This window comes from Psychrosphaera algicola, from assembly GCF_028401425.1.
In the GTDB taxonomy this organism is placed as follows: Bacteria; Pseudomonadota; Gammaproteobacteria; order Enterobacterales; family Alteromonadaceae; genus Psychrosphaera; species Psychrosphaera algicola.
In genome coordinates, this window is the sequence record NZ_JAQOMS010000002.1 from 4209583 (window position 1) to 4324925 (window position 115343).

Here is a 115343-nt window from a genome sequence, read left to right on the forward strand (position 1 = left end):
AACTTAACTCCCATTTTTACTTCTTATCCAAGTTCACCTTCGTTTCAAAAATAACGCCTTACCTTAGCCTATAGCCCAAAAAAACTTGTACTATAGGTAATGGATTTGTTACTAATATAAACTCGATGGTTAAAAGTAATGAATTAGTATTGACCCTAGTGAAGATGATTTTCATTATTAAAATAAAGCTAGTAATTGGAGTGAATCGTGATAAACAAAGGAAGTTGCCTGTGCAATAAAGTCCAATACGAAATAGACGGTGAGTTTGACGACGTTTTAAATTGTCATTGCAGTATGTGCCGTAAATTACATGCTTCTGCATTTCGTACTCGGGCAAAAATAAAGACTGAAAGCTGGACGACGATTATAGGTGAGCAGTTTATTAAGTTTTATGAGTCTTCACCCGGTGAGCACAAAGGTTTTTGCGCTGAATGTGGCTCTAGCTTGTTTACTAAATTTGATTCAAACCCTGAAATTTTGGGGTTTCCACTTGGTACGTTAGATACTGACCCAAATGTTAAACCAACGCGCCATGTATTTGTTGGTAATAAAGCGCCTTGGTATGACATTACCGATAATTTGCCGCAGTCAGAACAGTTTGAATCGTAAATATGGAGACAATAAGTTATATCCCGTAGATTAAGGTTCGATAAAATTTATAAATTGGTTAATGATGTAAGAAAACAGAAAAGTCGAAAGGGCTGTTAAACTCCCACGACAAACGAAAGGATGATCCACCAAATGAAACTAAAAATACGTTATTGCTGATGGCCTTCACTTCATCATTTGTTAGCAGTGCTGCGCAGACACCACAAGAAAGATCGTTGTCTCAAGAACTTACTCAGGCCGTTTTGGAAATAAATGCTGAAGGGCCAAAATTACTTGATACAGAAACCAGGCTAGATTCAGCTGCCACATTTAGAAACTTCATTATTTACAATAATACTATGGTTAATTACACGGCGGCACAATTAGATGTCACGTTATTAAACCCAATTATTCAAGAAGCCGTAATTAATACTTTATGCGCGAATAAAGGGTTAGAGAGTTTTATTGGTCTAGGCGTTATTATGGTTTATCGCTACCATGGTAAAAATGGTCAGTATATTACTGAGTTGTCTAAAGACATGGCGACCTGTAAATCATCGTAGCAATCAAGTCTGTTCCTAAAACTAACTGCTGTAATAAATGTCCGAAAACAGTTTTCAAAACCGGACCTAATGTCAGCTATTTACAATCTGTAAGGTATTGGTCGATATGGAAATACGAGTCGGTGGGTTAGAACATAAAGACGTTATTGCATTGTTACAAGAACACCACGGCGACATGTTAGTTCACTCGCCACCTGAAAGTGTCCATGCGTTGGATATCAGCGGATTAAAAGCAAAGGACGTAACCTTTTGGAGTTTATGGATAGACAATAAACTGGCGGGGATTGGCGCACTAAAAGAGCTCAATAAAGAACACGGTGAAATCAAGTCGATGCGCACATCGACTGATTTTTTAAGGCAAGGTATGGCTCAAAAACTATTAACTCATCTTATCCACGAAGCCAATCAACGGTCATACAAACAGTTAAGTTTAGAAACGGGCACGGCGGAAGCATTTATACCGGCTCAACAGCTTTACCTTCGATTTGGGTTTAAACAATGTCCGCCTTTTGGGCAATATATCGAAGATCCTTACAGTATGTTTATGACTAAATTTCTGTAATAAAAAGCTTTTAAAAACAACCGTGTTTGCCACTTTGGTGGACTAATTAGCTTATAAATGGCTAAGGTGATAAATACCAAGTGTCAATCGAAATGCCTTTTTCAGCGACAAATTTACCAGAAAATTGAAATTTGTCCGACGATTGATTTTTCGCTCGGTCAGTGACAAGTACATCCTAGGGTTTTGCAGTGTCTTCTCCAAGCTTACTTGCGACATTAACTGGGTCGCCAAACATATCTGCGTTATTGATATTTAGTATTTTTCCGCAGTCAATGCCTGAACAAAGTTCGATATCCCATATATCTGGGGTTTTAGCATTTTCTGCCTTCATTTTATGGTTTATTTCTTTTATACAGGCAAGCGCAGAGTCGACGTCTTCAAATTTTGAAAATGAATTGTCCGCAACAAATTTTATGACCAGCCCTTTATGTTTAGCGACTGACAAGGCTATGGCATCTTGCATACGCTTGATCATCGCAAGGTAGTAAATGATACCGTGCTGCTGCGTTACTTTTGAAAAATGAGACATGTCAGTGACTAACACGGTAGCGTCTTGACCAAACATAGCCCATAAATCTTCTTCTATATCACCGCATTCTCTGGGACTTAAATCGCCCATCGATGTGAGTAATCTATAGAGTCTCGGGTGTTCAATTATATTCATATAGATATCACTTTAATATTCCTGTAGTTAAAAGATAGCACGTCTTTTGTTGTATCAGGTGTTATCAATTGAAATTTTACAAATACCACAATGTTCATAGATCACCTATGTATAGCGAACACTGTCATCATTGGCTACTATATAAGCAAAGTGAATTTCCGTAACCATTTATTAAAAATTGAGTGTATATGCGATTACTGTTTATTGCACTGTTACTGATCTGCCTATCAGGGTGTGACCGTAATACCGACAAAAATTACCTTGCACTTGGTAATGCTGCGATGGCACAAAATAAATATGCTATTGCCGTAATCGAGTTTAAAAATGCAGTGCGTCAGTCTCCCCAAAAGGAGAACCGCGATTTTTACTCGGACAAGCTTATTTGGCGTTAGGGCAATTAACTCTGGCAGAAAAAGAGTTTAAGCGGGCATTAGATTACAACCACCCAAATGAACAAGTAGTGCCACTACTGTCGGTTTTGTATCAACGAATGGGGACGATAAATCCTTATTTTCACTGAGTAAATTTACTAAGGGATTAAAGCCTAAGCAATTAGCGCAACTGACATTTTATCAATTACAAAGTTATGTTCGGGTTGGGCAACATAACAAGGCATTTACATTAATTAATGAAATAAAGCGCCTGCCAAATTCAAATGAATATGGTCAATTAGCGTTAGCTTACGATCTTGTGCTCAGTAATAATTTACAAGGTGCAAATTTACATTTGGAGCAAGTCCTTGAAACCTACCCGAATCAGAAAGACGCCTTGTTACTTAAGGCGCAACTGCACCTAAACCTACAGGAAGTTGCACAGGGGGTCGCTGTCTATCAACAATATATCGATGTTTATCCGGACGCAGACGAAGTTAAACTGACGCTAGCACGACTTTACAGTGATTTTAATTTACCCAATCAAGCTGAGCCCATTGTAGATGACTTGCTAAATAAATATTCTAATGTCGCATTATTATTGCAACTGAAAGCAGCAGCTCGTTTAAACGATAAAGACTACTCAATTGCATATGATTATGCAGAACAAGCAATAACACTTGATACTGAAGATACATCGGCTCGCCTTATTGCGGGGATCAGTGCCTATTTCAATGGCGATAAAGAAAACGCCCATCGACACCTCAGTCTCATTGCTGGTTTTTTACCAATTGAACATCCGGCTTTACGATTGTTAGCTGACAGCCAACTTTATTTAGGGATGTCACTCGATGCGAACGATACGGCGAGCCAATTTAAAACACTGTCTGATGAGGATTCGGGCTTGCTTTCCAAAATTGGTCAAGCGCTGCTTAAGCAAGGTGAGATTAATAAAGTAAAAACAATATTGGATAAACAACCAGACAATATCGTCTCACCAAAATCGCTAACTAATGTTGGTTTACTTAAGTTGTCCCTCAGAGACGTAAGCGGTCTGCTGGATTTGGAGAATGCGGTGGCAAAGCTTGAGTTTGAAGGAAATGAACATACAGCGGAACAATTGCAACTCACTTTGGCGCAGGCATACCTTAATAATAGGCACTATGACAAAGCACTTTTGCTTGCCGATGAATGGCAAAATAACAATAAACTAAGGCAACATCAGTTTTTGCTTCGTGCCAAAATTTATCAAAAGCAAAAAAGTTTAACGAAGCTAAGCAAGCCTATCAGCGCGCATTGGACATAACACCAGATAACCCAGCAATTCAATTAGCGGTCGTCAATTCGGTACAACTTAATAGCAGAAGTGTCGCAGAATCGGCGTTAAACAAAGTGCAATCGATTATTAATCAGCACCCTGATTTTATCCCGGCGATTATCCAATATTATACGTTGAGCAAACAACTCAACCTACCTGACAAAATGGTCAATCATCTGCAAGCCAGAATTAATGACAATAAAAACCACAAACAACTTGTGATTACGCTGGCAAAAATTCAATTATTTGAAGGACAAGCTGAGAAGGCTATAAAGTTGTTTGAGCAGATAAAGTCAGATAAACCAGAGTCTTATTGGCGACATTTAGCGATGGCTTATTCAGCAAATCAACAATACGACAAAACAATGCAGCTATATGAGACATGGTATCTTGCCAGTCCAAATAACCCGCAGACAATAATTGGGCTGCTGCAGGTATTGCAAACAAAAGGGGAGCTCGAAAGCGCGTTGCAACTTAGCCAGCGGTATCTATATGAACTTGGCGGTCGTAATTTAGAGATACGATTAATGTACTTACAACTGCTTACGCAAATGCAACAATTTGAGCAAGCCGAAACATATTACGCCACGTTAACCGATAGCATAAAGAAATTACCTTTTGTGAAAGGAATAAAAGGGCAGTTGTTGTTTCATCAAGGGAAAGCATCAGAAGCATTGGAAAACATTACCTTTGCTTATGAAGCAAACCCAACTCCACAAAACGCCGGTTTTATGGTCGCAGCTCATTTTAAGGTCATATCACACAACGATAAAGTGAATGCCTTAAAGCCCTTACGCTTTTTGAAAGAACATCTTAAAAGACACCCAAAAGACATCATCAATACTTTATATTATGCGCAGTTACAAACTGGCGTAGACAATGAGGAAGCGATTCGTTATTTCCGCAAAACCCTTATTCTTCAACCAGATAATTTTGTAGCACTTAATAATATTGCCTACTTACTTTTAGAAGATAAACAGCTTGAAGAAGCCTATCAATTTGCGTTAAACGCGTTGCAGATCCGACCTAAAAACATAGACGTATTAGATACAATTGGAGAAATAGCGCTTAGATTAGACAAACTTGATGAAGCATTAGCACATTATACTGAGGCGTATAATCTAGTGCAGGGAGTTTACCAGATGATGTATTGGTGAATTACTTTGAGGTTTTGTTTAGAACTGATCAAACCAAACTCGCCCAACGCCGCATTAGCCAACACCCGTTAACCGCGCGAAAAGAACAAGTTCGTTTAGACCAATTGTTACAACAATATTTGTAGTGAAATGTGTCAGTTAACTTTACACATTTAGTTTTAGTAAAATACATCAAAAGTTAACTGATTGAATTTTAGTCAATATATTCAAGCGGACTGAAATATGCATTGTGATAAAATTTTAATACATAAAAAGTACTGAGTGCACATGGCTTCATTTTGAATACAAAGTGGCACTCGAGGAATATGGTAAAACATTGCCAAGAACCAGTATGAGTAAACTAGGTCATTAGGCCTTGATTAACGTTAATTAACATAAATTAAATGGAAGCTATTATGACAGTTACAGCTCGGCCGAAACTTTTATTGTTTGTTTTTCTCCTAATGTTTTTGTGGGTAGAAGTCGCAGAGGCACGACTATTTAGAAGCTCGGGCAGGGCTGAACGTGCCGATGTTTATTCAGAAACATTTTTTACGTCAATAACCAATATTTAAATGATGTGGGTATTTTAACGACGGCAATTAATAGCGGCCAAACTGTCGACAGTATCGCTCCGTTTGTTTCAAGGGGCGGCGGAGCAGAGGGATTAGACGCCGTTCCATCCGAATGCGTTAATGGCTTTTCGAGGTTTGATGAAGCGGATGTCTATGCAGCTATAGATAGGCTTGAAAATGATTTACAGAACAACATCATCACCCAAGCTGAATATGATACAGAACTTGCTGAACAACAAGCAATAATAGCTAATGACCCCTGTGTTTGGGAGTTTGAACAGGGAGAAGATTTATTTACGTGGGGCGCTTTTAACCTTTATTTTAATAACCCAGAAGTAAATTACGATGTGAGTTGGAATATTATAGGACAAGGAAAAACTTGGGATAACCTTGCTGGCACAATAAACACCGATCCGGCGCTCGTAGACCCGTCAGACCCGGGCGCGGCAATCGAATTTGGGTCAGTTATGTTAAACATGGCTGCACCAGTAGATTTATTGCCGGGGATTATCAAATTAACGTTGAAGTTAGTATGTCGTCAGTTGACGGTCAGTTTTTCTACGCCACAAATAAAACCGACGATGAAGTTGAAATACAAGAGTTATGTATTGATAACCCACTCCATGGGACTTGGGTAGATGACTTTAATGCGATGTCTCAAATTAGTGACAATGCAACTTATAATGCCTATAGTTAAACAATAACCCAGAACCTGACAGTGAGATTTGTGGCTATAACAGTGCGAGGGAAGTAGATGATGCAAACTATGTTTATGTAAATAACCCTTATCTTGAATATGCAAGCACTCCTACCTTCTTTTGGTCAGACTTTGAAACACTGCGTATCTTGCCATCGAGCAATCAGAACGCACCGACACCTGATCCAGTTGATGTTAATGCACCTGCATCAATTAGTTTATTTGCAATCGGGGGCTCGGGATATTATTGAGACGCCGCAGCATCAAGCGGAATAACAATAACATTTAGTCATTGTGGGTCTGGATAACATACGATTGAAAGGGCATATATTATGAATATGCCCTTTTTTGTGGAGATGGCCTATCATTTGTAACGGCCTAAAGCGATTAGCAAAAAGGCGTGTTGACAGCGCGCTCTGATTTTGGTCAAAGCTATTCTACCGTTTTATAAAACTCTCGAACCTCTTGACGTTGCTTACTAAGCTCATTTTCTAAAAACAACATCTGTTCCTTAAATTTCGGTTCGTCTTTAATACTATCTAACAATGGGTCTATGTGGGTCCACCATTCTCGCCAGCCGTTTTTATGGCAGTCTCAAGGTTGCTTAGCGCTGAATTAGGATCACCATTGAGAGCGGCTAAACGGGCTGCTAGATAATCGAGTTCAAAATACTTAATAGAAGAGTCAATTTGATCGTTTTTCAACGACTCACATTGTTGGTGAATTTTGTTAAATTGATCTATTTGACCTAATTGTTTATGAGCCTAGAGCGATCTCGATTGCCGGTGAACAATATGGCATTGAAAATTTATCGGTTTCTGAAAGACCAGCTTGTTTTTCAGTGAGCAGAGTGACTGCTTTGCTTTTATCTCCCACCATGGCGTTGTACCAACCTGCTTCGAAGGCAACCCAATAATCGTCTGGGTTTGCTGCAACTTCAAAATCCATATTTTTAAACAATTGCTGATAATTTTTTTCTATCAATAACAGCGTTGCATCGTAGATCGGATCATCTGTTAACGTTCTTATGATATCTGTTAATTTAAGTTGAAGAAGAGAGCCAATTAACTTGATTTTAAGCTCTTCATTTTCTGGAGAAAGCTTATGAGCAAGATAAGCCTCTTGAATAGAAGCACTATAATTGCCTTGACTAAAATAAATACCCGCGAGCCCTGAATGAGATGAAGGGAAGTCTGGATAATCGATTAGCAGTTGTTTATAAATGTCTTCTGCTTCTTGATATCTGCCACGTATCTCTAACTCAACACCTAAGTTATAAGTTGCACTACGAAATAGGGGTCGAGCTCGTTCGCTTTAATTAGAGCCGCAAATGACTCATCAAAACGTTGTAGTTCAGCTAAAGCACGCGACTTCCACATATATGCAATGGCTAAACTTGGGTTAAGTTCTATGGCTTTGTCAAAAGCCCCTAGCGACTTTTCAAACTCATCTCGGATCATTGCGATATACCCTACTACGGCATAAGCACGGGGCATATTGGGCTGACGCACGAGGGCTTTTTCGACATTACGCTCGGCAAGTGTTGCGGCAACATCGTTGGCCAAAACCCCATATTGTGTTGAACCATCTCCCAACAGCGCCAAAGTATCCGCCAAACTAACGTAGGCTTGGGCATATTCAGGGTCTAGCGCAATGGCTTGCTCAAAAAGCTTTCTTGCCTCTTTGAAACTTTCCGTGGTTTGCAGTCGATAGGCTTCGCGACCCTTAAGGTAGACGACGTAAGCGTCAGTGCTATTGGTCGCTGAAAGCGAACGCAATGAACCAGATTCGAGGTATTTGTCTTGTAATAAATTAACAACCGAGCGACCTATTTCTGACTGCAGATCAAATATATCTTTCATTTCTCTCAGAAAATTTTCTGTCCAAAGTGTATGACCGTTTTTAGTGTCTAGGAGTTCTACCCGAATTTTGACTCGATTGCCGACATTAACCACCGAACCTGAGAGCACGGTTTGCACATTAAGTCGTCTACCAATATCAACAGGGAAAACCCTTTATCTGTAAGAACCTGCGACGACCTTGAGGCGGCCACTCGAAATCCGTCGGTTTGCCCTAACAAACTCGTGAGTTCCTCGGCCAAACCTATGGCCAAATAAGATTGGTCTTTGTCGGCACTTTGGTCAACAAACGGCAATACAGCAATTGAATCGGCAGACACTATTTTAACTAACCCATCTGCTTCTATATCTTGGCGGTCTTTTACGACATGAAAATATTGATAACCGATGCCCAAACTAAGTGAAATTATCATGACTAATCCGACCCAACTTCCCCAACCAAGAGGCGGGGGATAACGGGCTCGCCGTCTTCGTCAAAATCAACTGTAGCAGTACGTACCCATGTTGAGTTAGTAAATTGAAAATGCCAAGAGATGTAAATAACCACTGGGAAAAGACACAACATGAAGATAAACATGAAGGCACCGACAATGACATCGATAATCATTAATTGTGAAGCAACATCGAGAAATTGAAGTAACAACCAGCAAGAACCAAGGTATGCGACGCTTGTTCTGATCACATTACGACGACGCAACTCGGTAAGGAATTTTCCCAAAAAGTACTTTTAGTCATATTAGGCCGTTATTTAGAATTTAGTAGGATTGGTATAATCCTTTATCTGCTTTTATAGCATAGTAATTTACATAAATGTATAAATCACGTGTTGTGGACAATGCTGATTTATATCTATAAAAAGGTGATTTTAGTTTCTAATCATTTGCAAAATCATTTTCAATTGCCAAGTTGTTGACTAAGCTTAGCTATGTACCAATTACCCCTAAAAGCGATTTAGATAGAAATAAATTGCTAGGTAACTTACGGGGTTAAAATTAAAAGTGAACACTATGGATAATGCACTTCAAACAATGATCAATAATATGCCTGAAAAAACAGGTAAAAGTCTCGAGCAGTGGATAGATATTTTGGCCAATGAAACATTTGAAAAACACTCAGAGGCGGTTAAATACTTAAAAACAGAACATGGAGTAACCCATGGTTTTGCTAATACGATAGTGACCTTAGCAAAAGAGAAAAATGAACCACAGGTTGATTTAGTTTTGACTCAATACCAAGGTAAAGAGTCACTCAAGCCTATGTATGACAAACTCATCACACTCGTCGAAAACTTTGGTGCTGACATTGTTATCACCCCTAAAAAAGGCAGCGTAAGTTTAATTCGAAAAAGGCAGTTTGCTTTAATAAAACCGGCGACAAAAACAAGAATAGATTTAGGCTTAAAACTAAAAGGCGCTGACGTTCAAGGAAAGTTAGAAAACTCGGGTCCATTTGGCACTATGTGTACCCATAGAATACAATTACATTGTCTAAGTGACATAGATAATGACGTTATTCAGTGGTTAACGTTAGCTTACGAGCAATCGGTCTGAACACCTATGCATAGTTTTAAATTGTCCTTAGTTAATCGCGCTACTTATATTAGGGAAAAGTCAGTTTTATGATCAGTTGTAATCACTACGATTATATCGAAATTGCTTGTATGAACCGTTACCCCATTAAGGTTGTAATGAAAACAGGCGATGTGATAAACGGAATTGCATTAGACACTGCGCTCAATAAGAAAAAGCAAGAGTGCATAAAAATACATGTAAATAATGCCGATAGGTTGGTTGTGTTAGACAACATTTCAACGCTAGAGGTGAGTGTCAAAAATCCACATTTCCAGCGGGTTTCGTTTGATTAAAGCGAGAGGAATGGGTTGGTAACTTGTACAAAATAACCAACCGCTTTTCTAACACGTATCATCAATTAATCAAAAATAGGGTGCCGAGCCCTAAAAAGGCAACAAACCCAACGATATCGGTGACGGTGGTGAGAATGACCGCGCCAGATAAAGCGGGATCTATTTTTAATTTCTCTAAAATAACCGGCACAAATACGCCAGCAAATGCCGCCGCCACAATGTTGAATAAAATCGCAATGCCAATAACAATGCCAAGTAAATGATCACCAAACCATAAAAACGAGACTAAGCCAATAATAGCGGCCCAAATTACACCGTTAAGCCCACCTACCTTTAGTTCTTTGATTAATAGTGCCTTTACGTTTGCGCTGGTGACTTGCCCTAAAGCTAACCCTCGAATAATAAGGGTAAGTGTCTGACTTCCCGCAATCCCGCCCATACTGGCCACGACAGGCATCAATACCGCTAATGCAACGACTTGTTGCAATGTTGCTTCAAACATGCCGATAAATGCACTGGCTAGAAATGCGGTAAGTAAATTTATCCCAAGCCACAATGCTCGGCCTTTGGCACTTTTTTTAACCGAAGAAAATAAATCTTCATCTTCATCCATACCCGCTGATGCCATCATACTTCGTTCGTACGACTCGTTAACAATCTCACTTGCGGTTCGCACATCTAAGCGGCCAAGTAATTTGCCAGTATCATCGAGAACTGGTAAAGATGAATAACCAGAATTTTGTACTTCTAACGACGTTTTTTGACAGTCGTCATTGGCGTTGAGTGTATTGATGGACTCTTCGGCTAAATCAACCAAAGGAATATGTTCCGGAACCCCAAACAACTTATTAAGTTTTACAGCGGCGGAAAACATTCCTGCCCGGTTAACTAAAAATAAGGTGTCGATATGCTCTCCAACTTCCCGTCGCAATAATCGATTCGAGTCTCTGATCCGGGCCGTGATTGGCAGCACTAAATAGTCTGGATTTAACCAATGCCCAGTTTGTTCTTCAGTAAACTGACTTGCTTCAAAGAAATATTGTTTCTGCAGTTTATCCATCGCCGCATAGGCACGCTCGACGAGTTGGTCTGGTAGAGACTCTGCAAGTTCGAGTAAATCTTCTGCCTCAATATCGAGAAATAAATTATCCCAATCTTCTTCATCGGTTTCATTGATGATTGTCTCGCGCGGATCGCCACGCATAGCAATTAATACATCGAGTTTTTATGTGGCTGAATATTATTCCACACATCAAGTCGTTGCTCTAAAGGCAATGATTCCAGCAATAAAGCGAGTTCATTTTCATCTTTAGCAGCAACAATTGAAGGCATAAATTCATTGTCTTCATCGTTAGAGGCTAGAATTACCTCTTCGATTAAGTCTGGTAGTTGTTCAGCCATAACGGATCATTCCTTATCGGTACGATTTCTGGGGGCTTTTGTAGGCATTGGAGAGTATGCGCAAGATCACAAAAACTGTTTTCTATTTTGTCAATTATAAAACAGGTTTAGGCATTTAAACGATAATAAAATCAATTAATTATTATTGAATGCAATATTAAGCTCAATTAGGGCTAACTGATTTCAGCTCTGGGGGATAAAACCACTAAATTGAAAACCTGTCGAATTAAAGTCGACAGGTTTTAAGCGGGTCGTTTTTAGCGTTGTAAGTTGTGGTTTTTACTTCAGCAATATTCATGATTAAATCAAACACAATGTCATGGGTGAGTTTTTCTTTGCGACCTTTGTAAGGCACGTAGGATCAAATGATGAGGCCATGTTATTGCTCCAGTAAATCATTGGCACATGGATTTGTTCTTTTGGTGCAAAAGCGTACGGTAAGCCATGTAAATAGACACCATTTTCACCAAGAGATTCACCATGATCGGATATGTATAACAAGGACGCTTCTATGTCACTTTCTGAAGTAATCAGTTTTAATTCTTCAATAGTCTTAGCGATAACAAAGTCGGTGTAAGCAATTGTATTGTTGTAGGTATTTACAACTTCTTTGTGGTTGCAGTTTTGTAAGTCGCTACGTTGGCAATCTGGTAGAAATATTTGTTTTGATTGCGGGTAACGTCGGTAATAGGTGGGACCGTGAGACCCAATCATATGCAATACAATGAAGGTATTGTTATTGTCTAGCTGACTTAATTTTGCTTTTAAGGGTTCCAATAAGATTTCGTCATAACAATATTCGCCATCACACAATTCGTGGTCTGAGTAAGTTGGGATCTTCGTCGTTTCAATTCGTGCACAAACGCCTTTACAACTGCCATTATTATTACTTATCCAAACAACATCTGCGCCGGCTTGTTGAACGATATCCAATGCATTTTGTTGAGCCGAGGCCAAACGTCGACTGTAGTTGCTTTTGTTTAGTCTGGAGAACATACAAGGAACTGAAATTGCCGTTGCGGTACCGCACGAATACATATTAGAAAACGACACAACCCCGAGTTTCTTAGTGTAAGGATTTGTCGGTGTATTATAGCCATTAAGGGCAAAGTTCTGAGCGCGAGCGGTTTCACCCAAAATTAATACAGTGACGTGTTTTTTCTTATTAACACGATTAAAGGTTGGTGTCGCGTCGAGTGTTTTAAATTTGAGAGGTGAATAAAAATAGGTGTTTTTAATAAATTTCTGAGTAGCATCGACCATTTTGTAAGGGGTGATATAACCTATTAAATCTTTGTTATTACGGCCAACTGAGGCGTAATGTGAGTAGAACAATGCCGCAATAATCGTTGCGCAAAGAAAGCTCAATGATAGCAATTTTAGTCGACTTAATAGTTCTTGGAAAAATGGTTTATACGTTATGTTTACGAGATAAATAATACCGGCGGGGAGCAGGCCAAAAATGGCAAAAAACAGCACAGCGTACAAATTTAGGTAAGACAGAGCTTCTGCGGTATCGGTTTCAAATGAGTTTTGCACCATACCGTAGTCAAACACTATGCCATATGACACCGTACCGTAAAAGATCAGTGCGGAGGTCATTGTTGTAAGAATTAAGATTGGTTTTGTTAGCCATTTAATGGCTAATGGAGCTTGAAAAAGGACAGTTAAACTTAATAAAAATAACGGAACAGAGCACAAAAAAACACATTGTAGTTTTCGACTTCAATAATAGCTTGCGATGTTTTTGTTAAAAACGGTAAGTTTAAAATTAACGCAATATAGCAGCAGGATGCAAATACTACTTGGTTCGCAGTAACGGTTGTATTCTTAAAAAACAAAATTACTTTGTTCAATTTTTTATTCCCTATAATGCATAATTAGAGTGTTTTAACAACAATTACGAACAGCAACGTTATATTAAAGCGGGCATACCATAAAAAGCTTTTGCTATATGTCTACCGATTTATGACAAAGAAGGGGACTTTCAGTATATGTTAAGCATTTCTTAAGCGTTTATTAAGAAAGTGCTGCATATCAAAGTGCTTGATGTGAATTTAGCTAACAAACAGGTGCAAAACGGACGTATTTAAGTTGATACTCAGCGGTAAGTTAACCAATCAGTCTGTTGTTTTTTATTGTGGCATTATCGATCTTTTAATGGGATATCCAATCGGTGTGAGCCTTTTTGAGTAGCATCCTCTTTTGATTGACCTTTAACATTGTCACCGTTTTCCGTCGTAATATCGGTACCTTCTATTGCGGCGGCGTCTGTTTCGTATTTAAGAACTTTTTCTTCAAGGTCAACAATTTTGGTATTTTGAGCGACGACTCGGTCAACTAATCCAGAGATGATTTTGCTTTTTATGCCTTCTCTTACTTTTATCGGCAATTTGTCGAAAAGCTCTTTGGTGATCCGCAACGCAATAATTTCGGTAAGTGTTTTTACTGTTGCACTTCGTGGTTCGTTACAAATGAAGCCAACTTCACCGATAAAATGACTATAGGCCAACATTCGCTACGTGCTTTTTATTTATCGTAACCGATACGTCGCCACTTAATAAGATGTAGAAACTCGAGTCGTGTTCGCCACGACGAATGAATATTTCGTTTTGTTCTATCATCACCACAAGGTTAGGCAAATTGGCAATTTCGTTACGTTCACGAGGGCTGAGGGCTTTAAATAAATCGACCCGATTTAGAAATTCAACCAACTTTAATTTTGATACGTTATTAATTCTTTTCACAAAATAATTCCTATTTGGGCGTAAGCAACCATACTTAATATTCCTTGTTGAACCTTGTATCATTAAAGCTTTGGGTCAATATGACGATAAAATACTACAGCATGACGAGAGTTGAATCCATTAAATGAATACTGTGTTATTAAAATTAGAGCTTAAAGATAAGCTTAAGATGCTCAAAAACATCCTGCTGGCAACATTCTGTTGTTTTGTCTCGGTTGGTTACTCCGCTGAGCAGCAAATCTTATATTCTAATTGGTCTGCAGGTATCAATCTGGCGCACTACCAAGCGAACACTCTAGAAGCAGTGGACTTGTCATTTGAATATGCTCCATGGCAAACAAATGGCATGACCGGTTCGTTCTCATTTGAATATCTCGATGCATTAGAAGTTCCTACTATTACCGGTATTGAGGAGACCAATTTTGGCTTTGTAAAAATTGGAATGGGATACCAATGGTATTTGTCTAATTGGCAAATTGTACCTCAAATTAATCTACTCGTGGCGACTAAAACATTACCGGAATTACCAGCTGCGGCAACCGATAGTTACCCCGACAGCGGTGACGTAATGGGTCAGATAAGTATCGCCACTTATTATGAAATCAATGATAGATGGCGGTTTACGTTCTCACTAAAACGAATTATTGATAACACTTCAGTGTTTGATGGTGAGCAAATTTCGTTGGGCATAAACTACCGTTTAGGCAAAGTTGTTCGTTCGTTACCCGCTAGATATTCAAGTGACAGTCGCGTGACCCGAGAAGCCGATAGTGGAAGCCAACAATCTAATCTAGACAATTCAACTGCAGCTATAGCCGAGGTATCTCCAACAGCGTTCCAAAATCGAGTATTAACTGGAATAAATGCCCAACAAAAACAGCACCGGGTGGAGCGTGAACAACATAAAAACGAACTAAAACCGCATGCGGTGTTAAGTGCGGCATCACCTGTAATGAATTCCCAACAAGAATTTCAAGAATCAGATAGCAAAGGTGAAAAAGTTACTGATAAAAACATGCGCTATTCGGTTCAAATTGGCAGTTTTAAAAATGTAGAATCGATAGGTTTATTTGTCAAAGCACAAAAATTAGATATATCGAGTTTATATACGGGAACCTATGGCAAATATTATAGACTGCTATATGGTGAATATAACAACCGAAAAGTTGCCCAAATCGTCTCAGAACAACTTTTGTTAGATGGGATTGATAATTGGGTGGTCAAACTTGATTTCAATAAAATTGATAGCTATAGAAAATAACCAGCAATTAAAGTGTGAGTGTGAATGCCACTTTTAGTTTTTCAGTTCAAATTTTCAGTGCACTATATGTTTGTAACCCGCACCGCTAGGAATCGTTAGATGGCATTTGATAGTAAATTATTAGACGGCATGGTCATATTTGTCGAAGTTGTTGATGTTGGTAGTTTTACATTAGCCGCTCAACGCAGTGGTCACTCAACTTCTTACATTAGTAAAGAAATAAACAAACTAGAAAACAGACTGGGCGTACGATTACTGCAACGTACGACAAGAACGATTAGGTTGACCTACGAAGGTGAAATTTATTACCAACAAGCTCGTCATATAATCGATAGCGCACAACAGGCTGTCCACGACCTAAGTGGCCGACAAGCAGAGCCGCAAGGTGAACTAAAAATTAGCTGCCCGGTGAGTTTTGGTCTATCTCGCATTCGCCCCATAATTGCCAAGTTTATGGCGAAGTACCCTCAAATTACCATTAATGTTGATTTGAGCGATAAAAAAGTGGATGTGGTTGCAGATGGTTTTGATGTGGTTATTCGAGCGACCAGTCAACTTCAAGATTCTAGTTTAGTTTGTCGTAAATTTATGACAGCCAAAGCGTTAACTCTAGCTGCACCAAGTTATATAAAAGAATACGGTATGCCGACCACACCGCAAGATTTGGCTGAACACAAGGTATTAACCTATAGCTATTTGAAACATCCACAGATATGGAGTTACTTTGACAGTGAAGGGCGCGAGCAACTGGTGCATCTAAAAACGTCAGTTACCTCAAGTAGCCCTGAATTGCTGCTCGAGCTTTGTGTTGCGGGGCAGGGGATTATTAGGCTTCCAACATTTAATCTTACTGACGAGTTAGACAATGGCACGCTGGTACCAATGTTAAATGACTACGGAATGCCCGATATCGGGGTCTACCTTATTTATGCCAGTCGGCAACATTTACCTGCAAAAATTAGAGTGTTCATTGACTTTATTTTAGAGGAGCTCGGCAACAGTTAATGATCCGCAATGGAAATAGCTACAGGTGCCGAGTTATTGAGTAAAGTAACACTCATTAGGTGTTACTTTACGACACAAAGTAAATCGTGTGGATTATAAATAACTGCAGCAGTAGTCTGCTGTTTTAGTCACTTTAAGTTTAAATGATGCATTTGCCGGAACGTAAAAGCTATCAGGAGCAACAATTGTTTGCCATTCTGAATCAGGTAATAGCACAGTGAGTTCACCGGCATTAATTTCCATTAACTCTTTAGCTGCTGTATTAAATTCATAATCGCTATAGGCAACATGACACCAAGTGTTTTTGTTGAGCCGTCTTCAAAAGTTACCGTGCGGCTTGTCACTTTGCCATCAAAATAGATATTGGCGTTTACATCGATAGCCACGTTTTTAAATTGAGTCATGTTTAGATCCTATAATTGTTAAAAGTAATTTGAAAACTGAGTCGAGTTTAAGCTCCATGAGTTGTGCTTTTGGATTTAAACTGTGGAACACAAAATAAGGTTCCTGAATGAAGAAGATTATAAACGTTTTGTTCTTGCTTGATTAACCTTTATTAAGTTGAATTTGCAATAGCTAATAATGAAGTGGCAAATGTCAGCGGCGTCAATGACTAAATATATACAATGTTTTTAACCACCGGCATCCTTCAAATACGCGACCAAACGAGGGTATTAATCAAAGCGCTTGGTGACCAAAACGCGTCAATTAGGTATTGGCATCTAAATTGCTTTAATCAAAGCCATAAACCCAGTTTACTGATGTGCGGAATAGACTATGTATTATCGACAAACACAGCTAAAAACACTTTTTAGATTGACCAGCTTATTGCTGATATGGCTTCTGGCTGCGTGTTCGTCGGTGTCTGACCCATTATTAGCTGGCGTAAAACAAGTGGATGAAAAACCAAAAAGTTATCAGCCACAAAGTTCAGAAGGGTCATTGCATTTCCATGTAGAACGCCTTGCCCGTCAATTGTTCGACACTGCTAATGGCTTTGACGTATCGCGTCCTATGGTGGTTGGCACGTTTTTACCCGCGGAACGTTACGATAATAAAAACAATGCAGCGCTAGTGCCATATGGCATTCAAATCCAAGAAAGTTTTGCGACGTTTGCAACCCAAGCCGGTTTAAAGGTCATTGAGTTTAAAACCTTACCAGCGGTTAAAATAACCAATAATGCCGATATTATGATGTCGAGAGACGTTAATGATTTAGATTCTCGGGTCAGTGCCGATTACATGTTAACGGGCAGTTATACCCAGCAACAAAACAGTTTAGTCGTTAATGTTCGATTAATTCGTGTCTTTGATAAGACAATAGTTGCCGCAGCAACCGATTATTTGCCGCTAAATAGTATGTGGAGCCACAACAAAGTACAGATAAAAGACAGCCGTTTGTACCGTGGCGAGTATTAGGAGTTTAAAATGAAAAAGTATATTTAAGCGTAATAACCACGTTAATGCTATCTGGTTGCGCAACAATGGAAAGTTGGTCTTTGTTTGAAGAACCTGCCCCTCAAGAAGAAGTGGTTGAAGACCAACTCAAAGTTGCGGCAGAACAAACGCCTCAGGCTGAGTATATTGCCGCAAATCCAGACGATACAACGGCGGAAGCGAGCGTTAAGTTTCAGCAAAACTATCGCGATAAATTATTAAATAAAGTTGGCACCATGCACAGTCGTAAACCGACGAAGAGCATGGACATGAAAAACATCAATTATTATGTACGTGGTTTGATGCATGATCTTGTGGGGAACTTGCAATATGTAAATGCATCCACGCCAATTGCCGTTACCTCTTTTGTCTTTTTAGACAGCGACTACGAAAAAGCAGATTTAATTGGTAAGCAATTATCGGAAAGCTTTATCCACGAAGTCCATAAATTTGGCATTCCAGTATTAGATTATAAAACGACGGATTATATTCGCGTGTCACCGGATGGTGACTTTATATTGAGCAAAGATTACCTCGATCTATCTGGTGAATTGCCAATTAAATACGCGTTAACTGGCACGTTAGTCAAACACCTTGCAGGTTACATGGTTAATGCTCGGGTCATTGGATTGCAATCGAAAGCCGTTGTTGCGTCAGCGCAGGGCTTTTGCCTAGCAATGTTATTAACTCATTAATATCGAGCAATCTAAACGACGGTATTCCAGTGACAGCTGGCGAATAGGTCGGAGGCCATTATGATAAGAAATTTCTTAACTTTATTTCTATCTAGTACGCTGCTGGTGGGACTTACTGGTTGTGCATCGGGTGAGTTTTTTCCGGATGCTAAAACATCGGATAACCAAAAAGCTAAACAGGCCAATAAACCGCATGCCGATACCTTATGTGTGTCAAAAACGGGTCGATTAGTTGACTGCCAACAACTGGTTGCCCATTTGCAAAATGAACCGGGTTTACAAAACGCTCAGGGTGATCCATACCAAGAAGATACAAGAGCAATTCATTACTCACATCCGTTAGAAGCCAGTAATAATACGGTACTCGTGGGTGAATACATTGAGCAAATGGCCACTGAAATTTTACGTAATTTAACTATCCCTATGGACGATGCGGTCGTCGGCGTAACGTCATTTGTTGAATTCTCTGAAGATCTGTCGACCGTCAATCATTTTGGCAATATGTTGGCAGAAAATTTCATTTATGAACTGCAGCAAAACGGCATTCCGGTTATTGATTATAAAGTCACAGGGGCGTGCGCGTGATTTCTACTGGGGATTTTGTCTTTTCGAGAAATTCAGACGAACTGCTGCTCGACGGAACAATGACCTATGTATTAACCGGCACTATGGCATACAACAAACGAGGATTAATCATTAACGCAAGAATGGTTAACTTCGAAAACAAACGAGTCGTATCGACAAGTAAAAAGCTTATCCCATATTTTGTTTTAGATTCAATCATACCGAGTTCTGATAAACACGCTGTGATTGGCGATTAGTAAAACAACTGGAGCGTAATTTTGATGAATATCCGTCCGTTAATTCAAATCAGTATCTTGCTGGCATTATCCGGTTGTGCAACTGTTGATGGCTGGTTCGCCCCTGAAATTAAACCTGATGATCAACAACAGGCTTTGGTAAATAAAAGTGGTGACGCAGAATTACAAATTGATCCAAATGCTAAAGCCAACGACAAAGCCTTGATGGGTGACGCATTGCAGCAGCCTGAAACGTTTCTGCTCGCTGAACACGACAACGTTAAAAAATTAAAAGCTAATGACAGTACTATAGTGGGTAATCCAGATCGGCAAAGTACCAATTTGGTAGGTAATCAAGATCCCATAGGCAACACAAAACCCTATGGTGGTCAGTAACCCGTCAAGCCGTCAGTTGGCAAATACCCCTTTGACCAAACGTTCTGCAAATCGAGAAAAGCGCGTTCCCCAGCAAGAGTTTTCGGTAATGAGCCAGCAACGTCAACTGCAAACCAGCGTTGAAAACGACTACGCTGTTTTTCAGTCATTTAATCATCAGTTTATTAAAAATAACTCGGCTAAAAATCAGTATAAATCGTTAGATAAAACCGTGAGCCATTTTGTTATGGATCTGATTTCAAATTTGTCGTCTGAGCATTATGGTGCACCTTTGGTTGTCAGACCGATGAAACTCAAAGTCACCGATGTCGCAAACCCTGAAGGCGGTAAAGAGCTAATAACGTCGATGATTGCAGCCCAGATGAAAGACTATGGTTTTAATGTCTATGATGGCCGCAAGCCAAAAGGTAAATTTACTGGCGATGAAGTTATTTTAGAAACCATTGTTGATAGTTACGGAGACCAATTTGTGCTTTACGGGACATTAACTTTGTTGAAATCAAATACTGTGGCCGGAACGCACAACACTTTTATTTCGGATTTTTTCTTTCGCAATATTAAAGACGGTGTGGAAGTCTACACAGACAGTTCTAACTCAGAATAACGTTTCTTTTATAAAGCTATTAAAGTGGGTGTGTTAGCACCCACTTATCATTAATCCTCTATATTATTTGCTTTTTTATGGCCTAGTTGGTTTTCAGCCCGGCTCAGTGCTAGTTACATCCCCCACCTGAATATAACCGCAACTAATTACCGCATTAAGGACCTCTGTCACTGAACTAAGACGTGAAAGAACTGCGCAGAAAAATCATTACCACCTAACATAAATACGCGAAGTGTTAACTCTAAGGTTATCTGTCTGTCGATGAGTGAGACTTAATCTTTGGTCTATTTATTCAAGACGGGGCCGTTGGCTTTTAAAAAGTCGAATTGCAATTAGGGGGTTCTAAATTCGACATCAAAGGACATATTGTACGATGTCAGGCCGCTAAGCGCGTTGGAAATAGTCAATGTGCCACCCACATATAAATCAATGGTGCCGTCGGTGCCGGTCATAAACCAAGTGTCTGCCCCGGCAATAGGTGACAAGCTCGTAGCATTAAGATCATTGACAAGGCGCGCTTTTGGCGCGAATGACAACCCCTGCGCTCCATCTTCAACATAGTTAAATCTTACAATTAGCTGTGTATTGGGGGTCGATTGAATTCGGTAGTGGGCGAGTTGGGCGCTGCCTAAGCACATATTATCGGGGCTAGAAATATTGCCATTTATCGGGTCTAGTTCACAAAACCCTGACTTAGGCACCAATTCACCAAAGCTGAGTTGGGCTTGTTGGGTGATACTATCCGCCAGCGAATAAGCCGCAGGCGCAAACTGGAACAATGCGGTTGCAACAATCAAATAACTGGCTTTAGACATGTTAGAGTTCAACAACTTTTGCTCCTTTTCGGTAAACGTATGGCAATGCATTATAAGCGTCTTGAGCAAGTTCTTCCGTTAAAAAGTCACCTAAATAGACGCTGCATCGTTGATTATCGTTTTCTACATAGGTGTTTACTAATTCACTTTGTAGGATATAACTTTGGCATTCTTGCTCTGTGGTATAAGTTTCTAGCAAGACGGCAAATACAGTGCGAATCGTGCTAAAGACTCGAACATAGGCATCGGTGCGCACGTTAGGTGGGATCTGATATAAATATTGGTTGGCATCTTCTCTTAAATTAAACTCACCGGCCATTACCGTGCAGTATTTAGTCCCCATACTATAAAACGCTTTATCGACCCCCGTTCGTTTTAAATCAGTCGTGCGCATATGGCAATATTCGCGGTCGTCATATGCGCCAAACTGAATCGAGAAAAACTCACCACGTTGTAGTTCCTTAGATGTCCTTTGGTTTGTTTTTGTCAGGGAAGTAGAGATATTTTGGGGCTCAATATCGCCTTGATAATTTTCGTCAACTTGGCTGCGATTAATATCTGAGATCGTAATCGTGTCGACCGTAAGTACTTGGTCGCTGCCGGTTAAGGTCAGTTTGATGGTTTTGGGATAGGCGTATAGCTTTTTACTGGCCAAAAACGCTGGGTCTATTCTGAGTTCGTATTGCCCTTAGCCATTGGTCTTCAAACATATAATAGTGTTCGATGTCAGATAACGTCTCAGCCACGACTTTTGAATTTTTATCCACTAGCTGAACCGGCACAAATTTGGCTTTTTGACCATAAGTTTTGTCTTCTAAAATTCCATCTAGCGTGACAGCATAATTAAATGGAATGTCCAATGATGTCACACCGCCCGCGTGGGTATAAAACCTGAAATTATCATTAACTGGTTTAAGTGCAGGGGATTTTGTTTCCATCGTATTAAAATGCACTTTAATGGGCGCATTGTGGCCTAGTCCCGGAAGATAGGTCAAACCCTGAGTGTTTGAACGTATATCGCGCCAGTATGGTTTTACCCCAAATTGTACCCCCGACAGCGGTTCATCGTATTCGTCATAGTGTGCATTCTGGTTATTATCGATGTAGGTCATCAAGTCTAATGTTGACGATGCCGCTGAGTATTCACTCTGAAAATTGACTTGGCCATTATGATAGTCGTAATCGATGTTAAAGGTTAAACCGGCACTCACTTGCCATTTAGTTTCACTCGAATAGCTGGTGCCAAAAACCATATTGAATTTTTGTTTTCTGACACTGACATTCGTAGACACTCGATATTGATTGTCGACATTGTATTGCCCATTAAATGAAGCATAAATGTGCGCTGGGGCTCGCCATGTTGCATTCAAATCGATAGAGTCGAGTTCTGTTTTTTGGCCTTCTCCGTTTTCAATATTAAAATTGGCACTTGTCCGCAAATACCATTTATCACCAATAGGAGATGAAATTGCGATTTTATCAGTGATATAGGCCGTTGAGTTTAAAGCACTGTTGTAGCTGTAATTAACGGTATTGGTAATATTAAATTGTTTGAAACGAGATGAGAGAACAAAGTTAAGGTCATCAAACTGGCTATTGCCACTCACCCCGTCTAGTTCAAAGATATTTGATTTTGAATATCCATTTAAGCCGAGTCCTACTGCGCCTAGCCTTGCGGTAAATCCAGCTCGATAGCCGTTTTGTTCGCCAAGCGGTGCAGTCGCATCTCGATTATCATAATTTTTGTTTGAAAATGCCCCGGCTGAGTATCGAAAGTTATTGCCAAAATTACCGAGCAAATTGACATCAAATTTGTATTTGTCGTGTTCTTGTATAAATACATTCACATCAGCCAGCGCATTTGGTAATTGTCTGGTAAGTGAAATGATACCTTCATGCAATTGCGAATCATCTGGGTTTTGCTGGACAAAATAGGACAAGCCTAAGCTTGTTTTGGCATTTAGCCCAAACTCGGTCTGAATAAATGCAGCAGGGGATGAGGACTTTTCACTAAATTGCTGATTGTTGAACAGGCTACTGCCAGTATCAATGATGCCGCCATTGAAATTAAATTCACCGGGTTTCAGCATATTGTGACCAACGATAACTTCGCGGTCGATAATTTGTTCTTCACCATATGGACCGTACAACTTTATTTCAAATCGGTTTATGCCGTAGGTCGTATCGATGTTAGAAAAAATAATTCTACCATCTTCTGCCACCGTACCGGTTTCCATCAAAAAACCATTTTTATACAACTCAGCTTGCCATCCTGCAGGGGCATCTTCTTCGATGTTTATTTTGCCAAAATAAGAACTGTATTTGGCCTGATCACTGCCAAATACAACACCTAGGCCAGAGTAGCCCGATTGCAATCTGGTATTGCTGGCGGAGACATCACCAAAAGCATAATGATTTAGACTGCCTAGAATTTTTTTGTCCGGAGCCGTTTGACTCCGCCGCATACTAAAACGTGCGGTAAGTTGGTTGTCGGTGTTTTGCGCCATGCTCAAGTGAGACGCATGGTAAAGCAAGTCGTTGTAAGTTTGTACATTTAGATTGAGTTGGTCATTTAATTGATTTTTACGCGCGGAAATTGAAACATGGCCTTTAGGGGGCGTATAAATTCGATATTGATCTTCGATTAGAAAGTCGTATGTTGGATCCTGCAGATCAGACTGTTGCACAACTTTGTTATTGCTTCTCGCGAGTCGTTTTTGTATTGGAAATGGCTGTCCTTGAGAGACAAACTCAATGGCAAGATCTTGAGTTTTCATGGTGATGTTGGCGTTAATTAAATAGGCCAAGGTCGTTGTATCTAAGTAAAGTTCATTGTCGATAAGTACGGCAAAGCTTTTTGACATTTTTTCTGATTTGCTTAAATCAGTAACGCCGTTTTTAGACGGCGGTGTCTGTTGCAGTTGAAACAAAACATTCGATTGTTCAATTTTGCCAGTGATTAGACCGCTTTTAGGACCGTAATTTAGGTTGAGCTCTAACATACCAGTGACGACGTAAAAAGGCAGAAGTACCTTAGTCGTTGTGGTAATAAATATCCGCGCTTTCGTATAGCACCAAATCGCGATTTAAGCGCAGATCATAAATATCAAAGTCGACTTCATCTTGCGTTAACCACTGCACGCTACTTGTCGAAGTAAAACTCAACAGGAGCAAAAAGTGAAACACAGGTGACTTATCTTCATCGTGTAATGGATGCGTTAGTTAATCACAGTGGTTAGCGAAATATCGCCACCAAATTGTGGCGTTTCTTTAAATTCGATGATCACTTTGCCTTTTGGCTTTGCTTTTAACGGCAGCAACAGCGGTACATCTGCTGATTGCAAATAGTGTGAAAATCCTTTGCGAACCGCTAAAACGCCAGTGTCGTCAGATACGGAGATGTCGCCAAATAGTGATCTTTTTCCACGACGACTTAGTATTGCCTCGGCAAAATAACGCTCGTTAGTGTTGCCGATATGGGCTTGTTGAATGGCTGCTTCGACTTTAAGCTCCCCTTGCGAACCACTACCGGAATATTAAAGACAAAGTTTGGCTGAATTTTAATTCCCGCTGTTGCGTTATCAGTTTGTTCACGACATCTTAGGTTTAAATAACTGACCCATTCCCCACTTTTTTGTTGGACTAATCTACGAGCTAAAACCCGTACTTTTTGATTAGACTTAGCTGGAATTAAAACGCGTTTAGGTGAAATTCGAAGTAAAGACTGAGCGCTGGTCGCTGGCAAATTGTCTTTTGTCGCGACCGTCAGTTGACCTTCTGGAGATACGTTATGGTCGACTAAATTGGTGTAACAATAGGCATCGGTATCGCCCTGATTAAATATCTGGTAATTTTTGGTACTTTGTTTTTCAGTTAACAGTACACGATAATCCGTGAAATGAATGTTTGGACCTGCGCTGGCCGAGTTGACAAAAACGCCAAGCATGACGATGGCAATATTAAGAAAAAACGTGGCGATACAGTCATGTTGATACCTACTTGAAGCTCTAGTTAATTTGGGTGATAGGCCCGTGGTAAATTTAAAAAGAAACTAAAGTGTAAAACAGCAGGAAACTCACAAAAAATAAGCTTAACAGCATGGTAGTTTTGACACATTTTTCTTTCATTTTTGCTCATAAACTATAAAGCAGGAATAGTGCCAGTAGCGGTAAAATCAAAGGGTTTTTAAAGATAATGGCAATAAAAACATAAGACCATGAGCAGCGCGCTGGGAAAGTGTAAAACTGGGCCTCAATTGACATTGAGTTTTGCAGTGATGGCATTACCGAACAGACAATGAAAACTCGTAATAGGCTAGATGAAGATAATTAAAATGAAGGAAAACAAAAGAGTGAAACACGATGTTCCACTCTTTTATATGCTGACTAGTATGTGGCAGTAATGTCGAAGCTACCTGAATATGGCGTATTGGCGGTAAGGTCCTGCAATACGTTTACCACACCACCAACAACAACAACAATTGAACCATTGTCACCGACAGTTATGCTCACTGGGTTATCTGCGATAATCGCAACCGGTGAAGAAAAATCGACGGTTGAGTCGTTTTGTACGAGAAAGCCGCTTGGTGAGAAATTAAAATCAGTGCCGCCACTAATTGAAGACACCGTTACGTTTGCCGTTTGTCCGGCCACGCCAGTGATTTCATAGACACCTGATAAATTGTTTGCAGTACCAGAAGTTATTGCAATACAACCGCCATCACCACTACTTAAAGAATCTTGAATGTCAGAATTAGCAATAACGCCGACACTCGCTGACGACGCTGCTGCAACCGCCGTTGTTACTGTACAAGAGGTTGCGGCTTTACCAAATACGTTGGCAACACCAAAGGTTAACGGATTGTTTTCTACAATTTGAAGATCCTGCACCGTTGTGAACGCTAGCGTAAATGACGTTGTAACCGCCGTTGAAGATAAAGGGGCGATAACAAGCGCTGCACCTAAAAATACTTTATTTAACAAATTCTTTTTCATAATCAGTTACCTTTTGGATCTAAGTCAGATCTATATACGGTTGTTGCTCGCGAGAACATACGGTTTACGTACTTTAATATTTACTTATCGGACGATTGAACAACATCTTTAGTAATTTTTTTAGCAATTAGCGACCGCGGATTACGATGTCCTGCCCTTCAACGGTAGGGAACGCATTTTCAAGGACAAATGCGGGCATAGATAACGTATAGGCGGCAAGTATTGCCCCACTTTTTGTCGAAACAAGTCGGGCGTTTATGTTCGCACCATTTGGTGAGTAATTAATAATGCCGCTAATGACATATTGAGTCGTAATGAGATTGTTGTTTCTATTAAATATAAAACTGCCTTGAGGTGATAAGGCAAGCTGTTCGGAAACGTTAAAGTCAACAACCCGATACCCGGTTTCTTGCAGTGAAACAAGTAAGTCCTCTGCTATTTTATTCCCTAGCGGATGGGTGTTTGTTAAGTTGTCATCTAAATCGACAAATGATGCGACAGACACGGACGAAAGCTTATTGATATCAACTTGTTGAGAAAGTTCAAATGCAATTCGGTCAGCGTATTTTTTAAGAATTTTAGCGTTCAAGTTTTTGTTATCGGTACCCATTTCCATCGATACGTCTGGTGTGAAACCATAACCGTATTGCTTAAATCGATTGGCATAATGTTCCGCATGGTAATTTGGCGCAGCGCAACCCGCGAGACCTAAAATTGAACTTATTAATAATAAACGTAGTTTCATAACCTATCCGGAAGTGCTTTAATAACTATGAACTTAAGGCCAATTATATGGCTAGTTTACGTCGATAACGTTGCAAAATTTCAAACTCGCTTCGTAAATCGTTATTAAGTCATCATCGATGACTCATGTGACAAAATAGCGTACTAGTTGATGTAAAAAATCAATAAACACTAAGCTAGAATTGCGTTTGTCGGGCTTGTTATATTTCTTATTTCGTCATTGGTGATTGACCAATAGTTTGATCCATACTCGAAAAAACAACAACCATAATGTTGTAAGCAATATATAGGCCATAGCAACCTACAAGGGAATCGTCATGAATAAAGGTTTTCAGTCCATTGGTCCAGTGCTGACCATGATAATAGTATCCAGTTTGTCTTCATTTTCGTTGCAGGCAATTGAAGTATCGGAAAAGGCGAAAAATATTGCCAAAAATTCCATTATTGCCGACAGCCATATTGATGTGCCATATCGAATTAATAAAAAGTGGGAAGATGTCACTGTAGCGACCAAAGGGGAGATTTTGATTACCCTAGAGCTAAGTTAGGCGGCTTAAATGCACCGTTTATGTCGATATATATTCCTGCAACGCTTGAAGCTGATGGTAAAGATTTTGGCGTACAATTAGCCCATAAGTTAATTGACTCCGTCGAAGCAATCGCCGCTAGAGCGCCGGATAAATTTGCCATTGCGTATTCAACAAGCGACATTGAAAAACACTTCAAACAAGGCTTGATTTCATTGCCGATGGGAATGGAAAATGGCTCGCCGATGGCAGGTGATATCGACAACTTAAAGCTGTTTTATGATCGCGGAATTCGCTATATCACGCTTTCTCATTCACTTGCGAATCATATTGCAGATTCAAGTTATGACCTTCGTCGTAAATGGAAAGGGCTAAGTGACTTTGGCAAAATACTTGTTAAAGAGATGAACGACATCGGTATGATGATTGATATTTCTCATGTCAGTGATGACGCATTTTATCAAACATTAGAAATCACACGGACACCGGTAATTGCCTCACACTCTTCTTTACGTAAATTCACCCTAGGATTTGAACGTAATATGGATGATAATATGATCAAGGCATTGGCCAAAAATGGCGGCGTTATTCAAATTAACTTCGGTTCAAGTTTTGTCTCTGCTAAAACCCGCATGTGGGGAGATACGTTAAGCGCTAAATATAAAGCCGCAGGCACGTCGTACGGAGAGCCGAAAGCAAAAGAAATTGAAGCGTCGTATCGTGCTGCATCGCCATATCCGTATGCAAATTTAGAAACGGTGTTAGATCATATTGACCATGTTAAAAACTTGGTTGGTATTGATTATGTTGGTATTGGCTCCGATTTTGACGGTGTTGGCGATTCATTACCTCGTGACTTAAAAGATGTGTCTTATTTTCCACATTTAGTACAGGGCTTAATGAATAGAGGTTACAGCGAATCAGAAATTAAGAAAGTTTTAGCGGGTAACTTGCTTCGTGTTTGGCGTGCTGTAGAAAAAGCGGCTAAATAGACTTAACCATTTAAATACTCTGGGGAGCGAATTAAGGGTTCCCCTATATTCCATGTACTCTTAATTCCATATTATAAATTGGAAATGGGAGGACGAGCCGTGCCAATAACAAACGTTAACATTACTGAACTAGCAGACGCCATCGTTCTCGATGACGTAACGGATGTATTTTACCGTAGTTTAGTATACTCCCATTTTTCTAGATGTGACGCCGACCCAAAGAACAAAATGGAAGCTGAACTCGACGCTAAGTTAGAGATCAAGCTCGCAAGGCAGCTAAATTGGGCCGCGTCTTTAACAAGTTTAGATACCGTAAATCATAAGTTTAGCCATTTTATTGAAATGCTTCACATGGGGCAGCTAACGCAAGCTAAACTCACCGCTATTTTAACCGATAATTATTGGTTAGCTCAGGCATTTAAAGACGTAAAAATTAAGTTGAATTTGCCGACAGATGTCGAATTTTATGTTTTAGATCATAAAAAAGGCGATCCTTTGAGTGAGGTGATTAACTCTATTTGTTGGCGTTATTATTATTTGCAATTAAGTGAACCGTGCCGCCAATTGTTAATACAGTTAGTCAATTTGTCTCGTTCGTTTGTACATTACTCACAGCTTATCTGTGAAGAAGAAGGTCATTCAGTCAGTGCGGATGATTTTTATAACTTAGCCTTTTTTAATGGGTTTCCTACTTATGTTATGTTGCGATTATTTGATCGCACCGTGCAAAGTTTAAAACAGGAGCGCCTTAATTTAATTCCAATCGAAAATTTTGCCGAGCGAAAACAAGTCGACGCGTATCAAATAAACGGTGATATTTTGTTGAGTTTTTTAAAGTTCGATGAATTTGTAAAGCCACATGTTTTTGACTGTATTAACGTTCCAGCTCCTATTCAAAGCAACTTGATTAATGGAAAAGAATGTCCGGATTTAAAAACCAAAACTTTTCTCGCAGGACGAACTCAGGCAATTAAAAATTTGATGGTTGAAAGCCAAGTATTAACCGCGCAACAAATCTTAAATTATAATCAACAAATTGGTATTAATTTTGAGTTTCAAAACCTGGAAAGTTTGCATGAGAAGTACGCTAGCCCGATGGCAAAGTTGTTTAATGTAACCTAATTATAACTTGGCCAAGTACAATCGTGCGATTTATGAATATTGTGGTACAGATTAAATTTTGATTCTGCTAATATTACGGAACTTTTTCCATTAACGATGTCAAACTAGACAATTGTTTACAACTCATACAGCAGTATTTTCATGAAAATTTTTCTCGCAATCTTTATATCACTAGCTCTTTCAGCCTGCAGTACGTGGGTCTACAAATATGACATTACACAAGGTAACTTTCTTAACCAAGATGATGTTAATAAATTACGAGTAGAAATGACGCAAGAGCAAGTTAAGTATGTACTTGGAACTCCGGTTCTGGAAAACCCTTTTTCGTCAGACAAGTGGCACTATATCCACACCAATAAGTCGGGTAAAACAGATATAACGATACGTCGTGAGCTTATTATTATCTTCAAAGACGGTAAGTTGTTTGAAATTGAAGGTGATTACAAAAGACCAGAACAATTTGAAACCCCGCTAGAGTCTTAATTCTATTGGCTATCAATGACCAAAATTGGTAAAAATACACACAAAAAAGGTGGCCTTAGCCACCTTTTTTATTCGGCTTGTTTTTTCCTTGGATTGACTCTGCCGCCGGTAACTTTGTCAGCTCGGCCTTCTTCAATTGCCTTTTCCGCACGGCGCTTCCTAACTTCCTTTGGGTCGGCAATTAGAGGGCGATAAATTTCAATTCTATCGCCAGCCACTAATCCTTGGCTTAACTTACAAGTTCGCGACCAGATCCCGACCTTGTTATTAGCCAAATCAATTTCTGAATGTTTGGCAAGGATACCGCTGAATTTAATCGCGTGTTCGACGTCAAAATTAGCAGGGACGTCAAGCTCCAATAAGGTTTGCTGTTCCGGTGTTGCGTACGCAATTTCGATAGTAATTTTGTTATCCATAAACAACTTTAGCCCGTTGCGAAAAAGCATTGACCATATTAACCGCAACTTGGTTAAATATTTTGCCAAATGCCAATTCAATCATTTTAGAAGAAAATTCAAACTCTAATTGTAATTCGACTTTACACGCATTGCTATCGAGTTCTGTAAACACCCATTGCCCCGTTAGGAACTTAAATGGACCATTAACTAAAGAAAGTTCGATGGATTTACCAGGGTGTAGTTTATTGTGCGTGGTAAACCACTTTTCGATCCCGGCTTTTTTAATCAACAAAGAGCCTTCAATTTCGTTATCATTAATGTATTTACTCGATGCCTTTGCACAATTTGGAATAAATTGCGGGTATGCATTAATGTCGTTCACTAAGTCGAACATTTGTTGGCCGTTAAACATAACGAGCGCACTGCGTGAAATTTGAGCCATAACAACTGGTTGAGATGATAATTAAGAGAATTTCAGTATTCTAACAAACTTGGATAGAAAATGGCGGATAAATGGTTATAATCCGAGGTTCATTAATACTAAGATAAGAATATGTCCAACAAAAAATCAAAATCTTCTTCAAATACGATTGCCTTGAATAAAAAGGCACGTCATGAATATCACCTCGACAAAAAGTTTGAAGCAGGTGTTGAACTTCATGGTTGGGAAGTGAAAAGTATTCGTGACGGAAAAGTGAATATTTCTGACTCCTACGTATTTTTAAAAAATGGCGAAGTGTTTTTATTAAATTCACAAATTCAACCGTTGAATCAGGCCTCCTCACATGTTGTTTGCGAACCGAATCGTTCTCGTAAGTTGTTATTGAAACGCAGAGAGATTAACGAACTTGTCGGTGCTGTAGAACGCTCAGGTTACACTTTGGTTGCCACCGCGATGTATTGGAAATTGAATTGGGTCAAAATTGAATTTCATTTGGCTAAAGGTAAATTAAGCCATGATAAACGGACTGACATTAAAGATCGCGACTGGAATCGTCAAAAAGAACGTATGATGAAACACTCTGTCAATTAATCTTGTTGCGCTTATCGATGACACATTACTAAATAAGACGTTGCCGAGATTTGGCTTTCCGACCCGATTTACTGTCATACTTTGCTTTTAAAAGTTTGAAATTAATTTATCGATTTCCCGTTCTATTTTTAAAGTGATGTCAGTAGTGACGGGAAACTTATGGAAGTTGTATTTTATGCCTGAGCAGGAAAATCAGACAAAAAAACTTGTCGACGATAATATTTTATTACTAAACCAATTGGCCCAGTTCGTTCAAGAACAGGCCAGTCAAATATATAGTTTACCTAACGAGCAGCTGCAAAGTGGCAGTATTGGTGCCCACGTTAGGCACATTATCGATCATTATTTAAGTGTGTTAGTCGACGGTGGTGTTGTCAATTATGACCAACGAGAACGAGACGCGAATATTGAAATTAACGCAACTTATGCGGGCGATATTTTAAATGCACTGTGTTCCGAGTTATCTGACTTATCAAAAAGTGACTCGGTTAAAGTTGTGATTAGCACAAATGTCGAAGGTCCCTCATCTACCGTTGACAGTGCCTATGATCGAGAATTATGTTTTCTGCATTCGCATACAACTCACCATATGGCAATAATTCGTTTACTCGCAATACATAACAACATTGTTTTACCTTGTTATTTTGGTAAAGCGGCTTCCACTCAAAAATTTGAAAAGAATGTGCAGTTTTAGCTGGCAACAGTTTGGTGATACATTAACTGTGGTGTTTAATCGTGATGAATCAACAACACGAAGCAAGGCACAACATCCTAAATATTACACTGAAAACGGTGTACGTTTTATAATGCCAAAAGATCCCGATGGTGATGGAAGTTGGATTGCAGCAAACGAATTTGGTTTTGTTTTTGTCTTACTGAATGACTATCAAGGGCAAGTAAAGCCACCGCAAACCTTAATATCACGGGGCCAGTTAATTCGTTCATTAGCGAGTTGTCGAGACTGGCAAACGATAAAACAAAAAGTCGCTTGCTGGCCGTTATCCCAAAGCCAACCATTTCAACTCGGTGTTATTGCAGCCCAGCAGCAAATGTTTTGGCACTACAATGGCTTGGTGTCTCAAATCCTGCCTACAACACTGCCAAGCGCTTTGTTTTCCTCGGCTCACCCTGATGTTAAAAACATTGTTAAACTTCGCCACAGTCTACTGCAACGTACTAAAGCAAGCTGTGTTGAGGAGTTAGTGCAACTATTTAAGGGGCATAAACCTGATTTAACAGATGTAGCGAAACTGAATTTGCCGAATAGTCAAAAACATAAATGTGAAGCGATTAATGGTGATGTGATAAAAGCGGGAGTGGGCAATACGTATTCGATTTGTATGCATCGAGATGAGGCGAATACTCAATCTTTGTCATGTATAGAATTAAAAAATAGCAGTATTGAATTTTCTTATTGGGACGGCCAACCTTGTCAGGTTGACCGTCCAATTACAATGTCGTTGCCGCTAGTTACCGCAGATTTCTTCTAAGGTATCTTTAGAAAATAAGAATTTATTATTTATGGTCGATTGTTTACTGGCCATAATGAGATAACTATCTGTTGTAGCACCAGTAATTTCCTCAGTTAGTGACACATAACCTATTGCAAAGTCAGGGTCAGTTCGAGTGAATGTAATGGCTGCGTTATCGTCAGAAAGTTGATGTTCAAGTCCGCCTCTACACGCTTTTATTTGCCAACTGAAAACAGGCGTTTCTCTCGACCAACGTAATTTAGCTTGCCATAGCATTTCTGGTACTAATGTTGTGCGTGCGCCGTTCAATGTTAATACTGCTTCAATGTCGGTGAACCCAGTGGCATCAAAGTCGTCACTAAACGAATCGTTACAGTTATCTAAAGAGCCACTATTATCAAGTTGTGCTTCTTCACTTGGCGTAACTGACATAGTACATGGATAGTCATCGATGGCCTCAACGGTTAGAGTGTGTGAACCACTGCGTTTAGGCGTGGCATATGACATAACATAGAGTCCATCTTCGTATGTTTTGATTTTGGCAAAGGTTGATTGTAATAACCCATCGAGTTCGTCAAAGTTTTCTAATTGATAGATGTTATCCGTTGCAGTAAATTCACTAAGAGTTGCTGTATCTGCTTCATCACCGATAGCAATAAAATATAAGTCTTTACCTTTTGCCGCATTTAAAGCTGCGCTGGTTGACGAACTATCTGAGTTATGGACACCATCGGTAAACAAAATTAAGCTCCCGTAGCTCAGTAATTCAAGGGATATCTCATTTTGCCATACTTCTGCACCTTGCTTAATTGCGCCGTATAGATTGGTTGAGTTGCCACCAATTTGCACTGCATCGAGCTGTTCGATAATAGCTTCTGGGTCCTGACTGTTTTCTATAACTACGTCAACTTCACTGTCAAATGACAAGATAGTAATTGACTGGTTTGGCAATAACTTTGATTCTTGTGTAACCGGATCGGCAATGACATTTTTAATGGCATTTTTTATCGACGTTAATTCATCGTTAAACAATGAAGAGCTGACATCGATTACAAATACAGTTTGGTATTCGGCATTATAATTACTGAGTTTATCCACTTCTAAAAATGATTCTCGTGGAGAAATAACTGAACCGTTCTCAAGGACGTTTAAGTAATCGGTAATATTTGACTTGTCTATTGAGTCAACTGCAGTACCAGTAAAACGGTCGATTAGGTGAAATGCAAAGGTTAGCACTGAAGGCGCTTCTTCTTGGAAGGCTAGGGCATTAAGGTTGTAGGCTTTAAAATTCTCTGCAAGGCCATTACACACGATAGTAACATTATTGATATTGCCGATAGCTGTGCCGCTTCCGTTAGTAACTAGGCAGTCTAAATTGTCACTGCTGGTATTAACGGTGACGGAATAAGTCGCATTTTCTTCAATTCGAGTTGGGGATGTAAATGCACCATTGTTCGTTATGGTTTCTAAGTTACCATTGACATAGATACTGATCTCACCCGTTAAACCTTCAACGACACCTGCTACAGAGACTGTCCCTTCAAGTTCGCTATTTTTATCATCACTGCCTGAGCAGGCCACGTTTAATACCAGAGAAGATAATAAAATTGCACGTTTAAACATTGATATTCCTTAATTTAATTTCCTAATTCACGGCGCTCTTGCCTATACTTTTTTCCATTTCCTGATCTCTGCGCAACTGAGCAGAAGATAAGGTTAAGACACAAGAACTCGACATGTATTCGGTTTTGTTTGTCGTCAGAACAATCGTGCGTTCTTTTGGACAGTAGACTGAATCAACATGACCACCGTAGTCACCAGCAACAACTTTACTTATGGTGTCCACCAATGACTTCAGGTTACCTGACTCAGTAAAGTGCTGCTTAATAATGTAATCGTATTTTAAATCCCAAATTACCGCGACGCCTTCTTCTTGAGCAAATCGCTCTAGGACGGTTTTTATCGTTTCGTTTTCTTTAAAACTACGTTTTTTATTTTCGCCTTCCCAGACTGGCGAGCTATGAGGATACTTCGTCACGTCGCAGTTCCAACAATTCTGTCGCGTTTCGTGGCGATTTAGGTAATTCGATTGTAAAGTCGTCTAATCGACTGCCACCGGGTTTTATTGCTTTGCGGACTTCGGCATAAAACTTTGCGACACCTTTTGCCACAGGGTTTTCACTTGTTTGATTACTGGCGTCTGTACCCCAGTAAATAAATCCAACAATAAGTAACAATAAAATACTTGGGAACAATATTTTTCCCATCAATCCCGAGTGTTTTTTAACTGGTTTATTCGTCATTGTTTTTCTATTTTTATTTATACAACGAAGGATCTGCTTCGTTAGGTCTGGTTTTAAATCGGCGGTGAACCCACATATACTGTTCCATGTTATCTGCAACGGCTTCTTCAACCCACTGATTGACTAATGTCGCATTGGCTTCAGCATTGTCCATATGGATAATTTTCAAGTGGCGGTAAAAATTCGATTTCGTACCCTTGAGTGCCGGGTAATCTTTTCAATTTTGTCGGTATCGTCGTGGCATTTTTATGTGAGGCAAATATCTCTGTGCCGGTCGTTGTCGCCGCTTGTGCAACATCAAAAAACGGCACAAATACACTGCGTTTTTACCATAATCGTGATCGGGCAAATACACGGTGACTTCACCTTTTGATAACGCTTTTAGCAACCCTTTAACATCCCATTTACCCACCATATACTTATTTGAAACACAGCGTCCGCGATATTGAACCCATTCGAGCACTTTATTATTGTGTGGTCGATAAAAACCAACACATGGATAGCCTTTTTCGCCCAATACGCGCGCCATCATTTCGAGGGGTAAAACATGGAAAAACAATAAAAAATGCCTTTTCCTTGAGCCAACGCAGAATCAATATGTTGTTGCCCTTTGACGTGGACAATTGATTGCACTCGCCATTTTGGCCACCATAAGGACATCCCGCTTTCAAATAAAGCGATACCTGCATTTTTAAAATTAGTTAATACCAATTTCTTACGCTCGTCCTCAGGCATATTAGGAAAACAAAGTTGCAGATTTGTTAGCGCTATGTCGCGACGACGTTTCATTAATTTATGAAGTAAAGAACCAATTCCACTCCCTAAACGAAATTGAATTGTCAAAGGCAACCAACTCAACAAGTAGAGAAATGAAATGCCAATCCACGTGAGCCAAAATTTAGGCGCAAGCAATGACAAAGAAAACTTTGGCGCTTGAAACTTTTTAGATACAGAAGTTGTACTCAAAACAATTACCAATTGAAAACGTTGTGGGAATTTTACCCCAACCGTGAGGTATTGATAACCTTTAATTTGACATAAAAAAGGAGCGATACGCTCCTTTTAATAAATTAGTTTGTGGTTAGCTCGCGCTTAACCCTGAATTAACAGCGTTAACATCTTCTGCTGTTAACAAACCTGAGGCTTGCTTAAGGTTCATCATGGCCAAAATATAGTCATAACGAGTTGAAGATAGCTGGCTTTTTGCACGGTATAAATTTTGTGTGCTGTCTAATACATCAACGATTGTACGTGTACCCACTTCAAAACCTGCTTGAGTCGCTTTTAATGCGCTCTCTGCCGATATGACTGATTGCTCTAATGCTTTGATCGTTGAAACTAGTGCCGTAACGTCTGCATAAGATGTACGAACTAAGCGAACCACAGCACGGTGCGTTTCTTCACGGTCTTCGCTGGCATACACATAATTTGCTTGAGCTTGACGAACTGCACTGGAGGTTGCGCCACCAGAATATAATGGCACGTTAAGCGTTAATCCGATTGAGTTGCTATTTAGCGCTTCAGTATCAAATGTACTTAAGTCAGTATCTTGTGAGCTTATTGACGCATTTAACGTCAAGGTTGGGTAGTGACCAGCACGAGCTCGTTTAATATCAAACTTTGTCGCTTCTAAAACTAATTCTTTTGCTTTAAGTTCTAAATTATTATTTTCAGATTTAGTGACCCACTGCTGTACTTTTAATGGTTTTGGCAATGTTGCAGAGAATCGTTCAGTATTTAAGCCGTCAAATTTGGCATAATATTTACCGGTAATTTCTCGGATGGCTTCTTTTGCAATTTCAACGCTGTTGCTTGCGCGGATTTCAGAAGCGACTGAGTTATCATATTTGGCCTGCGCTTCATGTACATCAGTAATTGCAGTTAAACCAACGTTAAATCGTTGTTTGGTTTGTTCAAGTTGACGTTCAATGGCTTTCTTTTCAGCCTGTACAAATTCCAAATTATCTTTGGCTTTTAATATATCGAAATAGGCTTTAGTAACGCGAGAAATTAGCGCTTGTTTCGCCAAGTCATAACCCGCCTGCGCTTGTAATGCACGCTTTTCAGCAGCATCAAGTGAATACTACAGGTATCCATTCTGAAAATGGCTTGGGACAAAGAAATACCGTATTGTAAATCTGTATATTCGTTGTCATTGACAGCAAACGTAGTTGAATCGATTGATTCAGAATTTGACAATGTATAAGAACCCGTCAGGTTGACACTTGGTAGTAAACCAGAAAAAGCGGTTTTTTCAGATTCTCTTGCGATATCGTATTGTGCCTTTGCCTTTAAAGTGGCAGGATCATTTCGCATTGCATCTTTGTATGCGTCTAAAAGACTTGTAGCAGATGTTGGCAAACTTGCAGCTGTAAACAATATCGCTAAAGATGCGGTTAAAAATGATTTTCTCATCGTGTTTCCTTAGTTGAAAGCGAATTTCCAAATACATATATTGGGTTAATTGTCAGCATTGTAACGTTTCTAATTGATATAAGTAACGTTTTAGTCGTAATAAAACAATGCTAAATGTAACAGAATATGTGCTTTTCTCTCTTTATTATAATCAAGTTGTATTAGAAGTCTCTAATATAAGTAAATAATTTTTACTCTAAAACGGACAATTTATATGTCAATGAAGCCATTTACTTCACAATTCAACCATTCTGACGTAAAAAACCTTAAAAAGAAACCATCTACCAAGGTTTTTTAAACTAGAACAATATTCTTTCCAGCATAGCCTATTTGCCGGTGGTGAGAGTGCAGTTGTTTATCGCGAAATTTTAGAACGTGGTGACGCAGTTGCCGTCTTACCCTATGATCCAAAAACCAATCAATTGGTCTTTATCGAACAGATCCGCATCGGCGCGATTAATGACAAAAAGTCGCCTTGGTTATTGGAAGTCGTTGCCGGCATGATAGATAAAGATGAAACAAAAGAACAAGTTGCACTTAGGGAGGCCGAAGAAGAGGCTGGGTTGATTGTCGAAGAGCTGATCCCAATGTTAAACTACTTATCCAGTCCAGGTGGCACAACGGAACGAATTCACCTATTTTTAGGCATTGTCGATACGACAGAAGTGGGTGGCATCTATGGTCTTGCTGAAGAACAAGAAGACATCAAGGTACATGTAATGGATTTTGATGATGCGTTGGATTTGTTTAATCAAGGTGTTATCGATAATGCATCGACTGTAATTTGTATTCAATGGTTGGCATTAAATAAAAGTAAAATAGATACAAGGTTTAAATAATATAAAAATGACAGCTGTGCGCCGCGGGTTTGGCCAAAAATATGTCCCTAACCTTAAAAAACTGCAACATACTTGCACCCGCAACTATGGCTTATTGCTGCGTCTTTTACCTATGGAATATAACTTGAACCAAACTTGGGTGTTATCCATATCAAAAAATTTGACCTTTGAGTTAACGGTCACTGATATTAGCCGTTACACTGAGTCTTTTACTCTTTTGCAAGTGGATAGTCAGTTACCTGTAAACATGAAAACAAATATCGATTTTCGTGTTTACCATGACGCACAAATGGTTGAGGTTACTGGTTTTCAAAAGCAAAACTGGATAAAAGCAAACAATCCTTATCCAAACCCAAAGTTGCATCATAAAGATGAAAAGGTTCAAGTTAATTTGTTATTGAAAGACTGGTTAAACTTAGTTGTTAATCATCAAGCGAGTGGCGTAGACCCTTTAGTTCAAGCGCCTGTCTCATTATAAATCCCCAAGTCTTTAAAAGGTAAATTAGGTTAATAAGCATGGATTCAATTCTCTATTTACATGGTTTTCATTCATCACCATATTCTGCCAAAGCGCTGGAGTTTAAAAAGCAAATTGAGTTAAATCATCCTCAAATTTCTGTTATCGCGCCGCAATTGGCGGCTTTGCCACAAGACGCTATTCGACAGGTAACTGAAGTTGCCCAGCAATTTAGCGATCAATTAATTGGTGTAGTTGGGAGTTCGATGGGCGGGTATTTAGCCACCTATTTACACAATGAGTTTCATTTGCCTGCGGTCGTAATTAATCCAGCTGTTAAGCCATTTGAACTATTAGAAAGTTATAAAGGGGTCCAAGTCCACCCATTAACAAATGAACGTTATACTTTGGGTGATGAGCATATGGCACATTTACGTGATGTTTATCAACCAACGGTTCGTGACGGAAAGTTAGTTTGGTTGTTGCAGCAAGAAGGTGATGAAGTTTTAGATTATGACTAAGGCAATCAAGCACTACCAAGACTGTCTTATCACCTGTGAAAAAAACGGCAGTCACGCATTTGAGGGGTTTGAACGATATCCAAATGATATCGTTGAATTTTTTCTAAAGAGCAAGCCGACACGTTAGCTCAGTATCAAAGATAGGATTAAGTCGCGTGACCGTTTGGCTTATTGGTAATTTGTTCAATAGCTGAACAGCCTTTGAACACTGACGTCAGGCGCGAATAAGCGTTACTTTATTTATGAGTTATAACTCGCTTTGATTTCCAACATGAGCTACAAATTATATTCCGTAAAAATAAAAATAGATTTGGTCCCACACTAAATTTATTCCTAAATAGTGCTTTATGTTTGCTACGTTCCTCGTTAATCTTGTCTCTATATTAATAAAAACAAAAACGCTAAATCCGACACCCTATGACAGACCAATCCTATAACGCAGAAGCTATTGAAGTCCTAAATGGACTCGAACCCGTACGTCGCAGACCGGGAATGTATACCGATACAACTCGGCCAAACCATCTAGCGCAGGAAGTAATCGACAATAGTGTCGATGAAGCGTTAGCGGGCCATGCGCAGTCAATTTTTGTCATATTACATGAAGACAATTCATTAGAGGTCCAAGATGATGGACGTGGAATGCCTGTGGATATCCATCCAGAAGAAGGGATCCCAGGGGTAGAGCTGATCTTAACCAAATTACATGCCGGTGGTAAGTTTAGTAATGCCAGCTATGAGTTTTCTGGTGGTTTACACGGCGTTGGTGTTTCGGTAGTTAATGCGTTAACAACCCGAATGGAAGTCAAAGTTAAACGTGACGGCCAGCATTATGGCATCGCGTTTGAAAATGGCGATAAAGTAGAAGATCTTTCCGTAATAGGCACTGTTGGTCGTCGAAATACCGGAACCAATGTTCGATTCTGGCCAGACGCGACTTATTTTGACTCTGCTAAGTTCTCCATTTCTAAACTGGTCCATAATATGCGCGCAAAAGCGGTATTGTGTCCTGGATTGCGAATTAAGTTTGATAACAAACAAACAAAAGAAACATATGAGTGGTATTACGAAGATGGTCTTAAAGATTATCTAATAGACTCAGTGAAAGAATACATTAATTTGCCAGAAGACCCATTTACAGGTAGTTATTCTGGTAATTTGGAAGCTGCTGATTGGGCTATTACCTGGTTGCCGGAAGGCGGTGAAGCGGTTGGCGAAAGTTACGTAAACTTAATTCCAACGGCCTGGGGCGGAACGCACGTAAATGGATTACGGCAGGGATTGTTAGAGGCGATGCGTGAATTTTGCGAGTTTCGAAACTTGCTGCCACGTGGTATTAAACTCACCCCAGAAGATATTTGGGAACGATGCAGCTACATCTTGTCAGTGAAAATGCAGGACCCACAATTTGCTGGGCAAACAAAAGAGCGATTATCATCGCGCCAATGTGCCACATTTGTCTCAGGCGTAGTAAAAGATTCCTTTAGTTTATGGCTAAATACCAATACTGATATTGCGGAACAACTGGCTGAATTATGTATTTCTAATGCACAAAAACGCCTAAAAGCCGCTAAAAAAGTTGTTCGTAAAAGGTCACTCAGGGGCCCGCATTACTAAGGTAAGCTAACAGATTGTTCGAGCCAAGAAATTGGCCGCACAGAACTATTTCTCGTCGAAGGTGATTCAGCTGGTGGTTCGGCGAAACAAGCTCGAGATCGAGAAATACAAGCGATTATGCCGCTTCGAGGTAAGATCTTAAATACTTGGGAAGTGGATGCCGGTCAGGTTTTGGCATCACAAGAGGTTCACGATATATCGGTGGCGATAGGAATGGATCCGGATTCAACTGATCTGACACAATTGCGTTATGGCAAAATTTGTATCCTAGCGGACGCCGACAGTGATGGTTTGCATATAGCCACATTATTGTGTGCTTTGTTCACCCAACATTTCAGGCCCTTAGTGGAACAAGGTCATGTATATGTTGCGATGCCTCCGTTATATCGTATTGACGTTGGTAAAGACGTGTATTACGCATTAGACGAAGGTGAAAAAGACGGGGTTTTAGACCGCATTGCTGCAGAAAAGAAAAAGGGCAAAATAAATGTCCAACGCTTCAAGGGTCTTGGTGAAATGAACCCGCTGCAATTGCGTGAAACGACGATGGATCCAAATACGCGTCGGTTGGTACAATTAACCATTGATGAAATTACACCAACGATGGAACTACTTGATATGCTGTTGGCCAAAAAACGTTCAGGTGATCGTAAAATTTGGCTAGAAAGCAAAGGCAACAAAGCAATGGTAGAGGTGTAACCATTGCTTTGTTGCCTGTAGGTCAATAGTATACAACGTCGAGTAATGTAACCTAACGTACTTACTCGACGACTTATCACCACTGTTTATCCCTCATTATTCTAATCTACGTGTCTGTTGTTGTTTGTAATTTGTCTTTGTGATTGGTAAATCCAAAGTAATGTTGCTAAGTTGTTATTATCAAATATATTTGGATAACAATTCGTTTTATGAAATTGCTGGAACCTACTTCAGTTGCAAATGTTCGGACCGAAATCGTAGATACTATTCTTGCCGTCGTCGCGTTATTTTCTGTTTTTCAAATTGCGGCATTAATGTGGCGCGCCACAGAATTTTACGACCCAGTGCACTTTATTCGAATTGCACTTCTTGTTTTGCTTATTGCGACTTATCTTTTTAGAAATCGAATACCGCATATTATAAAAAGCGCAGTTTTGATCTTTTCAACGTTGATAATTGGAATTTCCTCCCTGTTTGTATTTGGCTTAACCGCCGCTGGCACGTTATTACTGTTAAGTGGCGTCCTCACCACAGGATTAATTTTAAGTCATGCCATGGCGCTTGTTTTTTAGCGGTTAGCCTATGTACGCTTGGCTATTTTGCGTTGTCGGCTCATTTAGGAACGCTGGAGTTTGTCAATTCTGCTGATTCATTCAATTTAAGCGTTTCAGCTTGGGTTAACCAAATAATGGTTTTTACTATTCTAGTTAGCTTATTGCTGTTTACGATAAAAAAATGTTTACTGTTTTGATGGAAGCAAATATTCGATTAAGTGCAATGTCTGAGGACAGTCAAAAAGAAGCACAACGAGCCAATGATTTGTTGTTAGCGGCAGTGGACGCTATGCCGTATCGTGTTTTTTGGAAGGACACTAATTTGGTGTATCGAGGGGCCAACAAGCTCTTTTCCCTTGATGCCGGTGAAATAGACGCATCGGAAGTGATCGGTAAGTCAGATTTTGATTGTCCATGGATAGCAAACGCTGAGGCGTATCGGGCAGATGACCAGTTAGTCATGGATACAAAAACAGCTAAGTTGAATTTTGAAGAAAAACAAACAACGCCCTCCGGCGAAAACATCTATGTTATGACCAATAAAGTGCCGTTAATTTCTGCACAGGGTGACGTTATCGGGGTATTAGGTACTTACGATGATATTACCGAGCGAAAATTATTGGATTTGGAATTAACCAAAGCCAAGGCGGAAGCCGAAGCGGCAAACATTGCGAAAAGCCAATTTTTGGCCAACATGTCATATGAAATTCGAACCCCGTTAAGTGGCATTAATGGCTTGATAAATTTGACTTTAAAATCGGATTTAACTGAGACACAAAGAGAGTATTTGAGTAAAGCAAAGCGTTCGGTTAGTAGTTTGTCTGTGATCATTAACGACATTTTAGATATATCAAAAATTGAAGCCAATAAGCTTGTTATTGAATCAATCCCTTTCTCTCCGGCTAGTTTAGTGAATACTTTGCGGGATTTAATTGAACCGCTCATCGTTGATAAAAATATCGATTTTGTTGTCAAATGTGACTTTTCTGAAGAAGTGTTTTTAGAGGGTGATCAAACGCGTATCTTACAAGTGTTAATCAACTTGTGTTCAAATGCGATTAAATTCACCGCCTCTGGTTTAGTTGAGGTTGAGCTAAAATGGCAAGAACAAGAGGAACAGTTACATTTCTCCGTTGAAGATTCGGGGATTGGTATATCAGTGGAGGATCAACAAAAGTTATTTACCAGTTTTAATCAAGCTGATGGTTCGATTACACGAAATTATGGTGGCACCGGATTAGGCCTGTCCATTGTTAAAAACCTGTGTTTCTTAATGAATGGTAAAGTAGAGATAGAAAGTGAAGTTGGCAAAGGCAGTCGCTTTTTGGATATATCTCGTCAAAGCGCGCCGAACAAAAAATAGAAAAGTTACAAGTTGCAAGTTTGCCATTAAATTTATTCGGTCTAAATATTTTGCTGGTGGAAGACAATGCCATTAACCAACTTATTGCTGAGCAAACATTAGTCTCAGAAGGGGTTAATGTGAAGTGTGTGGAAGACGGAATTCAGTGTCTAGATTCTCTGGAAAATGAAGAGTTTGACCTTGTCCTAATGGATATTCAAATGCCTAACATGGATGGGATGGAGGCGATTAAGTTAATAAGAACACAACCAAAGTTTGCACGGTTGCCGGTCATCGCACTAACGGCAAATGTGCTGTCGCATGAAGTGAAACAATACTATGAAATCGGGTTTAATGCCCATGTAGCTAAACCGTTTGATCGAATAGACATACTCGACGCGATTAAGCTGGTATTAAATCAACATTAACCCGAAACTTGTCGTATTTTAGGTGGTTTTTATTGTCAACGGTTGTTAGAGGGTAGTAGCTCTAAATTAGCATATACGCGGTTAACTCGCTCATCTACCTTGTTGATTGTTTAAATTATAAACAATCAACAAGGTGAAATAATGATAATAATAAATAAAATATATGGTTTTTCCTCCTCGTGAGCCTCTTTTTTGCTACTTCAGTTAATGCTGGAAGCTGGCAGCAAAATGTCAATATTGGTGGTTTTAACAATGTCCATATTTATACTCCTGACTCTTCTTCTGCAATTGGTGTGGGCAAGTCTCTACTGATTCTACTTCATGGATGTGTGCAACCTATTAATAATTACTTAACTGCGCAACTTGAAGACGCGGCAGAACAACATGGCATGGTGGTCGCAGTTCCCGATGCGATGAATAAAGCCGGTTACAGTTGTTGGTCGTATTGGCAAGGCACTAAAAATCGAACTTCAGGTGATTATAAAAATTTGATTAACCTAGCAAATGCAATGAGCGGTGACGCATCTCGAAATATAGATGCAAATCAGGTATACCTTGCTGGTTTGAGTTCCGGTGGTGCATTTACCCAACAAGCCGGTTGTGTGGCACCTGATGTATTTGCGGGAGTGGCACCAAGCGCGGGACCCACCCTAGGCACAAGTTCTAACGGTGCGTTAAACAATTGTGAAGTGGTGACTCCAACCACCTTTAAATCACGTTGTGAAAGTTATGCAGGGTCTTACTCGGCACATCTTGATACTCAAATAGCAGTGGTCGGTCACGGCACGGCAGACACTACAGTTGACACCTGTTATAACCAACAAAATGCCAATGGTTACGCCAATGTTTATGGTGTTTCACAATTGTCTGGCAGTACAACTATTTCGGATGGTACAGGCCATACTGCATCTGAAACTTTATGGACTGGTAATCGAGTTGCGATGGTGTGGTTTGATGGTTTAGATCATTCTTGGTCTGGTGGCGCTGGTGCTTCAGGGGACTATATTGCATCTAATAGTATTAACTTTGCATCTTATCTCGGGCAGTATTTTAGTGACAATAACCAACGTGTGGATCGTAATTCGGGGCCTGTCATCACAGTATTAAATGCAGTAGACAACAATAATGTCTTAGCTATTTCAGGAAATGCTATAGATGACGATAGTAGTGTCACCAATGTTGAAATCGTCATTACCGATGTTTCAACTACAACACCTACTGCTGTTGCGACAATAAACACGACAGCTGCAACTAATAACGGTTATTTCTCTGCAGATTCTACAACCTTAAGTGATGGTTTATATTTAATTGAAGTTCGTGCCACGGACGATTTAGCAAAAACAGGAGACACAGTTTCGATTACAACTCGGGTTGGACCTGAGCCTCCAGCGACAGCACCACAAATGTCTGACGTCACTGTAGCGGTAAGTGGTCAATGTGCAACCATTTCAGGTTCGGTACTAGAATCAAAACCAAAACTTGTCATCAGTTGAAGCAAGTTTTACAAATGGCGTTAAGGTAGCCACAGTCAATAGTAATCAATTTAATGTCGAGCAATGTGGGTTATCCGGTGGGACGCAAACTGCAAATGTTACCGCAACCGACAGCACGTCTTTATCGTCTACAGTACAGGTAAGCTTTACAATAGATGCTGGAAAAACAGGGGATTACAATTATCACATCGCGGAAGGTCATATAACCTGGGGATATGGTTACTCGGCCTGTTATCTAGAGTTTGGCACTAACGATTTTACGATGCGCGAATATCAAGCAGGTTCAACTCAGTGTAATTGGGTCGCCGATGGTGCACCAAGTTGTAAGGGACAAAACTAAGGCATGCTCAGCGCAAACAGGGCCTATAGATAGTGATAATGACGGTATCGATGACAATCTTGATAACTGCCCAAACATGGCAAATAGTGATCAAGCTGACAACGACAATGATGGCTTAGGCAATGTATGTGATGCAACACCTAATGGTGGATCAACAGACTCTGACAGCGATGGCATCGCAGATAGCTTAGACAATTGCCCCAATATGGCCAATAGTGACCAAGCAGATAATGATAGTGACGGATTAGGCAACGTATGTGATGCAACGCCAAACGGTGACTATTCGTGTACAGAATATACTTCGAGTAACTATAGCCATGTAATGGCAGGCCGTGCGGTAAATTATTATGGGTACGCCATTGCGGTAGGGTCCGGTGATAACTTAGGTTATTACAATATTTACGTCACAAGCACCGTTGCTGAGATAAGCAATGGTCATTTTGAAAAAGGCTCATGCAGCTCATATTAAACGTCTAAAATACTAGTCGTTTGAAAAGAGTGTCCGCGGACACTCTTTTTTACCTGACGAAAAAGGATGGTCAGGTTTTATCCTGAAATAGGTTTTGAAATTGCGGTTCTGTAAGTCGGTTCAAAGTATCAATATTGTTTTTAGGGATCTGTTCTGGGTTGGGGTATTTTTCCACGAGCCGAGTTAACGTCGCTTCTCGTAAAATATGGATGATAGGAAAGGGCGCGCGATTCGTGTAATTCTCTCTGCTATCTTCCTCAACCCCATCAAAAACGTAATCTGGATGGAAACTCGCGAGTTGCAATACCCCTTCAAGGTGCATAGATACTAACAACTGCTGAGCTTTGTCGAGAAAGTCCAGATAGTCATAAAAATCATATAAATGATCTGGGATAACAAATAACGTTGTATCCGTTAGGTTAGGGTCGGTGTCGGTTAAAAATCTCAATTCTTGCTGGAACTGATTTAATACTGCTTTGTCTTTTCGGGCGCCACATACCGCCACTTTAATTTGGTTATTTGTTCGTGGTTTTTAGCAAAAGGACAAAGGTTTAGGTCGATTACGATGGAATCAAGCCATTGCCAAACCTGTTTTTCTACACTTAACTCTAGTGGCATATCAAATCTCTAAATCAAATTGTTGGCGCAATAACGACTTGGTAAAACTGGTGCGAATATAAAACCCTTTTGGCGGCGCATACGTTGGGTTGCCTTCTCGGTCGACCCCGCACTGCGAACAGAACTGTCAGCTGCTTTTGGCCTTAGTTGCAAAGCTTCACCTAGTTTTGCCGTAATTTCATCATGTTTACCCAGTACAATGAGGTCCGTTAGCTCACCCCAATCGGTTTTTAATATTTGTTCTTGTTCTGGTGTCATTTGCCACAAAAATGGCATGGCAATTTGACGATCTTTTAATGGAATTGAGCGCTCGGCGATTATTGGCACCCACAATACATGGGCCAGTTTTTTGTAAACTAACGAGGTACGCCATTGTTCCCCTAACGCAGGTGACAGCGGTGCAACGCAAACGTAAGTGGTTTCTAGCGGGGCGCCTGTTCGAGAAATTGGAATGGTTTTAAGTTCAATCCCTAAATGCTGGAAATCCGGTTCCGGTAAATTCCCCGCGGTTGCGCCTAAATAAGCTTCCACCAACTGACCAACCCAGCCTTTTTCGGTTTGCAGGTTTTCCGGCATTTTTACTTGCAGCTCTTCAGCAATATCCGCAATGGTAAGTCCCGCAATGAGATCCATCCTGTGCATTAATTGTTCAAGTGTTTTAGGAGCTTGTATCGTTATCATTAAATGCCGTCATTTCATAAATGGGTAATTGATGTTCATTAATATTATCTGAATTATCACTTAATTAAGCCAGTATTAATTAAGGTTTGCGATACTTTCCGCTTTATGGAAGAATCAGGTCATATAGAAAAATTAAAGCAGGTGAAACTGTGATTGATGCCGAAGGGTTTCGTCCCAATGTTGGCATCGTGATTTGCAACCACAAAGGTCAGGTTTTCTGGGCTAGGCGGTTTGGTCAGCATTCTTGGCAATATCCGCAAGGTGGCATAGATGAAGGCGAAACTGCAGAACAGACAATGTTTCGTGAGTTGGAAGAAGAAGTAGGGTTAAAACCAGAAGACGTTGAAATTTTGGCGGTGACCAAAAACTGGTTACGTTATAGACTGCCTAAAAGGTTGATTAGACGTGATAGTGCTCCAGTCTGTATTGGACAAAAGCAGAAATGGTTTTTACTGCGCCTTCGTTGCAAAGAATCCGATGTAGATTTATTAAAGACCTCTCATCCAGAGTTTGATGATTGGCGTTGGGTAAGTTATTGGTATCCAATAAGGAATGTTGTTTCATTTAAACGTGACGTTTATCGCCGCGTAATGAAGGAATTTGCGCCCGTCGTGATGCCAAGTGGCAGGCCTAATACAAATCGAGGTGACTCGTTTGGTAATATGCCGTCGAGTAATCGGCAGAAACGCAGGGGCCACAAGAAACAATTTAATAGGAATAAACAGCAAAATCAGCGCTGAAAAAGACTTTATGTTAGGTGACCTCAGACGAATTGCCCACTCCTTTGCGCAAGAGCCCTCATTAGATGTGGCTCTAGCGTCGCTTGTTGCCGACATTAAAACGTGCCTCGGTACTGAGTGTTGTTCTATCTATTTGGCTGAAGCCGACCAAAGCCTTTTGCGACTCAAAGCAACAGATGGCCTTAATCCTTTAGCGATTGATAAAACCACCATGCGTTTTGACGAAGGACTAACCGGTTGGGTTGCTCAACGTGAAGTGCCAATTAAAGTGCATAATGCGCAGCGTCATCCACGATTCAAAAACTATCCAGATGTGCAGGAAGAGATATTTTCAGCATTTTTAGGTGTGCCTATTATTCACCGACGTGTTGTACTCGGTGTTATTACGATTCAGCAATCCAAAGTTCGGTTTTTTGACCAAGACGAAGAAGCTTTTCTTGTTACGCTCTCAGCGCAGCTAGCTTCGTATATTGCCAATGTAAGTGCACGTTTAAAATCTGAATTAACGTCCTTAGAAATGGATACCTCTGGTCTTGTACTGACTGGGGTTTCGGGTGCGACAGGAGTAGGGATTGGACATTCATTTTTAGTTCAAACTAACATCAACCTTGCCGATGTATCACTTAAAAAATCAGAAGATTTCGAAGGCGAAAAAGCCGATTTTACGAAGCGGTAGAAGCCACTCGTGCCGACATTATTGATATGTCTGAACGCATGTCTGCGCATTTACCAGCCGACGCGTTAGCGATTTTTGACATCTATTTACAGATGTTAGACGCGGCCAGTCTTGGCAACGAAGTTGTTGGTAAGATCAAAGATGGTTGGTGCGCAATATCCGCATTAAAAATAGTGATTGAGCGATACATATCTGAATTTGAGAAAATGGAAGATGCGTATATTCGCGAACGCGCTGTAGACGTCAAAGATCTCGGTCGCAGATTACTTGAATATCTAACGACGGAATCAAGTAAGTCACTTCCTGTGCCTGATTCAGCGATACTGATCGCTGAAGAAGTCACCGCGTCGATGTTGGCAGAAGTGCCAAGAGAAAAAATTAAGGGCATAGTGTCAATCAAAGGTGCGGAAAACTCGCACGCCGCGATTATGGCTCGTGCACTAGGCATTCCTGCGGTAATGGGCTTGCGTGACATACCTTTATTGCAATTAGACGGCGTAGATATCATTGTTGACGGTTATAACGGGCAAATCGTTATTTCTCCAAACGATGCAATCACCGCTGAATATCGAGATTTAGAATCAGAAGATCTCGAATTTACTAAGTTATTAAAGTTAGAAGCTGATGAAGTTGCTCGTACAGCCGACGGCCATCGTGTTTCGTTATTTATTAACTCGGGAATGGGATTTGACGGTGAATACGCCGAGCAGGAACACATAGAAGGTATTGGACTCTATCGTACCGAATACCCATTTATGATGCGCCAACGTTTCCCGTCAGAGCAAGAACAACAATTACTTTATCAACATGTGTTAGGTGAGTTTTCAGGCAAACCGGTTGTTATGCGAACACTCGATGTTGGCGGTGACAAGCAGTTGCCATATTTTCCAATAGTTGAAGACAATCCGTTTTTGGGGTGGCGTGGTATTCGATTGACACTCGATCACCCTGAAATATTTTTAGTGCAAATTAGAGCCATGATCAAGGCAAATGTTTTTACCAATAATTTGCATATTATGTTGCCAATGATTTCTGATATTGGCGAAGTAGAAGAATCAAACCGATTAATTAACCAAGCGTACAATGAAGTTTCTGAAGAGTTGCGAGAAGCCGATCATGCAGCGCAGGTGCCTAGACCTAAAGTTGGCGTGATGATTGAAGTTCCTTCAATCTTGTACCAGTTAAAGCAACTAAAAGGATTAGTGGACTTTTGTTCAATAGGAACCAACGACTTAACTCAATATCTATTGGCCGTTGACCGCAATAACGACAAAGTTGCGCATTTATATGATGCGTATCATCCAACGGTATTGAATGCGATTAAGACCATTGCCGATGTCACAAACGAAATAGGTATTCCGTGTAGTGTCTGTGGCGAACTCGCAGGTGATCCTGGTGGTGCCATGTTATTAACGGGAATGGGTTTTACTCAATTAAGTATGAATACACAAAACTTACTTAAAGTTAAATGGGTTCTTAAAAAGTCAAACTCTGAAGAGTTGAAAGATTTGGTTGAGGACGCGTTAGATTGTACACGTCCAGACCAAGTGAAATTTCGAGTGAACCGTTATATTTTGAACATCGGTGCAGCTGGCATATTACGAGCTGGTGGGTAATAGGGCAGTCGTTGGAAGTTTTAATTTATTTACCTTTTATGGGAATGCTGGCTGGATTTTTGGCTGGGCTGCTCGGTATTGGCGGTGGCATCGTTCTTGTTCCTGTGCTTATTTATTTGTTGCCTATCTTACCTATGGTCAACGAAGACAATGTTGCAATTTTAGCGATAGCAACGTCACTTGCGACCGTAATTGTTACCGCATTTTCTTCTAGTAAAAGTCACTTCAAAAAGGCAATGTCGACATTCGATTTGCGTTACCCGTTGTAGTTGCCGCTGCGTTAACCTCAATTATTGCCTCCCATGTCGCAGCGCTATTAGCCAGTAAGACGTTAACTTTAATATTTGCCATCATGTTAATGATTTTATCTGTGCAAACGTTTCGCAGTGGAAAAAATTGAACTTGGAAGGTGTTGTACCATCAAAGCTACAACTTATTTTCGGTGGCAGTTTGACTGGATTTTTGGCGTCGTTAGCAGGATTAGGTGGGGGCGCAATTTTAGTGCCTTATCTCACCTATATTGGTGTTGGCATTCGCAAGAGTATCGGCACCGCAGCATTATGCAGCATGGTGGTGGCCTTGTTTGGTTCGTCTGGCTACTTAATAGCAGGTTGGCATTGGACTGAGTCAGACCAGTTTATTGGCTTTATTCATTGGCCAAGTGCGTTATGTATTACATTGTTTTCGTATTTCGCTGCACCTTTTGGTGTTAAAGTTGGGCAAAGCTTAGATCAAGTCCAGCTGAAAAAAGTGTTTGCAGTTTTTATGGTGATCGTTTCGGTCAAGTTATTAGTTGAACAATTTATTTAAAGAGAAGTTATTTTGACAGACCCTATTATTTTCCCTCAAATTGACCCTATCATCGTATCATTAGGGCCGTTGGCTATCCGCTGGTATGGATTGATGTATTTAATTGGCCTTGGCTTTGCTTACTTTTTAGCCATTCAAGAAGTGCGCCGTGGCCGCGCACCATTTACCGAACAACAGGTCAGCGATTTATTATTCTACGGATTTATGGGCGCTGTGCTCGGTGGCCGTTTGGGCTACGTTATGTTTTATCAATTTGAACGATTTTTAGAAGACCCAACTTATCTCTTTATGATGCACCAAGGTGGAATGTCATTCCACGGGGGATTATTAGGTGTAATTGCCGTTTTATTAATTTTTGCCAAACGCACTAAAGTTACGTTATTCCAAGTGGGTGATTTTGTCGCACCTTTGGTTCCATTTGGGTTAGGTGCTGGTCGATTAGGTAACTTCTTAAATGGCGAACTTTGGGGCCGCACCACCGATGTTCCATGGGGCATCGTATTTACTAGCGCTGGGCCAGACCCAAGACACCCAAGTCAACTCTATGAGTTTTTCTTAGAAGGGTTTGTATTGTTTGCCATTGTTTATTGGTACAGCCGTAAGCCCCGTGCTGTTGGTTCAGTCGGTGGTTTATTCTTAATTGGCTACGGTAGCTTCCGCTTTATTGTCGAATATTTCCGTCAACCTGACGATCATTTAGGGCTACTTACGTTAGGTATGTCCATGGGCCAATGGTTGTCGTTACCTATGGTGTTGGCCGGCGTGGTTGTGATGGCAATTGCATTTAAACAAGCGGCAAATAAAGCGTCTCAAGCAACCGCATAAATTAGTGGAGAAATAATGAAACAGTATCTTGAACTCTGCCAACGTATCGTTGACGAAGGCGTGTGGATTGAAAATGAACGCACTGGAAAACGTTGCTTGACGGTGATTAATGCCGAACTAAATTATGATGTTGCAGCTAATCAATTTCCTCTGATCACAACTCGAAAAAGTTATTGGAAAGCTGCCATTGCAGAATTGTTGGGCTATTTGAAAGGATTTGATAACGCAGCTGATTTTAGGTCTATTGGCTGTAATACTTGGAATGCGAATGCGAATGACAACGAAGCATGGTTAAACAATCCTCACCGTAAGGGTGAAGATGACATGGGCCGCGTATATGGTGTACAAGGTCGCGGCTGGGCAAAACCAGACGGCGGGACAGTAGACCAATTGCGCAAGCTTGTTGATGATCTGAGCAAAGGCATAGATGACAGAGGAGAGATCCTGTCGTTTTATAATCCAGGAGAATTCCATATGGGTTGTTTACGTCCGTGTATGCATACTCATACGTTTTCTCTATTGGGTGATACCTTATATTTAACCAGTTACCAACGTTCGTGTGACGTCCCATTGGGACTAAACTTTAATCAAATACAAGTTTACGTTTTACTGGCATTGGTAGCGCAAATCACCGGTAATAAGGCGGGTCAGGCGTATCATAAAATCGTCAATGCGCATATTTATGAAGACCAATTGGAGCTTATGCGTGATGTGCAACTTAAACGCGAGCCGTTCGCTTCACCTAAATTGATCATCAATCCTAAGATCAAAACTCTAGAAGATATTGAAACTTGGGTAACATTAGATGACTTTACGGTTGAAGGTTACGAGTGTCATGAAGGCATTGCCTACCCATTTTCGGTTTAATCCTTAAACCTCAGACAACTTACTATTTGAAATTTAAAAACGGGAACCTTGTGTTCCCGTTTTTGTGTTTCGAAATTGGCTGATTGAATATTAGTTAATGCGCCGTTAAACGAGGTAGGCTGAATTAATTTGCCATCGTCTGTATTTTATCAAGTAGTTTACGATAATTATCAACCATAGGGTATTCGCCGCTAGTCCAACCGAGTCTCACGAATATGACGTTTTCTGACGGAATGACCATCACCGATTGTTTTCTATTTCCTAACATTGCATACGCGTCTTCCGGTAATTCGGGCCAACGTAGCGTTGCATCGCCACGATTAAGCCAAAATTGATAACCATAAGCTTTTTCATTTTCACTGCTGTTGGGCTGAGTGGCTTTGGTGACCCATTTCGACGAAAGAACTTGGTTGTTATTAATTCGGCCATTTTGCAGCATGATCAGACCAAACCTAGCCCAGTCCCGGGCAGATGCGTACAAATAGGAGCTACCTACTAATACACCAGACGAATCAGTTTCAAATACTGCAGTTTGAATTCCAGCAGGGGTCAATATTTTTTGCGACAGGAATAACTGATCTGATGTAGGACTGTTTCCTAAAGTTTGGTGGATTAACCGCATTAATAAGTTTGTGGTGCCAGAGGAATAATAAAAGTGTTGTCCAATATTTTCTTGAACCTTGCTTTGCATAGCCACATCAGACGCACTTTGTGCGGTAAATAACATGTGCGTCGCGTCGCTTCCGGGCGCATAGGTTTCGTCAAAACCTAAGCCACTGGTCATCGTTAACAATTGGTTTAATTGGATATTGGCTCTGTCATCATCTTGCCATTGAGTAAAAAGTCCGTTTTGATTTAGCTGTATCAAGTGCATTTTATTCATTGCGCCAACAAGCATTGCAGTGACACTTTTAGCCATTGACCAGCCGAGTAGTGGAGTAGAGCTTGTCACTCTTTGGCCATAACTTTCGGCAATCAGTTTACCGTCTTTAATAACAACCAGCGCTCTAGTATTAAGACCACTCGAATTGTCCTGCTGTAAAATAGTCTGCGCCAATAGTTGGATTTTACTGGAGACATCTGGTGTGTTTACACCGGCAGGCCAAGGCGCATCTTGATTACTGTGCGCTGATCGAATTTTGATGGGGGGCAACGGTGTATCGTTATCGACTCGCAAAGTACACCCTGCACCTTCACGATATTCAGCGGTTACTTTTGACAGACCAAATAAACTCGCCGTGACTTTTTAGGATCATCTGCGTAGTTTAGCTCAACAAGTTCTGTCACTGGCGAATAGGTGCTTAGATCAGAAACGATTTGTTTTGGCTCAAATAAGGAGACATAGCGCGCTGAACAAGCGAGTTTAGCACTTAAGCTTGTGGCAACTTCAATGGCATGACCAAGATGAAATATTGAAAAACCAAGGAGCCAAGGCGGTAATATCAAAGCGACAAATAATACAGAACTCGCCGCTAATATGCGTTTTTTCATTTGGGTTATCACTTTAATAAAATTTAGATTAATGTCAGTTGAGGTCAGCATAAGGTGTTTGCGGAGGGTTTTCTAGTGACGGTTTTATGAATACCAATGCAATTGTTTTGACCGCGATGAGCCGATAGTATGGGGGATGAATCGACGCTATATTCGTCGCAATTAAACTGATGTTCAACGATGTTTACGCGTTATTCGCCTATTTAGGGAAAAGGCTTATTTTTTAAAGTTGATTTAAGCGTATAGTGTTCACTCATCAATATTCGCTGTATTTGAATTTTAGGACACAAAATGGTCTCAAAGATATCTTTTGTATTTGGTGCAATAGCATCTGTAATGTTAAGTCATAGCACAGTTGCCTCTGACATATCTCAAACAAATCAAGCTGGGTTTGATGCAAACCAGATATTGGCCCAAATTCCCGGGCAAATTTCAGCGAGTCGAATTGAATCCGATATCAAAAAACTTGTCAGTTTTGGGACAAGGCATACGCTATCAGAAACAAAATCGAAAACTCGCGGTATCGGCGCGGCTCGTCGTTGGATTAAATCTGAGTTTGATAAGATTTCGGCGGAATGTGGCGGTTGTTTAACTGTGTATTACCAGTCAGAAGTTATATCCGGCGAAAAGCGCATCCCAAATGCGACAGAAGTTGTTAGTGTCATCGCGATTCAAAAAGGGACGAGCGATCCTAATCGTTATGTCGTTATGTCCGGTGATATTGACTCACGTATCTCTGATGTGATGAATTTCACAGATGACTCACCATAGGTGCAAATGACAATGCATCGGGCGTTGCAGGCACTATTGAAGCAGCCAGAGTATTATCTAAGTATCAGTTCCATGGCAGCATAATTTATGCTGCACTGTCTGGTGAAGAGCAGGGGTTATTTGGCGGAAAAATCATGGCTAAAAAAGCCGTTGAAGATGGTTGGCATATTGAGGCTGTGCTTAACAATGACATGATAGGTAACATTCAAGGTGTAAATGGCGTCATTAATAATACGACAGCACGTATTTTCTCCGAAGGTACGCGTGCAACAGAAACAGACAGTGAAGCAAGGAGTCGTCGATTTTCGGGTGGCGAAGTTGATTCTGCTAGCCGAAATTTGGCCCGTTATATCGATAGAATTGCTGATTTATACATTCCTAATTTAGATACGATGATGATTTATCGTCTTGACCGTTTTGGTCGCGGTGGACATCACAGACCATTTAATCAAGTCGGTTTTCCTGCTGTTCGAATCATGGAAACCAACGAAAATTACCAAAGACAACATCAAGATATCCGTGTTGAAAATGGCATTTCATATGGTGATACTATCGATGGAGTGGATTTCGATTATGCAGCAAAATTAACGGGATTAAATGCAGTTTCTCTTGCATCAATGGCGAGTGCCCCAACACCCCTAACAAGGTTACGATTAAAGGCGCTGTAGAACCAGATACTACATTTTCCTGGGAAAGGGTCAATGCTGATACCAACCCACAATTGATTGGATATAAAATATATTGGCGACTAACAGATTCATCACAATGGCAATTTAGTCGTTTTGTTGGAAATGTGAATAATTATGTATTAAAAAATGTTGTTATTGATAATTATTTCTTTGGAGTGGCAAGTGTTGCCGCAGATGGCACGGAGAGCCCAGTAGTGTTTCATAGTGCAACTGGAAATTTTGGTATGTAAATTAGAGTGTTACATTAGAAATTTTCAGTTTTATTCAGGCCTAGTTTTTGCTAGCTTAATGTAGTTCCATTTTTAGGGTGTAGTTTTGCAACATATCGATTTTATAGCAAAAAATGATGATCTACTGGTTTCGGTAACGTTAACTGGCGGAGAGAGAAAGGTTACAGCCGACGATGTAGCTAATGCGCTTCGACAATCATCTTATGGCAAATTACCAATTGATGACACCGTCGTTGAAGACTTTGTGGTGCAATGTGAATTTGAGTTAAGCCAGCTCGAGGAAAACGAAACCTCACTTCCAATTACAGTCCCTTTAGCTAAAGTTGCAAATGCCGAAATTCAAATAACGGTATCACGTGATGAAATGTCTGCGGAAGCCGAAGTAATCAATGCGATTGGTGGGAAGTCGATTAACTTTGAAATGGTGAAACAAGCCTGTGTTGATGCAGGGATTCGATTTGGTTTAAAAACATCTTTAGTCGAACGATTACTAAAAATGTGTCGTGAAGCCGAGCCTAGGGAGGTAGTTATTTCTGAAGTTGCTGTTGGTAAACCCGCGGTTGACGGCAGAAATGCACGCTTTAAGCCACTTGTAACTATTTTCTCTGAAACCGTTCGACGTCCAAAAGAGAATGCAAAAGGAAGTGTAGATTTACGAGATCTAGGAGAAATTAATACGGTAGGTAAAGGCCAAGCAATTTTACGAAAAATACCTTTTACCGAAGGTACAGTTGGACGTAATGTCCTTGGTGAAGAATTGCTCCCTGTACCGGGAAAAGATCAAGAACTTGTGGTTAGTCCTTCCACTGCAATCTCGTCAAAAGAAGCCAGTATTCTTGTGGCAAGAAAGACCGGAATGGTTAGGTTTAACGGACGTGTAATGGAAGTAGATGACGTTATTTCTTATCAACAGCTTGATCCTAAACAGGGGAATGTAAAATTTAAAGGCAGTGTCGTAATAAAAGGCGACGTTGCACCTGATATGAAGATCATTGCTACAGGTGATGTTATCGTTGGTGGATTTGTCGAGTGTTCAACAATTAAATGCGGTGGTGATCTAACTATAATGTCAGGCGCGTCGGGACGACAAGTTGAAGATGAATATAATTGTAAATTAAGTTCAGGTGCGAATATTCATTTGGCTTTTGCGAACCAATGTGAAATTACCGCTAAAGGTTTAGTGACGATTAGTCGCTAAGGTTTCACACTGCCATGTTAACGCCGAAGCGATGTTTGTCGGTCAGGGAGATATTGCTAATGGGCAGATTTCTGGTGGACGTTATAATCTTTGTAAGCATTTAACAGCGGGTGTTATAGGGACTGAATCTAATGTACATTGCGATATAAGTCTAAATCGCACTTATGACATTTTCCTCGAAAAAGAAGCGCAGATATCGTTGTGGTTAGATACGATAAAAGAGCGATTTGATGCTTTAGAAAATAAACATGACAGTGTTATGGATCCAGCAGTCAAAGCTGAGTGTCAGAAAAAAATGATTGTTTTAGGACAAAAATTAGATAAATACAATGGTCAACGAAAAGCCCTTATAAAGAAACGACGTGAGTATATGTCGAGTGTCAAAGTCGAGAGTTGCCAAAAATTATATCCTAAAGTGACTGTTTACGTCGCGGATAAAGTTTTATTAACGGATAGTACAAAAGGGCCGTCGCGGGTACAAATGGACGAATATGAGTTGGTCATCAATCCGCTGTAATATGACGAATGTGATGCATTGGCATTATTTTTAATGAGGCTTAAATTATAGGGGATGACGTACGACATCCCCATACATTGCCAACTTTTTTAAGCTGATTTTTCAAAGTTAAGCATTTTCATATACTTAGCCATGTCTTCTGCAGAAGAGCTTGGTCTTACATTCTTGTCTATCATGACAATTTTACCAGCCTTGTCGATATAAAATGTATGTCGTTTAGCATAGCCCATAAAGCTCACACCATAAGCATCAGCTACGTCACCTTTAGGGTCACTCAGCAGTGGAAAGTCGGCACTCGACTCTTTTGCAAACTTCATATTCGCGTCAACTTCATCTGTGCTTGCCATAAAATACTTAACATTAAACTCTTTAAGTAGATGTCCGTTGTCAGCTAAAGATTTGCACTCTATTGTGCAGCCTGATGTAAAAGCTTTAGGGAACTAAGGCGATAATGACATTTTGTTTGCCTTTAAATTCCGATAAGGTGTAAGTCTTACCGTCACTGCCGACTAATTTAAAATCAGGGGCTAGGGCACCAACCTTGATATCGTCCGCCATAGACGACAATGAAAATGTTAAAAGCAATATAATGCCAAGTACATTTTGTAATTTAGTTTTCATAAAAATTCCTATTTTGGGTTAGACCGATATATACGTTTTATTGATAGGTATCGATCAAAAATTCAAACTCAATATTAAGTTCTTCATTTTGTTTTAACTGTTGCAACTTATCAGGTTGAATTTTCCAACCAAATGGTGTCATTAATAACAAGTGTTCGATGTCTCGTTTGTTGACTGTGCGTGTTTCGGTTACTGTAATTTGGTCTATAAGGATAAAATCGCCTAGCGGTTCTGGCTCGTCATGAAGCTGTGGGGTTTCATAAACAAACTGTTTGAGTTGCCATAAATGTCTCGGGCCGGGAGTTACTCTAATTATCTTTCCATCTTCTGCCAATATACGGCGACACTCGGTTGCGACCAATGGTGCAAATACATTAACAATCGCATTTGTGGTTTTGTCCCCAAAAGGAAGGTGTGAGATGGTTGCCACACTATAGTGAACCTTGTTATTGCGCTTTGCAGCATATTTCACAGCCGATTTTGAAATATCAACACCGTAGACGGCCTCGGCAGATAATGCGGTTTCTATTTCATTTGTATAATAACCTTCACCACAACCAAGATCGATAATGGTCGACGGTGAAAACTGTGTGAGTAGCGTAATAATTTTGTCTCTTAAAAATTGGTAATGACCCGATGTAAGAAATTCTCTGCGTGCAAGTACCATGTTTTTATCATCACCTGGATTAAGCGATTTTTTAAGCTGCACAGGCAGTAAATTAACATAACCTTCTTTTGCAAAGTCAAAATTATGAGCATTGTCGCACGTAAGGCTGTTTTCAGATTTTTGTAATGGTGTTAAACAAATAGGGCAAATATAGTTTGGAGCTGTTCTTGGCACTATGGTCATATGGATCATTTATCGGGTTAAAACGTTTGTCTGATTATAAACGAAAGGGGTAGTTAAGCGTGAAATTATTTCTGGTTGCTTTTTCTGACTAATAAATCAGCACTTGAACCACAAATTGTCAAAAAGTTGAAAAAGTTTCTTTACGTATTTGCTTCTAACAGTATAATTGGCCCGACTTCGATGCAGGGGCGTAGTTCCAATTGGTAGAACAGCGGTCTCCAAAACCGATGGTTGGGAGTTCGAGTCTCTCCGCCCCTGCCAATTCTTTTTTAAGAATTGTACGAAGTTAAAATAAACCGCTTAAATGCGGTTTTTTGTGTCTGAAATTTGTGTTTTAGATTAATAGAAGAACAGCGGTCTCCACTCTCTATAAAAGCATCGATGGTTGGGAGTTCGAGTCTCTCCGCCCCTGCCAATTCTTTTTTAAGAATTGTACGAAGTTAAAATAAACCGCTTAAATGCGGTTTTTTGTATATGGATATACTTATCCTTGAAGCCCATGGACGGAAAACGTAAAGGGTTTGTGTCTGAAATTTGTGTTTTAGATTAATAGAAGAACAGCGGTCTCCACTCTTCTTAAAAATTCGATAATTTCAGAACTAAAAACGTCATTCCAAAAGAGCATTAGCGATATTTGGAACCTCCAACCGAGTGCAGAGGAAGTTCATAATTCACTTTAAATTAGCTCATAAGTCCAGAACAAAAAGCGTCCTCTGCATATTGAAGGAGATCTCAAATATCGCTTCGCGATTTTGAGATGACGAGTTTTTCTTGGAGTAAACGTCATTCCCTAGCTTGTATTATGAGTCGAGCCAAAGCGATATTTGGGATCTTCAACCAAGTGCTGAGGAATAGCATGTTTCACCTTGCAGGCAGCTCAAAAGTCCAGAACTAAAAACGTCATTCCAAAAGAGCATTAGCGATATTTGGAACCTCCAACCGAGTGCAGAGGAAGTTATAGAATCAGCGACTCTGACCCCACAGGTCTGAGGAAGTTCATAATTCACTTTAAATTAGCTCATAAGTCCAAAACAAAAACGTCCTCTGCATATTGAAGGAGATCTCAAATATCGCTTCGCGATTTTGAGATGACGAGTTTTTCCTGCAGTAAACGTCATTCCCTAACTTGTAATATGAGTCGAGCCAAAGCGATATTTGGGATCTTCAACCAAGTGCTGAGGAAGTGTAACCCTTCCACCTAAGTCTAATTGCAAAAATTGGAGATTGGTTGTCTACTCCAAAATCGAAATTGTTTAATTTGAGCCTTCAAATATGTACTACTCAATTTGGTTAAGCAAACCGCCAGCCAAAAAGCGTAATTTAGACTATGGTTTACTAATCATTTTAATTTAGAACTGAAAAACTACGTAATAGCACTTAAATATTACTAAATTTACTAGGGTTTAATAGATTGGATTGACACCTTGGTTAACCAATTTTTGGGTTTTTTGTTTTAAACGAGATCTAGTAAGGCAGGTTAAATAGTTATTAAAAAATAAATAATTTTGACCAATAATGTTATTTTATTGTTATTTAAGGGTTTTATTTTTGGCCAGCCTCTTGGTCATACCAAAATGTTAAAAATGTTAGTTATTTGCCTTTATTATTGTTTGAAATCTAATCGGTAATGTATTATAAAGTTGTTAACCAAAACTGGTAAATAAAAATAAACTTAAAAAGGTTTGGTAAAGCATCGGGTGGTATTTTGGTAAAACCAAAAGGGCACACACTTAAACAACATGAATCAACAGGGGTTATTCATACATGAAACTCAATAAAATAATTACTGCACTTCGCTCGCAGAATTCATTTAGCCGCAAATTATATGCGTCATCGTTAGCTGCACTATTAGTAGCAACACCAACTTATGCTGCTGAAGAAGCTGGATCAGAAAAAGTTTCAGAGGATGATGTCGAAGTTATTCAAGTCAGGGGTATTCGTGGGTCGTTAGCAAGTGCATTGGCAGCTAAAAGAAGTGCTACTAGCATAATCGAAGTTATTGATGCTGAAGACATCGGTAAATTACCAGACCAAAACCTTGCAGAGGTTTTAGAAAACATCACAGGTGTTCAAATAACACGTACAGCGGGTGTTGGTTCAGGTGTACAAATCCGTGGTAGTAATAGTAACCGCGTAGAAATTAACGGTGCGGCCACAGTTGGCACAGGTGATGGCCGTAGCGGAATGAAATTTGAAGATCTTTCAGCCGCCATTATTGCTGGCGTTGAGATTATTAAATCTTCAGAAGCTAAAACAACAGAAGGTTCTGTAGGTGGTACAGTTAACCTTAAAACTATCCGCCCACTCGCGTTATCGGAAACTCTAGGGTCAATTCGTGTTCAAGGTGAAGACAGCAGCCTTACAACTGATGGTATTATGCCACGTATTTCAGGTGCGTATGGTGACAACTGGGAAACAGATGCTGGTAAATTTGGTTTTGTTGTAAGCGGTAGCTTCTCAAAACAAGAAGCTACGTCGTTCCGTCCTCGCGTCGACCGTGATGGTAGTCTTGTTGAAAACGTAAATGCTGATGTTTATCGCAGTGGCTCTCTTGAAGACCAAGCGACCAAGCGTCCGGTAGCACAGTCATTTGACTTCCTTGGTATTCAGTTTTTAAACCAAGAATTAGAAAATTTCGAATACGAAACGACTAATATTGCTACTGCTTTTGAATTTGCACCTAACGACAATATGAAATTTTTCTTTGATACTGTATTAACTGACTATGAAATTCGTCAAGACAGTACTCGTGTACAAGGTTCTGGTGTAAGTGCGGTACTAAACTATAACTTACCAACTCAATTCGAAACGGTAAACTTTGGTTCTTTAGATGGTGTTCAATTAGGCAGCATTCAAGCCGCTACTAAAGGTACAATCCAACCTAACCTTTCAGTTGATGATGATGATCCAAACTTACGTTTTAACAGTGATACAAATGCACGTGTTACCGATACTAAATTGTTCAGATTTGGTGGTGAATGGCAAGGTGACGACTTGTTTGCAAGCTTTGAAATTTCAAGCACAAGCTCAAGCACAGTTACTCCACAATTAAATACACAGTTAAACTTCTTAAACCCAAATGCACCATTAGACGGCTTAGATGCGGATGGCAATCCAACGTCAAGCACGAGTAATGACAATGCTGTACCATTTATTTATGACTTAACAGGCGGCTCATTAGCATTTGGTATCGATTTTGACTCACCTTATGCTCCATCGGTTGCTGACTTATTAAATCCTGCAAACGTTGTTTTAGACCAAGTTGATTTAAGCCGAAGCACAACTGAAAACTCAGATGACTCGTTCCGAGCTGATTTTAGTTACTACCTAGAAGATGTTATTACGTCAGTTGATTTTGGGTACCGTTATAACAATACAAAACACGAATCTGTTGGGATCTCTGACCGTATTGGTGGATTCTCTAAATTAGTAGATAGTCCTGCCGGCACATTGTTTGAAGAGCTACTTGTTGCTGGTCCAAGTCACTTTGGCGACGCTGATGGTCGTGAACTTGCGCATCGTAACTTCCTTATTGTTGACCCTGACCGCGCATTTAGCGATCCAGATGGCACATTAGCAATTATTGAAGCGGCAATGTTGGCACATGGTGGTAACCAAGATTATTCAAATCTAACGCCATCAACAACGGCTTCATTTAGTATTGAAGAAGCAACACATGCTTTATACGCTCAAGCGAATTTTGAATATGAAATGATCCGCGGTAACGTTGGTGTGCGTCATGTTTCTACTGAGATTGAAGCAACAGGTAATACTGTTATCGACTCTGTTGTAACGCCTGTTGTGACTAAAGGTGATTACAGCTTTGTATTGCCTCGAATCAATGTTATTGCTGATGTTACTGACGACGTTGTCGTACGTGCATCTTGGGGCAAAGATATTCACCGTCCTTCATTTGGAAGACTCAATACGTCGGTATCTTTTGGTACAAATGAAAATAGTTCATTGAATATAGGTAACCCTAACTTGGCTCCAGAAGAAGTATCTACTTTTGATATTTCTGCGGAATGGTATTTTGCTGAAGCGGCCGCTGTAAGCATCGGTTACTTCAAAAAGAAATTTCAAATCTATTTGTTACAAATGGCGAAAGTGCTGCACTTGATGCAAATGGCTGGCGCGAAACTGACCCATCTTGTCCTGATGGCGGTATGTGGAACCCTGCGGTTCAGCCTGATGTGTTAGGAGATCCAAATACAACTGGTCTTTGTGTTGATATCGAGACATTCAAAAATGATTCTGCTAAGACAACACAAACAGGTATCGAAATGGCGATTCAATATGACTTGTCTGAATTTGAATCTGAGTTAGGTTGGGCGTCTGGTTTTGGTATCATGGCTAACTACAGCATTCAAGAGTACACAGGTGGTTCTGAAGTTAATACTTCAGCAGGTCGTGGTACTGATATCTTCAATGCGATTAACGGTATTTATGATGACAGTAAATTTGTTGAAGTTACTGCGGTTCAAGGTCTATTAGACTTCTCTGAAAACGCGTATAACATCACAGCTTACTACGAAAAATATGGTCTATCTGCTAGAATGCGTTATACATGGCGTGAAGCGTACCGTACTGACGATACAGCTGCTGGTGCATCACGTAACTCTACACTTGGCTTCCCTGTTTATACTCATGATAGAGGCCAGCTTAACGCAAGCGTAAGCTATGACGTAAACGAACAGTTAAACGTTGGTGTTGAAGCGGTTAACCTTACTGAGTCAGACATTACACAGTCTTGTGTAAATGAAGGCGCATTATTATGCTTCCAAGGTCTTACAGACCGTCGTATCACTGTAGGTGCTACATACAAGTTCTAATAACAAGTTTGACTTGTTAAATTAGAAAGCTAATTAATTAGCTCTTAAAAAGCCTGGATTTCATAATCCGGGCTTTTTTGTTTTTCGATAATGTGAACAGGTTAGAAGCGAAGTTTGACTTTCCGCTGCACGCTCCCGTCATATCAAAATCGCGAAGCGGCATTTGAGATCTCCTTCAAGCACTGATGACGTTTTTCTGTTGATTTGTAGTTAACAATGAGGGTTTTTGTTCTGATAATTGTGAGCCAATTTAAGGCGAATTATGAACTTCCTCTGCACTTGGTTGAGACCTGTGGGGTCAGAGTCGCTGATTCTATAAATTCCTCTGCACTTGGTTGGAGATCCCTAATATCGCTTTGGCTCTTTTGGGATGACGTTTTTCTGTTAATTTGTAGTTAACAATGACGGTTTTTGTTCTGATTATTGTGAGCCAATTTAAGGCGAATTATGAACTTCCTCTGCAATTGGTTGAGACCTGTGGGGTCAGAGTCGCTGATTCTATAAATTCCTCTGCACTTGGTTGGAGATCCCTAATATCGCTTTGGCTCTTTTGGGATGACGTTTTTCTGTTGATTTGTAGTTAACAATGACGTTTTTCTGTTGATTTGTAGTTAACAATGACGGTTTTTGTTCTGATTATTGTGAGCCAATTTAAGGCGAATTATGAACTTCCTCTGCACTTGGTTGAGACCTGTGGGGTCAGAGTCACTGATTCTATAAATTCCTCTGCACTTGGTTGGAGATCCCTAATATCGCTTTGGCTCTTTTGGGATGACGTTTTTCTGCTGACTTGTAGTTAACAATGACGTTTTTCAGTTGATTTGTAGTTAACAATGACGGTTTTTGTTCTGGACTAATAAGCCGTTTCAAGCAAAATTAACGCTTTACGACGTAGTTAGAAGATAGCAACATTCTTTATAATGCGGTGGGTACAAAAAAGGCCGTGCTATATAGACAACGGCCTGTTGTAGTACTAAGTCACATAAACCTAGTTAATGGGTGAAATCTCCAAGTGGAATTGTAAGCATGACACCGAGGTGAGAATTTTCACTGGTAATGAACGCGTTGAGAGTTAATCCAATCCCAACGTATTTACCAAATACTGCACTTAGATGGAGGGGCAGGCCCACTCTATAGCCTTCGACACTATCACAAAGGTCATAGGTCGAACTTCCCCATCCACCAGAGGGACTCTTTTCTGTAAAACAATTACTTGTCCAGGTCCCTTTAGCAAGCCCAAGACCAACGCCAGCTTCAAAATAACCTAAACGTTTAGTCGAGGTCCAATTTTTGGTGATAGCAATTGTTTTAACTTCTGGGTTTAAGATTTTGTCATTAGCTCGATCTTTGGCATAAGACAAAATACGAAAATCTTCATAATTACTGAACTCTATTGCCCAATTGGATTTAAGATCACCGAATTTAATGTTTGTTTTTACGCCCATTAAATCTTCTCCACCGCCACCGAAACTAAGCTCCAGCCATGAATTTGTGTTTTCTGCAGTTGCAGGGTTTGTGAATACAGTAAGTCCTAACAATATTGTTGATAATAAACGCATAAAACATCCATATTTGTCAGCAAGTTTGCCGAGTTGTAATGTATAAAAAAGGGTTGTTGAATATATTCAACAACCCCAGTTTCAATTCCATTTGTTAAGGAACTGAGTGTTAGTCGTCTTCCGCTGATTGAGATTCAGCTGGGGACAATGGGTGCGAAACTAAACGTATGCTATCGAAAAATGCTTCTGTACCTTCAGCAGGCATTCCTTGATAACTTAGTTCAAACTCATCCACTCGGATCTCTGCGCCAGTTGTTGTTTTAAACTGTGCAAATACCGTTAAGCTAGTATTAGGCCCACTATTAAAAGATAGGCTGTCTTTATAAAAACTATCATCACCTTTTTCATTACCAGCGCTCTTTAACTCTGAATAAACAGAATCTTTTTGAGCGACCCAGCTTGATGAATCGGAAATGTCAGTGGCTGATGATACGCCAAATACAATAGACGAGTCATTATTGTCACTTTTGTACAAATTGTATATAGATAGGTTATAGCTTGTATTTGCTTCTACAGTTACAGTTTGGGCAATATACGGGTCATGTGGCGTACCTGAATCATCAGAGTTATACTTAAATTTGATTGACCCATCGGCGCCACCAGAGGAGTTGCTTGAGTCTTGTACCTGACCAATACCTGTACCTTCAACTACTGTCCAATCGTCCTGATCGTCATCAAAGTTTGGATTTAGGATAGCCGCTTTATTAGTCACCATATCATCCACAGATGCTGTGATCACAGCTGAAGTACCATTGCCAGAATTAAAGCTAACAGAGCTAAACCCATAACTACTCGACGTTCGTTCAGCAGCATAGGTTTGACCATCAACGGTAACAGCGAGTTTCGCTGAACCTTTCATAAATGCAGACAACGTATAGTTTGTATTTGCCGTAACGGTTACCGTTTGACTCACTGCTGCCGAATTACTATCTAAAACTAAGCTGTTTCCACGAGAGAATACATCGTCGTTTGTTGTAATTGCTGCGCCAGTGCCACCAGTGTCAGTCCAACCGGTCAAATCACCGCTGTCAAAGTCATGATTCGCGATATTAACACTTTGTACATAGACTTTTCCTGGCGTAGGGCGATAGCCTTTTGGACCTACATCAGCTGAGGAAAGTGGCGTCAATGACGCAGTATCGGCAATATCTTCGTTAGCACCTGATGGTGTCGAACCTGAGCGCGGTTGACCATCAATATCGGTGGTAGGCAATGAGAAATCTCCGGTATCAACATTTAAATCAGCAAAAATGTCAGGCGTATTTGAACTGCTTCGATAAATAGTATCTGCGCCTCGTTCAAACATGACGTCTACATAATTAAACCCTGATGTATTCGCTTCTGTCACATCATCATTATCAGAAAAACCTTGACCAAATACGTAATTACCAGCAAAAGTTGAACTACTCGGCATGTCTTCGCCATTAGTGCGGATTACTGGCCCGATTGCATCTGCGATAATGTTATTGACAAAATATACGCCTTCAGGTGCTTCGTCGTTTTTGCCACCGTAGACATTCAGGCTGTTTACGCTATCCACAATTGTATTGTGGGCAACTAATACGTTTTCGACGTTTTGATACCCGTTTTCAGTGTCTTCTGCGCCATCACCAGCGGTTAAAACGATCCCACCGTTCCAGTTAGAACTTAGGTATCTTGCCCCTGAACGTAGTTGTTAACAACCGTATGACCATCATCAACTAAACGAATACCACCTGAGAATGGGTTGTCATCACCAAATACGAAGTTATTGCTAATTGTTGCTCTAGCGCCATGACGGTTAACAATTGAACCATTACTGTCTCGAATGGTATTGTTGCGAATGGTATTGTCTGCCGATTTGTTTGAAATAACCTCAGCTTCACCTTGAATACGTTCAAAGTAATTATTTTCAAGCGTGGAAAAGGATGGAGCGGAGTGAGTCGTACTCAATCCTAATCGCACACCTTCGTATTCATTGTCACTACTGCCAGCATAACCACGACCAAATGCCGGTGGACGGTCGCCAAAGTAGTTGTAGTCTATTTGGGCACGATCTTCAGGGAAGCCACTTGTTGCAAATGTATCCTCATCAATCCAACGAGGAAGAACTAATAGAGCGCCTCGTGACTCTTTTCCAGAGAACCAACTGTGGTCGATACGGTTATATTGACCATAATATTCGACCCATTTTGAGCTGCTAAAGTCGCCACCGTCCATATCGATAATAGAGACTTCAGTTACTCGACAATAATTACAATAGGTCTCTTTTTCAAACTTGATAATTGAGCTGCCAGTTTCGCCGTCTCTGAAGACAAAACCTTGGATAACAACGTGTTCGCCCCCAATGCGCACAGAAATTTCACCATTATTAATAATCGCTTTCCCAGGATGCTCAGCGGCGACTGTAATTGGTTTATCGGCGGTTCCCATGCCTTCAACTCGTAACTCTAGGTCTCCAGAGTAAGTACCATCGGCAAGACATAAGGTATCTCCAGCAACTAAATCTTCTGCTGCATCTTCTAAAGCCGAAACAGAACTTACTGTTTGCGTACAATTTACAACGGGCACTGCATCGGTATATCCGTCGATATGGTTGCCGCCTTCTGCGGCACTAAAGCCATTTGAAGTGCTTACAACGGCTGCGCCTTTTATCGTAATAACCAAATCGGTTGTTGTATTATCTGTCGAAGTTACGGTTATTGTATCGGTAAGCGTATCGTTTTCACCTAATAGAGCTGCTACCGATGAATTTGTTTCATCAACTGAATATGTCCATTCGCCATTGGCATTTATTGAAAATGTGCCGTAAGTGGTTACGACATCAGTTTGAATTTGAGCTGCACTTTCTCCGTCGTCAGCATCACTAATGGTGATTGTTCCCGTAATATCGTCTGTCGTATCATTTGTAACACTAGCGGTGAGATCACCACTAAAAGTCGCTGCTGAGTTTTGAGCTACAACACCTGAGATAGTGACCGCGATTGTACCTGTTGTGCCATCTGCTGTAGTGATAGTAATAGAGTCAGTTAAGGTGGCTGTCGCAGCGAGTGAAACAACAGCAGCGTTTGTCACGTTCAACTTATAAGTCCAAGGCACCAGTTGTTGTAATTGAAAATGTGCCGTAAGTTGTTTCCATATCCGTTTGCGCTTCAACTTGAGCTTCATCGGTATCAGGGTCGGTAATGGTTAATGAGCCAGTAACGTCATCTACATTATCACTATTGATTGACGCGGTCATATCACCACCGATAGAAGCGGCGGTGTTAACAGCAGCAATACCGTTAATGGTCACTTCAATAACGCTAGTAGTACCGTCTTTGGAGGTAATCGTAATAAAATCGGTTAAGGTTGCATCTGAGGTTAATGAAGTAACGTCGCTATTTGTGACATCTAATTCATAAGTCCATGCGCCCGACTCGGTAATTGAAAAGGTGCCATAGGTTGTTTTAGTGTTGGTTTGGCTAACAATATTTGCCTCGCCTTCATCTTCATCAATAACCGTCAAAGCGTTGTTTGAATTAGGTACATTGATATCAATTACCGCAGAAGAAACACCCGAAAATGTCGCTGGTGTATTTTCAGCATCATCACTTGTGCTACAGCCTCCAAGCGCAAGCAATACCAGAGTTGAGAGTAGTTTTTTATCCATTATTTGTTCCCTACCTTAATGTGATTGTAATCATGACCTTTTGTGAATCGCGAGCCTGTTATCGCTGGGTAAAATTATCTTTTGCAAAATCATAGAGTGAGTTTTACTAAAAGCTAATATCATTTTGATTAACCTCTATTTATCAAAATGCTCAACGGATAATGGTCTATTCAAAAGGGCATTTAGTTTTTATTATTTTTAATTCTCTGACGATTCAATAGTGCGATGTATTGGACGATCAGGAGATAAAAAAATAGCGCTGAATAAATGCAGCGCTATTTTAATATTTTGCTTATCGATAAATATCCGTACTCTATTACTCTTTAACTACAACAACTTCAGCTGAGTTAGAGTTATAAGGAGAGTCGGTGTTATCAGTGTCAAGCGATACGCCTTCAGCATAACCTTCAAAGTCATCTTCGAACGCTACAGTTGTACCTGCTAAGTCAGAGTAGATTTTGATGTTATCAATGTAATATGCAGCAGTTGGCAAAGTTGAACCATTGTCGCCCAATTTAAATATCGCATATCGAACACCGGTCATAACATCACTAGGTGAGCTAGATGCAGATGAGAAAGCGTCAGTTGTTACGCTAGTGCCATTAATCGTAATAGTCACAAGCGGGGTAACCGCATCAGTTGCATCAGATGCATCCCATGTCATTTCAACTTGGTTCCATTGACTAAGGAACAAATGGCACTGTTACATCGATGTCATCTTGGTCGCGGATAACAAATTTGTCGGCTTGGATACGTAAATCGACAATCGCATTACTTGTGCTAGTTGATTCACCATAAAGACCAATGTATGCATCTTTTGCTACGCCCTCTGAGGTTTCAGCCATGTCATCTTTCCAGAATGATACAGTTAGTTTACCTTCAGAAATTGCATCACTAAGTTTGTAACGTAATTCACCAGCATCATCTGTCATTGAGTCGGTGATTTTTGCCATTTGATTATCAACTGGGTCGACAGGGTCTACCGAGTCACCACCTTTAGTGACTTCTGCAACTACGGCTTCTGCCGTGTTTGAGTTGTATGGAGACGCAGTATTATCGTCATCTAGTGAATCACCTACGTTGTAACTTTCAAAGTCGTCTTCAAACGCGACAGTTGTGCCAGCAATATCAGAATAGATTTTAATGTCGTCAATGTAATACGCAGCGCTAGGGATGGTTGAACCATTGTCGCCTAATTTAAAGATTGCGTAACGAACTCCGCCTAATACGTCACTAGGTGATGAAGACGCTGAAGAAAATGCGTCAGTTGTCACACTTGTACCATTAATCGTAACAGTCAGCATTGGTGTAACAGTATCTGATGCAGAAGAGGCATCCCATGTCATTTCAACATCTGTCCAAACACTAAGGAGTAAACGGAATCGAAACGTCGATATCGTCTTGATCTCGAATTACGAATTTGTCAGATTGAATACGCAAATCGATTATTGCATTACTCGTGCTTGTTGATTCACCATATAGTCCGATGTATGCATCTTTTGCAGTACCGTCTGATGTTTCCGCTTTATCGTCTTTAAAGAATGAAACCGTTAATTTGCCTTCTGAGATAGCATCACTAAGCTTGTATCTTAGTTCACCAGCATCGTCAGTCATGCTATCTGTGATTTTCGCGACCTTAGTTGTAACTGCAACATTAGATACACCGGTAATGGTTACCATTACACTAGACGTTGTACCGTCCGCTGATGTAATCGTAAGCGTATCGGTTACGGTATCACTTTCGCCATCTAAAGAAGAGATTGTGCTATTTGAAGTATCTAAAGCATATGTCCACTCACCAGTTGTAGCGATAGAAAACGTACCGTACATAGCGACAACGTCAGTTTGCGCTTCAAGTACCGCTTCGCCTTCATCGTTATCCGTTACCACTACCGTTCCCATAACAACATCGGTAATGTTGTTTTTAACAACAGCTGAGCGGTCACCACTAAATGAAGCTGGCGTTGTTAGGCCGATGACGGGATCAGTTTCATTTGATTTAATGACTTCAGAAAAGTTGTCATTATCTGTGTAAGAAACGGTAACTGTAATTTCAGCGGTCGCTAGGTCTTCAGTAAGAACCAATGTTTCAGATGTTGCACCAGAAATAACTACGTCGCCTGCCATCCAAGTGTAGGTAATGTTTGCAGCGTCAACGCCATTAACATCACTAACGGCTGCAGTTAATGTTTCACCTACTAAAGCAGTACCTGATAATGTCACTTGGCCAAATGAATTGCCTACTTTTTCAGATGTTGTGTCGTCAGAACAGCCCGCAACTGCTAATGCAATTACAGACATTGCAAATAACTTTTTCATTATAGTCTTCCTGTTGATTTTATATTTTTATGTCAATACTTAGAAATTGGTAATTGCCAAATTTCTAACCAATGTGTTTCCAGTATTAAATTGGAAAACCAGATTGTCAACCAAAATATATGATCATTTTGTCAATCAATAACTATTTGGCAGTGCGGTTTGTAAACCTATAACTAATCTTGTTTTTGTAGTGCGTTGATTTTATTTGTTAAATTTTATTATTGTTCTTTGCGGTTAATGGTTAACCATTTTTATTTTGGTCGTTACTTTTTTATAAAAATAGTAATTTGGTGGTAACTGTTAAAAATATGTCGAACGTAAAAACAAAGGTTCACCAATCTAAAAATAGTAATGTAAACTTCCATTTGGTTTGTTTAAGTTGTTGTATTTATTGATTATATGTTTTTAATGGGTGGTTTTTATATTTCACTAATAACAGCTGCAATCAAAATTACTTTGTAATAAGTATTGCTTTATTTCGGTGAGTTTAGGTCTGTCAATTTGGTAAATTAGTATAATAAATGGTCAGTTATTAATGAAGCGATTACGTCTTTTTAATAGATTGATTTGTCGTTTTGATAATGATTATTTAGTGAGTTATATAACTTTTTACAAGTCTAAATCACCTGTTTTATTCGTGGGTAATGTGCCTTTTATATTTTTATATTGTTTAAATACAAGATGTTATAGGGTTTGTTGTCTATGTGGTTAATTGGTAATTTACAATATTGGCTTTTGGTAATAACAATAAAATGACAAATGGTTAACCAAAATGGTTGACAATAGTTGGTTATGTTGTTTGAATACCGTTGTCAATATTATAAAAATAACTATGCGAGAACTTACAAATGGCAACAGTCAACAGGTTAAACAAAATCAGCCAAGTGTTGCGCCAACACAAAGGCTATCGAAACAACTTAGTATTAACATCTACACTTCTTTCATTATTGTCGTTACCAGCATTTGCTGCTGATGAAGACAAAATAGAGTCAGCTGAAGAAATAGAGGTCATTGAGGTACAGGGTTTACGTCAAACAATGACGAAATCACTTAACCGTAAAAAGAACAGTGTTGCGATTGTAGATGCGGTTGTCGCGGCCGACTTTGGTGAGTTACTCATGGGCTGTCCCTTTCTGATGTTATTGAAAATATTTCAGGTGCGTCTGGCCATAGATTAAAGGGTAGTCAGAACGAAATTTCAATCCGTGGTCTTGGTTCTTATTGGGGTTACTCAACGTTTAATAACCGCACAATTACGAATGCGGGACCGGGTCGAGCTGTTAACTTTAAAAAATTCCCTTCTGAATTGGTTGAAGGTGTCACTATATACAAGAGCCAACAGGCAGACTTAGTGGAAGGTGGTACATCAGGTACTATCGATGTTAATTCACTGCGTGCGGTTGACTACGGTAAGTCACAAACAACGATTCAAGCTACTGGTATTTATAATTCTTATTACAGCGACGTTGAAGGTGACGTTTCACCGTTCGGCGCTAAAATTGTTGCTTCAACAGTGCAACAATGGGAAACAGATTCACTTGGCGAAATGGGCTTTACATTTGGTGTTAACCATACACGTTCTTCTAACCCTGAAGAAAATTATGGCGGTAATTCACAAATGGGTGTTTGTGCATTACGCGATAATGAAGGTAATAATCTAGTAGGTGGTAGCAACTGTGCTACTGGTCAACAAGGTGTAAGTGCTGGCCGTGTAGGTCGTTCACCAGAACTTGGTATTGATTCGGATGTTGCTGATTTTGACGAAAGCTCCTTGTTCTATGTACCAAATGATGCTTATTGGCGTACCGGTGAAGACGAAGATACTCGTACGGGTGCGGTATTTACATTCCAGTGGAAGCCAAACGACGATTTAAACATCAACTTTGACTACGAATTCTCAGATCTTGAATACACTGAAAATCGTATGGAATTTGCATTAGATTCACGTCTTGACGATCTTAAAGACCACATCGTAGCTGCAGACCGTACTTTGCTTTATGCGACTGGTGAAGCACGTCCAACATTGCAAGGTGAAGTGCGAAACCAACTTGATGAATATCGTGGTGGTGGTATCGACATCGAATATTCACCAACTGATGATTTAACGATTGGTTTAGACTTATCTTATTCTGAATCATATCGTTATCGTCAACGTGATCGTACTAAATTCCGTTCAACAGAACGTTACAACTACGCTCTTGATTTCCGTGAGCGTAATGTCCCAGAATTAACTTGGTTGGACGACAATCGCTTAGGTCCAGATGACGCAGGTTATGTAGCATCAGATGTGTTTGACGCGTCCTACATGAGTAACTTCGTAAATAATGACCATGCTTATGTTGAATACCGTCGTACCCATGAAGAACGTAAAGATGACATATTGGCGTTGAACTTTGATGTTGAATACCAATTAGACAACAAATATATTTCAAGCGTTAAAGCGGGCTTCCGTTTTTCTGAAGAACACCTAATTGACTTAGTTACCAACGATGTTTCATTAGTTATTTCAGACGGTACACAAAGAAATGGCGCTAGTGATAACGAAGATAATAACTGGGACGGTTCTAATCCTGAAGCCAACTTAGCTTTAATTAATGGCATTATGGATAACTGTACAAATGACCATGTTAATAATAACTTATTCCAAGAAGAACCAAGGTGCTGGCGGCGATGCAGCGAATTTTGCAACGTATGACCATCATTGTTTTATCGGTCAAATTTTAGGTCAACTTCCGGCGCTACAGGAACTGATTATTACGATATTGGCGAACGTGAAGACGGCCGTGACGGTGCTGACCGTGACGTAACTGAAACCATAACTGCGGGCTATGTTATGGCGAACATTGATACTGAAATTGGCAGCACGCCAGTATTTGGTAACGTCGGTGTCCGAGTTGTTAAAACTGAAACACATTCTGACGGTTGGGGTGACAAAGTTCACATCACGTCTAACGAAGAGTTTGGTACATTTGATGCGGTCATTAACCCAACAGGTGATCTTGAAGCCATTACTTTGGACTCTGAGTACACAGAAGTATTACCAAGCGCTAACTTAACCTTTATGGTTACTGATGAGTTTTATGTTCGTGCCGCGGTATATCGTTCTATGTCGCGCTTCCAAATGAATGCGATGTCAGCTGGGGTAAGTTATGAAACGTGTGAAAATGAAGACGACACAATTTGTGACCCAAATACAAATACTGATTATACCGCTGTAATCAGAAGTGGTGATGCAAATGGTAACCATTTGTCGCCATATACAGCGATTAACTACGACTTATCACTAGAATATTATCCTTCAGAAGACGCGGCTCTAACAGCTGCCTTCTATAGTAAAACGTTCACCGGTGGCTATGATGTAACAACAGAATCTCGTGACATCATTGTTAGTTTAGATGGTGTTGATACTGTTTACCCAAATGTGTCACATCTTGTAAAACAAACGTCTGATGAAGAATCAACGATTCGTGGTGTTGAATTTACAGGCCAAAAACATTTTGTTGAATTACCAGAACCATTTGATGGTTTAGGTACAAAATTCGCTTGGAACTATGCTGATTCTGATTTTGTAACAGCTGAGCCTATAGTAGCTCAGGTGTTGTTCCAGATGCCAATTTATTCGGTTTCTCTAAAAACGTAGCATCTGCTTCTGTTTATTGGGAAGGCGACCAAACAACTGTGCGTTTGATGTGGAAATACCGCTCTAAATACCTACAGCCAAACAGCTTACCGTTCCCTGACCGTTCACATAGATATGTCCAAGATGCAACTTACTTGAACATGTCTGCGAAATACAAGATCAACTCAAATGTGAGTGTGTTCTTAAAAGGTCTTAACTTAACCAATACACCACAAGTTTATACTCGCGGTAATGACACTACGATTGCGGATTATTCGCGCTCAGGTGCTAAGTGGGAATTTGGTATCAAAGCTAAATTCTAATATTGAGTAGACCGGTAAATCGACGTTTAGCTAGAGATGGGTTAGAAGTCGATTGAACCAACATTTGTAGTGAATCAAGTTAAGTAAATATAAGGAAACTTTTTAAACAAACACTTGAAAAAGTTTCCAATTTTAAAGTTCCAGTGAGCTTATAAAACTCACTAAAAAATAGAATGAAGTCCTAGTGACGATAAAAAGTCGAGGTTTCATTAAACCAATTCAATTAACAAATTCATCCAATTAAGGGTGATAAATTATTCATGCTCAGACAAGCATGCGCTAATATATTTAGGAGTTTAACATGTCAAAACCTGTTATTGGTTTCATCGGCCTTGGTCTTATGGGCGGCAATATGGTCGAAAATTTACAGAAAAAAGGCTATGAGCTTAATGTAATGGACCTTAGTAAAGAAGCTGTCGCAGCATGTGTTGCTCGTGGCGCTAAAGAAGTTACTTCAGCAAAAGAATTAGCAGAATCAAGTGACATCGTAATGCTTTGTCTTACGACTTCTGCAGTAGTTGAAAAGCTTGTATATGCTGACAACGGTATCTTAGCCGGAATTAAAGAAGGCGCGGTTTTAGTTGACTTTGGAACATCTATCCCAGCGTCAACTCGTAAAATCGGTGCTGACCTTGCGAAAAAAGGCGCTGGCATGATCGACGCTCCTCTTGGCCGTACTCCTGCTCACGCTAAAGATGGTTTATTAAACATCATGGCTTCTGGTGATACTGAGACATTTAACAAAGTTAAATCAGTGTTAGAAGATCAAGGCGAAAACGTATTCCACCTAGGTGCACTTGGCGCAGGTCATACAACTAAATTGATTAATAACTTCATGGGTATGACTACGGTTTGTGCAATGTCTCAAGCATTTGCTGTTGCTGAACTTGCTGGTGTTGACCGTCAACAACTATTCGACATCATGTCAACGGGTCCTTCTAACTCTCCGTTCATGCAGTTCTGTAAAAATTACGCTGTCGACAATGTGAGTGACTTAGGTTTCTCAATTGCAAACGCAAACAAAGACTTGGGTTATTTCCTACAAATGGTGAGTGACTTAGGAACTGAATCTAAAATTGCAGAAGGTTCTTCAGCTAACTTACAAGCTGCATTTGATGCAGGCATGGGTAATGGCAACGTTCCAGAAATCTTTGATTACTTCAAGACATTAGAGAAGTAATTTAAAGCAATTATTGTGAGGCGCTTAAAGGGCAAATGCAAAGTCAGAATTAGTAGACTAGTATTTGGACTTTAAGGGCCTTAATAACAGCAAGATTTCAACGTAATCAATTACTAAGGTATAGCCAATATTAGACGTGGCTGTATTGTAAACAAAGTGATGTGGCTTGAATGATTTAACCACAGTAACTTTCACAAATTAAAAGAGCTAACTATGCGTTTGTTAAATGATCACTTATTAAAAATTCTTTTAGTGCTGGTATCCAGTTTTGCAACAGAACTAGTTGCTAAAGATTACTTCGTAGAAAATCAGCAAATGTATCAGAATATCGCGCCTAAATTAAAAGCGGGTGACACAGTAGTTCTTAAAAACGGTACTTGGACTGACTTTGAGATTATCTTAAGTGGTCAAGGTACAAAAGATGCACCAATCACTCTTACTGCAGAGACCAAAGGCAAGGTTATATTATCGGGCCAATCAAATTTAAGACTCGCAGGTAAGCACTTAGTTGCATCAGGTTTAGTATTTAAAAACGGTTTCACGCCAAGTAGTGCTGTTATTGAATTTCGTCGTAACAAAACTGATTTGGCATTTCATTCAAGAGTAACTGAAATCGTTATCGATAATTACAATAATCCAGACAAAACTGAATCGGATTATTGGGTTGCTCTTTACGGCCAATACAATCGCTTCGATCACAGCAATTTAGTTGGTAAACGCAACAAAGGCGTTACGGTAGCGGTTAGATTAAACACAGTCGAAAGCCAACAAAATCATCATAGAATTGACCACAACTTTTTTGGCTATCGTCCAATATTTGGTTCAAACGGTGGTGAAACCCTTCGTATAGGAACAAGTCATTATTCATTAACAGATTCTTTTACGCTGGTTGAAAACAATTATTTTGAAAGAACAAACGGCGAAGTCGAAATTATCTCAGTTAAGTCTGGTAAAAATGAACTTCGTGGCAATGTGTTTTTTGAAGCTCGCGGCACTCTAACTATGCGTCATGGTAATGGCAATGTGGTTGAAGAAAATATCTTCTTCGGTGGCGGCGTAGATCACACCGGCGGTATCCGTGTCATCAATAAGCACCAAGTTATCCGCAATAACTATTTAGAAGGGTTAACTGGTTACCGATTTGGTAGTGGTTTTACCGTGATGAATGGTGTTCCTAATTCTACAATTAATCGTTATCACCAGGTTGACAACGCGTTAATTGAAAACAATACATTTGTTAATGTTCGTCATATTCAACTTGCTGCTGGTAGCGACGCAGAACGCAGCGCGGCACCAATTAACAGTGTGATGAAAAATAACCTCATTATTAATGAAGACAACAAACAACCATTTACCGCCTTTGACGATGTCAGTGGTATTAAATTTGAAGGTAACATCGCCAATACCCGTGTTCTTGATGAACTTATCTATGGTGTTAAAAAGCAAAACGTCTCCCTTGCTGGATTAAGTAATGGACTACTTTATCCGGCATCTCCATCTGTTAGTGTTGGCGCTAAACGTGGTTTAAAAGTGCTTTCAAAAGATGATACGGGCGTAAGTTGGTACCCTAAATTACCTTAGCAGTGTAGAGTTTGATTCAGGTAAAACGCATTCAGTAAAAGCAAACCCAAAGGCTTTATTAGAAGCAATTAATAACGCGTCTGCAGGTGACATACTGGTATTAGCCGCCGGTCAATACGATGTACCTAAAGTTGCTGTTATCAACAAAACATTGACGTTAAAAGCGAAAGCAAAGGGCAGTGTTACCCTAACATTTGAACGTTCTGCTTTATTTGAAATCCAAGACGGCGGAAACTTGAAACTTGACGGCTTAACGATTACCGGTGCAAGTAGCCCAGATGCTGCAGGTAACAGCGTTGTTCGAACTAAGAAATGGGGTATGGTCGAAAACTACCGCTTTATATTACTAAATTCGACAATTCTCGATCTTGATATTAACCACTCTTTCCACTTTTTTGTAACGGGTAAAGGCGCATTTGCCGACGAAATTACTTTAAAGAACAATACCTTTAAAAATGTTACTGGCGACGTTATTCGTCTCGATAGCGAAATTGAAGACCTAGGTATTTACAATGCGGAATACGTTAACCTTAAAGAGAATAGCTTTACGGATGTTGAAGGCGGTTTAGTTAAATTATATCGCGGTGGGTCTGATGAAAGTACGTTTGGTCCGCACATCTTAATGTCGAACAACAAGCTAACTAATGTTGGTTTAGGTAAACGCAACAAAAGTAAATCAAGCGTTTATTTACACGGTGTTCAAGTAACGGATATCGACAGTAATACAATTGTAAAATCTGCACCGATAACAGTTGAGCATACCGTTGGTGAACCTAAAACAGTCATAAACAATAATGTGTTTGACGCCACGAAGGCCCCAAGTGTGACAGAGTTGCGCGTCAAAGGTCCTCATACTGCAAAACTAAATAATAATAAGGTTAAATAAAATACTATGAATTTATTTTCTAATAGCCTAAAAGCAGTTGTCGTACTTGCTGCAACAGTGGCAATTATGTTGTCACTACGAGCAGAAGCTGTACATCCGAGCTTAGTCACAAGTAAGGCCGACGTTGTTGAGATGCGTAAAGAATTAACCAAAGATGGTCGATTCAAACAAGCATTTATTGCACAAAAGAAACAGGTTGATTCGCAAATTGCACAACCAATTGAGGTGCCTGTTCCTAAAGATGGTGGTGGCGGTTATACCCACGAGCGTCATAAAAAGAACTATCAACTGATGTACAACGCGGGCATGATTTATCAATTAACTCAAGACGAAAAGTACGCAGATTACGTGCGTGACATGTTGTTTGAGTATGCTGAATTATACCCAACGCTAGATGTACATCCAAAACGTAAAATGAAATCTCAGAATCCAGGTAAGTTTTTTTGGCAAAGCCTAAACGAAGCCGTTTGGTTGGTTTACACCATTCAAGCCTATGACCTAATACATGATTCTTTAGACGCTGCTGAAATTAAGAATATTGAGCAAAACCTATTAAAACCAGTTGCCTTGTTTTTATCAGAAGGGCAGCCTTCAACATTTAATAAAGTTCATAATCACGGCACTTGGGCTACGGCTGGCGTAGGCATGGCCGGTTATGTAATGAACGAACCAGAATGGGTTGAAAAAGCACTATATGACTTAGATAAGTCTGGTAAAGGCGGCTTCTTAAAGCAACTTGATCAATTATTCTCACCACAAGGGTATTACAATGAAGGCCCTTATTATCAGCGATACGCGTTAATGCCGTTTGTTACTTTTGCAAAAGCAATTGAAAGCAACGACCCTAAACGTAAAATTTACCAACACCGCAACGGGGTTTTGTTAAAAGCCATCGATACGACGATTCAACTTAGCTACAACGGTCTGTTTTTCCCAATCAATGATGCAATCAAAAGCAAAGGCATAGACACTATAGAATTGGTGCACGGTGTCACGGTTGCTTATGGATTAACAAACGATCCTAGCTTTTTAGATATTGCCCAGCAGCAAGATCAAATCATTCTTACAGGTGATGGTCTTAAAGTTGCCTGCGGCTTTAGATAAAAATTTAGCAAAGCCATATAAATTTAAATCAGTCGCATTTGGTGACGGTGATGACGGTAAACAAGGCGCGCTTGTTGTCATGCGTACGCAAGTTGGCGGCGACCAAGCATTGTTATTTAAACCGGCCGCACAGGGTTTAGGTCATGGTCACTTTGATAAACTTACGTGGCAGTTTTACGACCACGGTAATGAAATTGTTTCAGATTATGGCGCAGCACGCTTCCTTAACGTAGAAGCTAAATACGGCGGTCGTTATTTACCTGAAAACAATACCTATGCAAAACATACCATTGCACATAATACTGTAGTAGTAGATGAAACTACGCATTTTGATGGTAATGTGGAAAAGGGCAATAATAACGCCCCGACATTAAACTTTTTGAAACCAATCAGTTTGGTTCAGTGTCAAGTGGTGAAATAAGCACTGCATATGACGATGTTACATTAGAACGTACCATGGCACTTATTAACTTGCCTGAACTCGATAGCACACTCGCACTTGATTTGTTTGATGTGGTTGCAACTGATGAACACCAACTTGATTTACCGCTGCATTATCAAGGTCAGTTAATCGACACGAACTTTGAGCTTAAAGCAAATGCATCGCACTTAATGGCATTAGGCAAGAAAAACGGTTACCAACATTTGTGGTTGAAAGGTCAAGCGACACCGGAAAAAGGGTTAGCTAAAGTATCCTAGTTAAACGAAAACGGTCGCTTTTATACACAGACTAGTTTAGTAAATGGTGATGAATCATTTATGTTCACGCAAATTGGTGCAAATGACCCTAACTTTAATCTACGTAATGAAAACGGCTTTGTTCGCCGAGTTCAAGGTACTAAGCAACATCAATTTGTGTCAGTGTTAGAACCTCACGGTGAGTACAATCCAAGTAAGGAGTACACACTAGAAGCCACAAGCAGAGTTACCGGTCTTGAGTTGACCAATAACGGCGATTTAGCGCTGGTTAAAATTTCTATTGCAGGAAATACTTACTTAGTCGCAATTAACAAAGTAGCTAACAAGAAGAACAAGTTAGAAAGTGAGCTACAGCGTAAATTTACATATCAAAATAAAACATTTTCACTGAACGGTAGATTGGCCGTTTATGTGCTGACAAATCCTTAGGAGTTCATAAGATGCAAAAAGAAAGTGCACATTTTTCATTTGGTAACGAAACTGAAATCGAAGATATTGGCGGTGGCTTAAAACGTCAAATGTTAGGTTATAACGACGAGCTAATGGCGGTTAAAATTTGGTTTGAGAAAGGTGCGATTGGTTACAATCATGCGCATCGTCACTCTCAAGTTACTTATGTCGTAGAAGGTGAGTTTCACTTTAACATTGACGGCGTAACTAAAATATTGCGAGCTGGTGACAGCTGTTATATGCCTCCACATGCTGATCACGGTGCAACGTGCCCAACCGGTGGTATTTTGATTGATACGTTCAGTCCACCTCGCGAAGACTTCCTAGGGGAATAATATGAAAATTCAAGGATTACGTTGGTGGGTAGTGTCGTTAATCGCGCTAGCTACAATTATCAACTATATTGACCGCTCTGCGTTAAGCGTATTGTGGCCCGCCATTAAAGTTGAACTTTGGCCAAATGAATCAGAATTCGAACGTAAGCAAATTTACGCGACAATTTCTGTTGTATTTGTATTCGCATATGCGTTTGGTCAAGCCATATTTGGAAAGATTTTTGACTGGATTGGTACACGAGTAGGTTTTGTTATCTCCATCGGTGTTTGGTCTGTGGCAACTGCTGCTCATGCGTTCGCTCAGGGGATTTTAAGTTTTAGTATCTTCCGAGCCATATTAGGTGTTGCCGAAGCTGGTAACTGGCTAAGGTGCTGCCAAAGGTAACGCTGAATGGTTTCCAACTAAAGAGCGTGCATTAGCTCAGGGGATTTTTAACTCAGGCGCTGCAATTGGTGGGATTATTGCGATACCGTTAGTTGCATACCTTACCGTGTACTTTAGCTGGCAAATGGTATTTGTCATTATTGGTTTAGTCGGTTTATTGTGGCTAATACCTTGGATTGTGCTTGTAAAATCGCCTCCTGGTTCTCACCCATGGATCACTGAGGAAGAGCGTGCCTATATCCTTACAGGTCAAAAGAATTTAAACGCCGACGACCCTTCAATTGAAGAAGAAGAGTACAACCCGTCAACTAAAGAGTTATTGTCTCGCAAGCAAAGTTGGGGTGTAATTATCGCCTCTGCAGCGATTGATCCAATTTGGTGGTTGTTTGTATTTTGGATCCCAATTTATCTAAATGAAGTTTATGGTATGGACGTTAAAGGCATCGGTATCTACGGTTGGGTTCCATACGTAGGTGCAATGTTTGGTGCATGGTTTGGCGGACTATTAGCTCAAAACAGAATTAAAGCCGGTTGGGATACGAATAAAACACGTAAATTTGTTATCTCATTAGGTTGTTTGATTATGTTGCCTTCGTTGTTAGCGATGGCTAACCCAGACGCTCCGGTAAATGCTGTGTTAATTATGGCTGTTATTTTATTCGGATTTCAAACGGCTATCGGAAATGTACAAACGTTACCAAGTGACTTATTGGGTAAAAAATCAGTCGCGACTTTATCTGGTTTTGCTGGCATGGCGGCCAAATTGGGTGCGGTAGGTCTAACAACGCTAGTACCTTGGTTAACGGCTGATGGTAACTACTACCCAGCGTTTATTATCGGTGCATCATTGGCAATTATTGCCATGGCAGCTGTTTGGTTACTTATTCCTAAAGTTGAGCCACTAAAAGCGTTAACTAACGACTCAAATAAACCTCAGTAAATTGACAGTTCAATACTCAATGCCTCAAAACATCATTTGCAGGCATTGGGTATTTTCAAAATTAATTAAAGTGGATAAATTTACTCTATGAAAAAGATACATTTTTAGGCGAATGTATGGTTGAGTTGCGGGCAGGTGACGCGTCAACTATGCATCAGTCATTTGCTGGTGATGTATACAATTCCGCTGTGTATTTAAAGCGTGTGTTTCCTGAAGTGGCTACGTCCATCGTTACGGCGGTTGGACAGGACAACTTAAGCGACAAAATGGTCGCGACGTTTGAGCAAGAATCTATCGACACGAGATATGTGTTCAGACATGAAAGCAAGGTTGCAGGTTTATATCTTGTAGAAACAGATGAAACCGGTGAACGAAGTTTCACTTACTGGCGCAGTGACGCGGCAGCAAGAAAAGTTGTCGATTTCCTAAATAGTGACGTTCTCGCAGAACTTGCTACAGGCGATATGTTCTTTTTCTCTGGTATTTCGCTAGCGGTAATAGAGGAAGATGCCCGCTCATTATTTTGGGAAAAACTGGAACTGCTTAAAAATGCAGGCATAAAATTGGTGTTTGATCCTAACTACCGTGCTCGTTTATGGCGCAGTGAAGAACAGGCCAAAGAACAGTTTGAACGCGCACTTCATGTTTCTGATATCGCATTGCTAGGGTAGAAGATCTAACCGAATTGTATGGTGTAGACACGGCTCAAGGTGTTATTGATTTTTGTCGTCCGTTTGGATTGCAAGAATTGGTTATTAAAAATGGCCTCAGGTTCAGTGGTTACATTTGAATCTGAAACCTTACTTACTCACAAAATTACACCAGTAACTAATGTGGTAGATACGACATCAGCTGGCGACGCGTTTAATGGTGTTTATTTAGGTGCTCGTCTAACGGGACAAGCGGTAAGTGGATCCGTGCAACTAGCAGCAAAAGCAGCAGGGATTGTGATCCAACACCCTAGGGCGATTTGCCCAGTTGCGGCATTTGAAGCAGTAAAATCGTAAAAATATCCGTAAATTTGTAAACTAATCCCTTTATTCGGGGATTGTTACAAACTGTAAATAAGCGAGAAAGTATAGCTTGTTATTCTTTCTCGCAAAATCGACTTAATCAAAATTGTAATATTAAAGGCATAGTAATGACTTCTTTTTCTACTTTAATGGGCGATCAAACGCTTTTACCAATCATTCAAGCTGACAGCCCAACACAAGGTGTTAACATTGCTAAAGCAATGGCAAGTGCCGGTCTGAAACTGGTTGAAGTTGTATTGCGAACTGAGCAGTCATTAGCGGCTTTAACTGCAATTAAAGAACAAGTACCTGAACTTATTGTTGGTGCAGGGACGATTACCAACGAAACTATTTTAAAAGAAGCAATCGATGCAGGTGCCGATTTTATCGTAACACCGGCTGTGTCTGCTAAACTATTAGAACACTTAGTCACTTGCGGTGTTCCGGTATTACTCAGGTGTTTCAAATACGGGTGATATTTTGATGGCGCGAGAATTTGGTTACACAGAACTCAAGCTTTTCCCGGCGTCTCTATCTGGCGGTGCGCCGTTTTTAGCAGCGGTTGGTTCGGTATTTCAAGATATTACATTCTGCCCAACGGGTGGGGTAACACCACAAAATAAAGGCGAGTACTTGGCCTTAAATAACGTCATCGCTGTTGGTGGAACTTGGGTTTGCCGCAAAGAGTGGGTGGCGGAAGAAAACTGGCAAGCAATCACAGATGCTTGTAAAAATGCTATTCAATAATTAGGTTATATAAAAATGACTAAACTAACTGAAGCTTTGGTACCCGGTGTTGTATTAGGAGATGATGTTCAAACCTTATACAACCACGCTCGATTAAATCAATATGCGTTTCCTGCTGTTAACACAGTAGGGACAAATTCTATTAATGCCACTTTAGAAGCGGCGGCAAAAGTAAACTCGCCGGTTATTATCCAGTTGTCTAATGGTGGCGCGGCCTTTTTCTTGGGGAAAGGCTCAAAACTAGAAGGGCATGAGGCGTCAGTTAAAGGTGCTGTTGCCGCGGCGAAGTATGTTCACATTGTTGCTGAGTCGTATGGCGTACCGGTTATGTTACATACTGACCACGCGGCGAAAAAACTCTTACCTTGGATTGACGGCTTGCTCGATGCTGGCGAAGTTCACTTTAAGGAAACGGGTAAACCGTTGTTTAGTTCTCATATGATCGATCTTTCGGAAGAATCTTTGGAAGAAAATATAGCGACATGTGCAGAGTATTTAGCGCGCATGAGCAAAATGGGCATGACCTTGGAAATTGAACTTGGTTGTACCGGTGGCGAAGAAGACGGTGTTGATAATAGTCATATGGACGCCTCTGCGCTATATACGCAGCCAGAAGATGTTGCCTATGCCTATGAACAACTGTCGAAGGTGTCTGACAAATTTATAATTGCCGCATCATTCGGCAATGTTCACGGTGTATACAAACCAAGGCAATGTTGTGCTTACCCCAGAGATTTTGAAAAACTCTCAAGCCTATGTTTCAGAGAAGTTCGATTTACCTCACAACAGCTTAAATTTTGTCTTTCACGGCGGGTCAGGTTCAGAGCCTCAAAAAATTGCAGAGTCTTTGACTTATGGTGTGGTTAAAATGAATATCGATACCGATACGCAGTGGGCTAGTTGGCAAGGCATTTTGGATTACTACAAAAATAAACAAGATTATTTACAGGGCCAAATTGGCAATCCTGACGGCGACGATAAACCAAACAAAAAACACTATGATCCACGTGTGTGGTTGCGTAAAGCTGAAGACTCTATGGTCACTCGACTTGAGCAATGTTTTGCCGAGTTGAACTGTTTAAATCGATTCGTGTAGCTTTAAGGAATAAAATGAAACGTCTAGTTCCAGTGTTAAAGAAAGATGGAGTCGATAAAGACCTCATCATGTTAATTCGTACCATATTGGCTGCATCTAAAGAAATCGCGTTCAGAGTGAGTCAAGGCGCACTAGCCGGTGTGTTAGGGTCAACTCTTGATGAAAATATTCAGGGTGAAGTGCAAAAGAAGCTCGATGTATTGTCTAATCAATTATTAAGAGACATGCTATTGGATGACGATACTGTTCGCGCAATAGCCTCTGAAGAAGAAGACTATGTCGTTGGTGGTCACCCAGATGCGCAGTTTATCGTGGCGTTTGATCCACTAGATGGTTCTTCTAACATCGACATTAATGGCCAAATAGGCACGATTTTCACTATTTATAATGCTCGAAATGACGTGCCATTTGATAGTGAGCTGCAATTTGCTCAGGCGGGTTCTGAGCAGGTTTGTGCCGGATATGTACTTTACGGTGCGTCGACTATGTTGGTGATGACAACAGGTGGACCGACTCGTTGTTATACATTGGATTTAACTCATGGTGGTTACTTGTTAACGCAAGATAAAATGACAGTGCCGGCCGACAGCAACGAGTTTGCAGTGAATATGGCTAACTATCGTTTTTGGGATAACCTCATTCAGAAATATTTTGATGATGTATTGTATGCCAGCGATGATTATAACAGCGCATCAATTCGATGGAATGCGGCTATGGTCGGTGACGTACACAGAGTTATTAGCCGAGGTGGTGTATTTGCTTACCCAGGTGATAGTCGACCATGGTATCGAAAATGGCAAAATACGTTTGTTATATGAAGCAAATCCGTTGGCAATGTTAGTGGAGAATGCCGGTGGGTTAGCAGTAACGAGTGGCCAGCAACGTATATTAGACATACAACCAACAACGCTGCATCAGAGAGTACCGGTTTATATGGGCTCGAAAAATTTAACTAAAAAACTTAATTTTGGTTAATAAGATAAAATTGGTAATATGATTTGTCGGCTAGAGACCTATGACCTTGGTCACTAGCCGATTTTTTACTACTTAGAAAGTATGCACAATACAAAGTTTTATCCCTATATCAGCTAGTTTGAATTACATCGCTCAAGTTAGGCAACTGTATTAATAATTGATTTTCCCTCGTCAATGCCAAACTTATCGTATAACTGAGCCAGAATAGATTGTTTATCATTGTCGCTTAATTCAGTTTCCCCACTTTCCGCTAATTTTTCTTCCATTAATTCAGTAAAATACTCAACTAATGAACTCAGTTCATCGCTCGATTGTGCACTACCAGAAGGTGGTGGCGGAGGAGGGGGCCGATTACCTCGCTGCTCTACGTTAGCTAAATCGCCAACGGTTTTGGCGTCATATCCTAACTCACCCATAGCACTTGCTAGACCTGAACCCGGAGTAATTCCTGCTTCAGAAAACGCTTCAACGATACTTTTTGCGTCTGCTTCGGTTAGATTTTCTGGGTCAAATTGTCCAAGAACGTCAGATATTTGAGTTTTTTGATCTGCCGTGAGGCTTTGCTCCATTCTGCTAGGTCTGGACATTTCTCCAGAAGAATTAATACCACTAATCATTAGCGTTGTCCTTTTGGTTTTTTGCCGCGTGGTGGTTTGTGGTCGGTAAACTCTTGTTCACTAATCACGCCGTTTTGGTCGGCGTCAATATTATTGAAAACCGTTTCATGATCGCCATGAGGAATGTCGTGGGAAGAGAATTCGTCAAAACTAATGTCGCCATCGGCGTTTAAATCCAGGGTGGAAAACTGCGGACGTCCTTTGCCTTGGCCGTCCTTGTCGCCGCGTCTATCGTCATTTTCGGCTGCTTGACTTGTTGCTGAAATGATAGACATCAATCCAACGATTAAAAATGACTTTGCAAAATATTTCATGGGAATTTCCTGTTGTTAATCTCAAGTGCCAAACGAGAATAACAAGGAAATTGCAAACATTGTGCAAGAAAAGAGGAAGTATTTCGCTCTTTTTCCTTTGTGGTTTATTACGGTTCTAAGTGAAAAACAACTAAGGTTTTCTCTTAGAACTATAATACTAAGCGGTAGCCCGTACCGTAGACTGATTGTACCCAGTCTTTTCCATCACTTATATCAGCCAGCTTTTTTCTGAGCTTTTTATGTGACTGTCGATAGTTCGGTTGTTCACGATTCGGTGATCAGAATACATATTTTGCATTAAGTGCTCCCGCGTAAAAATACGCTCAGGCTTTTCTGCAAGGGGTTTGAGTAATTGGAATTCGACTGATGTCAGTGTCACTTCCTGTTGATTAAACGCCACTACAAGACGGCTTTCATCAAGAATTAAGCCATTGCTCGGTTTGGACTCGGTTAATGTCCGACGCAATACCGCTTTCACTCTAGCGACAACTTCTCTTGGGCTGAAGGGTTTGCAGATATAATCGTCTGCGCCAAGTTCGAGACCTAACAGTCGGTCAATTTCATCGACTTTCGCGGTGATCATTAAAATTGGTACATTTGAAAACTGGCGGATCTCTTTGCAGATATCGATGCCATTTTTTCCCGGTAGCATTATGTCGAGCAAAATGGCCTTAGGTTCATGTTGTTTTACCCAGTCAACGACTTCACTACCGTCGTGCAACATATGGGGAACATAGTCAGTAAGCTTAAAGTAATCGGCGAGTAGGGTTGCCAATTTTATTTCGTCTTCCACAATGAGGATTGAATGTTGCATTTTTGTTCTCTAGTTTTAATTGGACTGATAATTAAATAAGGCGCTATTTCACTATGTTGCTTATTGTTTTACTTGCTGGTTTGCTATCACGAAATTGGTAGCTTAATCATAATACTTAACCCACCGGATGCCGCTTTTTCTGCAAAAATTTCACCTTGGTGTCCAGTGACAATATGACGACAAATTGACAATCCTAATCCTGACCCGCCGGTTTTTCGGTTTCGAGAATTATCAACACGATACAAGTGTTCAAACAGGTTTGGCAAATGAATTTCATCTACGCCTATACCGTTATCTTCGAAGTTGATAACAACAAACTCTTTACCACCCTCAAGTTCTCGACTCACATTCAGACTAATGCTCGTTGCGCCTGAGTACTTGATGCAATTATTGATAATATTTTCAAATAACTGACACAATCGCGTTTGATCTGCATACAAGGTGATGTTTTTATCTTCGACTTTGGTAACTAATTTAATGCCTGAATCGGCCAAATAACCACGGTATTTTTCAACTTCACCTTCGATTAGGCCATTTAATTCAACCCGCTCTTTACGATAACGCATACCGCCGATGTCGGCACTGGCCAATAGGTTTAAATCGTCGATAAGGCGTTGTAGGTGTTTCACTTCATCGTTTACCGACACAATATTAAACTTTGTTAAAGGCCGAACATCGTCCAACATGGCTTCTAATTCGCCACGTAATATGGCGACTGGGGTTCTAAGTTCGTGAGATATATTAGCTAACCAACGTTTTCGTGCTGATTCATTTTCACTAAGTGTTAATGCAAGTTCATTAAAATGTTCACTTAGTTCGCCAAATTCGTCTTTACGCTTCAATTGTATTTGCTGGTCGTATTCGCCTTGTGTTAGACCGTGCATGCCATTTTTTATTTGTTTGAGTGGTTGCACTAAATGCCGAGTTAGCGGCAAAGTAATAAGCGCCACTAAGGTTAAAACAAAGGTAGCGATGATCCAAAAGTAACTTTGTTGCTGATTCACAAAATCGACTTCATACCCTTTGGTTAGTTGACTGCGCTTAGATACGGCAAATTGGCCAATGACAATATCGTCAATGGTCATCGGGGTTTTGCTATAGTCTAAATCTGACAAATATTGGCCAACAACAACTTCGCCGGTTGCATCTAGAATAGCGTAATGCACTTGTTTACTTTCATTAGGGGTGGGGGTTGTCGATCAAATTGTTGTCTAGGGCCACCTTGTGCAATTGGTCCTTCTGCTGCATCACGAGCGTCACGTTCATGCGGTGGCGGAGGGCGTCGTGATGGACGCGAACGATCATCCTGTCTATTGCCCTGTCGATTGCCACGGGGTGAGAACTCGCTGTCACTAAGTTGTTCTGAAATTAAGCGGCGGAATTTATTGTGTCGGTTGGTCATCGACAACCAACTGTCGTTTTTCTTGTATTCGACAATCAATTGAGCCACTAAAGGTTGCAGAGCCTGCACTTCTTTGGTGTTTACATATTCCACCATTCCACGACCTAGGCTCCATTGCATAAGTGTTACTAAGCTAGTCACAAGTAATATGCTAAAGCCAAATAGGATTAGAAAAAGCTTATTTTGGATCTTCATAGATAAAAACAACAACCTTTAGATAATAATTTATTTCAAATTTACAGCCATAGGATAATGCAAAATTGTGTAAACATTGTGCATATTTTAAGGTTTTACCGTTAAATATATAATGGCCATACCGAAGATATTTAACGCGACTTTCAAAAACTAGACGATAGTTGACTATTAATGGTTAACAACAATACAATACGGAAATTCAACTGGGATTAAATTGTAGGGATAAATTATTATGGAATTGCGTTTGTTCTTGGTTTTCAGTTCTGTTATTTTTTTCATAATTACATTCTAATAAAAATAAAAAAGGGTAAAAATGAAACTTGAAATGCTGGATATCGGAATATTCATAACCTATGTTTTGGGGTTGCTAATATTGGCGTTATGGATCTCTCGCGAGGAGAAACAAGGGGGAAAGAACACAGAAGATTACTTCTTAGCCTCTAAATCATTACCATGGTGGGCAATTGGTGCTTCGCTTATTGCGTCAAATATATCTGCCGAACAAATCATTGGTATGTCAGGCTCAGGCTTTGCTATCGGTTTAGCTATTGCATCCTATGAATGGATGGCAGCAATCACCTTGATCATCGTTGGTAAATATATGTTGCCTATTTTCCTTAAAAATGAAATTTATACTATGCCTCAGTATTTAGAGCAGCGTTTTGACAGCAGAGTTAAGACAACTCTAGCGCTGTTCTGGTTAGCGGTTTACATCTTTGTTAACTTAACCGCTGTATTGTGGTTAGGCGGACTGGCGATAGAAACGGTCGCTGGTGTTGATTGGATGTATGGCATGATCTTCCTAGCTGTATTCTCAGTGGCTTACTCATTATACGGTGGTCTAAAGGCGGTAGCTTATACTGACATTTTACAAGTAGTACTGCTGGTTTTTGGTGGTCTATTCTTAAGTTATCTCGCGCTTAACCAAGTTTCTGGCGGCGAAGGTTTTATCGCTGGTTTTAGCGTTTTAACCACTGAACTTCCGAGCCACTTTGATATGATCTTAAGCCCTGAAAATGAACACTATATGAGCCTCCTAATTTCAGTTTTGGTTGGTGGTATGTGGTTAATGAACTTCGGTTATTGGGGATTTAATCAGTATATTATTCAACGTGCACTTGCGGCTAAAAGCCAAAAAGAAGCACAGAAGGGCATTGCATTTGCAGCTTACTTAAAACTTCTAATGCCTATCATTGTGGTTTTACCGGGCATAGCAGCGGTTGTACTTTATCCTAATTTGTCATCACCTGACCAAGCTTATCCGTCTATGATGGCGTTAATGCCAGTTGGGATTAAAGGGTTAGTGTTTGCTGCACTTGTGGCGGCGATCGTATCGTCATTAGCCTCTATGACCAACAGCATTTCGACTATCTTCACCATGGACATATACGCAAAATTAAAACCTGGAAAGACACAAAAACATTACGTGACAACCGGTCGAATCGCCGCACTTGTTTCACTCGCTGTTGCCTTAGTTGTAGCGGAACCGCTACTCGGTAAATTTGAACAAGCATTTCAGTATATACAAGAGTTCACTGGGTTCTTTACACCAGGATCGTGGTCATCTTTGTAATGGGTATGTTTTGGTCGAAAGCAACTTCTGCGGGCGCACTTGCAGCGGCAATTGGTTCGGCAGCCTTCTCTATATTGTTTAAGATAATTTGGCCTGAATTACCGTTTATGGACCGCGTTGGTTTAGTATTCCTGATTTGTTTAGCACTGTGTGTTGTGGTGTCATTAATGACAAAAACTACAGGTTCCAATAGCTGCGTAAGCTTGGATGAAGTGAATTTTGAAACAGACAGAAACTTTAATGTTGCCGCAATTGGTATCATATTGATATTAATTGGCTTGTATGCCACTTGGTGGTAATCATAAAGTTTGAATCGACCTGAAATAGGTTGACACTTATTGCTCAAATATAATCATATTAAAACGCTCGATAAAGCTCATCGGGCGTTTTGTATTTTAAGGCCGTAGATTTGGTCTTTTTTTATTTGGTTTGACCCATTCAGAGCAACATTGACCATGTAATAACTTGCTTTTTTGGCAGGGATAACTCAACCCTAGTTTTAACAAGCCCCAAAGAATAAACGCCAAAAACAAGAAATGCAGATATTTGAACAATGCGGCATATTTATACCATGACGAGTTGAGGACGATATAAGTAATTCAATTAAATTTCCTAAATATAAAGGTTACAGGGTTTGTGAATGCTCACTATAGTTGTATTTTTTAATTAGCCAGTAGCCAATTCCTGCGGATACTACTGTACCGACCACTAAAAATATTCGCATCGCCAAAATAGAAAAGTGACTTTGTTCTGGGCCATTTAATGCTTCAAAGCCAATGGCATTGAGGGCGATACCTGAACTAATGACTGCGATAACACTCGACATAGAAATGATCCAACTTTGTAATGAAACAAATAGGCCCTCGCGGCGAATATGGTGGTTTGTTTCATCTACATCGATTTGGTCAGCAATCATGGAGCTTATGATAACCGCCATTGCGCCCCAAATTGCACTGCATAATATGGCGTCAACAATTAGCCAAAGCCCACTGCCTTGACTGATAGATAAACCATTTGCATAGTCCACCGATGATTGTGATTAAGTAAACCCACTTCATCGTCGCGACTTTTCCAATCTTACTAGACAGTCTGGTTAAAATGCCAATTGTGATGATCCCCGTGATTGCATACGCTGAGGATAAAACCCCTTTCCATGTTGCTCCAGCAGCGACATCGCCGTCATTCATATAATACACAAGTACGTAATAATCCATGCTCGCGGCAAAGCCACCAAGGGTTAACTGAATGAAAATGATGGCCAACAGGATCTTCATATTTCTGTTTTTGATAATGGCTTTTAGGCTTTTAAACAACGGCATTTTTTGGTCTGTTTTGGCGGGCTCAAATTGTCTTTCTTTCAAAAATAGGCCTTAAGCAACATACCGCAAAGTCCTAGAAAAATAAGGGCGACACCCCAGCCAACAAATTTCATTCCAATGATGATGCCACCAAAAAAGCTTAGTTGAGCAATGGGAAAGACCCAATGATATAAAATGGCACCAAATTTTAAGAAGTAAGTGACAAAGCCCATTACACGAGTGCGCTCGTGGTAATCACGCGTGGCCTCATAGGCCAAGCACTTCATTGGCACAGTCCAAAAGGTATTAAACAAATAAAACGCTAATACCATAATGGCAAAATAAATGAGTTGTGTGTCGCTGCTCCAATGAGCAGGCACCATCCAAATCAAACCAAAAAAGGCAAGACAACCAAGGGAAAACAAATAGAAAGGGGCGGCGTCGACCATATGGCGTGTTGAGGCGATCGGACCATTGACCAACAAAAGGGGCGATAAAGCTAGCGATAAAAACGGGCACTTTCATGGCAAAAGCCAATAGAAAAGGATCGACTCCAAGGGTCATTTGATAATACGGAATGGCTAAAATACCTATCCCTTGGTTGGCAAAAAATATTGCAAAAAACCAATACCTAAAAATATTTTTTGTTTGAGCAAAACCGTATCGGATGTGAGCAACATTTAACTTATCAAAATGGGATTGATTAATTATTTTGGGCGAGAGCGAAACGATAGTAAAGGGAAATAAATTACTTTTGATTCTGCCGAATAATAGTCCCCATTTTTACTGCTAAACCGAATGTAAAATAGCCAATTTATGGCGTTAACCATCCGAAAAAACGTAAGAAATACCAACTATTTTTAAATAACGCTATTTTAATAATTTGGCTTGTATCCCACTGTTTATAAGGTGTTTGAATAAGTGAAATTTACTCATACTAGCAATTAATTATTTTTATTTGTTCGAGTCGTTTAACAGGACGACATAATTCCCCCTCATTATAAAACCGTATTAGTCGCTTATTGTAGCTAAGTGAAATTGAATATTTTTGTCTCTCTAAATATTCATTTTTATTAATAAAGTGACAATTGCATCGGACTAAGTCTTAGTTGCACACACAAAATAAAAATAACAATTAATGGGGTTTAAAATGAGAAAAAGTAGATTGCTGCGTTTAATTCTACTGGCTTCTGCAACGTCGCTCACATCATGTGGCGGTAGTGGAGACGCTGATGAAAATGTGGTTCGTAACCTATTTGCGATTGGCGAGACAGTAGAAGCGCTAGAAGATGGTGAGATGATCGAAGGTGACGTTAGCGAAAATGATCAGGGCGAAGGATTGTCATATGTGTTAAGTGGCGACGGTTTGTCTGAAAATGGTGAATTGACATTTAATGCCGACGGTACATTTACCTACAAACCCAATGCTAATTTTTCAGGGACGGACTCATACCAATATGTGGTCAACTAAGGCCGGTACCGGAGAAACCGACTCTGCGATATTAACCATCAATGTTGTTAGCGATTTTGAAACGCCAGAAGAAGCCGGTTGGGGTCTTGTTACTCAGGAAGACTTTAACGGAACAAGCCTGACGAGTGGTCAATGGTTAAGTGAAGGCGCCACTGAAACTGAGGGTAACTTAGTATTAACAGCAGAAGCAGGCGGTTTTGCCTCATTAATGGCGGTTAATTCGCTACCCCAAGGTCGATTTGAAGCACGTATTCAAGTCGCAGCGGGCGACGCTGTAAAATCTATATTTGCCGCTTTGCCGATGGCGGACCAATATGACGGATATAACGCAATAGAAGCGGTAAGCTTTCAAAATGGTGACCTGATCGCCGGCGCGCATTTTGGAATTGGCGAAACTAATGGTGTTAAATTTAATAGTGAAGTAACTGCCTCGGCGTCCACTGAGTTTCATGACTATGCAGTTGAATGGAATGACGACTTTATTCGCTGGTATATCGACGGTACACATATTCATACCGTCGACCGGCTCAACTTATGGGCTCATAACCTAGTCAATGACGAAGTATTGGCAAATACCTTTACATTGGGTGGGGCATCAGGTCCATTTGATCAAGACCTGCAACTCGTGCTTAAACTTGAAAACTCAGGCTCTGAACCCGCCATGTTGTTGGTTGATTCAATAAACGTTTGGACCTGTGATCCGCTTGTCGCGCCAGCACTTAAAGACTGTTCGGCTAAAGTCAGTCGAACAATTGATAAACTCGCGTCAGATAAAATACCGACAATTGAAGAAGTAACTACAGATGTCTTTGTTGATGGATTTTATGATAAAGACGACGTCAAAATCTCTGATCTTCAACCTTTAGTTTGGCACCACACAGACCAAATTATCGAGATGAATATATCCAACTTTAACAGCCCAACGATATCAACCGTCGTGCTTGAAAACGACCAAGCCACGGTGATAGATATCAGTTCTACCGAAGGCGATGCCAATATTGGATTTGCCACCTACAGGCATTGGACTGATTGGTCATAACGCAGTGTTAAGTTTTGATATGTACATTGACAGTGCCAATACCCTTACTGAGTCTTTTGACATCAGAATGGAAACCGGTTGGCCTTATATGGGGATGTTGACATGGATGACGGCTGATTTAACTCAAGATGCTTGGGTCACATATTCCATACCGGTCTCTGAATTTATCAATACACCGTTTATCGCGCCTGATTGGTTAACTTGGCTGCTAAGTATTTCCGAAGGGGACTCACTGCCACTTGACCCAACAAATATAGGAGCGTTACTTGTCATTGAATTTCATGATGGCGTGCATTTTCAATTAGACAACATTCGCTTAACTTGCATCGCCGCTGAAAGTTGCGTGCAAGCCCCATTGGCTATTCATGCTGAGTCAGGTCCTAAAGCGCCAAGTACAGTTTATCAAGCGGAAGATTTCACGACAGAATCTGGAACCCAGTTAGAAGATACTGCGGATGAAGGCGGTGGCCAAAATGTAGGTTATACCGATGCCGGTGACTTCCTTGAGTATGTGATCACCGCCCCTTCAGATGGCACATATTACGTCGACTTCCGAGTGGCTAGCGATGGCGGTAGCGAGGGATTTGAGTTTTTGGTCGACGGCCAAGTGGTCGCCACCCAAGCCGTTGAATCAACAGGCGGTTGGCAGGAGTGGACAACTCTGACTTCAACAGAATTTGAAATGACTGCAGGACAACATACGGTTCGAGTCGCATTTATTGGTGGCGCAATTAATTTCAACTGGTTTGAAATATTTGAACCTGTGTTTGAAATTTTTGTTGAAGCAGAAGCGTTTGTCGCAGAGTCAGGCACGCAATTGGAAGACACGGCAGATGAAGGCGGCGGCCAAAATGTGGGTTACACAGACCCCGGTGATTTTCTTGAATATACCGTCACTATCCCCGCCGATGGTACTTACAGTATTGAATATCGATTAGCCAGTGACCTTGGCAGTGAAGGGTTCACCGTTTCTTTTGACGGTGTCGTGGTAGATACCCAAGAACTTGAAGCAACCGGTGGTTGGCAAGAATGGGTTTCTCAAAAATCGACAGTTGATTTAGTTCAAGGCGAACAAACGATGCGAATCGATTTTGTTGGCGGAGCAATCAACTTTAATTGGATAAAAATAACCAATTAATCGCTCAATCAAGAATTATGCACCGCCATTAATCGAGCGGTTCGAACTAATCACTAACACGGACAACAGCAGAAAATAAAGAACAACTGTTGTCTCATTAGGGTAATTATTATGTACAAAAAGAATTTAAACCACATATTTTGGCCGTTAGCATCGCAGCTGCAATAAGTACGCCTGGATTTGCAGAAGAAAGAGCAGCTGAGCCAACACCAATTGATGAAGATGTTGAAGTTATTGAAGTCACGGGCATACGAGGCAGTATGCTCCGTTCTATGGACCTTAAGCGGGAAGCTAAAGGTATTGTAGATGGCATATCTGCTGAAGATATCGGTAAGTTCCCCGATACAAACTTAGCCGAATCTTTGCAACGAATTACAGGCATCGCGATTGAACGTGACAATGGTGAAGGCTCAAAAATTACGGTTAGGGGTTTGGCCCAGACTTTAACATTGTGACCTTTAATAGCCGCCAAATGCCAACTACAGGGGCCGTTCTTTCGACTTTGGCAATATTGCTTCTGAAGGCATTTCATCCGTCGAAGTTTATAAGTCAGGGCGGGCAAATGTCGCCACCGGTGGTATAGGAGCCGTGGTAAATGTTTCCACTCGTAAACCGCTGTCCAAACCGGGAGAGCAGGGCGCACTTAGCATGAAGGCAGCCTATGATCCAAGGCACAAGGGAAGGTGAGAGTATTACTCCAGAGTTTGCTGGGTTATACAGTAATACGTTTGCCGACGATACGATTGGTGTTGCGATTTCACTGAGTTATCAAGAGCGAGATGGTGGGAATCAGTCGGTAACGACCCAAGACTTCATGGGGCGTAACTTTGTGACTCAACAAGACATCATAGACGAAGTTGACGATGCGGAATGGGGTTCTATTCCAGTGGGCGATCCGAGCGCAAAAAACTTCCCAACGGAAGTCGGTACGGGTATTTACGCAATCCCGACGAATATTCAATACAATTTGGATGACTTTCATCGTGAAAGGATTAACGGCCAACTGACTTTACAATGGCGACCCTTTGATAATCTTACCGCGACGGTAGATTACACCTACGCTGAAAATCAGCAGAACTACCAACATCAAGATTTATCAGCCTATAGTTTGACCCTGGTTGTTCAACTCGAGAAAGCGAATGGGTAAAAGAGGGTAATATATACTCTCCTACTTCCTATACTCAGGTGGGGTGCGCTCAGGATAACCTGCAAGGGGTCGGAATTTACGCCACGGTTGATGAAAACAAATCGGTGGGTTTTAACTTAAAATGGCAGGCTACAGACAATTTGTCGATGGCATTGGATTATCACGATTCCAGTGGTCAATCTCAGCCAAACAGTAAATATGGCTCTGGCGGCTCGGTGGCTGTTGCTGCGTTAAACCGGATCACAACGTCAGGTTATTTTAGCGCAACCGGTATGCCGGTACTCGAGGTGCAATTAGGTGAGCGTAATTCACATAATCAAATTGTCCGTCTTGATGAAATTGATGTTAATGATATGCAGTTGTCAGGCAGTAACTTTGGCAGCTACAACAACCGAATGGACGTAGAGCAAGTTCAGTTTGATAGTACTTATGAGTTTGATGAGGGCCACAGTATCGACTTCGGCGTATCCACCGTTGAAGTGACTAACAGAGGACAATCTACTGGCATTTCAAGAAATAGCTGGAGTGGCGTTGGTACTCCGGGAGATATTGCTGATTTACTGACTATCGATTCAATTGACGGCGTTTTTGACGGTCTTGAAGGCAGTAATGATCCTCGCCAAGTTACCGAGTTTTTCACTTGGGATTTTGCAAGCTTAATTGAACGTGGCGAAGCCCTTTTGCAAACTGGTGCCCACGGCAATGTCACTAATGGCGGTCCATGTTTGACGGGGTTCTGTCCGTCATATGATTTTGACGCGGATGAAGTCACAACAGAAAAAACGTTTTCAATCTACCTGCAAAGCCACTATATGGCAGAACCATTTGACATGCCAATTAACTTATTTACAGGTTTACGGTATGAAAAAACCGAAGTGCATTCAGAAGCCCTTGTGCCATTACAGGATCGAATTGAATGGAGTGTAATCAACAATAACTTTGCTTTATATGAACAAAAAGACGCAGACAATAATACGATTGTGGGCTTCTCTGAAATTGACGGCGAATACGACATGTTACTGCCGAGTGTCGATTTTGATATTGAGTTTATTGAAGATGTGTATTTTCGAGCGTCTTATAGCTTAACCATTACGCGCCCAGTTTATAACGACCTCAAAGGTGCGATGAATATCTATTATTTTGGTGCTGACGGCGGTGGTGGTGGCCGAGGCAATCCGCAACTTTTACCGATGGAATCGAGCAATCTTGATTTCTCTTTGGAGTGGTATTACGACGAAGCAAGTTACATGTCTGCGGGGTATTGGACCAAAGATGTTGACAACTTTATCGTGAGCGAGACGTTCGAAGACCAACCCCTGTTTCAAGATCTAACGACGCCAATGGACGGTGCGCTATACGATGAAGCGATTGAAGCCATTACCGGTGGCGATCCGCTGTTTGTCTACGATAACCAAGACATCAATGATTATTTTGCTGAACACTTTGCTGATGAACCAAATGTTGAAGTGACAGGCGAGGGCGATGAAATTGAAGTTGTGGTGACCGGTTTAGCGACCGATCCGGTAGCGACCTTTGACGTCACTATGCCCATTAACCAAAACGAAACATCGGTTAAAGGCTGGGAGTTTGTTTTACAACATACGTTTGGTGAGTCCGGATTTGGTTTTCAAGCTAACTACACCGTGGTTGAAGGGGATCTGGTTTACGACATTAATCTCAACGAAGAGCAATGGGTCGTGCCTTAGTATGAGTGACACCGCAAACTTTGTTGCTTTTTACGACAAAGACGGCTTGCAAGTTCGAATTGCCTATAACTGGCGCGACAAGTATTTGCAATCGGCTGCTCGGGACCCTCGTTTTGTCGAAGAATATTTCCAGCTCGACGCCAATATCAGTTATCAAGTTAATGACAATCTTTCGTTTTTGTCGAAGGCATAAACATAACAGAAGAAGACCAACGAATTCATGGTCGTTCTAGCTACCAAGTTAGGCAATATTCTGTTGGCCACGCTAGATACAACGTCGGGGTTCATTACTCATTTTAAATTAGTGCTCAGTAAAGCCACTTTAATTAGTGGCTTTATGTAACCCATTTTTATTTATGTACAGAGCTTAGTTTCTTTAAAAGTACCCAAAAGACGGCCTGAATAACCGGATTTTATTCGAACCAAATCATTCAATTTATTTTGAGTAAGGTTGGTTTATTTAGACGACTTTCGGGAAGAGGAAACCAAGGCTGTTACTGTCAAAATTAGAGCGTTAATTAATGACTTAATGAGTCTTAAAAAACGCCTATTTAATTAGCAGGAGAAACACTATCGTGTTTACCAATATAATTACAAAATCAAACATAAAGTCATTTAGAGTGGCTTTAACGTTGCTAACATGTTTTTGCGTATTAGCTATCTCTGGGTGTTTTGGTGTCAGTAGCGATAACGAACTGCCTAAAACCACTAATGAAACAAATCCACAGGTAACAGAAACCGAGCAGGAACCAGAATACGTCGGTTTGTCACCACTTCATACTGACGGTATTAAATGGGTCAATGCCGACAACGAAGCCGTTATTTTAAAAGGAACTAACTTAGGTAACTGGTTGTTACATGAGTTTTGGATGATGAACCAATCATCAAATACCGTTGCCACCGATCAATGTAGACTTGAAGCCACATTAGACGAACGATTTGGGTTTGAAGAGCGCGAACGTCTCCTTGATATGTTTCGTGATAATTGGATAGCGGAGCGCGATTGGGATGTCATGCAGAGCTTTGGACTTAATGTGATCCGTCTGCCGTTTGTTTGGAATGTGATTGAAGATGAGCATAACCCTAAAACACTCCGTGCAGATGCCTTAGCAGTACATTGATTATGCCATCGAACAAGCAGAAGCCCACGGTATGTATGTGATCTTAGACTTGCATGGCGCTGTTGGTTCACAGGGCTGGCCAGATCATTCAGGTTGTGCCGATAAAAATTTATACTGGAGCACACCTGAATACCAAGAACGTACAACTTGGTTATGGCAACAAATCGCTGAGCGGTATAAATACAACGGTACGGTAGCGGGTTATGGTTTATTAAACGAACCATGGGGTACAGACGCCGCTAACTTAGCATCAGTAATGTTGGATTTATATGCCGAACTGCGCGAAGCCGATGAAAACAAAATTATTATTCTACCAGGGCACCATTCTGGGATTGATGAATACGGCCATCCTGACTCATTTAACGGTACTAATGTCGCTTATGAAATGCACTTTTATCCGGGCATATTTGGTTGGGGTGACCCCACCTATGAAACTCATCGTGACTGGTTAACTTGCGGTGAAGCTGGGAATGAAGGCATTTGCCAATGGCAGGCCAAAATGGCCAATTTAGAGTCTCCATTATTAGTCGGTGAATTCCAACCATGGGCAAGTACCGGCTATGAATTTGGTGGCGAAAACACCCGTGCTACCTATGACAAATTTGGTGCGTTAAATTGGGCTGCAACTAACTGGTCTTATAAAGTATTAACCGGAGGCGGCGGTCAAGGTAATGGTACGTGGGGCATGGTCACCAATAAAAAATCTGGTTTAGGGTTGGTAGCTAAAGCTAGTACTTGGGCATGTCCTTAGTTGGGACAGTGAACTTAGTACCGCATGTGAAATTGGCGCGGACACCATTACCCCGCAAGCAGAAGGCACGCAGACCTACTATTTTGTTGTTAAATTTGGTGCTTGTTGCGATGGCAACCTCGACATTAGTTTAGACAAACTTAGTTTGGTTGATGAAGACAATAATGAAGTTTTATTAAATGGTAATTTTGGTTCTGACAGCAACTGGACTCAATGGTCGGCGAGCGCGGCACCAGCCATTAATTTTAATGAAACTGACGTTGCCTTAGCGCCAACAAATGCCGACGGCCCCGTTCTTAGAATGACAGGAACGACAGATGCAACTGTGACTGAATTTAACGGCGGTGTTTACCAAGCAATTACACTAGAAAGCGGTAAAAACTATACCTTATCTGGTGTGTTTAAAGACAACGCAAGTGCTAATGCTCATGGGGAATTTTATATTGTCGCCACGATGCCTGAAAACGGCGTTGATATTCTTGAAGAGGCGGCTCTGCCAAGTGTCGACTTTGTCAATGCGCCAATTGAAGAAATCGAAGCTGTATTCCAATTATATGGCTCAATATCCTATGAAATTCATCAGCCACTGTTTGATGCGATGACAGCCGAAGCGCCTTCAAACTTATATACACTGCCGGCAAAACCTACTGGATTCACTGCACAAATGGCTGACTCTGGGGCCATGTTAAGTTGGAATGCAAACCTAGAAACGGATGTGACTGGATACCATGTCTACCGAAGTGTTAACAACAATAGCAGTTATCAACTTTTTGCTGAGAATGTTGCTAGCCTTAGCTATCTCGATGAAACAGTTATCGACAATAACTTATATTTTTATAAAGTCAGCGCCGTTGACGCAGAAGACATTAGTTATGGCAGTGACGAGATAAGCGTAGGTGAATTAGTTCAAGCCATACCAGGTACTGTAGAAGCCGAAAACTGGACCACAATGAACGGGTTTGAAGTAGAAGCGACAGCAGATGCCGGCGGCGGTAAAAACACCGGTTTTGCCCATCTAGGTGACTGGCTTGAATATGCCGTAAACATCGAAAGTGCGGGTGATTATCTTGTTGAATATCGACTTGCCACCGAAAGCGGCAGCACAGGATTTACCTTAAAATTGAATGATGAGGTTATCGACACTGTAGCGGTTGATGCGACTGGCGGGTGGCAAACTTGGGCGACCCAAAGCACAACAATTAGCTTGCCTGCAGGTGAGCATATCCTTCGAATTGAAGCATTAGGTGAGCAGTGGAACCTCAATTGGATCCGATTTTCTAAGACTCAATAATACAAGGATTTAGCTAAATCCAACTTAGCAATATCGCAGCACTTTAGGTGCTGCGGTAGCCGCTTTCCATTTTAACCGCTTTTTCAAATGCAAAAATTAGCGATATGACATTAATTAAATCAAATATTAAAAAGAGTTTTCCAATGTATAAGATAAAGTTAAAAAACTAGCCACCCTGTTGTCACTAGTTTGCCTAGTATCGACAGGACTTCTGTATGCGAGCGAACGCAACGCCAAAGGTGTCGATGTTTATACGACCGCCAAAGACACAACACTGCGTTTGCAACTTACCGATAGCAAATCCCTTAAACCTCGTGTTCAGCCTACGGAAGGTGAAATTTCGATATTTGTTAATCCAAATAAACGATTTCAAAAAGTTTTGGGCATTGGCGGCGCAATAACCGATGCCAGTGCAGAAGTATTTGCCAAATTGCCCGCAGCAAAACAAACCGAACTATTAAAAGCGTATTACGACCCAAAAGAAGGTATTGGTTACTCATTAACGCGTACCACAATTCATAGCTCTGACTTTGGTAGTGGCAGTCACACTTATATAAAAGAAGGCGATAAGTCACTTAAAAGCTTTAACATCAGCCATGACCGCCAGTACCGTATTCCTATGATAAAAAGAGCAATTGCAACCGCCGGTGGAGAGTTAATGCTTTATGCCAGTCCATGGAGCGCACCTGCCTTTATGAAGAGTAACAATAACATGTTGCAAGGTGGGAAGTTGTTACCAGAGTATTACGATACATGGGCAACTTATTTCACTAAATTTATTCAAGCCTATGAAGCCGAAGGTATGCCAATTTGGGGCGTGACGATTCAAAACGAGCCGATGGCAACGCAACGTTGGGAATCTATGATATACACCGCTGAAGAAGAGCGTGATTTTTTAAAAAACCACTTAGGTCCTGTAATGGAAAAAGCAGGTTATGGCGATAAAAATATCGTAGTTTGGGATCATAACCGTGACCTAATCACCAATCGCGCGAACGTCATTTTTGACGATCCTGAAGCCGCTAAATACGCCTTGGGAATTGGTTTTCATTGGTACGAAACCTGGGCTGGTGGCGAAACGATGCACGATAATTTAGCACTTATTAATGAATCATATCCAAATATGAATCTTTTGTTTACGGAAGGGACAGTAGAAGGGTTTAGAGCAGATCGTTACCAATACTGGCCAAACGCAGAACGTTATGGCCATTCAATGATTAACGACTTTAATAGAGGTACTGTTGGCTGGACCGATTGGAATATTCTATTAGATCAAAACGGCGGTCCTAACCATGTAAGTAACTTCTGCTTTGCTCCAATCCATGCCGACACAGACAGTGGCGAGCTTATTTATACGCCAACCTATTATTACATCGGCCATTTTTCTAAATTTGTTAAACCAAACGCCCAGCGAATGAGTACTAGCAGCAGCCGCAGTGTTTTATTAGCAACCTCGTTTGTAAATGAAGACAATAAAATGGCTACGATTGTTATGAATCAGACCGACAAAGAAATTAAGTACAACTTTTTTGTCGAAGACCAACAGACCATACTGACCATTCCAGCAAGGGCCATGCAGACTCTGGTTTATTAAAATTTAGAGAGCAGTGCAGGGAGATAATATAAGGCGTAAACCTGTGGGGTCAAAACCTGTGGGGTCAGAGTCGCTGATTTAAAACCTGTGGGGTCAGAGTCGCTGATTTTATAATTTCCTCTGCACTTGGTTGGAGATCCCTAATATCGCTGTGGCTCGACTCATATTACAAGCTAGGGAATGACGTTTTTTGTTCTGGTTATTGTGAGCCAATTTACTGCGAATTATGAATTTCCTCTGCACTTGGTTGGAGGTTCCAAATATCGCTCCGCTCTTTTGGAATGACGTTTTTTATTCTGGTTATTGTGAGCTAATTTAGGGCGAGTTATGAACTTCCTCTGCACTTGGTTGGAGATCCCTAATATCGCTGTGGCTCTTTGGGGATGACGTTTTTTTCTGTTTTGTTCAGTTGATGGTTTTTCTTTAAAATAAAGTTTTATCACTCCTAAAGTTCAGGCTGCAGATAACTTCGTTTAAATCCCCTTAGTTGAGATTTATATCTCGAAGTGAACGGCAGGGACGCCGTTGCAAGGAATGTGCATAGGGATGTGCGTACATTCCGTCTTCGACGATAATATAAATCTTAAATAAGGAGTAGGGATTTAGCCGAAAGCGGCCTTTTGCCTACTTTTGGGGCTGTTGCAAAAGTATGGTCGACGCAGTCGAAATAGCTGCCCGCAGGGCAAAGAAAAGCGCAGCCTGCAAGGCGAATTATGACATTCCTCTGCACTTGGTTGGAGATCCCAAATATCGCTTTGGCTCGACTCATATTACAAGCTAGGGAATGACGTTTTTTGTTCTGAAATTATGAGCCAATTAAAAGCGAATTATTAACGTCCCACCTCTAAGGCCGACTTTCTAAACTGTGACGGTGTTACGTCTTCAAATTTCTTAAAAAACGTATAAAACACTGACTTGCTGTTAAACCCAACGGCTAGGTAAATGTCGGTAATGGTGTCCTTTTTATGAGTGGGATCACTTAGCATTTTTTGGCTTCTTCAATTCGGTATTTATTAATAAATTCGTAGAAGTTAATACCAAAATGCCGATTGATTAACATAGAAAGATCGCGAGAGGTAATTTCTAACGCCGACGCTAAACTGTCCAATGTAATATCTGGGTCCATAAACGCTTTGTTGTCTTTCATTTTCACGTCAATTTCAGTGGCAATTTCGGGATTCACAAATTGATCATCCACCGGTTTTGTCGCCGGTTCTTTATAGGTAACCTGCTCAAAGGTCAAAAAGTGGCGAATGGCAGTAAAGACCAGCAAGTTCACTAAAACAAAAGACAGATAATTTCCGGTTAAACCAATTTGTGAAAATACCGAATTTCCAATAGGGGTGAATAAGCTAATAATTTTTGCCATTACCAAAACGGTCTCTGAAAACATCACTGCCATAAATCCATAGACAAGGCCATTTAGCCAATTGGTGTGGACCTTGTCTATGTTGGAATAGGTATCTTGTAATAAATATCTGTAGCGTCTAATCATGATCACGCAGGCAATGGCATAAAATACTCGTAATCCTTTATTGAACAATTCTAAGCTGACATAACCCGTATCATAGACAAAAGACTCTTTGATAAGCATGACTTGGCGTTCGTCGAAGGTATGACTGTAAAACGTTGTTGAAATGAAAACGAGGTAAATAATAAGGGGCACGATATGAAGGATGTCGATTTTTCTTAAACTAAAATCCTTAAAAACTAATGATTTAATACATAAAAATAACAAGGGACCGTCTAAGTAATACGCCATCTGTAGAATAAAATATAAGCTAAGGCCATTCATATCTGACTTGTACCTTAAACTCGGCACCCCACATAATCAGCTCGTTTGCTGGGATCAAAGCATGGGCAAAGAGGAAGGCCGACAGGAACATTGCCGTTTTTACATTCTTTGTATTTGTAACGTAAAGTAAAACCCCAAAAAACAAACACTGCATCGTTGTCATCAACAACATGACGTCATGAAAGTTGAATAAAACAGATTGGAATTCAAAAGGCTTCATCTTTTTCCTTGATAAATGTAGGGGTTAATTTTTTTTACGAGCATAACACGCTTAATCAGGCATGTGTCCAGCGCGATATAATATTTTAAAAATTGAAATGATATTGATAAATTACGGCGAGTCGTCCGGTAAATCGACTATAAGGACGCAATTTTAGAATGATTGATGGGTACTACATCGGTATTGATTCAGGTATAATTCCGGCCATTGAAATTAATAGGCCAAAAAGACTGAATTTTTGGTGCATTTCCAGCACCATTATCTAAGAAAATTATGACAGATTCTCAACTTGCCAAAGAAATCGAGTGCCGACGCACTTTCGCCATCATTTCTCACCCAGATGCCGGTAAAACAACCATTACTGAAAAAGTATTGTTGTACGGACAACACCTGCAAACTGCCGGTACAGTAAAAGGTCGTGGCTCAAAACAGCACGCCAAATCTGACTGGATGGAGATGGAAAAAGATCGTGGTATCTCTATAACAACCTCTGTTATGCAGTTTCCTTATAACGATAATTTAGTCAATCTGCTAGATACTCCAGGACACGAAGACTTCTCTGAAGATACGTACCGTACGTTGACGGCTGTGGATTCTTGCTTGATGGTGATTGACGCCGCTAAAGGTGTAGAAGACCGAACGCGCAAATTAATGGAAGTCACCCGTTTACGTGACACGCCAATCATTACCTTTATGAATAAACTTGACCGTGACATCCGTGATCCGATGGAAGTCATGGACGAAGTTGAAGACGAATTAAAAATTGCTTGTGCCCCAATAACCTTAGCCAATTGGTTGCGGAAAATTGTTTAAGGGTGTTTACCATATTCATCGTGACGAAGTTATTTTATATAACACGGGTAAAGGGCACACAATTCAGGACGTTCGCACAATTAAAGGTGTTAATACTCCAGAATTAGACGAAGCCGTTGGTGAAGACTTAGCAGAGCAACTGCGAGAAGAGCTTGAGCTTGTTATCGGTGCATCTAACGAATTTGATTTAGAACTGTTTTTGGCGGGCGAATTAACCCCAGTATTTTTTGGTACAGCCTTAGGTAACTTTGGCGTTGACCATATGCTAGACGGCCTAACTGAGTGGGCGCCAACGCCTATGCCTCGGGATACTAATGAACGCCAAGTTGTTGCAAGTGAAGCTGATTTCAGCGGTTTTGTATTTAAAATCCAAGCCAACATGGACCCTAAACACCGAGACCGCGTGGCATTTATGCGGATTGTCTCAGGTAAGTATGAAAAGGGCATGAAGATGAAGCATGTACGTTTAGGTAAAGACGTACGGATTTCAGATGCATTGACCTTTGTAGCCGGAGACCGTTCAGCCGTTGAAGAGGCATTTCTGGGGATATTATTGGGTTACATAACCACGGTACGATTCAGATTGGCGATACATTCACGCAAGGTGAGGCATTTAAGTTTGCGGGCATTCCAAACTTTGCGCCGGAGTTATTCCGCCGTATTCGTTTAAAAGATCCACTGAAACAGAAGCAGTTATTAAAAGGCTTAATCCAGTTATCGGAAGAAGGTGCTGTGCAAGTATTTAGACCGATGCAAAACAACGATTTGATCGTTGGTGCGGTTGGTGTCTTGCAGTTTGACGTTGTTGTTCAGCGTCTTAAATCTGAATATAACGTCGAGGCGATTTACGAACCTGTCAATGTTGCTACAGCACGCTGGGTTGAATGCGAAGACGTGAAAAAGTTTGAAGACTTTAAACGCAAATGCGCGACAAACTTAGCACTCGACGGTGGTGATAACTTGACCTATATCGCGCCGACTCGCGTAAATTTAAACCTGTCGATGGAACGTTATCCAGAAGTCTCATTCTTGGAAACAAGAGAGCACTAAACCAAACAAATGAGATGCAGCCTTAGGCGTTGCATCTGTTTTTACTTTTTCTCGCGACGAGCAAAGGCATTTTGAATATGAACATTTTTCAGTTAGTACAAGATAGATTTAAACAAGCGTTAACAAAAATTGAAGGAGCCGAAGGTGCTGCTGCGCCAATGGCTCGAAGCAATCGCCCTGAATTTGGAGAATACCAATTTAATGGTGCTATGGGGTTAGCGAAAAAGCTAAAATCAAACCCTCGAGAAATTGCCGCAAAAATTTTGGACGCTGTTGAATTAGACGATTTAGCTGAAAGCTTAGAGATTGCCGGTCCTGGTTTTATTAATGTAAAGCTAAAGCCTCAATGGCTAGGTGAGCAAATTACTGCTGCGTTAACCGATCCAAGATTAGCGGTAGAAAAAGAGCCTGAACAAACAGTAGTAGTTGACTTGTCGTCACCAAATCTAGCGAAAGAAATGCACGTTGGCCATTTGCGTTCAACCATCATTGGTGACTCAGTGGCTCGAGTAATTGAGTTTTTAGGTCACAAGGTTATTCGTCAAAATCACATGGGTGATTGGGGCACACAGTTTGGTATGTTGATTGCGCATTTGCAAGACAAGTTATTGTCTGAAAACGTTGCAACAACTGCGTTGTCAGATTTGGAAGACTTTTATCGCGAAGCTAAAATTAGGTTTGATGAAGAAGAAGGTTTTGCCAATCGAGCTCGCGAGTACGTGGTTAAATTGCAAGGCGGTGACCAAGAATGCCTTACGTTGTGGCAACAATTTATCGATGTATCGATTCAACACAGCGAAGAAGTTTACGCCAAATTGAATGTTAATCTAAAACACGAAGATATCATGGGTGAAAGTGCATATAACCCAATGTTAGCCGGCATAGTTGCAGACTTGAAAGCGAAAGGCATAGCCGTTGAAGACCAAGGTGCTCAGGTTGTATTTCTTGATGAAATGAAAAATAAAGAAGGCGAACCTGCCGTCTTTATAATTGAAAAATCAGGTGGTGGTTTTTTATATTCAACAACCGATTTAGCGGCAATGAAATACCGTTCATTTGACTTAAACGCAGACCGTATCATTATCTTCACTGACGCTCGTCAAGCTTTGCACTTTAAGCAAGCTGAAATGGTTGGCCGTAAAGGTGGATTACTAAAAGCTGAAACGAGCTACGAACACGGCCCATTTGGTATGATGTTGGGTAAAGATGGCAAGCCATTTAAAACCCGTACTGGCGGCACAGTTAAACTAGCGGACTTGTTAGATGAAGCGGTTGAGCGTGCAGAAAAACTACTGTCAGAACGCGAAAGCAATTTAAGTGCAGATGAGCAAAAAGAAATTGCTCGTAAAGTTGGTATTGGTGCAATTAAGTACGCTGACTTAAGTAAAAACAGAACGACCGACTACATTTTCAACTGGGAAACGATGTTGAGCTTTGAAGGCGATACGGCTCCTTATTTGCAATATGCTTATACCAGAGCCATGAGTGTGTTCCGTAAAGCCGAAATTGATGTTGCTACGTTTAATGCCGAAGTCATTATTACTGAAGCCCAAGAAAAAGCACTGGCCGTTAAGTTATTGCAATTTGTTGAAGCGATTGCTGGTGTGAGCGCTAATTCAACGCCACATTTGTTGTGTACTTACTTGTATGAATTGTCGAGCTTATTTATGACTTTCTACGAAGCTTGCCCAATGTTAAAAGACGGCGTAGCAGAAGAAACCAAGTTAAGCCGTATGGCATTAAGTTTGTTAGTTGCCCGTACCCTGAAACAAGGTTTAGAGCTACTCGGCATCGAAACAATGGAAAAAATGTAACCCTCTGATTATTGCCCTTGTTAGGGCATGATTAAGAAGATTAAAAAGCGGGTGATGAAAGTACAATTTCATCACCCGCTTTTTTGTCGCTATTGCTTTAATTCTGCGGAACCCTTGTAGGCAAGTATGGCTTAGTCGTTAACTTAAATGCTGTTGAAAGAAGTTTACGGTTCTATCCCACGCTAGGTTGGCATTTTTAGGGTCATACCGACCTGTGGAATCATTATGGAAGCCATGGTTTGCGTTTTCATACATAAACATCTGGTAATCCACCTTGTTCTTTTTAAGAGACACCTCGTACTCAGGCCATGTGGCATTAACTCGTTTATCAAGTTCAGCCAATTGGATCATCAATGGCGATTTAATGTTGTCACGAATTTCGGCGGCGGCAGGCGTTCCATAAAATGGTACGCCAGCATTTAGACTATTAGGAATAGTTGCAGCTAACATGTTGACGATATAGCCACCAAAGCAAAAACCAACAGCACCGAGCTTGCCGTTACTGAGGGCATGGGCTTTTAAAAATTCAGCAGCGGCGACAAAATCTTGTTGAATTTTCGCTTTATCTAGGGAGCGTTGCATTGCTTTCCCTTCATCGTCATTGCTAGGATATCCGCCTAAAATATGCAGTGCATCGGGCGCAAACGCGACAAAACCGGCTTTGGCTAAACGGCGAGCAACGTCTTTAACATAAGGATTAAGTCCTCTATTTTCATGAATAACTAGAACAACGGGTAATGGTTTATCAAGGTTTTTGGGGTAACAAAGTATCCTCGACCTTCGCCATGACCTTTTGGCGAACGGAAGGTCACATAACTCGCTTTGATGGCATCATCATTAAATGAGACTTGCTCGGCAAGGGCATAGTTAGGTAATAACGCAGCTGAGAGAACCGACATACTTAACCCTATGGTGGCAAGCGTGCCTAAACGTTTTAAAAACGTTCGGCGGTCAATCATGCCGTGCGCGTATTCATCGTACCAATCAAAAGCTTCTTGCGGAATAATCGGAGCGGTTTCATTTACTGGTTGAGTCATTCTTTTCCCTATTGTAGATTGTTAGGCCATAGAACTTTTAAGTCATGACTTTACGTCGTAGGTCACAGAAATAAATAATAGAGCAGAACAACAAAGAAGGCTTATTTTATTTCAGCAAAATATTCTATTGCTGAGGTTTATTGTTTTTTGACTTTCGTTTCGTAAACCATCGGCCGATATTTTTAATACAAACATAACCACATAACACGCTAAAAAATAATCGTACCCCTAGGGTTTCGCTAACTGTTGATGCAACGCCATCGAGGTAATTTTTAATGTCTGTCATTGGGAAAATTAATATAGCGAGACAGCCACAAATAAAGCCATAAACTAATGGGTCCATGCCTTTAACTAAGCTCATGGATACGGGTTCGTTTTCGACGTGAAAAAATTCTTTAATGGCAGGTTCTGTTTGTTGAGTTTCAAACTTGGTTAATTCAAGTTCGATAAGCGCGATTTCCTTAGGAGATGGTTTAACATCCGTATTGGCCAATGCTTCGATGAGTTGTTGTTTGCTGTATTGGGTAAAGTCGGGTGACGTCATTTAATAAATCCTTCCTTAGGATGAGAACTAAGGAATATACCTAGTCTGTTGGCTACTATCTATTTTCTATTATTTATTTATAAAAAAAGGAAAACAGATAATAGCCAAATTTACACTAGGTCAAACATTAGCAAGGGCCGCTTAGTGCTACTAATGCTACTGGTAAAAGCGAACAAAAAAGTTATAGCTCTCACGATCATTTAGTTTTTGCGAGAAGTTTAACCCCAACTCAACTAACTGGCGTTGATATTGGTATTGTTTTAATACACGTTTAAGTTCGTTAAGGGCAACGTTTGTTTTACCAACGTTATCCAAAGCGAGGAAATACAGATACACATATTGGGTATTTGTATTGTCGTATTTTACGGCTGTTTTAAACGAAGCCACCGATTCGGCTTTTGCGCCATTACGGATTTGGTACATGCCATAGGCGTAATGCAATGTCGCTGACTTTGGATTCGCCTTAAGTCCATTTTGATAAATTTCACCCTCTCGTTTTACCTGATTATTGTTACGGTAAAGATCGGCAAGGTTAATGTAGTTTGGTTCAAAATAAGGGTCGACGATTAAACCATGTTCCAATGCCGCGATAGCTTGTTCAGTGCGACCTTGACGTTGGTAAATTATGCTTCGGTTTAAGTTACCTTCGCCGCGCCAACTGCTAACTTCATTAGCGATACTCAATTCGTTAAGAGCTTGTTGGACAACCGCAAGATCTTTGATTTGAACATCAACAAAATGATTCGCCGCCGCAGTACGAACCGCTTTAAACTCATCTGTTAATAACGCTTTAAATGACTTTAATCGGTCTTCAGGTGAAAGGATTTGGCCCACAAGTCCGGTGGCTAATCTTAGTAAGGGCAATTCTGAACTAACCCAAGGGGCGATAACTCTGTCGGTTAAGATTTGAGTGGAATTGGGCAGCAGGGCAATGGCACTTGCTCGTTTGATATCACTCATTGAACTGTCATTAATGAGCGCTAAATGTTGCTCCAGTGGCAAGGTTCGATTGTGCAATAACGTAATGAAATACTGCTCACTAATTGCTAAATCTTTAGGTGCGCCAAAGTTAGATTTAAGCGCGGCAACCGCCCATTTGTTGTCTTTGTCAGTGTGACAATTTACGCAGGCATTTGGCGTATTAAATTGGTCACTAAGGTCAGGACGTGGAATTTTAAAGCTGTGGTCCCGTCGCGCATCAACGCCCATATAGGTGGTTTGTGGCATGTGGCAATTGACACACTGACCGCCATCGGAGTCAAGTGGATGAATGGTATGTTCAGGTTGCTGGTACACTTGAGCATTGTGGCACTGTAGACACAAGCCATTGCCTTGAAGTTTTACTTTCATGGTGTGTTTATTATGGCAGTCAAGGCAGTTAACGCCTTTGTCATACATTTTGCTTTGTAAAAATGAACCGTAAACATAAACCTCATCATTGATTTGACCATCGGCGTGGTACAAAGGCTGGGTCAATAAACTTGGTGAAAACTGATCTAAAAATCGGGTTTTAGGCTCAATGCCATCGGTCAAAGGAGAGCGCAGTGAATGACAAGAAAAACACGTTTCCATAAATTGGTTATCGCGCGGCTCGCCTTGCCATTCGGCAACAGGTTTACTTGGGTCAAGTAACCAGCCCATGGCTTTTTGTTTATCACTTGAGGTTAAGTGGCCTGCGATACTGCCATCGCCAGCTTTATAGGCGGTGTTTTTGGTGTGATCTGTCATGTCGTTGTGACAAGACTGACAACCAACATTGATGTTGTCCCAGTTGGTGTCGAATTGTTTTTTAGGGATCGAATAATTCCGTTTTAACCCATCTGAATGACAATCGGCACACATGCCATTCCAATTTTGCATCGGTTGTTGCCAGTGTAAACGGTCCGCGCTTTTGATGTCTTCATCGGGATAAACAGGATACCAACGTTGACCATTTTCCGATTTAGGACGACTGTCCTAGGCAAAAGGAAAGACTTGCATTTTGCCATCATCGGTTTTGATCAAATATTCCTGCAAAGGATAGTGCCCAAACGTATAGGCTACAGTGTATACCTTGGTATTTTGTTGTTCGGTAAATTCAATTTTAAAGGCGTTGTCTTGTTTAAAAAATCGGGCTTTTTGGGTGAAGTGATCAAATGTCGCGTTGTTAAAATCCCCTAACACAGTGGCAGACGTTGCTTCTGCCATCGCTTTCGCGTGGTCAGATTGTTGCCAGTCAGAAACCGCAGATTGGTGACAAGACACACAATTTTGTTCTGGTGTGTTTGCCAGCGCTGAGAAGCAAAACGCAGTGGACAATATAAAAAACAAATAAGACTTTTCATTAGGGACATGGGCACATTTTCTATGTATCGATTGGGTTTAACTAAGTTGATGACTATGGGTAAATGCGAGCAACTTAGGCTTGGCATATAGAGTAAACCAAACTGCTTATAATAAACCGCAAAATTAACGATATGTTGAGTTCAAAGTGAGGGACAGTTTAAACCAAAGTATTCTAAAATTCATAAAAAACCCCGGTTGTCGGGGTTTTATTTGTCAGCTTAATAAAGCGAGCTTCGGCTGGCTAACGCCACACAACTGGCATAAATACTGTCATTTCAGCGGTGCCACGGTTGCTCCATGCATAATAGGGAACCAATTGAGTACTGAGTTCCTGCCACTTAGGTTTACGAACGTTACGATACATAGCATCGCCTTTGTTTTCTCGAAGCAATAGTTTGGCTTCAATGGTGGTTAACCCGCCTAAAAATTCTGGCTGACTTTGTGCTTTTAGAGGTTCTTCACCGTCAATGTACACATCTAAAATATTTGTACCTTCTGGTAAATCTGGTGATTCAATGCAATAAACCACAGGACCACGTTTAACCGCGACTTGGTTACGGACTTCTTCAATTCTAGGGTGACCTTCGATAAAGGTGGTTTCCATAGGAATGTCGATAACAATTACGTCGCCAACTTGCCATTCTCGGTTTAAAACAGCATAGGTGGCTGGAGTTGCGGTCACGCCGGCATCTTTGCCATTGACGGTAATGGTTGCGCCTGTCGACCAACCTGGTACTCGCAATGCAATATCAAACGCGCCGGACTTACATTCATCAACGGTAAGTTTAACCAAACCTTTCCAA

Annotated in this window: 104 protein-coding genes, 1 tRNA gene and 25 pseudogenes (1 of these 130 running past the window's edge); 73 read left to right on the plus strand and 57 right to left on the minus strand. The window is 40.5% G+C overall.

Going from position 1 to position 115343, the window contains the following annotated elements; translation table 11 throughout:
• The first annotated feature begins 207 nt into the window (after positions 1-207).
• From PN838_RS23210 to PN838_RS23220, 3 genes are all read left to right on the plus strand, one after another.
• Positions 208-609, plus strand: coding sequence for a GFA family protein (locus PN838_RS23210; protein WP_272182157.1), 402 nt, complete (start codon positions 208-210; stop codon positions 607-609).
• Between the two features lie 215 nt (positions 610-824).
• A complete protein-coding gene (locus tag PN838_RS23215; protein WP_272182158.1) occupies positions 825-1151 on the plus strand; it encodes a hypothetical protein in 327 nt (108 codons plus the stop codon).
• Positions 1152-1257: 106 nt separating this feature from the next.
• A complete protein-coding gene (locus PN838_RS23220) occupies positions 1258-1713 on the plus strand; it encodes a GNAT family N-acetyltransferase (protein WP_272182159.1) in 456 nt (151 codons plus the stop codon).
• Between the two features lie 175 nt (positions 1714-1888).
• Here PN838_RS23220 and PN838_RS23225 read toward each other — a convergent pair whose 3' ends face one another.
• A complete protein-coding gene (locus tag PN838_RS23225) occupies positions 1889-2377 on the minus strand; it encodes an adenylate/guanylate cyclase domain-containing protein (RefSeq protein WP_272182160.1) in 489 nt (162 codons plus the stop codon).
• A 188-nt stretch (positions 2378-2565) separates the two neighbouring features.
• On the opposite strand from PN838_RS23225, the gene PN838_RS23230 reads away from it, so the two are divergent.
• From PN838_RS23230 to PN838_RS23250, 5 genes are all read left to right on the plus strand, one after another.
• Entirely contained in the window at positions 2566-2769 is a 204-nt protein-coding gene (locus tag PN838_RS23230) for a hypothetical protein (protein ID WP_272182161.1), read from the plus strand.
• Positions 2760-2897, plus strand: a complete 138-nt coding sequence (locus tag PN838_RS23235) for a hypothetical protein (protein WP_272182162.1) — start codon at positions 2760-2762, stop codon at positions 2895-2897. The genes PN838_RS23230 and PN838_RS23235 overlap by 10 nt, the downstream gene beginning before the upstream one ends.
• Positions 2898-3103: 206 nt before the next feature.
• Positions 3104-4054, plus strand: a complete 951-nt coding sequence (locus PN838_RS23240) for a tetratricopeptide repeat protein (RefSeq protein ID WP_272182163.1) — start codon at positions 3104-3106, stop codon at positions 4052-4054.
• Positions 4045-5223, plus strand: coding sequence for a tetratricopeptide repeat protein (locus PN838_RS23245; protein ID WP_272182164.1), 1179 nt, complete (start codon positions 4045-4047; stop codon positions 5221-5223). Before PN838_RS23240 ends, PN838_RS23245 begins: the two co-directional genes overlap by 10 nt.
• Positions 5224-5782: 559 nt before the next feature.
• Positions 5783-6415, plus strand: a complete 633-nt coding sequence (locus PN838_RS23250) for a hypothetical protein (RefSeq protein WP_272182165.1) — start codon at positions 5783-5785, stop codon at positions 6413-6415.
• A gap of 610 nt (positions 6416-7025) precedes the next feature.
• Here the strand turns inward: PN838_RS23250 and PN838_RS23255 are convergent.
• The 6 genes and pseudogenes from PN838_RS23255 to PN838_RS23280 form a co-directional block, all read right to left on the minus strand.
• On the minus strand, positions 7026-7178 hold the full coding sequence (locus PN838_RS23255; RefSeq protein ID WP_272182166.1) for a hypothetical protein: 153 nt from the start codon (positions 7176-7178) through the stop codon (positions 7026-7028).
• A 52-nt stretch (positions 7179-7230) separates the two neighbouring features.
• Positions 7231-7458 (minus strand): hypothetical protein, encoded by a 228-nt coding sequence (locus PN838_RS23260; protein WP_272182167.1) that lies wholly within the window; start codon positions 7456-7458, stop codon positions 7231-7233.
• Between the two features lie 117 nt (positions 7459-7575).
• Positions 7576-7728: pseudogene (locus tag PN838_RS23265) on the minus strand (tetratricopeptide repeat protein); the annotation flags it as partial.
• A 14-nt stretch (positions 7729-7742) separates the two neighbouring features.
• The gene (locus PN838_RS23270) at positions 7743-8336 is read right to left on the minus strand and encodes a tetratricopeptide repeat protein (RefSeq protein ID WP_272182168.1); all 594 of its coding nucleotides are present in this window, start codon (positions 8334-8336) and stop codon (positions 7743-7745) included.
• 56 nt (positions 8337-8392) lie between these two features.
• On the minus strand, positions 8393-8746 hold the full coding sequence (locus tag PN838_RS23275) for a hypothetical protein (protein ID WP_272182169.1): 354 nt from the start codon (positions 8744-8746) through the stop codon (positions 8393-8395).
• A gap of 2 nt (positions 8747-8748) precedes the next feature.
• On the minus strand, positions 8749-9015 hold the full coding sequence (locus PN838_RS23280) for a hypothetical protein (RefSeq protein ID WP_272182170.1): 267 nt from the start codon (positions 9013-9015) through the stop codon (positions 8749-8751).
• 325 nt (positions 9016-9340) lie between these two features.
• On the opposite strand from PN838_RS23280, the gene PN838_RS23285 reads away from it, so the two are divergent.
• Positions 9341-9883 carry a DUF4287 domain-containing protein gene (locus PN838_RS23285; RefSeq protein WP_272182171.1) on the plus strand — a complete coding sequence of 181 codons (543 nt, stop codon included), beginning with the start codon at positions 9341-9343 and terminating at the stop codon, positions 9881-9883.
• A gap of 68 nt (positions 9884-9951) precedes the next feature.
• Complete coding sequence (locus PN838_RS23290) at positions 9952-10197, plus strand: Rho-binding antiterminator (protein WP_215964336.1); 246 nt, start codon at positions 9952-9954, stop codon at positions 10195-10197.
• A gap of 61 nt (positions 10198-10258) precedes the next feature.
• On the opposite strand, the pseudogene PN838_RS23295 reads toward PN838_RS23290, so the two are convergent.
• From PN838_RS23295 to PN838_RS23310, 4 genes and pseudogenes are all read right to left on the minus strand, one after another.
• A pseudogene (locus PN838_RS23295) lies at positions 10259-11598 on the minus strand (magnesium transporter).
• A gap of 300 nt (positions 11599-11898) precedes the next feature.
• On the minus strand, positions 11899-13299 hold the full coding sequence (locus PN838_RS23300; RefSeq protein WP_272182172.1) for a phosphoethanolamine transferase: 1401 nt from the start codon (positions 13297-13299) through the stop codon (positions 11899-11901).
• A 445-nt stretch (positions 13300-13744) separates the two neighbouring features.
• Positions 13745-14113, minus strand: a complete 369-nt coding sequence (locus tag PN838_RS23305) for a cyclic nucleotide-binding domain-containing protein (protein WP_272182173.1) — start codon at positions 14111-14113, stop codon at positions 13745-13747.
• The gene (locus PN838_RS23310; protein WP_272182174.1) at positions 14100-14345 is read right to left on the minus strand and encodes a cyclic nucleotide-binding domain-containing protein; all 246 of its coding nucleotides are present in this window, start codon (positions 14343-14345) and stop codon (positions 14100-14102) included. The genes PN838_RS23305 and PN838_RS23310 overlap by 14 nt, the downstream gene beginning before the upstream one ends.
• A gap of 133 nt (positions 14346-14478) precedes the next feature.
• Here PN838_RS23310 and PN838_RS23315 point away from each other — a divergent pair, with 133 nt between their 5' ends.
• Together PN838_RS23315 and PN838_RS23320 are read left to right on the plus strand one after the other, a co-directional pair.
• Positions 14479-15606, plus strand: coding sequence for an SPOR domain-containing protein (locus PN838_RS23315; protein WP_272182175.1), 1128 nt, complete (start codon positions 14479-14481; stop codon positions 15604-15606).
• Between the two features lie 99 nt (positions 15607-15705).
• Positions 15706-16611: a LysR family transcriptional regulator gene (locus PN838_RS23320; RefSeq protein ID WP_215964341.1), complete on the plus strand. Its 906-nt coding sequence runs from the start codon at positions 15706-15708 to the stop codon at positions 16609-16611.
• Positions 16612-16704: 93 nt separating this feature from the next.
• Here the strand turns inward: PN838_RS23320 and ppnP are convergent.
• Positions 16705-17015 (minus strand): annotated as a pseudogene (gene ppnP, locus PN838_RS23325) (pyrimidine/purine nucleoside phosphorylase).
• Between the two features lie 373 nt (positions 17016-17388).
• Between ppnP and PN838_RS23330 the strand changes: the two are divergent.
• From PN838_RS23330 to PN838_RS23355, 5 genes and pseudogenes are all read left to right on the plus strand, one after another.
• A complete protein-coding gene (locus tag PN838_RS23330; RefSeq protein WP_272182176.1) occupies positions 17389-18030 on the plus strand; it encodes a FlgO family outer membrane protein in 642 nt (213 codons plus the stop codon).
• A gap of 44 nt (positions 18031-18074) precedes the next feature.
• Entirely contained in the window at positions 18075-18743 is a 669-nt protein-coding gene (locus tag PN838_RS23335) for a FlgO family outer membrane protein (protein ID WP_334313436.1), read from the plus strand.
• Positions 18744-19166: 423 nt separating this feature from the next.
• Positions 19167-19564: pseudogene (locus tag PN838_RS26725) on the plus strand (FlgO family outer membrane protein).
• Positions 19565-19585: 21 nt separating this feature from the next.
• Positions 19586-19939, plus strand: coding sequence for a hypothetical protein (locus PN838_RS23350; protein ID WP_272182179.1), 354 nt, complete (start codon positions 19586-19588; stop codon positions 19937-19939).
• Positions 19926-20543 carry a hypothetical protein gene (locus PN838_RS23355; protein WP_272182180.1) on the plus strand — a complete coding sequence of 206 codons (618 nt, stop codon included), beginning with the start codon at positions 19926-19928 and terminating at the stop codon, positions 20541-20543. Before PN838_RS23350 ends, PN838_RS23355 begins: the two co-directional genes overlap by 14 nt.
• A 332-nt stretch (positions 20544-20875) precedes the next feature.
• On the opposite strand, the gene PN838_RS23360 is transcribed toward PN838_RS23355, so the two are convergent.
• The 7 genes from PN838_RS23360 to PN838_RS23390 form a co-directional block, all read right to left on the minus strand.
• Positions 20876-21373, minus strand: coding sequence for a hypothetical protein (locus PN838_RS23360; protein WP_215964346.1), 498 nt, complete (start codon positions 21371-21373; stop codon positions 20876-20878).
• Positions 21360-22013 (minus strand): hypothetical protein, encoded by a 654-nt coding sequence (locus PN838_RS23365; protein WP_272182181.1) that lies wholly within the window; start codon positions 22011-22013, stop codon positions 21360-21362. The genes PN838_RS23360 and PN838_RS23365 overlap by 14 nt, the downstream gene beginning before the upstream one ends.
• Positions 22003-24360, minus strand: a complete 2358-nt coding sequence (locus PN838_RS23370) for a hypothetical protein (RefSeq protein WP_272182182.1) — start codon at positions 24358-24360, stop codon at positions 22003-22005. Before PN838_RS23370 ends, PN838_RS23365 begins: the two co-directional genes overlap by 11 nt.
• Before the next feature lie 216 nt (positions 24361-24576).
• The gene (locus PN838_RS23375) at positions 24577-24702 is read right to left on the minus strand and encodes a hypothetical protein (protein ID WP_272182183.1); all 126 of its coding nucleotides are present in this window, start codon (positions 24700-24702) and stop codon (positions 24577-24579) included.
• A gap of 89 nt (positions 24703-24791) precedes the next feature.
• Complete coding sequence (locus PN838_RS23380) at positions 24792-25304, minus strand: hypothetical protein (protein ID WP_272182184.1); 513 nt, start codon at positions 25302-25304, stop codon at positions 24792-24794.
• A gap of 439 nt (positions 25305-25743) precedes the next feature.
• Positions 25744-26352, minus strand: a complete 609-nt coding sequence (locus tag PN838_RS23385) for a hypothetical protein (RefSeq protein WP_215964349.1) — start codon at positions 26350-26352, stop codon at positions 25744-25746.
• Between the two features lie 127 nt (positions 26353-26479).
• Positions 26480-27097, minus strand: coding sequence for a FlgO family outer membrane protein (locus PN838_RS23390; RefSeq protein WP_272182185.1), 618 nt, complete (start codon positions 27095-27097; stop codon positions 26480-26482).
• Positions 27098-27452: 355 nt separating this feature from the next.
• Between PN838_RS23390 and PN838_RS23395 the strand changes: the two are divergent.
• The 3 genes and pseudogenes from PN838_RS23395 to PN838_RS23405 all read left to right on the plus strand — a co-directional run bounded on the left by PN838_RS23395 (position 27453) and on the right by PN838_RS23405 (position 30220).
• Positions 27453-28615, plus strand: a pseudogene (locus PN838_RS23395) (dipeptidase).
• A 99-nt stretch (positions 28616-28714) separates the two neighbouring features.
• On the plus strand, positions 28715-29737 hold the full coding sequence (locus PN838_RS23400) for a hypothetical protein (protein ID WP_272182186.1): 1023 nt from the start codon (positions 28715-28717) through the stop codon (positions 29735-29737).
• A gap of 141 nt (positions 29738-29878) precedes the next feature.
• Positions 29879-30220: an outer membrane protein assembly factor BamE gene (locus tag PN838_RS23405; protein WP_215964353.1), complete on the plus strand. Its 342-nt coding sequence runs from the start codon at positions 29879-29881 to the stop codon at positions 30218-30220.
• Between the two features lie 68 nt (positions 30221-30288).
• On the opposite strand, the gene PN838_RS23410 is transcribed toward PN838_RS23405, so the two are convergent.
• On the minus strand, positions 30289-30636 hold the full coding sequence (locus PN838_RS23410) for an RnfH family protein (RefSeq protein ID WP_215964354.1): 348 nt from the start codon (positions 30634-30636) through the stop codon (positions 30289-30291).
• The gene (locus PN838_RS23415) at positions 30629-31060 is read right to left on the minus strand and encodes a type II toxin-antitoxin system RatA family toxin (RefSeq protein ID WP_215964355.1); all 432 of its coding nucleotides are present in this window, start codon (positions 31058-31060) and stop codon (positions 30629-30631) included. The genes PN838_RS23410 and PN838_RS23415 overlap by 8 nt, the downstream gene beginning before the upstream one ends.
• A 111-nt stretch (positions 31061-31171) precedes the next feature.
• Between PN838_RS23415 and smpB the strand changes: the two genes are divergently transcribed.
• The 3 genes from smpB (at position 31172) to PN838_RS23430 (ending at position 33141) form a co-directional block, all read left to right on the plus strand.
• Positions 31172-31651: an SsrA-binding protein SmpB gene (gene smpB / locus PN838_RS23420; RefSeq protein WP_215964356.1), complete on the plus strand. Its 480-nt coding sequence runs from the start codon at positions 31172-31174 to the stop codon at positions 31649-31651.
• A 136-nt stretch (positions 31652-31787) separates the two neighbouring features.
• Positions 31788-32345, plus strand: a complete 558-nt coding sequence (locus PN838_RS23425) for a hypothetical protein (RefSeq protein ID WP_272182187.1) — start codon at positions 31788-31790, stop codon at positions 32343-32345.
• Positions 32332-33141, plus strand: coding sequence for an NRDE family protein (locus PN838_RS23430; RefSeq protein WP_272182188.1), 810 nt, complete (start codon positions 32332-32334; stop codon positions 33139-33141). The genes PN838_RS23425 and PN838_RS23430 overlap by 14 nt, the downstream gene beginning before the upstream one ends.
• Here PN838_RS23430 and PN838_RS23435 read toward each other — a convergent pair.
• From PN838_RS23435 to PN838_RS23455, 5 genes and pseudogenes are all read right to left on the minus strand, one after another.
• Complete coding sequence (locus PN838_RS23435; protein ID WP_272182189.1) at positions 33118-34746, minus strand: vWA domain-containing protein; 1629 nt, start codon at positions 34744-34746, stop codon at positions 33118-33120. The two genes, PN838_RS23430 and PN838_RS23435, sit on opposite strands and share 24 nt — an antisense overlap.
• 22 nt (positions 34747-34768) lie before the next feature.
• A complete protein-coding gene (locus PN838_RS23440; protein WP_272182190.1) occupies positions 34769-35161 on the minus strand; it encodes a TcpQ domain-containing protein in 393 nt (130 codons plus the stop codon).
• A complete protein-coding gene (locus tag PN838_RS23445; protein WP_272182191.1) occupies positions 35142-35426 on the minus strand; it encodes a SurA N-terminal domain-containing protein in 285 nt (94 codons plus the stop codon). Before PN838_RS23445 ends, PN838_RS23440 begins: the two co-directional genes overlap by 20 nt.
• 13 nt (positions 35427-35439) lie before the next feature.
• Positions 35440-36392, minus strand: a pseudogene (gene lpxL / locus PN838_RS23450) (LpxL/LpxP family Kdo(2)-lipid IV(A) lauroyl/palmitoleoyl acyltransferase).
• Positions 36393-36507: 115 nt separating this feature from the next.
• Positions 36508-37841: pseudogene (locus PN838_RS23455) on the minus strand (TolC family outer membrane protein).
• 347 nt (positions 37842-38188) lie between these two features.
• Here PN838_RS23455 and PN838_RS23460 point away from each other — a divergent pair.
• From PN838_RS23460 to PN838_RS23505, 11 genes and pseudogenes are all read left to right on the plus strand, one after another.
• Positions 38189-38680 (plus strand): annotated as a pseudogene (locus PN838_RS23460) (NUDIX domain-containing protein); the annotation flags it as partial.
• A gap of 7 nt (positions 38681-38687) precedes the next feature.
• Positions 38688-39158 carry a DUF1249 domain-containing protein gene (locus PN838_RS23465; protein ID WP_215964363.1) on the plus strand — a complete coding sequence of 157 codons (471 nt, stop codon included), beginning with the start codon at positions 38688-38690 and terminating at the stop codon, positions 39156-39158.
• Between the two features lie 38 nt (positions 39159-39196).
• Positions 39197-39658, plus strand: a complete 462-nt coding sequence (locus tag PN838_RS23470; RefSeq protein ID WP_272182192.1) for a YqiA/YcfP family alpha/beta fold hydrolase — start codon at positions 39197-39199, stop codon at positions 39656-39658.
• Positions 39651-39785 carry a YqiA/YcfP family alpha/beta fold hydrolase gene (locus PN838_RS27680; protein WP_370661064.1) on the plus strand — a complete coding sequence of 45 codons (135 nt, stop codon included), beginning with the start codon at positions 39651-39653 and terminating at the stop codon, positions 39783-39785. Before PN838_RS23470 ends, PN838_RS27680 begins: the two co-directional genes overlap by 8 nt.
• A gap of 290 nt (positions 39786-40075) precedes the next feature.
• Positions 40076-41971: pseudogene (gene parE, locus PN838_RS23475) on the plus strand (DNA topoisomerase IV subunit B).
• Between the two features lie 209 nt (positions 41972-42180).
• Entirely contained in the window at positions 42181-42543 is a 363-nt protein-coding gene (locus PN838_RS23480) for a hypothetical protein (RefSeq protein ID WP_272182193.1), read from the plus strand.
• 163 nt (positions 42544-42706) lie between these two features.
• Positions 42707-43888, plus strand: coding sequence for a PAS domain-containing sensor histidine kinase (locus tag PN838_RS23485; protein WP_272182194.1), 1182 nt, complete (start codon positions 42707-42709; stop codon positions 43886-43888).
• A 20-nt stretch (positions 43889-43908) separates the two neighbouring features.
• The gene (locus tag PN838_RS23490; protein ID WP_272182195.1) at positions 43909-44295 is read left to right on the plus strand and encodes a response regulator; all 387 of its coding nucleotides are present in this window, start codon (positions 43909-43911) and stop codon (positions 44293-44295) included.
• 179 nt (positions 44296-44474) lie between these two features.
• Positions 44475-45788, plus strand: coding sequence for an extracellular catalytic domain type 1 short-chain-length polyhydroxyalkanoate depolymerase (locus PN838_RS23495; RefSeq protein WP_272182196.1), 1314 nt, complete (start codon positions 44475-44477; stop codon positions 45786-45788).
• Entirely contained in the window at positions 45775-46128 is a 354-nt protein-coding gene (locus PN838_RS23500) for a hypothetical protein (protein ID WP_272182197.1), read from the plus strand. The genes PN838_RS23495 and PN838_RS23500 overlap by 14 nt, the downstream gene beginning before the upstream one ends.
• Entirely contained in the window at positions 46097-46597 is a 501-nt protein-coding gene (locus PN838_RS23505; RefSeq protein WP_272182198.1) for a thrombospondin type 3 repeat-containing protein, read from the plus strand. The genes PN838_RS23500 and PN838_RS23505 overlap by 32 nt, the downstream gene beginning before the upstream one ends.
• A 70-nt stretch (positions 46598-46667) precedes the next feature.
• On the opposite strand, the pseudogene PN838_RS23510 reads toward PN838_RS23505, so the two are convergent.
• A pseudogene (locus PN838_RS23510) lies at positions 46668-47215 on the minus strand (DUF1415 domain-containing protein).
• Positions 47216-47224: 9 nt separating this feature from the next.
• Positions 47225-47896, minus strand: a complete 672-nt coding sequence (gene mutH / locus PN838_RS23515) for a DNA mismatch repair endonuclease MutH (protein WP_272182199.1) — start codon at positions 47894-47896, stop codon at positions 47225-47227.
• Between the two features lie 149 nt (positions 47897-48045).
• On the opposite strand from mutH, the gene rppH reads away from it, so the two are divergent.
• The 7 genes from rppH (at position 48046) to PN838_RS23550 (ending at position 53430) form a co-directional block, all read left to right on the plus strand.
• The gene (gene rppH / locus PN838_RS23520) at positions 48046-48636 is read left to right on the plus strand and encodes an RNA pyrophosphohydrolase (protein WP_215964370.1); all 591 of its coding nucleotides are present in this window, start codon (positions 48046-48048) and stop codon (positions 48634-48636) included.
• Positions 48637-48646: 10 nt separating this feature from the next.
• Positions 48647-49312: a GAF domain-containing protein gene (locus tag PN838_RS23525; RefSeq protein ID WP_272182200.1), complete on the plus strand. Its 666-nt coding sequence runs from the start codon at positions 48647-48649 to the stop codon at positions 49310-49312.
• A gap of 26 nt (positions 49313-49338) precedes the next feature.
• Complete coding sequence (gene ptsP / locus PN838_RS23530; protein ID WP_272182201.1) at positions 49339-50928, plus strand: phosphoenolpyruvate--protein phosphotransferase; 1590 nt, start codon at positions 49339-49341, stop codon at positions 50926-50928.
• Between the two features lie 11 nt (positions 50929-50939).
• Entirely contained in the window at positions 50940-51197 is a 258-nt protein-coding gene (locus PN838_RS23535; RefSeq protein ID WP_272182202.1) for a TSUP family transporter, read from the plus strand.
• Positions 51198-51330: 133 nt separating this feature from the next.
• Complete coding sequence (locus PN838_RS23540; protein ID WP_272182203.1) at positions 51331-51738, plus strand: sulfite exporter TauE/SafE family protein; 408 nt, start codon at positions 51331-51333, stop codon at positions 51736-51738.
• Between the two features lie 9 nt (positions 51739-51747).
• The gene (lgt, locus tag PN838_RS23545; protein WP_370661129.1) at positions 51748-52563 is read left to right on the plus strand and encodes a prolipoprotein diacylglyceryl transferase; all 816 of its coding nucleotides are present in this window, start codon (positions 51748-51750) and stop codon (positions 52561-52563) included.
• A gap of 15 nt (positions 52564-52578) precedes the next feature.
• Complete coding sequence (locus PN838_RS23550) at positions 52579-53430, plus strand: thymidylate synthase (RefSeq protein WP_215964374.1); 852 nt, start codon at positions 52579-52581, stop codon at positions 53428-53430.
• Between the two features lie 124 nt (positions 53431-53554).
• On the opposite strand, the gene PN838_RS23555 is transcribed toward PN838_RS23550, so the two are convergent.
• A complete protein-coding gene (locus PN838_RS23555; protein WP_272182205.1) occupies positions 53555-54607 on the minus strand; it encodes a serine hydrolase domain-containing protein in 1053 nt (350 codons plus the stop codon).
• Positions 54608-54639: 32 nt separating this feature from the next.
• Positions 54640-54921 carry a hypothetical protein gene (locus tag PN838_RS23560; protein ID WP_272182206.1) on the minus strand — a complete coding sequence of 94 codons (282 nt, stop codon included), beginning with the start codon at positions 54919-54921 and terminating at the stop codon, positions 54640-54642.
• A gap of 336 nt (positions 54922-55257) precedes the next feature.
• Between PN838_RS23560 and PN838_RS23565 the strand changes: the two are divergent.
• From PN838_RS23565 to PN838_RS23575, 3 genes and pseudogenes are all read left to right on the plus strand, one after another.
• Positions 55258-56611: pseudogene (locus PN838_RS23565) on the plus strand (M28 family metallopeptidase).
• An 85-nt stretch (positions 56612-56696) separates the two neighbouring features.
• The gene (locus tag PN838_RS23570) at positions 56697-57809 is read left to right on the plus strand and encodes a flagellar assembly protein A (protein ID WP_272182207.1); all 1113 of its coding nucleotides are present in this window, start codon (positions 56697-56699) and stop codon (positions 57807-57809) included.
• Between the two features lie 13 nt (positions 57810-57822).
• Positions 57823-58326 (plus strand): annotated as a pseudogene (locus tag PN838_RS23575) (FapA family protein); the annotation flags it as partial.
• A gap of 89 nt (positions 58327-58415) precedes the next feature.
• Here PN838_RS23575 and PN838_RS23580 read toward each other — a convergent pair.
• From PN838_RS23580 to PN838_RS23590, 3 genes are read right to left on the minus strand one after another with little or no spacing between them, the layout of a single operon-like run.
• Positions 58416-58736 (minus strand): redoxin domain-containing protein, encoded by a 321-nt coding sequence (locus PN838_RS23580; protein WP_272182696.1) that lies wholly within the window; start codon positions 58734-58736, stop codon positions 58416-58418.
• 22 nt (positions 58737-58758) lie between these two features.
• Positions 58759-58947: a thioredoxin domain-containing protein gene (locus tag PN838_RS23585; protein ID WP_272182208.1), complete on the minus strand. Its 189-nt coding sequence runs from the start codon at positions 58945-58947 to the stop codon at positions 58759-58761.
• A 37-nt stretch (positions 58948-58984) separates the two neighbouring features.
• Positions 58985-59788, minus strand: coding sequence for a putative RNA methyltransferase (locus PN838_RS23590; RefSeq protein ID WP_272182209.1), 804 nt, complete (start codon positions 59786-59788; stop codon positions 58985-58987).
• A 193-nt stretch (positions 59789-59981) separates the two neighbouring features.
• On the opposite strand from PN838_RS23590, the gene PN838_RS23595 reads away from it, so the two are divergent.
• Both PN838_RS23595 and PN838_RS23600 read left to right on the plus strand, forming a co-directional pair.
• A tRNA-Trp gene (locus tag PN838_RS23595) sits at positions 59982-60058 on the plus strand.
• A gap of 1503 nt (positions 60059-61561) precedes the next feature.
• Positions 61562-64629, plus strand: a pseudogene (locus PN838_RS23600) (TonB-dependent receptor).
• 992 nt (positions 64630-65621) lie between these two features.
• On the opposite strand, the gene PN838_RS23605 reads toward PN838_RS23600, so the two are convergent.
• From PN838_RS23605 to PN838_RS23635, 7 genes are all read right to left on the minus strand, one after another.
• Positions 65622-66188, minus strand: a complete 567-nt coding sequence (locus PN838_RS23605) for a hypothetical protein (RefSeq protein ID WP_272182210.1) — start codon at positions 66186-66188, stop codon at positions 65622-65624.
• 109 nt (positions 66189-66297) lie between these two features.
• A complete protein-coding gene (locus PN838_RS23610) occupies positions 66298-67728 on the minus strand; it encodes a carbohydrate binding domain-containing protein (protein WP_272182211.1) in 1431 nt (476 codons plus the stop codon).
• 107 nt (positions 67729-67835) lie between these two features.
• Positions 67836-69266 (minus strand): chondroitinase-B domain-containing protein, encoded by a 1431-nt coding sequence (locus PN838_RS23615; protein ID WP_272182212.1) that lies wholly within the window; start codon positions 69264-69266, stop codon positions 67836-67838.
• Entirely contained in the window at positions 69250-69819 is a 570-nt protein-coding gene (locus PN838_RS23620) for a VCBS domain-containing protein (RefSeq protein WP_272182213.1), read from the minus strand. The genes PN838_RS23615 and PN838_RS23620 overlap by 17 nt, the downstream gene beginning before the upstream one ends.
• Positions 69820-70135: 316 nt before the next feature.
• Positions 70136-70513, minus strand: coding sequence for a hypothetical protein (locus tag PN838_RS23625; protein ID WP_502592194.1), 378 nt, complete (start codon positions 70511-70513; stop codon positions 70136-70138).
• Positions 70503-71225 (minus strand): hypothetical protein, encoded by a 723-nt coding sequence (locus tag PN838_RS23630; protein WP_502592204.1) that lies wholly within the window; start codon positions 71223-71225, stop codon positions 70503-70505. Before PN838_RS23630 ends, PN838_RS23625 begins: the two co-directional genes overlap by 11 nt.
• Positions 71185-72138 carry a VCBS domain-containing protein gene (locus PN838_RS23635; RefSeq protein WP_272182216.1) on the minus strand — a complete coding sequence of 318 codons (954 nt, stop codon included), beginning with the start codon at positions 72136-72138 and terminating at the stop codon, positions 71185-71187. The genes PN838_RS23630 and PN838_RS23635 overlap by 41 nt, the downstream gene beginning before the upstream one ends.
• An 848-nt stretch (positions 72139-72986) precedes the next feature.
• On the opposite strand from PN838_RS23635, the gene PN838_RS23640 reads away from it, so the two are divergent.
• From PN838_RS23640 to PN838_RS23700, 13 genes and pseudogenes are all read left to right on the plus strand, one after another.
• Entirely contained in the window at positions 72987-73316 is a 330-nt protein-coding gene (locus PN838_RS23640; RefSeq protein WP_272182217.1) for a hypothetical protein, read from the plus strand.
• Positions 73289-74833, plus strand: coding sequence for a TonB-dependent receptor (locus PN838_RS23645; RefSeq protein WP_334313558.1), 1545 nt, complete (start codon positions 73289-73291; stop codon positions 74831-74833). The genes PN838_RS23640 and PN838_RS23645 overlap by 28 nt, the downstream gene beginning before the upstream one ends.
• 6 nt (positions 74834-74839) lie before the next feature.
• Complete coding sequence (locus tag PN838_RS23650; RefSeq protein WP_272182219.1) at positions 74840-75778, plus strand: TonB-dependent receptor domain-containing protein; 939 nt, start codon at positions 74840-74842, stop codon at positions 75776-75778.
• A gap of 38 nt (positions 75779-75816) precedes the next feature.
• On the plus strand, positions 75817-76080 hold the full coding sequence (locus PN838_RS23655) for a TonB-dependent receptor (protein ID WP_272182220.1): 264 nt from the start codon (positions 75817-75819) through the stop codon (positions 76078-76080).
• A 301-nt stretch (positions 76081-76381) separates the two neighbouring features.
• Entirely contained in the window at positions 76382-77260 is an 879-nt protein-coding gene (locus PN838_RS23660; RefSeq protein ID WP_272182221.1) for an NAD(P)-dependent oxidoreductase, read from the plus strand.
• A 213-nt stretch (positions 77261-77473) separates the two neighbouring features.
• A pseudogene (locus PN838_RS23665) lies at positions 77474-79727 on the plus strand (chondroitinase-B domain-containing protein).
• A gap of 66 nt (positions 79728-79793) precedes the next feature.
• A pseudogene (locus PN838_RS23670) lies at positions 79794-81959 on the plus strand (heparinase II/III domain-containing protein).
• An 11-nt stretch (positions 81960-81970) separates the two neighbouring features.
• Positions 81971-82315 carry a cupin domain-containing protein gene (locus PN838_RS23675; RefSeq protein ID WP_215964054.1) on the plus strand — a complete coding sequence of 115 codons (345 nt, stop codon included), beginning with the start codon at positions 81971-81973 and terminating at the stop codon, positions 82313-82315.
• Position 82316: 1 nt separating this feature from the next.
• Positions 82317-83640 (plus strand): annotated as a pseudogene (locus tag PN838_RS23680) (MFS transporter).
• Positions 83641-83789: 149 nt separating this feature from the next.
• A pseudogene (locus tag PN838_RS23685) lies at positions 83790-84647 on the plus strand (sugar kinase).
• 134 nt (positions 84648-84781) lie between these two features.
• Positions 84782-85400: pseudogene (gene eda / locus PN838_RS23690) on the plus strand (bifunctional 4-hydroxy-2-oxoglutarate aldolase/2-dehydro-3-deoxy-phosphogluconate aldolase).
• Positions 85401-85415: 15 nt separating this feature from the next.
• A pseudogene (gene fbaA / locus PN838_RS23695) lies at positions 85416-86496 on the plus strand (class II fructose-bisphosphate aldolase).
• 14 nt (positions 86497-86510) lie between these two features.
• Positions 86511-87471: pseudogene (locus PN838_RS23700) on the plus strand (class 1 fructose-bisphosphatase).
• A 137-nt stretch (positions 87472-87608) separates the two neighbouring features.
• On the opposite strand, the gene PN838_RS23705 reads toward PN838_RS23700, so the two are convergent.
• The 5 genes and pseudogenes from PN838_RS23705 to PN838_RS23725 all read right to left on the minus strand — a co-directional run bounded on the left by PN838_RS23705 (position 87609) and on the right by PN838_RS23725 (position 90813).
• Positions 87609-88088: a hypothetical protein gene (locus PN838_RS23705; RefSeq protein WP_272182222.1), complete on the minus strand. Its 480-nt coding sequence runs from the start codon at positions 88086-88088 to the stop codon at positions 87609-87611.
• On the minus strand, positions 88088-88402 hold the full coding sequence (locus PN838_RS23710) for an EF-hand domain-containing protein (RefSeq protein WP_272182223.1): 315 nt from the start codon (positions 88400-88402) through the stop codon (positions 88088-88090). Before PN838_RS23710 ends, PN838_RS23705 begins: the two co-directional genes overlap by 1 nt.
• Before the next feature lie 149 nt (positions 88403-88551).
• Positions 88552-89216 (minus strand): annotated as a pseudogene (locus tag PN838_RS23715) (response regulator).
• Positions 89217-89302: 86 nt separating this feature from the next.
• On the minus strand, positions 89303-90382 hold the full coding sequence (locus PN838_RS23720; RefSeq protein WP_272182224.1) for an ATP-binding protein: 1080 nt from the start codon (positions 90380-90382) through the stop codon (positions 89303-89305).
• The gene (locus PN838_RS23725) at positions 90364-90813 is read right to left on the minus strand and encodes a hypothetical protein (RefSeq protein WP_502592205.1); all 450 of its coding nucleotides are present in this window, start codon (positions 90811-90813) and stop codon (positions 90364-90366) included. The genes PN838_RS23720 and PN838_RS23725 overlap by 19 nt, the downstream gene beginning before the upstream one ends.
• 313 nt (positions 90814-91126) lie before the next feature.
• Here PN838_RS23725 and PN838_RS23730 point away from each other — a divergent pair.
• Positions 91127-92685: pseudogene (locus tag PN838_RS23730) on the plus strand (sodium/sugar symporter).
• A 326-nt stretch (positions 92686-93011) separates the two neighbouring features.
• On the opposite strand, the gene PN838_RS23735 reads toward PN838_RS23730, so the two are convergent.
• The 4 genes and pseudogenes from PN838_RS23735 to PN838_RS27685 all read right to left on the minus strand — a co-directional run.
• Positions 93012-93323 carry an MFS transporter gene (locus tag PN838_RS23735; protein ID WP_272182226.1) on the minus strand — a complete coding sequence of 104 codons (312 nt, stop codon included), beginning with the start codon at positions 93321-93323 and terminating at the stop codon, positions 93012-93014.
• Positions 93324-93354: 31 nt separating this feature from the next.
• Positions 93355-93747, minus strand: a complete 393-nt coding sequence (locus tag PN838_RS23740; protein WP_272182227.1) for an MFS transporter — start codon at positions 93745-93747, stop codon at positions 93355-93357.
• Positions 93744-94133 (minus strand): MFS transporter, encoded by a 390-nt coding sequence (locus tag PN838_RS23745; protein WP_272182228.1) that lies wholly within the window; start codon positions 94131-94133, stop codon positions 93744-93746. The genes PN838_RS23740 and PN838_RS23745 overlap by 4 nt, the downstream gene beginning before the upstream one ends.
• 1 nt (position 94134) lies before the next feature.
• A pseudogene (locus PN838_RS27685) lies at positions 94135-94248 on the minus strand (hypothetical protein); the annotation flags it as partial.
• 586 nt (positions 94249-94834) lie between these two features.
• Here PN838_RS27685 and PN838_RS23750 point away from each other — a divergent pair.
• The 11 genes from PN838_RS23750 to PN838_RS23800 all read left to right on the plus strand — a co-directional run bounded on the left by PN838_RS23750 (position 94835) and on the right by PN838_RS23800 (position 104942).
• Positions 94835-95155, plus strand: a complete 321-nt coding sequence (locus PN838_RS23750) for an Ig-like domain-containing protein (protein WP_272182229.1) — start codon at positions 94835-94837, stop codon at positions 95153-95155.
• Complete coding sequence (locus PN838_RS23755) at positions 95142-96194, plus strand: glycoside hydrolase family 16 protein (protein ID WP_272182230.1); 1053 nt, start codon at positions 95142-95144, stop codon at positions 96192-96194. Before PN838_RS23750 ends, PN838_RS23755 begins: the two co-directional genes overlap by 14 nt.
• Complete coding sequence (locus PN838_RS23760; RefSeq protein ID WP_272182231.1) at positions 96154-97332, plus strand: carbohydrate-binding protein; 1179 nt, start codon at positions 96154-96156, stop codon at positions 97330-97332. The genes PN838_RS23755 and PN838_RS23760 overlap by 41 nt, the downstream gene beginning before the upstream one ends.
• A 140-nt stretch (positions 97333-97472) precedes the next feature.
• The gene (locus PN838_RS23765) at positions 97473-97787 is read left to right on the plus strand and encodes a TonB-dependent receptor plug domain-containing protein (protein ID WP_272182232.1); all 315 of its coding nucleotides are present in this window, start codon (positions 97473-97475) and stop codon (positions 97785-97787) included.
• 206 nt (positions 97788-97993) lie between these two features.
• Entirely contained in the window at positions 97994-98479 is a 486-nt protein-coding gene (locus tag PN838_RS23770; RefSeq protein WP_272182233.1) for a hypothetical protein, read from the plus strand.
• Between the two features lie 38 nt (positions 98480-98517).
• Positions 98518-100185: a TonB-dependent receptor domain-containing protein gene (locus PN838_RS23775; protein WP_272182234.1), complete on the plus strand. Its 1668-nt coding sequence runs from the start codon at positions 98518-98520 to the stop codon at positions 100183-100185.
• A 1-nt stretch (position 100186) separates the two neighbouring features.
• Positions 100187-100378 (plus strand): hypothetical protein, encoded by a 192-nt coding sequence (locus PN838_RS23780; RefSeq protein WP_272182235.1) that lies wholly within the window; start codon positions 100187-100189, stop codon positions 100376-100378.
• A 382-nt stretch (positions 100379-100760) separates the two neighbouring features.
• Positions 100761-101306, plus strand: coding sequence for a hypothetical protein (locus tag PN838_RS23785; protein WP_272182236.1), 546 nt, complete (start codon positions 100761-100763; stop codon positions 101304-101306).
• A 37-nt stretch (positions 101307-101343) separates the two neighbouring features.
• Complete coding sequence (locus PN838_RS23790) at positions 101344-102057, plus strand: glycoside hydrolase family 5 protein (protein ID WP_272182237.1); 714 nt, start codon at positions 101344-101346, stop codon at positions 102055-102057.
• 145 nt (positions 102058-102202) lie between these two features.
• On the plus strand, positions 102203-103348 hold the full coding sequence (locus PN838_RS23795) for a carbohydrate-binding protein (RefSeq protein WP_272182238.1): 1146 nt from the start codon (positions 102203-102205) through the stop codon (positions 103346-103348).
• 178 nt (positions 103349-103526) lie between these two features.
• On the plus strand, positions 103527-104942 hold the full coding sequence (locus tag PN838_RS23800; RefSeq protein WP_272182239.1) for a glycoside hydrolase family 30 protein: 1416 nt from the start codon (positions 103527-103529) through the stop codon (positions 104940-104942).
• Between the two features lie 830 nt (positions 104943-105772).
• Here PN838_RS23800 and PN838_RS23805 read toward each other — a convergent pair.
• Genes PN838_RS23805 through PN838_RS23815 form a run of 3 tightly spaced genes read right to left on the minus strand, consistent with a single transcriptional unit; the run spans position 105773 to position 106957 of the window.
• Positions 105773-105928 carry a helix-turn-helix domain-containing protein gene (locus tag PN838_RS23805; RefSeq protein WP_272182240.1) on the minus strand — a complete coding sequence of 52 codons (156 nt, stop codon included), beginning with the start codon at positions 105926-105928 and terminating at the stop codon, positions 105773-105775.
• Positions 105922-106737, minus strand: a complete 816-nt coding sequence (locus PN838_RS23810) for a hypothetical protein (RefSeq protein WP_272182241.1) — start codon at positions 106735-106737, stop codon at positions 105922-105924. The genes PN838_RS23805 and PN838_RS23810 overlap by 7 nt, the downstream gene beginning before the upstream one ends.
• On the minus strand, positions 106724-106957 hold the full coding sequence (locus PN838_RS23815; protein WP_272182242.1) for a hypothetical protein: 234 nt from the start codon (positions 106955-106957) through the stop codon (positions 106724-106726). Before PN838_RS23815 ends, PN838_RS23810 begins: the two co-directional genes overlap by 14 nt.
• 273 nt (positions 106958-107230) lie before the next feature.
• On the opposite strand from PN838_RS23815, the pseudogene prfC reads away from it, so the two are divergent.
• Positions 107231-108820 (plus strand): annotated as a pseudogene (prfC, locus tag PN838_RS23820) (peptide chain release factor 3).
• A gap of 77 nt (positions 108821-108897) precedes the next feature.
• On the plus strand, positions 108898-110634 hold the full coding sequence (argS, locus tag PN838_RS23825; RefSeq protein ID WP_272182243.1) for an arginine--tRNA ligase: 1737 nt from the start codon (positions 108898-108900) through the stop codon (positions 110632-110634).
• Positions 110635-110772: 138 nt separating this feature from the next.
• Here argS and PN838_RS23830 read toward each other — a convergent pair.
• The 5 genes and pseudogenes from PN838_RS23830 to PN838_RS27690 form a co-directional block, all read right to left on the minus strand.
• A pseudogene (locus tag PN838_RS23830) lies at positions 110773-111671 on the minus strand (dienelactone hydrolase family protein).
• Between the two features lie 124 nt (positions 111672-111795).
• Positions 111796-112215: a hypothetical protein gene (locus PN838_RS23835; RefSeq protein ID WP_272182244.1), complete on the minus strand. Its 420-nt coding sequence runs from the start codon at positions 112213-112215 to the stop codon at positions 111796-111798.
• A gap of 156 nt (positions 112216-112371) precedes the next feature.
• On the minus strand, positions 112372-114075 hold the full coding sequence (locus PN838_RS23840; RefSeq protein WP_272182245.1) for a cytochrome c3 family protein: 1704 nt from the start codon (positions 114073-114075) through the stop codon (positions 112372-112374).
• 96 nt (positions 114076-114171) lie between these two features.
• Complete coding sequence (locus PN838_RS23845) at positions 114172-114459, minus strand: hypothetical protein (protein ID WP_272182246.1); 288 nt, start codon at positions 114457-114459, stop codon at positions 114172-114174.
• Between the two features lie 322 nt (positions 114460-114781).
• Positions 114782-115343: the 3' portion of a glycoside hydrolase family 127 protein gene (locus PN838_RS27690; RefSeq protein WP_370661130.1), read on the minus strand. It continues 47 nt past the right edge of the window; the window shows 562 of its 609 coding nt (coding positions 48-609); its start codon lies beyond the right edge, outside the window; it ends in the stop codon at positions 114782-114784.

Excerpts from the sequence above, each read along its gene's own strand:
- PN838_RS23220 (WP_272182159.1), top strand. The coding sequence starts at position 1,258 with ATGGAAATACGAGTCGGTGGGTTAGAACATAAAGACGTTATTGCATTG.
- PN838_RS23225 (WP_272182160.1), bottom strand. The coding sequence starts at position 2,377 with ATGAATATAATTGAACACCCGAGACTCTATAGATTACTCACATCGATG.
- PN838_RS23230 (WP_272182161.1), top strand. The coding sequence starts at position 2,566 with ATGCGATTACTGTTTATTGCACTGTTACTGATCTGCCTATCAGGGTGT.
- PN838_RS23270 (WP_272182168.1), bottom strand. The coding sequence starts at position 8,336 with ATGAAAGATATATTTGATCTGCAGTCAGAAATAGGTCGCTCGGTTGTT.
- PN838_RS23275 (WP_272182169.1), bottom strand. The coding sequence starts at position 8,746 with ATGATAATTTCACTTAGTTTGGGCATCGGTTATCAATATTTTCATGTC.
- PN838_RS23285 (WP_272182171.1), top strand. The coding sequence starts at position 9,341 with ATGGATAATGCACTTCAAACAATGATCAATAATATGCCTGAAAAAACA.
- PN838_RS23290 (WP_215964336.1), top strand. The coding sequence starts at position 9,952 with ATGATCAGTTGTAATCACTACGATTATATCGAAATTGCTTGTATGAAC.
- PN838_RS23305 (WP_272182173.1), bottom strand. The coding sequence starts at position 14,113 with ATGTTGGCCTATAGTCATTTTATCGGTGAAGTTGGCTTCATTTGTAAC.
- PN838_RS23320 (WP_215964341.1), top strand. The coding sequence starts at position 15,706 with ATGGCATTTGATAGTAAATTATTAGACGGCATGGTCATATTTGTCGAA.
- PN838_RS23330 (WP_272182176.1), top strand. The coding sequence starts at position 17,389 with ATGTATTATCGACAAACACAGCTAAAAACACTTTTTAGATTGACCAGC.
- PN838_RS23335 (WP_334313436.1), top strand. The coding sequence starts at position 18,075 with ATGCTATCTGGTTGCGCAACAATGGAAAGTTGGTCTTTGTTTGAAGAA.
- PN838_RS23355 (WP_272182180.1), top strand. The coding sequence starts at position 19,926 with ATGGTGGTCAGTAACCCGTCAAGCCGTCAGTTGGCAAATACCCCTTTG.
- PN838_RS23370 (WP_272182182.1), bottom strand. The coding sequence starts at position 24,360 with ATGTTAGAGCTCAACCTAAATTACGGTCCTAAAAGCGGTCTAATCACT.
- PN838_RS23380 (WP_272182184.1), bottom strand. The coding sequence starts at position 25,304 with ATGCTTGGCGTTTTTGTCAACTCGGCCAGCGCAGGTCCAAACATTCAT.
- PN838_RS23385 (WP_215964349.1), bottom strand. The coding sequence starts at position 26,352 with ATGAAAAAGAATTTGTTAAATAAAGTATTTTTAGGTGCAGCGCTTGTT.
- PN838_RS23390 (WP_272182185.1), bottom strand. The coding sequence starts at position 27,097 with ATGAAACTACGTTTATTATTAATAAGTTCAATTTTAGGTCTCGCGGGT.
- PN838_RS23405 (WP_215964353.1), top strand. The coding sequence starts at position 29,879 with ATGAAAATTTTTCTCGCAATCTTTATATCACTAGCTCTTTCAGCCTGC.
- PN838_RS23410 (WP_215964354.1), bottom strand. The coding sequence starts at position 30,636 with ATGGATAACAAAATTACTATCGAAATTGCGTACGCAACACCGGAACAG.
- PN838_RS23415 (WP_215964355.1), bottom strand. The coding sequence starts at position 31,060 with ATGGCTCAAATTTCACGCAGTGCGCTCGTTATGTTTAACGGCCAACAA.
- smpB (WP_215964356.1), top strand. The coding sequence starts at position 31,172 with ATGTCCAACAAAAAATCAAAATCTTCTTCAAATACGATTGCCTTGAAT.
- PN838_RS23425 (WP_272182187.1), top strand. The coding sequence starts at position 31,788 with ATGTCAGTAGTGACGGGAAACTTATGGAAGTTGTATTTTATGCCTGAG.
- PN838_RS23430 (WP_272182188.1), top strand. The coding sequence starts at position 32,332 with ATGTGCAGTTTTAGCTGGCAACAGTTTGGTGATACATTAACTGTGGTG.
- PN838_RS23435 (WP_272182189.1), bottom strand. The coding sequence starts at position 34,746 with ATGTTTAAACGTGCAATTTTATTATCTTCTCTGGTATTAAACGTGGCC.
- PN838_RS23445 (WP_272182191.1), bottom strand. The coding sequence starts at position 35,426 with ATGACGAATAAACCAGTTAAAAAACACTCGGGATTGATGGGAAAAATA.
- PN838_RS23465 (WP_215964363.1), top strand. The coding sequence starts at position 38,688 with ATGACAGCTGTGCGCCGCGGGTTTGGCCAAAAATATGTCCCTAACCTT.
- PN838_RS23470 (WP_272182192.1), top strand. The coding sequence starts at position 39,197 with ATGGATTCAATTCTCTATTTACATGGTTTTCATTCATCACCATATTCT.
- PN838_RS27680 (WP_370661064.1), top strand. The coding sequence starts at position 39,651 with ATGACTAAGGCAATCAAGCACTACCAAGACTGTCTTATCACCTGTGAA.
- PN838_RS23480 (WP_272182193.1), top strand. The coding sequence starts at position 42,181 with ATGAAATTGCTGGAACCTACTTCAGTTGCAAATGTTCGGACCGAAATC.
- PN838_RS23485 (WP_272182194.1), top strand. The coding sequence starts at position 42,707 with ATGTTTACTGTTTTGATGGAAGCAAATATTCGATTAAGTGCAATGTCT.
- PN838_RS23505 (WP_272182198.1), top strand. The coding sequence starts at position 46,097 with ATGGTGCACCAAGTTGTAAGGGACAAAACTAAGGCATGCTCAGCGCAA.
- mutH (WP_272182199.1), bottom strand. The coding sequence starts at position 47,896 with ATGATAACGATACAAGCTCCTAAAACACTTGAACAATTAATGCACAGG.
- PN838_RS23525 (WP_272182200.1), top strand. The coding sequence starts at position 48,647 with ATGTTAGGTGACCTCAGACGAATTGCCCACTCCTTTGCGCAAGAGCCC.
- ptsP (WP_272182201.1), top strand. The coding sequence starts at position 49,339 with ATGTCTGAACGCATGTCTGCGCATTTACCAGCCGACGCGTTAGCGATT.
- PN838_RS23550 (WP_215964374.1), top strand. The coding sequence starts at position 52,579 with ATGAAACAGTATCTTGAACTCTGCCAACGTATCGTTGACGAAGGCGTG.
- PN838_RS23560 (WP_272182206.1), bottom strand. The coding sequence starts at position 54,921 with ATGAAAAAACGCATATTAGCGGCGAGTTCTGTATTATTTGTCGCTTTG.
- PN838_RS23585 (WP_272182208.1), bottom strand. The coding sequence starts at position 58,947 with ATGAAAACTAAATTACAAAATGTACTTGGCATTATATTGCTTTTAACA.
- PN838_RS23605 (WP_272182210.1), bottom strand. The coding sequence starts at position 66,188 with ATGCGTTTATTATCAACAATATTGTTAGGACTTACTGTATTCACAAAC.
- PN838_RS23620 (WP_272182213.1), bottom strand. The coding sequence starts at position 69,819 with ATGGATAAAAAACTACTCTCAACTCTGGTATTGCTTGCGCTTGGAGGC.
- PN838_RS23635 (WP_272182216.1), bottom strand. The coding sequence starts at position 72,138 with ATGAAAAAGTTATTTGCAATGTCTGTAATTGCATTAGCAGTTGCGGGC.
- PN838_RS23640 (WP_272182217.1), top strand. The coding sequence starts at position 72,987 with ATGGCAACAGTCAACAGGTTAAACAAAATCAGCCAAGTGTTGCGCCAA.
- PN838_RS23660 (WP_272182221.1), top strand. The coding sequence starts at position 76,382 with ATGTCAAAACCTGTTATTGGTTTCATCGGCCTTGGTCTTATGGGCGGC.
- PN838_RS23675 (WP_215964054.1), top strand. The coding sequence starts at position 81,971 with ATGCAAAAAGAAAGTGCACATTTTTCATTTGGTAACGAAACTGAAATC.
- PN838_RS23705 (WP_272182222.1), bottom strand. The coding sequence starts at position 88,088 with ATGATTAGTGGTATTAATTCTTCTGGAGAAATGTCCAGACCTAGCAGA.
- PN838_RS23710 (WP_272182223.1), bottom strand. The coding sequence starts at position 88,402 with ATGAAATATTTTGCAAAGTCATTTTTAATCGTTGGATTGATGTCTATC.
- PN838_RS23725 (WP_502592205.1), bottom strand. The coding sequence starts at position 90,813 with ATGAAGATCCAAAATAAGCTTTTTCTAATCCTATTTGGCTTTAGCATA.
- PN838_RS23735 (WP_272182226.1), bottom strand. The coding sequence starts at position 93,323 with ATGGCGGTTATCATAAGCTCCATGATTGCTGACCAAATCGATGTAGAT.
- PN838_RS23745 (WP_272182228.1), bottom strand. The coding sequence starts at position 94,133 with ATGGTCGACGCCGCCCCTTTCTATTTGTTTTCCCTTGGTTGTCTTGCC.
- PN838_RS23750 (WP_272182229.1), top strand. The coding sequence starts at position 94,835 with ATGAGAAAAAGTAGATTGCTGCGTTTAATTCTACTGGCTTCTGCAACG.
- PN838_RS23755 (WP_272182230.1), top strand. The coding sequence starts at position 95,142 with ATGTGGTCAACTAAGGCCGGTACCGGAGAAACCGACTCTGCGATATTA.
- PN838_RS23770 (WP_272182233.1), top strand. The coding sequence starts at position 97,994 with ATGATCCAAGGCACAAGGGAAGGTGAGAGTATTACTCCAGAGTTTGCT.
- PN838_RS23780 (WP_272182235.1), top strand. The coding sequence starts at position 100,187 with ATGAGTGACACCGCAAACTTTGTTGCTTTTTACGACAAAGACGGCTTG.
- PN838_RS23805 (WP_272182240.1), bottom strand. The coding sequence starts at position 105,928 with ATGCTAAGTGATCCCACTCATAAAAAGGACACCATTACCGACATTTAC.
- PN838_RS23810 (WP_272182241.1), bottom strand. The coding sequence starts at position 106,737 with ATGAATGGCCTTAGCTTATATTTTATTCTACAGATGGCGTATTACTTA.
- PN838_RS23815 (WP_272182242.1), bottom strand. The coding sequence starts at position 106,957 with ATGAAGCCTTTTGAATTCCAATCTGTTTTATTCAACTTTCATGACGTC.
- argS (WP_272182243.1), top strand. The coding sequence starts at position 108,898 with ATGAACATTTTTCAGTTAGTACAAGATAGATTTAAACAAGCGTTAACA.
- PN838_RS23835 (WP_272182244.1), bottom strand. The coding sequence starts at position 112,215 with ATGACGTCACCCGACTTTACCCAATACAGCAAACAACAACTCATCGAA.
- PN838_RS23840 (WP_272182245.1), bottom strand. The coding sequence starts at position 114,075 with ATGCAAAATTGGAATGGCATGTGTGCCGATTGTCATTCAGATGGGTTA.